This window comes from Streptomyces sp. NPDC058773 (assembly GCF_042746015.1).
Lineage (GTDB): Bacteria > Actinomycetota > Actinomycetes > Streptomycetales > Streptomycetaceae > Streptomyces.
In genome coordinates, this window is the sequence record NZ_JBHYPE010000020.1 from 1 (window position 1) to 114,763 (window position 114,763).

The 114,763-nt window shown below is 72.0% G+C and carries 93 protein-coding genes, 1 pseudogene and 1 riboswitch (1 of these 95 cut by a window edge); of the genes and pseudogenes, 33 read left to right on the top strand and 61 right to left on the bottom strand.

From position 1 onward, the window contains the following. A partial coding sequence (locus ACFW5B_RS18940) for a HAMP domain-containing protein (protein ID WP_386440360.1) occupies positions 1–623 on the bottom strand: 623 nt, incomplete at its 3' end. Between the two features lie 6 nt (positions 624–629). After that, the gene (locus tag ACFW5B_RS18945; RefSeq protein ID WP_006602630.1) at positions 630–1,283 is read right to left on the bottom strand and encodes a response regulator transcription factor; all 654 of its coding nucleotides are present in this window, start codon (positions 1,281–1,283) and stop codon (positions 630–632) included. 323 nt (positions 1,284–1,606) lie between these two features. Between ACFW5B_RS18945 and ACFW5B_RS18950 the strand changes: the two genes are divergently transcribed. After that, complete coding sequence (locus ACFW5B_RS18950) at positions 1,607–1,780, top strand: hypothetical protein (protein WP_386440363.1); 174 nt, start codon at positions 1,607–1,609, stop codon at positions 1,778–1,780. 81 nt (positions 1,781–1,861) lie between these two features. Here ACFW5B_RS18950 and ACFW5B_RS18955 read toward each other — a convergent pair whose 3' ends face one another. Together ACFW5B_RS18955 and ACFW5B_RS18960 are read right to left on the bottom strand one after the other, a co-directional pair. Further along, positions 1,862–2,707: an inositol monophosphatase family protein gene (locus ACFW5B_RS18955; RefSeq protein ID WP_386440366.1), complete on the bottom strand. Its 846-nt coding sequence runs from the start codon at positions 2,705–2,707 to the stop codon at positions 1,862–1,864. Between the two features lie 45 nt (positions 2,708–2,752). Beyond that, positions 2,753–3,907 carry a ferrochelatase gene (locus ACFW5B_RS18960; RefSeq protein WP_386440369.1) on the bottom strand — a complete coding sequence of 385 codons (1,155 nt, stop codon included), beginning with the start codon at positions 3,905–3,907 and terminating at the stop codon, positions 2,753–2,755. Between the two features lie 181 nt (positions 3,908–4,088). Here ACFW5B_RS18960 and ACFW5B_RS18965 point away from each other — a divergent pair, with 181 nt between their 5' ends. After that, on the top strand, positions 4,089–5,366 hold the full coding sequence (locus ACFW5B_RS18965; RefSeq protein ID WP_386440372.1) for an MFS transporter: 1,278 nt from the start codon (positions 4,089–4,091) through the stop codon (positions 5,364–5,366). A gap of 241 nt (positions 5,367–5,607) precedes the next feature. Then, on the top strand, positions 5,608–6,951 hold the full coding sequence (locus tag ACFW5B_RS18970) for a D-arabinono-1,4-lactone oxidase (protein WP_386440375.1): 1,344 nt from the start codon (positions 5,608–5,610) through the stop codon (positions 6,949–6,951). Between the two features lie 94 nt (positions 6,952–7,045). Here ACFW5B_RS18970 and ACFW5B_RS18975 read toward each other — a convergent pair whose 3' ends face one another. Then, positions 7,046–8,209: a hypothetical protein gene (locus tag ACFW5B_RS18975; protein WP_386440378.1), complete on the bottom strand. Its 1,164-nt coding sequence runs from the start codon at positions 8,207–8,209 to the stop codon at positions 7,046–7,048. A 496-nt stretch (positions 8,210–8,705) separates the two neighbouring features. Between ACFW5B_RS18975 and sepH the strand changes: the two genes are divergently transcribed. Beyond that, a complete protein-coding gene (gene sepH, locus ACFW5B_RS18980) occupies positions 8,706–9,773 on the top strand; it encodes a septation protein SepH (protein ID WP_386440381.1) in 1,068 nt (355 codons plus the stop codon). Between the two features lie 89 nt (positions 9,774–9,862). Here the strand turns inward: sepH and ACFW5B_RS18985 are convergent, their stop codons facing one another. Beyond that, entirely contained in the window at positions 9,863–10,702 is an 840-nt protein-coding gene (locus ACFW5B_RS18985; RefSeq protein ID WP_386440383.1) for a sulfurtransferase, read from the bottom strand. 249 nt (positions 10,703–10,951) lie between these two features. On the opposite strand from ACFW5B_RS18985, the gene ACFW5B_RS18990 reads away from it, so the two are divergent. Next, on the top strand, positions 10,952–11,749 hold the full coding sequence (locus tag ACFW5B_RS18990) for a VOC family protein (protein WP_386440386.1): 798 nt from the start codon (positions 10,952–10,954) through the stop codon (positions 11,747–11,749). A 107-nt stretch (positions 11,750–11,856) separates the two neighbouring features. On the opposite strand, the gene ACFW5B_RS18995 is transcribed toward ACFW5B_RS18990, so the two are convergent. The 4 genes from ACFW5B_RS18995 to ACFW5B_RS19010 form a co-directional block, all read right to left on the bottom strand. Then, positions 11,857–12,522, bottom strand: a complete 666-nt coding sequence (locus ACFW5B_RS18995) for a thymidine kinase (RefSeq protein ID WP_386440389.1) — start codon at positions 12,520–12,522, stop codon at positions 11,857–11,859. Positions 12,523–12,586: 64 nt separating this feature from the next. Then, a complete protein-coding gene (locus ACFW5B_RS19000) occupies positions 12,587–13,777 on the bottom strand; it encodes an alkaline phosphatase family protein (RefSeq protein WP_386440392.1) in 1,191 nt (396 codons plus the stop codon). Further along, positions 13,777–14,367, bottom strand: coding sequence for a DUF5998 family protein (locus ACFW5B_RS19005; RefSeq protein ID WP_159743002.1), 591 nt, complete (start codon positions 14,365–14,367; stop codon positions 13,777–13,779). The genes ACFW5B_RS19000 and ACFW5B_RS19005 overlap by 1 nt, the downstream gene beginning before the upstream one ends. 38 nt (positions 14,368–14,405) lie before the next feature. Then, positions 14,406–17,405 carry a GNAT family N-acetyltransferase gene (locus ACFW5B_RS19010; protein ID WP_386440396.1) on the bottom strand — a complete coding sequence of 1,000 codons (3,000 nt, stop codon included), beginning with the start codon at positions 17,403–17,405 and terminating at the stop codon, positions 14,406–14,408. Positions 17,406–17,604: 199 nt separating this feature from the next. Between ACFW5B_RS19010 and ACFW5B_RS19015 the strand changes: the two genes are divergently transcribed. Beyond that, positions 17,605–17,886 carry an HPr family phosphocarrier protein gene (locus tag ACFW5B_RS19015; protein ID WP_327688185.1) on the top strand — a complete coding sequence of 94 codons (282 nt, stop codon included), beginning with the start codon at positions 17,605–17,607 and terminating at the stop codon, positions 17,884–17,886. Positions 17,887–18,167: 281 nt separating this feature from the next. Here the strand turns inward: ACFW5B_RS19015 and ACFW5B_RS19020 are convergent, their stop codons facing one another. The 4 genes from ACFW5B_RS19020 to ACFW5B_RS19035 form a co-directional block, all read right to left on the bottom strand. Continuing rightward, complete coding sequence (locus ACFW5B_RS19020; protein ID WP_386440400.1) at positions 18,168–18,857, bottom strand: GntR family transcriptional regulator; 690 nt, start codon at positions 18,855–18,857, stop codon at positions 18,168–18,170. Positions 18,858–19,120: 263 nt separating this feature from the next. Beyond that, positions 19,121–19,921, bottom strand: coding sequence for a M23 family metallopeptidase (locus ACFW5B_RS19025; protein ID WP_386440403.1), 801 nt, complete (start codon positions 19,919–19,921; stop codon positions 19,121–19,123). A 12-nt stretch (positions 19,922–19,933) separates the two neighbouring features. Then, positions 19,934–20,089, bottom strand: a riboswitch (cyclic di-AMP (ydaO/yuaA leader). 212 nt (positions 20,090–20,301) lie between these two features. After that, positions 20,302–21,684 carry a M16 family metallopeptidase gene (locus tag ACFW5B_RS19030; RefSeq protein WP_386440619.1) on the bottom strand — a complete coding sequence of 461 codons (1,383 nt, stop codon included), beginning with the start codon at positions 21,682–21,684 and terminating at the stop codon, positions 20,302–20,304. A gap of 38 nt (positions 21,685–21,722) precedes the next feature. Beyond that, on the bottom strand, positions 21,723–23,072 hold the full coding sequence (locus tag ACFW5B_RS19035) for a M16 family metallopeptidase (protein WP_386440622.1): 1,350 nt from the start codon (positions 23,070–23,072) through the stop codon (positions 21,723–21,725). 296 nt (positions 23,073–23,368) lie between these two features. On the opposite strand from ACFW5B_RS19035, the gene ACFW5B_RS19040 reads away from it, so the two are divergent. Continuing rightward, positions 23,369–25,816: a DNA topoisomerase (ATP-hydrolyzing) subunit A gene (locus ACFW5B_RS19040; RefSeq protein ID WP_386440405.1), complete on the top strand. Its 2,448-nt coding sequence runs from the start codon at positions 23,369–23,371 to the stop codon at positions 25,814–25,816. Between the two features lie 60 nt (positions 25,817–25,876). Here the strand turns inward: ACFW5B_RS19040 and ACFW5B_RS19045 are convergent, their stop codons facing one another. Together ACFW5B_RS19045 and ACFW5B_RS19050 are read right to left on the bottom strand one after the other, a co-directional pair. Beyond that, a complete protein-coding gene (locus ACFW5B_RS19045) occupies positions 25,877–27,010 on the bottom strand; it encodes a CobW family GTP-binding protein (RefSeq protein ID WP_386440408.1) in 1,134 nt (377 codons plus the stop codon). 122 nt (positions 27,011–27,132) lie between these two features. Continuing rightward, positions 27,133–28,302 carry a citrate synthase/methylcitrate synthase gene (locus ACFW5B_RS19050; RefSeq protein ID WP_386440411.1) on the bottom strand — a complete coding sequence of 390 codons (1,170 nt, stop codon included), beginning with the start codon at positions 28,300–28,302 and terminating at the stop codon, positions 27,133–27,135. 113 nt (positions 28,303–28,415) lie between these two features. Here ACFW5B_RS19050 and ACFW5B_RS19055 point away from each other — a divergent pair, with 113 nt between their 5' ends. From ACFW5B_RS19055 to ACFW5B_RS19070, 4 genes are all read left to right on the top strand, one after another. Continuing rightward, the gene (locus ACFW5B_RS19055) at positions 28,416–29,663 is read left to right on the top strand and encodes a citrate/2-methylcitrate synthase (RefSeq protein WP_386440413.1); all 1,248 of its coding nucleotides are present in this window, start codon (positions 28,416–28,418) and stop codon (positions 29,661–29,663) included. A 198-nt stretch (positions 29,664–29,861) separates the two neighbouring features. Then, positions 29,862–30,860 carry a sucrase ferredoxin gene (locus ACFW5B_RS19060; RefSeq protein WP_386440416.1) on the top strand — a complete coding sequence of 333 codons (999 nt, stop codon included), beginning with the start codon at positions 29,862–29,864 and terminating at the stop codon, positions 30,858–30,860. A gap of 1,124 nt (positions 30,861–31,984) precedes the next feature. Beyond that, complete coding sequence (locus tag ACFW5B_RS19065) at positions 31,985–33,640, top strand: ATP-binding protein (RefSeq protein ID WP_386440625.1); 1,656 nt, start codon at positions 31,985–31,987, stop codon at positions 33,638–33,640. Further along, positions 33,637–34,311, top strand: a complete 675-nt coding sequence (locus ACFW5B_RS19070; RefSeq protein WP_386440419.1) for a response regulator — start codon at positions 33,637–33,639, stop codon at positions 34,309–34,311. The genes ACFW5B_RS19065 and ACFW5B_RS19070 overlap by 4 nt, the downstream gene beginning before the upstream one ends. A 124-nt stretch (positions 34,312–34,435) precedes the next feature. Here the strand turns inward: ACFW5B_RS19070 and ACFW5B_RS19075 are convergent, their stop codons facing one another. From ACFW5B_RS19075 to ACFW5B_RS19085, 3 genes are all read right to left on the bottom strand, one after another. Next, entirely contained in the window at positions 34,436–36,040 is a 1,605-nt protein-coding gene (locus ACFW5B_RS19075) for a cation acetate symporter (RefSeq protein ID WP_386440422.1), read from the bottom strand. Further along, positions 36,037–36,534 carry a DUF485 domain-containing protein gene (locus ACFW5B_RS19080; protein WP_386440424.1) on the bottom strand — a complete coding sequence of 166 codons (498 nt, stop codon included), beginning with the start codon at positions 36,532–36,534 and terminating at the stop codon, positions 36,037–36,039. The genes ACFW5B_RS19075 and ACFW5B_RS19080 overlap by 4 nt, the downstream gene beginning before the upstream one ends. A 454-nt stretch (positions 36,535–36,988) precedes the next feature. Next, positions 36,989–39,109 (bottom strand): type IIA DNA topoisomerase subunit B, encoded by a 2,121-nt coding sequence (locus ACFW5B_RS19085; protein ID WP_386440427.1) that lies wholly within the window; start codon positions 39,107–39,109, stop codon positions 36,989–36,991. 442 nt (positions 39,110–39,551) lie between these two features. On the opposite strand from ACFW5B_RS19085, the gene ACFW5B_RS19090 reads away from it, so the two are divergent. After that, on the top strand, positions 39,552–39,782 hold the full coding sequence (locus ACFW5B_RS19090; RefSeq protein WP_003981845.1) for a hypothetical protein: 231 nt from the start codon (positions 39,552–39,554) through the stop codon (positions 39,780–39,782). A gap of 123 nt (positions 39,783–39,905) precedes the next feature. Here the strand turns inward: ACFW5B_RS19090 and ACFW5B_RS19095 are convergent, their stop codons facing one another. From ACFW5B_RS19095 to ACFW5B_RS19120, 6 genes are all read right to left on the bottom strand, one after another. Further along, positions 39,906–40,715: a serine protease gene (locus tag ACFW5B_RS19095; RefSeq protein ID WP_386440431.1), complete on the bottom strand. Its 810-nt coding sequence runs from the start codon at positions 40,713–40,715 to the stop codon at positions 39,906–39,908. Between the two features lie 136 nt (positions 40,716–40,851). Continuing rightward, positions 40,852–42,408, bottom strand: coding sequence for an RNA polymerase sigma factor (locus ACFW5B_RS19100; RefSeq protein ID WP_386440434.1), 1,557 nt, complete (start codon positions 42,406–42,408; stop codon positions 40,852–40,854). Between the two features lie 397 nt (positions 42,409–42,805). Then, entirely contained in the window at positions 42,806–43,807 is a 1,002-nt protein-coding gene (locus tag ACFW5B_RS19105) for a FadR/GntR family transcriptional regulator (RefSeq protein ID WP_386440437.1), read from the bottom strand. A gap of 815 nt (positions 43,808–44,622) precedes the next feature. After that, positions 44,623–45,387, bottom strand: coding sequence for an NUDIX domain-containing protein (locus tag ACFW5B_RS19110; RefSeq protein WP_386440440.1), 765 nt, complete (start codon positions 45,385–45,387; stop codon positions 44,623–44,625). A 48-nt stretch (positions 45,388–45,435) separates the two neighbouring features. Further along, positions 45,436–47,439 carry a glycogen debranching N-terminal domain-containing protein gene (locus ACFW5B_RS19115; RefSeq protein WP_386440443.1) on the bottom strand — a complete coding sequence of 668 codons (2,004 nt, stop codon included), beginning with the start codon at positions 47,437–47,439 and terminating at the stop codon, positions 45,436–45,438. 215 nt (positions 47,440–47,654) lie between these two features. Beyond that, complete coding sequence (locus tag ACFW5B_RS19120; RefSeq protein WP_386440446.1) at positions 47,655–49,268, bottom strand: DUF4192 family protein; 1,614 nt, start codon at positions 49,266–49,268, stop codon at positions 47,655–47,657. Positions 49,269–49,393: 125 nt separating this feature from the next. On the opposite strand from ACFW5B_RS19120, the gene ACFW5B_RS19125 reads away from it, so the two are divergent. Further along, complete coding sequence (locus ACFW5B_RS19125; protein WP_386440449.1) at positions 49,394–51,559, top strand: RecQ family ATP-dependent DNA helicase; 2,166 nt, start codon at positions 49,394–49,396, stop codon at positions 51,557–51,559. A gap of 217 nt (positions 51,560–51,776) precedes the next feature. Next, the gene (locus ACFW5B_RS19130; protein ID WP_386440452.1) at positions 51,777–52,487 is read left to right on the top strand and encodes a hypothetical protein; all 711 of its coding nucleotides are present in this window, start codon (positions 51,777–51,779) and stop codon (positions 52,485–52,487) included. Positions 52,488–52,633: 146 nt separating this feature from the next. On the opposite strand, the gene ACFW5B_RS19135 is transcribed toward ACFW5B_RS19130, so the two are convergent. The 4 genes from ACFW5B_RS19135 to ACFW5B_RS19150 form a co-directional block, all read right to left on the bottom strand. Continuing rightward, positions 52,634–53,284: a hypothetical protein gene (locus ACFW5B_RS19135; RefSeq protein WP_386440455.1), complete on the bottom strand. Its 651-nt coding sequence runs from the start codon at positions 53,282–53,284 to the stop codon at positions 52,634–52,636. Positions 53,285–53,350: 66 nt separating this feature from the next. Beyond that, a complete protein-coding gene (locus tag ACFW5B_RS19140) occupies positions 53,351–54,052 on the bottom strand; it encodes a ribonuclease HII (RefSeq protein WP_386440458.1) in 702 nt (233 codons plus the stop codon). A gap of 315 nt (positions 54,053–54,367) precedes the next feature. Continuing rightward, positions 54,368–55,279, bottom strand: a complete 912-nt coding sequence (locus tag ACFW5B_RS19145; RefSeq protein ID WP_386440461.1) for an ADP-ribosylglycohydrolase family protein — start codon at positions 55,277–55,279, stop codon at positions 54,368–54,370. An 11-nt stretch (positions 55,280–55,290) separates the two neighbouring features. Beyond that, positions 55,291–55,950 carry a histidine phosphatase family protein gene (locus ACFW5B_RS19150; protein ID WP_386440463.1) on the bottom strand — a complete coding sequence of 220 codons (660 nt, stop codon included), beginning with the start codon at positions 55,948–55,950 and terminating at the stop codon, positions 55,291–55,293. A 393-nt stretch (positions 55,951–56,343) separates the two neighbouring features. Between ACFW5B_RS19150 and ACFW5B_RS19155 the strand changes: the two genes are divergently transcribed. After that, positions 56,344–57,099, top strand: coding sequence for a TetR/AcrR family transcriptional regulator C-terminal ligand-binding domain-containing protein (locus tag ACFW5B_RS19155; RefSeq protein WP_386440466.1), 756 nt, complete (start codon positions 56,344–56,346; stop codon positions 57,097–57,099). A 24-nt stretch (positions 57,100–57,123) separates the two neighbouring features. On the opposite strand, the gene ACFW5B_RS19160 is transcribed toward ACFW5B_RS19155, so the two are convergent. Both ACFW5B_RS19160 and ACFW5B_RS19165 read right to left on the bottom strand, forming a co-directional pair. Next, positions 57,124–57,729 (bottom strand): YdbC family protein, encoded by a 606-nt coding sequence (locus ACFW5B_RS19160; protein WP_386440469.1) that lies wholly within the window; start codon positions 57,727–57,729, stop codon positions 57,124–57,126. A 68-nt stretch (positions 57,730–57,797) separates the two neighbouring features. Beyond that, positions 57,798–59,210 carry an amidase gene (locus ACFW5B_RS19165; RefSeq protein WP_386440472.1) on the bottom strand — a complete coding sequence of 471 codons (1,413 nt, stop codon included), beginning with the start codon at positions 59,208–59,210 and terminating at the stop codon, positions 57,798–57,800. A gap of 144 nt (positions 59,211–59,354) precedes the next feature. Between ACFW5B_RS19165 and ACFW5B_RS19170 the strand changes: the two genes are divergently transcribed. Then, positions 59,355–59,942: a TetR/AcrR family transcriptional regulator gene (locus ACFW5B_RS19170; protein WP_386440474.1), complete on the top strand. Its 588-nt coding sequence runs from the start codon at positions 59,355–59,357 to the stop codon at positions 59,940–59,942. Positions 59,943–60,144: 202 nt separating this feature from the next. Then, on the top strand, positions 60,145–60,666 hold the full coding sequence (locus ACFW5B_RS19175) for a TerD family protein (RefSeq protein ID WP_386440477.1): 522 nt from the start codon (positions 60,145–60,147) through the stop codon (positions 60,664–60,666). A gap of 111 nt (positions 60,667–60,777) precedes the next feature. Here ACFW5B_RS19175 and ACFW5B_RS19180 read toward each other — a convergent pair whose 3' ends face one another. From ACFW5B_RS19180 to nrdR, 3 genes are all read right to left on the bottom strand, one after another. Beyond that, a complete protein-coding gene (locus ACFW5B_RS19180) occupies positions 60,778–61,524 on the bottom strand; it encodes a hypothetical protein (RefSeq protein ID WP_386440480.1) in 747 nt (248 codons plus the stop codon). Positions 61,525–61,728: 204 nt separating this feature from the next. After that, the gene (locus ACFW5B_RS19185; RefSeq protein ID WP_386440483.1) at positions 61,729–64,611 is read right to left on the bottom strand and encodes a vitamin B12-dependent ribonucleotide reductase; all 2,883 of its coding nucleotides are present in this window, start codon (positions 64,609–64,611) and stop codon (positions 61,729–61,731) included. 124 nt (positions 64,612–64,735) lie between these two features. Further along, entirely contained in the window at positions 64,736–65,266 is a 531-nt protein-coding gene (gene nrdR, locus ACFW5B_RS19190) for a transcriptional regulator NrdR (protein ID WP_386440487.1), read from the bottom strand. 547 nt (positions 65,267–65,813) lie between these two features. On the opposite strand from nrdR, the gene lexA reads away from it, so the two are divergent. Beyond that, positions 65,814–66,611 carry a transcriptional repressor LexA gene (gene lexA / locus ACFW5B_RS19195; protein WP_386440490.1) on the top strand — a complete coding sequence of 266 codons (798 nt, stop codon included), beginning with the start codon at positions 65,814–65,816 and terminating at the stop codon, positions 66,609–66,611. A gap of 154 nt (positions 66,612–66,765) precedes the next feature. On the opposite strand, the gene ACFW5B_RS19200 is transcribed toward lexA, so the two are convergent. From ACFW5B_RS19200 to ACFW5B_RS19220, 5 genes are all read right to left on the bottom strand, one after another. After that, positions 66,766–68,745: an ATP-dependent DNA helicase gene (locus tag ACFW5B_RS19200; protein ID WP_386440493.1), complete on the bottom strand. Its 1,980-nt coding sequence runs from the start codon at positions 68,743–68,745 to the stop codon at positions 66,766–66,768. Positions 68,746–68,786: 41 nt separating this feature from the next. After that, positions 68,787–70,550 (bottom strand): IucA/IucC family protein, encoded by a 1,764-nt coding sequence (locus ACFW5B_RS19205; protein WP_386440495.1) that lies wholly within the window; start codon positions 70,548–70,550, stop codon positions 68,787–68,789. Between the two features lie 105 nt (positions 70,551–70,655). Next, positions 70,656–71,348 carry a GNAT family N-acetyltransferase gene (locus ACFW5B_RS19210; RefSeq protein ID WP_386440498.1) on the bottom strand — a complete coding sequence of 231 codons (693 nt, stop codon included), beginning with the start codon at positions 71,346–71,348 and terminating at the stop codon, positions 70,656–70,658. Between the two features lie 108 nt (positions 71,349–71,456). Further along, the gene (locus tag ACFW5B_RS19215; RefSeq protein WP_386440501.1) at positions 71,457–73,481 is read right to left on the bottom strand and encodes an IucA/IucC family protein; all 2,025 of its coding nucleotides are present in this window, start codon (positions 73,479–73,481) and stop codon (positions 71,457–71,459) included. Further along, entirely contained in the window at positions 73,478–74,866 is a 1,389-nt protein-coding gene (locus ACFW5B_RS19220; protein ID WP_386440503.1) for a diaminobutyrate--2-oxoglutarate transaminase family protein, read from the bottom strand. Before ACFW5B_RS19220 ends, ACFW5B_RS19215 begins: the two co-directional genes overlap by 4 nt. A gap of 281 nt (positions 74,867–75,147) precedes the next feature. Between ACFW5B_RS19220 and ACFW5B_RS19225 the strand changes: the two genes are divergently transcribed. Next, a complete protein-coding gene (locus tag ACFW5B_RS19225) occupies positions 75,148–76,332 on the top strand; it encodes a trypsin-like serine peptidase (RefSeq protein WP_386440506.1) in 1,185 nt (394 codons plus the stop codon). A gap of 122 nt (positions 76,333–76,454) precedes the next feature. Here ACFW5B_RS19225 and hflX read toward each other — a convergent pair whose 3' ends face one another. The 6 genes from hflX to miaA all read right to left on the bottom strand — a co-directional run bounded on the left by hflX (position 76,455) and on the right by miaA (position 84,937). After that, on the bottom strand, positions 76,455–77,942 hold the full coding sequence (hflX, locus tag ACFW5B_RS19230; protein ID WP_386440509.1) for a GTPase HflX: 1,488 nt from the start codon (positions 77,940–77,942) through the stop codon (positions 76,455–76,457). A gap of 180 nt (positions 77,943–78,122) precedes the next feature. Then, positions 78,123–79,751, bottom strand: a complete 1,629-nt coding sequence (locus ACFW5B_RS19235; protein ID WP_386440512.1) for a M1 family metallopeptidase — start codon at positions 79,749–79,751, stop codon at positions 78,123–78,125. Between the two features lie 145 nt (positions 79,752–79,896). Further along, positions 79,897–82,101 (bottom strand): RelA/SpoT family protein, encoded by a 2,205-nt coding sequence (locus ACFW5B_RS19240; protein ID WP_386440515.1) that lies wholly within the window; start codon positions 82,099–82,101, stop codon positions 79,897–79,899. 197 nt (positions 82,102–82,298) lie between these two features. Continuing rightward, positions 82,299–83,174 carry a diaminopimelate epimerase gene (gene dapF, locus ACFW5B_RS19245; protein WP_386440518.1) on the bottom strand — a complete coding sequence of 292 codons (876 nt, stop codon included), beginning with the start codon at positions 83,172–83,174 and terminating at the stop codon, positions 82,299–82,301. 179 nt (positions 83,175–83,353) lie between these two features. After that, complete coding sequence (locus ACFW5B_RS19250; RefSeq protein WP_386440520.1) at positions 83,354–83,890, bottom strand: hypothetical protein; 537 nt, start codon at positions 83,888–83,890, stop codon at positions 83,354–83,356. Between the two features lie 108 nt (positions 83,891–83,998). Continuing rightward, the gene (gene miaA, locus ACFW5B_RS19255) at positions 83,999–84,937 is read right to left on the bottom strand and encodes a tRNA (adenosine(37)-N6)-dimethylallyltransferase MiaA (protein WP_386440523.1); all 939 of its coding nucleotides are present in this window, start codon (positions 84,935–84,937) and stop codon (positions 83,999–84,001) included. 250 nt (positions 84,938–85,187) lie between these two features. On the opposite strand from miaA, the gene ACFW5B_RS19260 reads away from it, so the two are divergent. Continuing rightward, positions 85,188–85,442: a hypothetical protein gene (locus tag ACFW5B_RS19260; protein ID WP_386440526.1), complete on the top strand. Its 255-nt coding sequence runs from the start codon at positions 85,188–85,190 to the stop codon at positions 85,440–85,442. 90 nt (positions 85,443–85,532) lie between these two features. On the opposite strand, the gene ACFW5B_RS19265 is transcribed toward ACFW5B_RS19260, so the two are convergent. The 3 genes from ACFW5B_RS19265 to ACFW5B_RS19275 form a co-directional block, all read right to left on the bottom strand. Next, positions 85,533–86,243, bottom strand: coding sequence for a class III extradiol dioxygenase subunit B-like domain-containing protein (locus ACFW5B_RS19265; RefSeq protein WP_386440528.1), 711 nt, complete (start codon positions 86,241–86,243; stop codon positions 85,533–85,535). A 67-nt stretch (positions 86,244–86,310) separates the two neighbouring features. After that, positions 86,311–87,825, bottom strand: a complete 1,515-nt coding sequence (gene miaB / locus ACFW5B_RS19270) for a tRNA (N6-isopentenyl adenosine(37)-C2)-methylthiotransferase MiaB (RefSeq protein WP_386440529.1) — start codon at positions 87,823–87,825, stop codon at positions 86,311–86,313. Positions 87,826–87,912: 87 nt separating this feature from the next. Beyond that, positions 87,913–88,455, bottom strand: a complete 543-nt coding sequence (locus ACFW5B_RS19275) for a DoxX family membrane protein (protein ID WP_386440531.1) — start codon at positions 88,453–88,455, stop codon at positions 87,913–87,915. 370 nt (positions 88,456–88,825) lie between these two features. Between ACFW5B_RS19275 and ACFW5B_RS19280 the strand changes: the two genes are divergently transcribed. Then, entirely contained in the window at positions 88,826–89,821 is a 996-nt protein-coding gene (locus ACFW5B_RS19280) for a TAXI family TRAP transporter solute-binding subunit (protein WP_386440533.1), read from the top strand. Between the two features lie 91 nt (positions 89,822–89,912). On the opposite strand, the gene ACFW5B_RS19285 is transcribed toward ACFW5B_RS19280, so the two are convergent. The 3 genes from ACFW5B_RS19285 to ACFW5B_RS19295 form a co-directional block, all read right to left on the bottom strand. After that, positions 89,913–90,116, bottom strand: coding sequence for a cold-shock protein (locus ACFW5B_RS19285; RefSeq protein WP_006602702.1), 204 nt, complete (start codon positions 90,114–90,116; stop codon positions 89,913–89,915). 212 nt (positions 90,117–90,328) lie between these two features. After that, a complete protein-coding gene (locus tag ACFW5B_RS19290) occupies positions 90,329–91,744 on the bottom strand; it encodes an ATP-binding protein (RefSeq protein WP_386440536.1) in 1,416 nt (471 codons plus the stop codon). Positions 91,745–91,760: 16 nt separating this feature from the next. After that, positions 91,761–92,501: a response regulator transcription factor gene (locus ACFW5B_RS19295; protein ID WP_386440539.1), complete on the bottom strand. Its 741-nt coding sequence runs from the start codon at positions 92,499–92,501 to the stop codon at positions 91,761–91,763. 269 nt (positions 92,502–92,770) lie between these two features. Here ACFW5B_RS19295 and ACFW5B_RS19300 point away from each other — a divergent pair, with 269 nt between their 5' ends. The 7 genes from ACFW5B_RS19300 to ACFW5B_RS19330 all read left to right on the top strand — a co-directional run bounded on the left by ACFW5B_RS19300 (position 92,771) and on the right by ACFW5B_RS19330 (position 99,439). Beyond that, positions 92,771–93,556: an amino acid ABC transporter ATP-binding protein gene (locus ACFW5B_RS19300; protein ID WP_386440542.1), complete on the top strand. Its 786-nt coding sequence runs from the start codon at positions 92,771–92,773 to the stop codon at positions 93,554–93,556. A 56-nt stretch (positions 93,557–93,612) separates the two neighbouring features. Next, a complete protein-coding gene (locus tag ACFW5B_RS19305) occupies positions 93,613–94,521 on the top strand; it encodes a glutamate ABC transporter substrate-binding protein (RefSeq protein WP_386440544.1) in 909 nt (302 codons plus the stop codon). A gap of 127 nt (positions 94,522–94,648) precedes the next feature. Further along, on the top strand, positions 94,649–95,296 hold the full coding sequence (locus tag ACFW5B_RS19310) for an amino acid ABC transporter permease (RefSeq protein WP_386440546.1): 648 nt from the start codon (positions 94,649–94,651) through the stop codon (positions 95,294–95,296). Positions 95,297–95,369: 73 nt separating this feature from the next. Then, entirely contained in the window at positions 95,370–96,305 is a 936-nt protein-coding gene (locus tag ACFW5B_RS19315) for an amino acid ABC transporter permease (RefSeq protein ID WP_386440549.1), read from the top strand. Between the two features lie 185 nt (positions 96,306–96,490). Then, entirely contained in the window at positions 96,491–98,356 is a 1,866-nt protein-coding gene (locus tag ACFW5B_RS19320) for an FAD-dependent monooxygenase (RefSeq protein ID WP_386440552.1), read from the top strand. 157 nt (positions 98,357–98,513) lie between these two features. Continuing rightward, a complete protein-coding gene (locus tag ACFW5B_RS19325; RefSeq protein ID WP_386440555.1) occupies positions 98,514–99,056 on the top strand; it encodes a cysteine dioxygenase in 543 nt (180 codons plus the stop codon). Next, entirely contained in the window at positions 99,053–99,439 is a 387-nt protein-coding gene (locus tag ACFW5B_RS19330) for a rhodanese-like domain-containing protein (RefSeq protein ID WP_386440558.1), read from the top strand. Before ACFW5B_RS19325 ends, ACFW5B_RS19330 begins: the two co-directional genes overlap by 4 nt. A 15-nt stretch (positions 99,440–99,454) precedes the next feature. On the opposite strand, the gene recX is transcribed toward ACFW5B_RS19330, so the two are convergent. The 3 genes from recX to ACFW5B_RS19345 form a co-directional block, all read right to left on the bottom strand. Then, entirely contained in the window at positions 99,455–100,111 is a 657-nt protein-coding gene (gene recX / locus ACFW5B_RS19335; RefSeq protein ID WP_386440560.1) for a recombination regulator RecX, read from the bottom strand. A 6-nt stretch (positions 100,112–100,117) separates the two neighbouring features. After that, positions 100,118–101,239: a recombinase RecA gene (recA, locus tag ACFW5B_RS19340; protein WP_386440562.1), complete on the bottom strand. Its 1,122-nt coding sequence runs from the start codon at positions 101,237–101,239 to the stop codon at positions 100,118–100,120. A gap of 324 nt (positions 101,240–101,563) precedes the next feature. After that, positions 101,564–102,067, bottom strand: coding sequence for a MarR family winged helix-turn-helix transcriptional regulator (locus ACFW5B_RS19345; RefSeq protein WP_386440565.1), 504 nt, complete (start codon positions 102,065–102,067; stop codon positions 101,564–101,566). 103 nt (positions 102,068–102,170) lie between these two features. On the opposite strand from ACFW5B_RS19345, the gene ACFW5B_RS19350 reads away from it, so the two are divergent. Beyond that, positions 102,171–102,545 carry a DoxX family protein gene (locus ACFW5B_RS19350; RefSeq protein WP_386440567.1) on the top strand — a complete coding sequence of 125 codons (375 nt, stop codon included), beginning with the start codon at positions 102,171–102,173 and terminating at the stop codon, positions 102,543–102,545. Positions 102,546–102,649: 104 nt separating this feature from the next. Here ACFW5B_RS19350 and ACFW5B_RS19355 read toward each other — a convergent pair whose 3' ends face one another. Together ACFW5B_RS19355 and ACFW5B_RS19360 are read right to left on the bottom strand one after the other, a co-directional pair. Further along, complete coding sequence (locus tag ACFW5B_RS19355) at positions 102,650–103,822, bottom strand: AI-2E family transporter (RefSeq protein ID WP_386440628.1); 1,173 nt, start codon at positions 103,820–103,822, stop codon at positions 102,650–102,652. Positions 103,823–104,004: 182 nt separating this feature from the next. Further along, a complete protein-coding gene (locus tag ACFW5B_RS19360; RefSeq protein WP_386440570.1) occupies positions 104,005–104,199 on the bottom strand; it encodes a DUF3046 domain-containing protein in 195 nt (64 codons plus the stop codon). Positions 104,200–104,276: 77 nt separating this feature from the next. Here ACFW5B_RS19360 and ACFW5B_RS19365 point away from each other — a divergent pair, with 77 nt between their 5' ends. Further along, positions 104,277–105,197, top strand: a complete 921-nt coding sequence (locus tag ACFW5B_RS19365) for a hypothetical protein (RefSeq protein ID WP_386440572.1) — start codon at positions 104,277–104,279, stop codon at positions 105,195–105,197. Positions 105,198–105,214: 17 nt separating this feature from the next. Here ACFW5B_RS19365 and ACFW5B_RS19370 read toward each other — a convergent pair whose 3' ends face one another. The 3 genes from ACFW5B_RS19370 to ACFW5B_RS19380 form a co-directional block, all read right to left on the bottom strand. Then, the gene (locus ACFW5B_RS19370) at positions 105,215–105,523 is read right to left on the bottom strand and encodes an AzlD domain-containing protein (protein WP_386440575.1); all 309 of its coding nucleotides are present in this window, start codon (positions 105,521–105,523) and stop codon (positions 105,215–105,217) included. Next, entirely contained in the window at positions 105,520–106,386 is an 867-nt protein-coding gene (locus ACFW5B_RS19375; RefSeq protein ID WP_386440578.1) for an AzlC family ABC transporter permease, read from the bottom strand. The genes ACFW5B_RS19370 and ACFW5B_RS19375 overlap by 4 nt, the downstream gene beginning before the upstream one ends. Positions 106,387–106,499: 113 nt before the next feature. Then, the gene (locus ACFW5B_RS19380; protein WP_386440581.1) at positions 106,500–107,381 is read right to left on the bottom strand and encodes an AraC family transcriptional regulator; all 882 of its coding nucleotides are present in this window, start codon (positions 107,379–107,381) and stop codon (positions 106,500–106,502) included. A 126-nt stretch (positions 107,382–107,507) separates the two neighbouring features. On the opposite strand from ACFW5B_RS19380, the gene ACFW5B_RS19385 reads away from it, so the two are divergent. The 3 genes and pseudogenes from ACFW5B_RS19385 to ACFW5B_RS19395 form a co-directional block, all read left to right on the top strand. Then, positions 107,508–112,283 carry a DEAD/DEAH box helicase gene (locus tag ACFW5B_RS19385; RefSeq protein ID WP_386440584.1) on the top strand — a complete coding sequence of 1,592 codons (4,776 nt, stop codon included), beginning with the start codon at positions 107,508–107,510 and terminating at the stop codon, positions 112,281–112,283. Positions 112,284–112,388: 105 nt separating this feature from the next. After that, entirely contained in the window at positions 112,389–113,198 is an 810-nt protein-coding gene (locus tag ACFW5B_RS19390) for an Fpg/Nei family DNA glycosylase (protein WP_386440586.1), read from the top strand. Positions 113,199–113,428: 230 nt separating this feature from the next. After that, positions 113,429–113,563 (top strand): annotated as a pseudogene (locus ACFW5B_RS19395) (SDR family oxidoreductase); the annotation flags it as partial. A 462-nt stretch (positions 113,564–114,025) separates the two neighbouring features. On the opposite strand, the gene ACFW5B_RS19400 reads toward ACFW5B_RS19395, so the two are convergent. Next, on the bottom strand, positions 114,026–114,496 hold the full coding sequence (locus ACFW5B_RS19400; protein WP_386440589.1) for a Dps family protein: 471 nt from the start codon (positions 114,494–114,496) through the stop codon (positions 114,026–114,028). A 192-nt stretch (positions 114,497–114,688) separates the two neighbouring features. Next, on the bottom strand, positions 114,689–114,763 hold the final stretch of the coding sequence (locus ACFW5B_RS19405) for a helix-turn-helix domain-containing protein (RefSeq protein WP_018092941.1). 309 nt of this gene lie beyond the right edge of the window; 75 of the gene's 384 nt are visible here — the last part of the coding sequence; its start codon lies off the right edge, out of view — the gene reads right to left on this strand; the stop codon is at positions 114,689–114,691.

Consider the following 114,763-nt stretch of genomic DNA (forward strand, 5'->3'; position numbering starts at 1 on the left):
TTCGCCACGAACCGCCGCTGCGACTCAAACGCCCGGTCCAGCCGGTCCAGCATCTGATCGAACGTGTCCGCCAGCTCCTTCAGCTCATCATCCGGACCCCCCAGCTCAATCCGCCGATGCAGATCCGAACCCGCCACCCGCTGCGCCGTCCGCGTGATCCGCCCCAACGGCGACAACACCCGCCCCGCCATCGCATAACCAAAAGCGAACGCCACCACCGTCAGGCCGAGCAGGGCCAGCAGGGAGCGGTTGAGGAGGCTGTTGAGGGCCACCGCCCGCTGGTGCTGCAGACAGCTGTTGACGGCCTCCTGGAGCAGCTGCCCGGACGTCTGGGTGGGCAGGTCACAGATGTCGCTGGTCGACTCGAACTTGCCGCCGAGGATCTTCAGCGGCAGCGCGCTGCCGTCGTGCAGCGCGTCGGCGGCCAGCATGTAGATGATCGTGAGCAGCACGATGCCGGCCATCAGGAACATGCCGCCGTACAGCAGCGTCAGCCGTATCCGGATCGTGGGGCGCAGCCACGGGAAGGGCCGGACGTTGACCGGCCGGGGGTCCCAGGTGGGCTTGGGCGGTGCGGACGGCGGCGGGCCGGCCGTCTTGGAGAAGGAGGGCAGGGAAGGCATCGGCGGTCAGATCCGGTATCCCGAGCCGGGGACGGTGACGATCACCGCGGGCTCGCCGAGCTTGCGCCGGAGGGTCATGACGGTGACCCGTACGACGTTGGTGAACGGGTCGGTGTTCTCGTCCCAGGCCTTCTCCAGGAGCTGCTCGGCCGAGACGACCGTGCCCTCGCTGCGCATCAGGACCTCCAGCACCGCGAACTCCTTGGGTGCGAGCTGGACCTCCTTGCCGTCGCGGAAGACCTCGCGCCGATTGGGGTCGAGCTTGATCCCGGCGCGCTCCAGGACCGGCGGCAGCGCGACGGTCGTACGGCGCCCCAGGGCCCGCACCCGCGCGGTCAGCTCGGTGAAGGCGAACGGCTTCGGAAGGTAGTCGTCCGCGCCGATCTCCAGGCCCTCGACGCGGTCGCTGACGTCCCCGGAGGCGGTGAGCATCAGGACGCGGGTGGGCATCCCCAGCTCGACGATCTTGCGGCAGACGTCGTCACCGTGGACGACCGGAAGGTCACGGTCGAGCACGACGACGTCGTAGTCGTTGACCGCGATCCGTTCCAGGGCGGCAGCGCCGTCGTAGACCACGTCGACCGCCATGGCCTCCCGGCGTAGTCCGGTGGCCACCGCATCGGCGAGCAGCTGCTCGTCCTCGACGACGAGAACACGCACGTCGCTAGTCCTTCCTCAGGGCCCTTACGGGCAGGCACAACAAAGTCTGAAAGCTCTTCCATCCTGCCCCGAAGAGCCGTAAACCGGCTGTAAGAGGGGTGCGGGGTGGGTGGAGGACCGGTGAGCGGGGACCGACGGACAGGATTCCCGGGCGGGTTGAGGTTTCCCTGAGGTGGCGGGTGGGGAGGACGACTGCACACCCGCGATCACACCCTGTTTTTCCGGCTACTTGCCATGGACTGATCCATCGCAGGGATCACGCCGTGATCGACCCACCCGTCGGCACACCCCCGTGCCCACCGACCCACGACGAGGGGGCGCACATGGACGCGTTCACCGCAGGCATTTTGCAGCGCATACAGAACACCGAAGCCGATCTGGACCGGGCCCGCGCTGCGGGCGATGACTTCCTCGCCGAGGTCGAGCAGGCAGAGCTCGAGGATCTGCAGCGACTGGCGACCGAGCACGGCGTGCGTCTTGGGGCGGTCAGCGCCTGACCGCCCCAAGACGCACAACGACAGCGCCCCGGCACCCAGGGGAAGGGTGCCGGGGCGCTGTCGTGCCCGGATGGCGTCCGGTCAGTCGTGCCAGGCGCCGAGCCCGTCCAGCAGCGGCTGGAGCTCCGCGAAGAGGTCCGGGGAGGCGGCCAGGATCAGCTCGCCGGAGGGCGCCCGGCCGGGGCGGCCGCCGGTGAGCGCACCGGCCTCGCGGGCGATCAGGGCGCCGGCCGCCATGTCCCAGGGGCTCAGACCGCGCTCGTAGTAGGCGTCGAGCCGGCCGCAGGCCACATCGCACAGGTCGATCGCGGCCGAGCCGCCGCGCCGGATGTCGCGGACCTGCGGCAGCAACGTGCGCAGCACCTCCGCCTGGGCGGCCCGGCGCGCGGCCGTGTAGGAGAAGCCGGTGCCGACCAGCGCCTGGGAGAGCGTCGGTGCGGGCCTGTGGTGGATGCGCTCGCCGTTGTTGAACGCGCCGCGGCCCAGGACGGCCTGGTAGGTCTCGCCGCGCATCGGGGCGGCGACGACCCCGACGACCACCTCGCCGTCCTTCTCCGCCGCGATGGACACCGACCAGGACGGCAGCCCGTAGAGGTAATTGACGGTGCCGTCCACGGGGTCGACGATCCAGCGGACGCCGCTGGTGCCGTCCGTACTGGCGCCCTCCTCGCCCAGGAAGCCGTCGTCCGGGCGGCGCTCCCCCAGGAAGCCCGTGATCAGCTTCTCGGAGGCGATGTCCATCTCGGTGACGACGTCGATGGGGCTGGACTTGGTGGCGGCCACGCCGAGGTCGGCGGGCCGGCCGTCGCGCAGCAGTGTCCCGGCGCGGCGGGCGGCCTCCAGGGCCAGGTCGAGCAGTTCGTCGTAGAGGGCTTCGGCCGGCGCCGGGGCGCTCTGCGGGGCGTCGGGGTGCTGCGGATCGGGCACGATGCTCCTTGCTCGGACGGGCGGGGGTCGGGCGGGCGTACGGGCTTACGCGGGGGCCTCGGCGACCGGGTCCTGCCAGTCGGCGCCGGCGGCGGCCGGGCGCGGTGCGCGCGCGGGGCAGCAGCCGACCGGGCACAGGTCGTGGCTCGCGCCGAGGGCGCCGAGCGCGCAGCGCTCCGGGGTGCCGCCCCGTTCGGTGGCCGCGCGCTCCAGGAGGAGGTCGCGGACGGCCGCGGCGAACCGGGGGTCGGCGCCCACGGTGGCCGACCGGGCGACCGGCAGTCCCAGTTCGGCGGCCTTGGCGGTGGCCTCGGTGTCGAGGTCGTACTTGACCTCCATGTGGTCGGAGACGAACCCGATGGGGACCATGACGACGGCCGGGGCGCCGGCGGCGTGCCGCTCCTCCAGGTGGTCGCAGATGTCCGGCTCCAGCCAGGGGATGTGCGGGGCGCCGCTGCGGGACTGGTAGACGAGCCGCCAGGAGCGCTCCACACCGGTCTCCGCGCGGACGGCGGCGGCGATCGTCCGCGCCACGTCCAGGTGCTGGGCGACGTACGCGCCGCCCTCGCCGCCCTCGGTGTGGTCACCCGGGGTGCCGGAGGTGTCGGCGGCGGCGGTGGGGATGGAGTGGGTGGTGAAGGCGAGGTGGGCGCCGTCCCGTACGTCCTGGGGCAGTGCGGCGAGGGACGCCAGCACCCCGTCGACCATGGGGCGGACGAAGCCGGGGTGGTTGAAGTAGTGCCGCAGCTTGTCGACCTGCGGTACCGGCAGGCCTTCGGACCGCAGGGCGGCGAGTGCGTCGGCGAGGTTCTCGCGGTACTGCCGGCATCCCGAGTACGAGGCGTAGGCGCTGGTCGCCAGTACGGCGATGCGGCGGTGGCCGTCCTGGACCATCGTCCGCAGGGTGTCGGTCAGGTAGGGGGCCCAGTTGCGGTTGCCCCAGTAGACGGGCAGGTCCAGGCCGTGTTCGGCGAAGTCGCTGCGCAGCGCGTCCAGCAGCTCGCGGTTCTGGGCGTTGATGGGGCTGACGCCACCGAACAGGAAGTAGTGCTGCCCCACCTCCTTGAGGCGCTCACGGGGGATGCCGCGGCCGCGGGTGACGTTCTCCAGGAACGGGACGACGTCGTCGGGGCCTTCGGGGCCGCCGAACGACAGCAGCAGGAGAGCGTCATAGGGGCTGGGATCACGCTGTTCGGGCATGCCACCGATCCTGCCACCCCTTCCACGGGGGCGGCGGGCAGGTCCCGGTGCGGACCGGAGCCTGCGGCACCGGAGTCCGGCCCGGAAATCCAGGGGCGGACGACGGCGGGCCGCCCGTAAGCTGTATCGGCCACAGACGTCCCTTACCGATCTTCGGTTTCTCACCGGCGGAGCATCCCCGTTGCCCAGTCCCTACCGCGCCATCTTCGGCCGCCCCGGCACCACGTCGTTCTCCGCCGCGGGACTGCTGGGCCGGATACCGGTGTCGATGATGGGCATCGGCATCGTCACGATGATCTCCCAGCTGACCGGCCGCTACGGCCTGGCGGGCGCGCTGTCGGCGACCCTCGCGCTGTCCGCGGCGGCCATCGGCCCGCAGATCTCCCGGCTGGTGGACCGGCACGGGCAGAGCCGGGTGCTGCGGCCGGCGACCCTGGTGTCGGTCACCGCGGTCGCCGGTCTGCTGCTGACCGCGCAGCAGGGCTGGCCGGACTGGCTGCTGTTCGTCTTCGCGGCCTGTGCGGGGTGTGTGCCGAGCGTCGGCTCGATGATCCGGGCGCGCTGGGCGGAGATCTACCGGGGCTCCCCGCACGAACTGCACACCGCGTACGCGTGGGAGTCGATCGTCGACGAGACGTGCTTCATCGTCGGGCCGATCCTGTCCATCGGCCTGTCCACCGCGTGGTTCCCGGAGGCCGGTCCGCTGCTGGCCGCCTGTTTCCTCGCCGCCGGGGTCTTCTGGCTGACGGCACAGCGGGCGACGGAACCGGTGCCGCATCCGCGCGAGCAGCACACCAAGGGGTCGGCGCTGCGCTCGCCGGGGCTGCAGGTGCTGGTGGTGACGTTCGTGGCGACCGGCGCGATCTTCGGGGCGGTTGACGTGGTGACCGTGGCCTTCGCCGAGGAGGCCGGGCGGAAGGCCGCGGCCAGTCTGGTGCTGGCGGTCTACGCGCTCGGCTCCTGTCTGGCCGGCGCCGTCTTCGGGCTGCTGCGGCTCACGGGGCATCCGTCCCGGAGGTGGGTGGCCGGGGTCGGCGCCATGGCGGTGAGCATGGTGCCGCTGCAGCTGGTGAGTTCACTGCCGCTGCTCGCCGTCGCGCTGTTCATCGCGGGGCTGTCCGTCGCCCCGACGATGGTGACCACGATGGCGCTGATCGAGGAGCACGTCCCGCGGTCGAAGCTGACCGAGGGCATGACCTGGACCAGCACCGGCCTGGCCGTGGGCGTCGCGCTGGGTTCGTCGGCGGCCGGCTGGGTGGTGGACGCGGCGGGTGCCGCCCGCGGCTATCTGGTGCCGGGGGCTGCCGGTCTGCTCGCCGCGCTGGTGGCGTGCACCGGCTACCGCAGGCTCCGTCCGCGTGCCGTCGCTCCGCCCGGGGGACCGGCCGCGGCCGGCGCGCTGTCCGGCCGGGACGAGACCCCCTCCGCGGAACGGCAGGACGAGGAGCCCGTCGGGTAGGGCCGTCCCGGCGGGGCGGCGGACCGGACCGAGCTGCTCCGGTGCCCCTCACCGAACAGGCGCCTCCCGCCTACGAGTTACCGGCGGTACGACATATCCGGTAGCCGGCCGGTTCCAGCCGGCTACCCGCCCGTGTGATTCCCGTCACCCCGCCTGGAAGCCCCGTCGGCGACTGACATCATGCGCTCACACCAACGGCGGCCGCACGCGGCCGGCCCGCGCGGAGGGAGGGGACGTCACCATGGCAGTCAGCAACGCCGTCGGCGGCTCGGGAGGGCGCGCTCCGACCACCGGCCGGTGGCGCAACTGGGCGGGCAATGTCACCGCCCGGCCCGCCCGCAGCGTGGCCCCGGCGACCACCGAGGAGCTGGCGGCCGCGGTCCGCGCCGCCGCCGCGGACGGGCTGACGCTCAAGGCGGCGGGCACCGGCCACTCCTTCACCCCCGCCGCCGTGACCGACGGGTTGCTGATCCGCCCCGAGCGGCTGACCGGCGTCCGTACGGTCGACCGCGCGGCCGGGACGGTGACGGTGGCGGCGGGCACACCGCTCAAGCACCTCAACGCCACCCTGGCCGCGCACGGACTGTCGCTGACCAACATGGGCGACATCATGGAGCAGACCGTCTCCGGGGCGGCCGCCACCGGCACCCACGGGACGGGCCGTGACTCGGCGTCGATCGCCGCCCAGATCACCGCCCTCGAACTGGTCACCGCCGACGGCTCGGTCCTGACCTGCTCCGCCGGGGAGAACCCGGAGGTCTTCGGCGCGGCCCGGCTGGGCCTGGGCGCCCTCGGCGTGATCAGCGAGCTGACCTTCGCCGTGGAGCCGGAGTTCCTGCTGACCGCCCGCGAGGAGCCGATGCCCTTCGACGAGGTGACGGACCGGTTCGACGAGCTGGTCGCCGAGAACGAGCACTTCGAGTTCTACTGGTTCCCGCACACCGGCAGCTGCAACACCAAGCGCAACAACCGCAGTCAGGGCCCGGCGGCGCCGCCGGGCAGGGTCAGCGGCTGGATCGAGGACGAGCTGCTGTCCAACGGGGTGTTCCAGCTCGCCTGCGCCGTCGGCCGGACGGTGCCGGCCGCCATACCGGGCATCGCCAAGATCTCCAGCCGCGCGCTGTCGGCCCGTACGTACACCGACATCCCTTACAAGGTGTTCACCTCGCCGCGGCGGGTTCGGTTCGTGGAGATGGAGTACGCGCTGCCCCGCGCGGCCGCGGTCGCGGCGCTGGGCGAACTGAAGGCACTGGTGGAACGCTCGGACTTCAAGGTCAGCTTCCCCGTCGAGGTACGCACCGCGCCGGCCGACGACATCCCGCTGTCCACCGCCTCGGGCCGGGAGACCGTGTACCTCGCCGTCCACATGTACCGGGGCACACCGCACCAGGCGTACTTCGCGGCCGCCGAGCGGATCATGACGGCGCACGACGGGCGGCCGCACTGGGGGAAGCTGCACACCCGTGACGCCGCCTATCTCGCCGACGCCTATCCGCGGTTCGGTGAGTTCACCGCGGTGCGCGACCGGCTCGACCCGGAGCGCCGCTTCGCCAATCCGTATCTGCGGCGCGTTTTGGGGGACTGACCGACGACGGCGGCCGCGCCCCGGCACCCATAGGGCACCGATGCGCGGCCGCCGCGGGTCCGCCCGGCGGCCGTCCCGGGGGACGGCCGCCGGATCAGGAGGCTCCGGGAGCCGGGGCCTCCGCCTCGGAGTCCTGCTGACGCTGCCGGTCCCCCTGGTCCTGGCCACCGGTCGCACCGTCGCCGGTGCCACCGTCGCCGGCGGACTCGCTCGGCCCCGGGGCAGGGGACGAGGGCGCGTCGGGGTCCGGCGAGGTCTTGTCGCTGTCGGACGGGCTCGGGGCCGGCGACGGGGAGTCGCCGTCGGTTCCCTTGCCGGCACCGGCGTCCTCCGACGTGCCGGGCTCCGGGTTCTTCGGCTCACCGTTGTCGCCGTGGCGCCGGCCGTCCTCCGGGGAACCGGAGTCGGGCGACCGCGGCGTACCGGGCTGCTGCCGGCTTCCGCCCCCGGTATGCGTGATGTTGCTCAGCGTGGTGCCCTTCTCGCCGCTGGGCGTCTGCCCGGTGACCAGCTCGGTTCCGGTGACCACCCCCATGGCGAGCACGAAGACCGCGAGTGCACCGAGCGCCGGCCGCTTCCAGCCGCGCAGCCGGGTGCCGTAGGTCGCGGCGCTGAGCTCCTCGGGCGGTCCGGCCGGGCGGACGGGTCCCCGCGCCGTGGTCCGCGCGTCGAGGCGCGGCACCAGCTGCGTCCGGTCGGCGGGCCGCCCGTGGCCCGCGCCGTCCGCCGTGCGCGGGGCGCCGATCGCGCCGTGGCCGGCGTGCAGCATCCGCGTCGGGCTGTCGGCCCCCTGAGCCGGGTGGGCACTCGCCGGATCACGGCGGCGGGCCTGTTCGGCCCGCGGGATGAGCTGGGTACGGGCGGTGTCGCGCCCGGGTGTCCCGGCGGCGACGGAGGTGACCTCGTCCTCCGTGCCCTGCTTGTCGAAGGTCGGCAACACCAGCGTGGTGCCGGCCTGCCGGGCGTCGGGTGCGGTGGATCGAGTGCGGGAGGAGAAGCGGCGCGGCCTCGGCCGGGTGGAGACCGTGGCCTCCTTGATCTGTTCGCCGGTGCGCCGGAACAGATAGTGGAATATCGAGCCGCCGGTCGTGGCCACGACACTGACCAGACCCGCGCCGATGATGGTTCCGTAGACGCCGAGCCGGCCCGCGAGGTACGCGGCGACGGCCGCAGCGAGCGCGCTGCCGGCAACCTGAGCCACGCTCAGGTCTATCCGCTTCTCCTTCTTCTTCGTGTCGGTTTCGGTTTCTTCGTCCATCTCCAACCTTTGATAGCCCCTTCGATCCATCTTGCATGGAGAAGTGACCATTCGGCGGAGCCATTAGTTCCGATTTTGGGGAATCTGTGAAACTTGCCACCTGCGTCCCAGGTAGAGAGGTCGACAAGACGACCGAACCCCGTTGCCTGCCCAGAAGTTCGGCGGCGCGGCGGTCCACCTAAGTGGTCCAAATGGAGTACTGTGGCGAGCCCTGGCCCCGGTTCCCGTCCGGCTGCCCGGAACCCGCGGGAGGGGCCCTGAAGGCGGCACTCGCCCGGGGCGCCGCCGCTCGGCACGGGTGCACGGCGACAGGACAAGCGATACGGTCACTGAGCGTGGCGAACAGGTAACCGTGTCATAACGGCGTTTCAGGGCCAAGCCCCGACACGCCGGGCAACTCGGCAATGTTGTGGCAGGCTGCACCCGGGCAGGCCACACTCGACTAGCGGAAGCAGCGACGCACGTGACGTCGGCAGGCACCACCCGGGAGGTCCCCATGCCCGAACTGCGTGTCGTGGCCGTCTCCAACGACGGCACACGGCTGGTGCTCAAAGCTGCGGACAGCACCGAGTACACGCTTCCGATCGACGAACGGCTGCGCGCCGCGGTCCGCAACGACCGTGCGCGCCTGGGCCAGATCGAGATCGAGGTCGAGAGCCATCTGCGGCCACGGGACATCCAGGCTCGTATAAGAGCAGGCGCCTCCGCGGAAGAGGTCGCCCAGCTGGCCGGCATCCCCGTCGACCGGGTGCGCCGCTTCGAGGGCCCGGTGCTCGCCGAGCGTGCGTTCATGGCCGAGCGGGCCCGGAAGACCCCGGTGCGGCGCCCCGGCGAGAACACCGGTCCGCAGCTCGGTGAGGCGGTCGCGGAGCGGCTGCTGCTGCGCGGCGCCGACAAGGAGAGCGTCCAGTGGGACTCCTGGCGCCGGGACGACGGCACCTGGGAGGTGCTGCTGGTCTACCGCGTCGCGACCGAACCGCACTCGGCGAGCTGGACCTACGACCCGCCGCGGCGGCTCGTCCAGGCCGTGGACGACGAGGCGCGGGCGCTGATCGGCGAGAGCGATGACACACCCGAGCCGAGCTTCCCGTTCGTACCGCGGATCGCGCGGCTGCCGCGTGACCGGCCGCTGGACCGCGCGCTGGACCGGCAGTCGTCCGAGCGCGGCGACCGCGCCGCGCAGTCCGGTGGTGACGACGACGAGCCGCAGGTCCTCGAGGAGGCCGCCGCGGGTGAGCGGGAGCGGGATTCGCTGACCAGCCTGCTGGAGGCGGTGCCGAGCTTCCGTGGCGACATGGTCGTACCGGAGAGCGCGAAGGCGGCGCAGAGCGAAGAGGAGTCCGAGGCGGAGGTCGAGGAGCCGCCCGCCCCGGCGGCCAGCGCGGGCGCGGGTTCCGCGTACGCCGATGTGCTGATGCCGCGTGCGGTGGCCGGGCACCGTGACCGGCTGACCGGGACGACGGACCGGCAGGCCGAGGCGGACGGCGTACGGCCGGGACGCCGTGCCGCGGTACCCAGTTGGGACGAGATCGTCTTCGGTACCCGGCGCAAGAAACCGGAGTAACGCGCCGCCCGCGCTTACGTGTCACGCCGTCCGCCCGTTCCGGCTTCCCGGGGCGGGCGGACGGCTGTGTGTGGCCTCGTGGCGGGGGCTCAGCCGGGCTGCGGGCCGGTGGCGACGGGGCGGGAGGGGTCGGACGACCATTCGCTCCAGGAGCCGACGTACAGCGCGGCGGGGATGCCCGCGACGGCGAGGGCGAGCACCTGGTGGGCGGCGGAGACCCCGGAGCCGCAGTAGACGCCGACCTCCACGTCCTCGGTGGCGCCGAGCGACGCGAACCGCTTGGCCAGGTCCGCTGCGTCCCGGAAGACGGTGTCGCCCTCGACGACGTTCTCCGTCGTCGGCGCGGACACGGCGCCCGGGATGTGGCCGGCGACCCGGTCAAGGGGCTCGACCTCGCCGCGGTAGCGCTCGCCGGCCCGCGCGTCCAGCAGGACGCCGCGGCGGGCCAGGGCGGCCGCGTCGTCCGCCGTGAGCAGTGGCAGCGCGCCGGGGAGCGGCGTGAAGTCACCGGCCTGCGGCGTCGGTTGGTCGACGCTCATCGCGCCGCCGGACGCCTTCCAGGCTGCGAGGCCGCCGTCCAGCACCCGCACATCGGGGTGCCCGGTCCAGCGCAGCAGCCACCAGGCGCGCGCGGCCGCCCAGCCCTGGCCGCCGTCGTAGACGACCACGGGGCGGTCTCCGCTGACGCCGGCGGCCCGCATGGCCCCGGCGAAGACATCCAGGTCGGGGAGCGGGTGACGGCCCGCCGGGCCGGGTGGCGCGGCCAGCTCGGCGTCGAGGTCGACATAGACCGCGCCGGGGACATGACCGGCCGCGTACTCGGGACGGCCGGGCGGACCGCCGAGCTGATAGCGGACGTCCAGGAGCACCGGAGGAGTGGGGCGTGCCAACTCGCTCGCGAGTTCGGTAGCGGTGATGATGGCGTTCATGGGACTCATCCTTGCGTAGCGACGACTACGTACGGAGGGTGGGTGCCCACCCTCCGTATGGCGCAGTTACACCCTGCCGTAACTCCGCCGGAACGGGTGGCGAACCCGAAAACGGGCATTCTCCCTCGCGAACGTGCCCTGAACGGCGCGGCCGGGGCCCACACCAGGTCACCGGGTGCGAGCATCTGCACGGGCCCCGCGCCCGTACCGCACGTGGTCAGCACCCGACGCTCCGAGGAGAGAGTGACAATGACGACCGAGGCAGCGACCCGGCGGATGCCCGGCGCGCCCTGCTGGGTGAGCCTCTTGGCTCACAGCCTGCCCACGACGCAGGAGTTCTACGGCGCGCTGTTCGGCTGGGAGTTCCGCCCGGGGCCGCAGCACTTCGGTCCCTACGCCCGTGCCTTCCTCGACGGCCGGGAAGTCGCCGGGGTCGGCGAGCTGCTGCCCGACCGCGCGCTCCCGGTCTCCTGGACCACGTATCTGGCCAGCGACGACGCGGATGTGACGGCAGAACAGATCCGCTCCTGCGGTGGGACGGTGGGCGTCGGGCCGCTGGACGCCGACGACGACACGGGGCGGATGGCGATCGCCTCCGACCCGCAAGGGGCGATCTTCGGCGTCTGGCAGGGCAGATCGATGATGGGCACCACGTTCACCGGGGAGCCCGGCACCGCGGTGTGGAACGAGCTGGTCACCCGGGACACCGAGTCCGTCGGCACGTTCTACGAGCACGTCTTCGGCTTCGAGACGGAACCGCTGCGCCCGGACGGCTCCCCCGAATCCGCCGGTTTCGAGGACTATCTGACGCTGCATCTCAAGGACCACCCGGTGGCCGGCATCCACGGTGTGGGCGGTGCCCTGCCGCGCGACCGGGGCTCCCACTGGATGACCTACTTCGCCGTCTCCGATACGGACGCGGCCGCCCGCCGGGTGGCCGAGCTGGGCGGTCAGGTGCTGGACGGCGCCCGGGACTCCGCGCACGGCCGGCTGGCAACCGTCACCGACAGCGAGGGCGCCGTTTTCACGCTCGTCCAGCGGCGCTGAAGGCCGGCTCACGGCCGGACCGCGTCAACGTCCGGTGAGGGGGCGCCACCCGACCGTGTGGAGGCGCACAGGGGCGCAACCGGCGCCATCGCCCCGGCGGGCCGCTCCTACTTCGCGCTGTCGACCGGCAGGACGTCCGGGGAGAGCGCGGCCGCGCGGGCGGTCGCCGAGGTCTGGCGGCGGCTGTGGTGACGCCGGCACAGCACCTCGTAGCCGACCTCGGCCGGCGGGCCGTCCGCCTCACCGACGACATCGCCGACCACGACCTGCGCGCCCTCGACGACCATCCGGCTGCCGACCGTGCGGGCGTTGTGCGTGGCGCGGGCGCCGCACCAGCACAGCGCCTCGACCTGCAACACCTCCACCCGGTCGGCCAGTTCGACCAGGCGCTGGGAGCCGGGGAAGAGCTTGCTGCGGAAATCGGTGGTGATGCCGAAGGCGAAGACGTCCAGTTCGAGGTCGTCGACGACCCGGGCGAGCTGGTCGATCTGTTCGGGGGCGAGGAACTGGGCCTCGTCGGCGATGACGTAGTCGATCCGCCCGCCGGAGGAGAGACGTCCGACGACATGCGCGTAGAAGTCCATGCCGTCCGCGGCCTCGACGGCCTCGGTGACCAGCCCGAGGCGGGAGGAGAGCTTGCCGTGACCGGCCCGGTCGTTGCGGCTGTAGATCATTCCCTGCAGTCCGCGGGAGGAGCGGTTGTGCTCGATCTGCAGAGCGAGTGTCGACTTGCCACAGTCCATCGTTCCGGAGAAGAACACCAGCTCGGGCATGGGAAGTTGCGGGCCTTTCGGGCTCGTGGGTGGGGGGCGCGGGGCGGGCGAGCGGCCTGCGGGGTCAGGTGCGGACTTCCAGGAGCGGGACCAGCTGCTCCACCGGGGTCATCGAGCCGTGCATCCCGACCATCTCCGACTCCCGGGGCTCCCGTTCGGTCGCGATGATCACGATGTCGGCATGGGCGGCCGCCACGACATCGCCGATCCGGGCCCGCACCCGGTCGTCGACCTGCGGGCCGAACCACCCGGCGGCGATGGCCTCTTCACGGCTCGCCACCCACATCTGCTCGCCGACCACCTCGCGCCATACGGCGAGTACGTCGGAGGCCGCCCCCGGATGGGCGTACACATGCCGGGCCCGCCCCTCGCCGCCCAACAGGCGTACGCCGGCGCGCAGTTCCCAGTCCTCGTCGAAGTCGATCCGGGACTCGGGGCCGAAGGGGATGTCGATCATGCCGTGGTCGGCGGTGATGTAGAGGGCGCTGCGCGGCGGGAGCTGCTCGGCGAGCCGCTGTGCGAGCCGGTCGACGTACATCAACTGGCCGCGCCAGGCGTCGGAGTCGACGCCGTAGCGGTGTCCCTTGCCGTCGACCTCGGAGTAGTACGTGTAGACCAGCGAACGGTCGCCCGCGGCGAGTTGTTCGGCGGCGAGGTCCATCCGCTCCTCGCCGGAGAGCCGGCCGTGGAAGGTGCCGCCGCTGAGGGCGACCTTGGTGAGCGGGGTGTGCTGGAAGTTCGGTGCGGAGACCTGGCAGGTGTGGACGCCGGCGGCGTCGGCGAGCTGGAAGACCGTCGGGTAGGGCTGCCAGACGTGGGGGTCGGTCCACGGAGACCAGCGCAGCTGGTTCATCAGGGCGCCGGTCGCCGGGTCCTCGCAGGTGTAGCCGGGCAGGCCGTGGGCGCCCGGCGGAAGTCCGGTGCCGACCGAGGCGAGGGAGGTGGCGGTGGTGGAGGGGAAGCCCGCGGTGAGGGGCCGGCCGCTGCCGTTGAACGACGTGCCCAGGAGCGAGGTGAGGAAGGGGGCCTCCTCCGGGTGGGCACGCAGCAGCTGCCAGCCGAGGCCGTCGATCAGGAATACGCACGCCCGGTCGGCGGGCGCCAGCTCCATCGCGCCGGTGACGCCGGGTATGCCCAGTCCGGCGGCGACGGTGGGCAGCAGATCGGCGAGGGAGGCGGAGCCGTAGCGCGGCACCGGGGCGCCGAGCGGGTCGAGAGGTTCGGGTTCCGGCCAGGCGGGGGCGGTGTGGACCATCAGCGGGCGGTGGTGGCCGCGGTGGCCTCGGAGAGCGCCTGGGCGAAGGTGAGCGTCTCGCGCACCGAGTCGGGGCCGTCGCCGGCCTCGCTGACCCGCAGCGAGAGGTCGTCGGCGGTGGAGGAGCCCGTGTAGCCGTGGTCCGCCTCGCAGTTGGGGTCACCGCAGGCGGCGGGCTCCAGGTCCAGGCGGGCGACCGCGCCCCAGCCGATGGTCAGCACGACCTCGCGGGGCAGCTGGCCCGGGGTGTACGACTCCGGGTTGGCGACGACCCGGCTGAGCACCACGGAGGAGATCCGGCCCAGCTTGACGGACTCGGTGGAGGTGGTGGCGTACGGCGACGGGGAGGTGGCGTCGGCGGCCTGCTCGTCGGTGTGGCTGACGATGAAGCGGGTGCCGGTCAGGACGAGGACCGTGACATGGCGGCGGACCTCGTTGGCGTCGAAGGTCGTCTCTTGATGGACGAGGTACGACACCACCGGCTCACCACCGACCGCGGCCTGCACCGCCTCGGCCACGAGCGTCGGGTAATAGCCACTGCGCTCGATCGCCGCGCGCAGCCCCTGGGTCGTCGTACCGGTCTTAGCCATGGGGTCCATCTTACGGGGCGCACCGGGCCGCGAGACCCTCAGTAGACGGGCAGCCGGCGGGGGCCGAGGTCAGTCGTGGCGGGCGCCCTGGCCAGCCGGACGGTGGCGCCCAGGACGGAGAGGCCCTGTGCGGCGACGACGACCGGTTCGAGGTCGACGCCGACGACCTCGGGGTGGTCGTCGACGAGCCGGGAGACGCGCAGCAGCAGCTCCGCAAGGGCGCCGGTGTCCACGGGCTGGGAGCCGCGCCATCCGAACAGCAACGGGGCGGCGCGGATCGAGCGGATCTGCTCGGCGACCTCGCGGTCGGTGGCGGGGATGAGGCGGTGGGCGATGTCGCCGAGCAGCTGGGAGGGCGCCCCGGCCAGGCCGAACGAGAGGACGGCGCCGGCGGCGGGGTCGATGGCGGCACGGACGACCGTGTCCACGCCGCGCGGCACCATGGACTGGACGACCGGGCGCAGCTCCTCCGGGGAGCCGAGGTAGTCGGTCAATTCGGCGTAGGTGCGGCGGAGTTCGGTCTCGCCGGCGATGTCCAGGCGGACGCCGCCGAGATCGGGGCGGTGGCGCAGGTGGGGGGCGGTGGTCTTGAGGGCCACCGGATAGCCGAGGCGGGCGGCGGCGCGGACGGCGGTGTCCGGGTCGGGGGCCGGGAGGACGGGGCGGGTGTGGATGCCGTAACGGGCGAGCAGGGCCTCGGCGTCCTGGGGCGGCACCGGGACGGAGCGTCCGTTGGGGACGTCAGGGGTGAGCCGGTCCAGGAGGCGTTCGATGTCGGCGCCGGCGGCGGCCTCCTGGATGTCGTCGTACTCGGGCACCCGCCCCGGGTCGGCCGCCTCCCGGCGCCAGGCGGCGTAGCGGACGGCCTCGGCGAGCGAGCGGACGGCGCGCTCGGCGGCGGGGTAGGCGGGGATGCGGAGGGGCTCGCGGCGGGGGCGGCGCGGCGGCTCGGCCTCGGCATCGCGGGCCGGGGGCGCCTGCCGTGCGGCGAGAGTGGGCGGTGGGCCCGGGGGCGCCGGGGGGCGTGGGAAGTGGGACGGGGCGGGCGGGACCGGTGGGGGCGCCGGGGCCGGGGCCGGGTCCAGGGGGCGGGCCGCCGGCTCGGGGTGGCCTCCCTCGTCCGGGTCGGTAGCTGCCGGCCCGGCCGGCTGGGCCGGCGCCGCGAGCGTCTCGGCCAGGTCGTCCATCGCGAGGTGCACGACCGTGACCGGCTTCTCCGGGTGGGCGGTCGCCGCCGTGCGCAGGGCGTCGGCGAGCGCGGCGCCCTCGCTGCCGCCCGGGGAGACGGCGGCCCCCTCCCCCACCCAGGGGATGGCCGTGACAACTACGGCGTCGCAGCCGTCGGCGGACAGTGCCTCGGCGAGCGCGGCCCGGAAGTCGTCGGGACTCGCGGCGGAGGCCAGGACTCGGGGGCGCTGCGGGCGCAGCCCCTCGGTCAGACAGGCGTCGTAGGCCAGCAGCGCCAGCGACTCGGAGTTGCCGAGGATGGCGATCCGCGGGCCCGCCGGCAGCGGCTGGGAGGCCAGCAGCAGCCCGGCATCGATCAGTTCGGTGACCGTGTCGACGCGGATCACGCCGGCCTGGCGCATCAGGGCGGCGACGGTGCTGTCGGGCACCCGGACGGTGGGCACGGCGTGGCCGGGCGGGGCGGTGCCGTTGTGCCGGGCACCCTTGGCGACCACCACCGGTTTGACGGCGGCGGTGCGGCGGGCGAGCCGGGCGAACTTGCGGGGGTTGCCGATGGACTCCAGATAGAGGATCACGACATCGGTGTCCGGGTCCTCGTACCAGTACTGGAGCAGGTCGTTGCCGGAGACGTCGGCGCGGTTGCCGGCCGAGACGAAGGCGGAGATGCCGGCGATGCCGCCGTCGCCGGGACCGCGCGCGTGCAGCCCGCTGAGCAGCGCGATGCCGATGGCGCCGGACTGGGTGAACAGGCCGATGTGGCCGGCGCCGGGCATCTGCGGGGCGAGGGAGGCGTTCAGCCGGACGCCCGGGGCGGTGTTTATCAGGCCGAAGGCGTTGGGCCCGATCAGCCGCATGCCGTACGAGCGGGCCTGGCGGAGCAGATCGCGCTGCCGCTCCCGGCCGTCCGGGCCCGCTTCGGCGTAGCCGGAGGACAGCACCAGGACGCCCTGGACACCGTGCTCGCCGCAGTCACGGATCGCGTCGGGGACGCGGTCGGCGGGGACGGCGATGACGGCGAGGTCGACCGGGTCGGTGACCTCCCGCAGGCTGCGGACGGCCGGTACGTCTTCGGGGTCCAGCCGCCGCAGGCCCTCGGGGAAGGCGTGGTTGACGGCGTGCACCCGGCCCGTGAAGCCGGAGTCCAGGAGGCTGCGCAGGGCGGTGCGGCCGACGCCGCCGGGGGCCCGGCCGGTACCGATGACGGCGACCGAACCCGGCGCGAGCAGCCGTTGTACGGAGCGGGCCTCGGCGCGCTGTTCACGGCCGCGCATCACGGCCATGGACTGTTCGGTCGGCTCCAGGTCGAACTCGAGCCGGACGACGCCGTCCTCGAAGGTGCGCTTGTGGGTGTAGCCGGCGTCCGTGAACACCTTGATCATCTTGGAGTTGGCCGGGAGCACCTCGGCGGCGAACCGGCGGATGCCGCGTTCGCGGGCGACGGCCGCGATGTGCTCCAGGAGGGCGGAGGCGACGCCGCGGCCCTGGTGGGCGTCCTGGACGAGGAAGGCGACCTCGGCCTGGTCGTCCTCGGGGCTCTTGGCGGGCAGTCCCTGGTCGTTGATCCGGTCGTAGCGGACGGTGGCGATGAACTCGCCGCCGACCATGGCGGCGAGCCCGACCCGGTCGACGTAGTCGTGGTGGGTGAAGCGGTGCACATCGCGGGCGGACAGCCGCGGGTAGGGCGCGAAGAAGCGGTAGTACTTCGACTCGTCCGAGACCTGCTCGTAGAAGGAGACCAGCCGCTCGGCGTCATCGGGGGTGATGGGGCGGATCCGCGCCGTGCCGCCGTCACGCAGCACCACGTCGGCTTCCCAGTGAGTCGGATACGCGTGCTCCGGCGGCGTCTGCATGCGGACAGCGTACGACCGGCCACCGACAACCGGCCCGGCGCGCGTAGGCTCGAAATGCGGGGCAGGCCGGGACACCGCAGGACGCACGGTCTGCCGGGTCTCCGCGGGCCGCCGCAGCCAGGACGCAGCGCCGGTGGACCACGCCCGGCAGCGTGAGAGACTGGTCTAGACAACTGTCACGACTGTGAAGGGCAACACCATGGCAGAGCGCCGCGTCAATGTCGGTTGGGCCGAGGGCCTGCACGCCCGCCCCGCGTCGATCTTCGTCCGTGCGGCCACCGCCTCGGGCATCCCGATGACGATTGCCAAGGCCGATGGCAACCCCGTCAACGCGGCCTCCATGCTCGCGGTCCTCGGGCTGGGCGCCCAGGGCGGCGAGGAGATCGTGCTGGCCTCCGACGCCGAGGGTGCCGAGGCGGCGCTCGACCGTCTGGCCAAGCTCGTCGCCGAGGGTCTCGAGGAGCTCCCCGAGACCGTCTGAGTCCGCCAGGACTTCCACTGCGTGCGACGGCCCCGCCGTGGCGACCTGGCCGGTCGCCGCGGCGGGGCCGTTTCACTGTGCGGCACCGGAGAGGTGCACGGAATTTCCGGGCGACCGCCCTCCGGGACACGTCAGGAAAAGGGCAGACCAATGAGCGCACACGGTGCGGTAAAAAGGCATGCCAAATGCAGCCGCGGAGCGAATCAGGTACCGGCACACCGCCACAGTCCATTCCGCATTTCTTTGCGCTTCTTTGCAATTCTTTGTATACGGGGCGATTGTTAAGGGAGGGCGCGTGCCGTATTGACGGGCGGTTTCGGATCCCTCACCTCGGTCCCGGCGGGGCGCCGCAGCCGGTGGACCGGGAGCGAGCGCTCGACATGAGCCGCCATCAGGGCGCGCGCCCGTTCCGCGTCTCCCCGGGCCACCGCGTCCAGCACCGCGCCGTGTTCGTCCCAGGACTCACCGGCCCGGGACGGCGGTTCCACCGCGTACATCCACTCGATCTTGCGCCGCAGCTGGGTCAGCAGCGCCGTCAGGCTGGGACTGCCGACCGCCTGGGCAAGCGTTTCGTGGAACCAGTCGTCCAGTTGGCGCAGATCCGCGAGGTTGCCGTGCCGGGCCCGCTCGCGGCCGAGCCGTACGAGGCCGCGGAGCACCTTGAGGTGGGCCGGGCTGCGGCGGGTGGCCGCGCGGGCGGCGCCCAGCGGCTCCAACAGGGCGCGGATGTCCAGGAGATCGGCGGCCTCCTGCTCGGTGGGCTCGGCGACGCAGGCGCCCGCGTGGTGGCGGGTGGTGACGAAGCCCTCGGACTGCAGGGTGCGCAGTGCTTCACGGACCGGCACCCTGGAGACGCCGTAACGGGCCGCCAGGATCTCCTCGATCAGCCGGCTCCCCGGCGCCAGCGCACCGGAGACAATGTCGTCGCGAATCGCCGTGCACACCGCATGCGCGGAAATATGGCCTCGCATCTTCCGAGCCTCCGCCGTAATCCCCTGGAAGCGCCGCCGGTCGGCGACTTTTCCGTGACTCTATTCGACCGGCCCGGCTTTTCCGACGGCGCGGGGTTATTCAGGGATATTTTTTGGCCGGAAGTCGCGGGCCACCGGCGCCACCCGGTGCGGACCCACCGGTCCCGGATACGCCGAAGCCCCGGCCGGGGGACCGGGGCTCGGGAAGGACGCTCGGCGTGCGGCGCGGGGCCCTGCGGGGCGCGGCACCGGCGAGAGGGGGATCAGACGTTGACGCCGTGCCCGCGCAGGTACGCGATCGGGTCGATGTCCGATCCGTAGTCGGGGCCGGTGCGGGCCTCGAAGTGCAGGTGCGGGCCGGTGACGTTGCCGGTGGCGCCGGAGAGGCCGATCTGCCGGCCCGGGGTGACCTTCTCGCCGACCGAGACGCCGATCGACGACAGGTGGCCGTACTGGGTGTACGTGCCGTCGTTCATCTTGATCACGATGTTGTTGCCGTACGAACCGCCCCAGCCGGCCTCGACGACAGTGCCCGAGCCGACCGCGTGGACGCTGGTGCCGGAGGCGGCGTGGAAGTCGATGCCGGTGTGGCTGCCGGAGGACCACAGGCCGCTGGAGGCCTTGTAGGCGGTGGAGACGTAGGAGTCGGCAATGGGGGCGACGAAGGCGTTGAGGCGCTTGCGCTCCGCCTCGCGGGCGGCCCGGACCTTGGCCTCGTGGGCGGCCTTGGCCTTCTTCTTCGCCGCCTCGGCGCGCCGCTTGGCCTCGTCGGCCTGCTTCTTGGCGACGGCCTCGGCCTTCGCCCGCGCCGCGGCGACCTCGGCTTCGGCCTGCTGCGCGTCGGCCTGCGCCTCGACACGGTTGGCGAGCTCGTCACCGATCACGACAGCCTGCTGCAGCCCGGTGTCGTGGGCGGCCGCCTCCTCCGTCGCGGCCAGCGCCGGCGAGGCCACGGACGCAACCACACCACCGGCCGCGATGGTGGCTATGCCGGCGATGTTGCGGGTCGTCCGAACGGGACGGCTCGTGCGGCGGTGCTTCCCGGTGGCACGGATGAACGCCATGTGCTGGCTGGTCCTTTCCCTCCTTCTCGCCTACCGGGTTAGCTGACGGGTTCGGAGCAGGAAGGTCTCCTACGGCCTCCTCGGAGAGGAGCCCGATTCACCCCACGGGACATATGGGTCCCCGGCTCCCCTGGCTCGCGCCGTCCGGGGACTCGGCGATGACTGCCCGGTGCCACTGTTGTGGCGGACTTGTGACGAACAGCCGGACCGACGCTAAACGGGGCAACTTTCAATCGGCAAACAGAACCGGTTTTTTGTGCGGGATGCCACAAGAACCGGTGCACCAGCCGAGATAAACCGGACATACGGCGGCTCCCGTGACGAACCAGTGCCACGGGAGCCGCCATGTCGGCATATGACCGTCCGTCATACGGCGGGGATCAGCCGCTGACGACGGTCACCTCACCGATGCCCAGCGCCTTGACCGGCTCGGCGATCTGCGCCGCGTCGCCCACCAGGACCGTCACCAGCCGGTCGACGGGGAAGGCGCTGACCGCCGCCGCGGTGGCCTCGACCGTACCGGTCTCCGCGAGCCGGGCGTACAACTGCGCCTGGAAGTCGTCCGGGAGCTGCTGCTCCACCTGGTCGGCGAGGGTGCCGGCGACGGCCGCCGCGGTCTCGTACTTCAGGGGCGCGACTCCGACGAGGTTCTGCACGGCGACATCCCGCTCCTCGTCCGTCAGCCCCTCTGCCGCGAGGGTGCGCAGCACCTTCCACAGGTCCTCGAGCGCCGGGCCGGTGGAGCCGGTGTCCACGGAGCCGCTGATGGCGAGCAGCGCGGCGCCCGTGGCCCCCTCGGGGGAGCCGGGGGCGGTGGAGCGGAGCACCTGGCCGAAGGCGCGCACCCCATAGGTGTAGCCCTTCTCCTCCCGCAGCACACGGTCCAGACGGGAGGTGAGGGTGCCGCCCAGGCAGTACGTGCCGAGGACCTGCGCGGGCCACACCCGGTCGTGCCGGTCGGCCCCGATCCGGCCGATGAGCAGCTGCGTCTGGACGGCGCCGGGGCGGTCCACGATCACCACCCGGCCGCTGTCGTCGGCGACGATCGGCGCGGCCTTCAGCGGCTCGGCCGTGGAGGCGGTCCAGGCGCCGAGGGTGTCGGCGAGCGCCGCGGCGAGGTCGACGCCGGTGAAGTCACCGACGATGACGGCGGTGGCCGTGGCGGGCCGTACATGGGCGTCGTAGTAGGCGCGGACGGCGGCCGCGTCGATACGGGCGACGGTCTCCTCGGTGCCCTGCCGGGGCCGCGACATACGGGCGGTGTCCGGGAACAGCTCCCGGGACAGCGCCATCGCGGCACGGCGGGCAGGGTTGGCCAGCTCGTGCGGAATCTCGTCGAGACGGTTGCGGACCAGCCGCTCGATCTCGCTCTCCGGGAAGGCGGGCGCCCGCAGCGCGTCGGCGAGCAGGCCGAGCGCACGGGTCAGCCGGGACGCCGGCACCTCGAGGGAGACCCGTACGCCGGGGTGGTCGGCGTGCGCGTCCAGGGTGGCGCCGCAGCGTTCCAGCTCGGCGGCGAACTCCTCCGCGTCATGCCGGTCGGTGCCCTCGGACAGCGCCCGCGCCATGATCGTGGCGACGCCGTCCAGGCCCTCGGGCTCGGCGTCCAGCGGCGCGACGAGGTTGATCTCGACGGCGACGACCTGCTGGCCGGGGCGGTGGCTGGTCAGGAGGGTGAGCCCGTTGGGCAGTTGGCTGCGCTCGGGGGCCGGGAAGGCCCACGGCTTGGGCGCGCCCCCCTGGGGCTGCGGGTGGAAGTCCATGGCACTCACGGGGGAATCGGCGTGGGTGGTGGCGTCGCTCACTGGTCCGCCTCCCCTTCCTCGGTGTCGGCGGCGTCGGTCGGCTCGGTGGGCTCGGTGGGCTCGTAGACGAGCACCGCACGGTTGTCGGGGCGCAGCCGGGCCTTGGCGACGGCCTGCACCTCCTCGGGGGTGATGTCCAGGACGCGCTGCACGGCGGTCAGCGCGAGCTGCGGGTCGCCGAACAGGACGGCGTAGCGGCACAGTTCGTCGGCGCGGCCGCTGACCGTGGCCAGCCGGTCCAGCCATTCGCGCTCCAGCTGGGCCTGCGCCCGCTCCATCTCTTCCGGGGTCGGCCCCTCGGCGGCGAAGCGCGCCAGCTCCTCGTCGACCGCCCGCTCGATGTCGGGAACCTCGACCCCGCCGGACGTCTTCACGTCCAGCCAGCCCAGCGAGGGGGCCCCGGCCAGCCGCAGCAGGCCGAAGCCGGCGGCGACGGCGCTGCGGTCGCGGCGCACCAGCCGGTTGTACAGGCGGGAGGACTCGCCGCCGCCCAGAACGGTCAGCGCCAGGTCCGCCGCGTCCGCCTCACGGGAGCCGTCGTGCGGCAGGCGGTAGGCCGCCATCAGGGCACGGGAGGGCACCTCCTCCTCGATGACCTCACGCAGCTGGCCGCCGATGACGTCGGGCAGGGTGCCGTCGCGGGGCGGCTGCTTGCCGTCGTGCGAGGGGATCGAACCGAAGTACTTCTCGATCCAGGCGAGCGTCCGCTCGGGGTCGATGTCGCCGACGACCGACAGGACGGCGTTGTTGGGCGCGTAGTACGTACGGAAGAACGCCCGCGCGTCCTCCAGGGAGGCCGCGTCCAGATCGGCCATCGACCCGATGGGCGTGTGGTGATACGGGTGGCCCTCGGGGTACGCCATGGCCGTCAGCTTCTCGAAGGCCGTGCCGTAGGGGACGTTGTCGTAGCGCTGGCGGCGCTCGTTCTTGACGACGTCGCGCTGGTTCTCCAGCGAGTCCTCGTCGAGCGCGGTCAGCAGCGAGCCCATCCGGTCCGCCTCCAGCCAGAGCGCGAGCTCCAGCTCGTGGGCCGGCATGGTCTCGAAGTAGTTGGTGCGCTCGAAACTCGTGGTGCCGTTGAGCGAGCCGCCGGCGCCCTGCACCAGCTCGAAGTGGCCGTTGCCCTTCACCTGCGCGGAACCCTGGAACATCAGGTGCTCGAAGAGGTGAGCCAGGCCGGTACGGCCCTTCACCTCGTGGCGGGAGCCGACGTCGTACCACAGGCAGACCGCTGCGACCGGGGTCAGGTGGTCTTCGGAGAGCACCACGCGCAGGCCGTTGGCCAGCCGGTGCTCGGTTGCTGTCAGGCCGCCGGACCCGGCTTGTTCTGTGGCCGTGTGACCCATGGGCATGTACGTCCCTTCGATCCGCTTGCGAGGAAGTTCTGTCACTGTATGCAAGCGCGTCGGCATCTGGCGAAGTTCCCGTCCGACCGGCCCGAACGTACGCGCGCCCGGCGCCCGCGGTAGCCGAAGGGGGAGTCGCGGTCGGCGTTGTCAGTGCGGCGGTCCACAATGGTCCGCGTCAGACTCAGACATACTCGCGGGTTGATCCCCAGGTGGTTGACCCGACTGGTTGACCGTTGGTCCGATGTCGCCCCCCGACCTCGGCAGTAGACGCAGCAGAAGGAGCCGCAGCCGCGATGGCCCGCCGCAGCACGAAGACCCCGCCTCCGGACGACTTCGAGGAGAGGATCCTCGACATCGACGTCGTCGACGAGATGCAGGGTTCCTTCCTCGAGTACGCGTATTCGGTCATCTACTCGCGCGCCCTGCCGGACGCCCGCGACGGTCTCAAGCCCGTGCACCGCCGCATCCTGTACCAGATGAACGAGATGGGGCTGCGCCCCGACCGCGGCTACGTCAAGTGCGCCCGCGTCGTCGGCGAGGTGATGGGTAAGCTCCACCCGCACGGCGACGCGTCGATCTACGACGCCCTGGTGCGCATGGCGCAGTCGTTCTCCATGCGGGTGCCCCTGGTGGACGGCCACGGCAACTTCGGTTCGCTGGGCAATGACGACCCGCCCGCCGCGATGCGGTACACCGAGTGCCGGATGGCGTCCGCCACATCCCTGATGACGGAGTCCATCGACGAGGACACCGTCGACTTCTCACCGAACTACGACGGCCAGGAACAGGAACCGGTCGCCCTCCCCGCCGCGTATCCGAACCTCCTCGTCAACGGCGCGTCCGGTATCGCCGTCGGTATGGCGACAAACATGCCGCCGCACAACCTCGGTGAGGTCATCGCCGCGGCCCGCCACCTGATCAAGCACCCCAACGCCGATCTCGACACCCTGATGCGCTTCGTGCCGGGTCCGGATCTGCCGACGGGCGGCCGGATCGTGGGACTCGGCGGCGTACGGGACGCGTACGAGAAGGGCCGTGGCACGTTCAAGATCCGTGCGACGGCGACCGTGGAGAACGTCACCGCCCGTCGCAAGGGCCTGATCGTCACCGAACTCCCCTTCACCGTCGGTCCCGAGAAGGTCATCTCCAAGATCAAGGACCTGGTCGGTTCGAAGAAGCTCCAGGGCATCGCGGACGTCAAGGACCTCACCGACCGCGAGCACGGCCTCCGGCTGGTGATCGAGGTCAAGAACGGCTTCAACCCCGAGGCCGTATTGGAGCAGCTCTACAAGCTCACGCCGATGGAGGAGTCCTTCGGCATCAACAACGTCGCGCTGGTGGACGGCCAGCCGCTGACGCTGGGCCTCAAGGAGCTGCTGGAGGTCTATGTCGACCACCGCTTCGAGGTGGTGCGCCGGCGCAGCGAGTTCCGGCGGACCAAGCGGCGCGACCGTCTCCACCTGGTCGAGGGCCTGCTCACGGCCCTGGTGGACATCGACGAGGTCATCCGCCTGATCCGCTCCAGCGAGAACAGCGCGCAGGCCAAGGAGCGGCTGATCGAACGCTTCTCGCTGAGCGACATCCAGACGCAGTACATCCTCGACACCCCGCTGCGCCGGCTGACCAAGTTCGACCGTATCGAGCTGGAGTCCGAGCGTGACCGGCTGAACGAGGAGATCGAGAAGCTGACGCGGATCCTGGAGTCGGACGCCGAGCTGCGCAAGCTGGTCTCCGGCGAGCTGGCCGCGGTCGCGAAGAAGTACGGCACGGACCGGCGGACGGTCCTGCTGGAGTCGGCGGGCACCTCGGTCGGCGCGGTGCCGCTGGAGGTCTCCGACGACCCGTGCCGGGTACTGCTGTCCTCCACGGGCCTGCTGGCGCGGACGGTCACCGGGGACATGCCCTTCGACGTCGATGCCAAGCGCGTCAAGCACGATGTGATCGTCTCGGCGGTGCCGGCGACGACCCGTGGCGAGGTGGGCGCGGTGACGTCCCTGGGCCGGCTGCTGCGGATCTCGGTGATCGATCTGCCGCAGCTCCCGGAGACCGCGGCCGCGCCCAGCCTCTCCGGTGGAGCGCAGCTCTCGGAGTTCCTCACCCTGGAGGACGGCGAGGACCTGATCTGTCTGACCACGCTGGACGAGTCCTCGCCGGGTCTGGCTCTCGGCACGGAGCAGGGCGTCGTCAAGCGGGTGGTACCCGACTACCCCGCCAACAAGGAGGAGTTGGAGGTCATCACCCTCCGGGACGGCGACCGCATCGTGGGCGCGGTCGAGCTGCGCACCGGTGAGGAGGACCTGGTCTTCATCACCAATGAGGCGCAGCTGCTGCGCTATCCGTCGTCGCAGGTACGGGCGCAGGGCCGGCCGGCGGGCGGCATGACAGGCATCAAGCTGGGCGAGGGCGCAAAGGTGATCTGGTTCGCCGCGGTCGATCCGGCCGTCGACGCCATGGTGTTCACGGTCGCGGGCTCGCACGGCACGCTGGACGACTCGGTCGCGACGGCCAAGCTCACCCCGTTCGACCAGTACCCGCGCAAGGGGCGGGCGACCGGCGGTGTGCGCTGCCAGCGGTTCCTGAAGGGCGAGGACTGTCTGACGCAGGCGTGGGCCGGGCCGGCTCCGGTACGGGCCGCGGACGCCAAGGGCAATCCGGTCGAGCTGCCGGAGGTGGACCCGCGCCGGGACGGCTCGGGAGTGCCGCTGGCGAAGCGGGTGGCGACGCTGGCGGGGCCGGTGTAGCCGCCGGCAGCGGTAGAGGTTCCGACGCCGTCGGGCCGGTGGAGAACCGGTCCGGCGGCGTCACCCGTCTCCGGCCTCCTCGCGTGCTGCCACGTACCGCAGCACGCCCCACATGCTGTTCGGATCGGATTCCGACGGTGCGCTCTCCCGGCAGCCCGCCAGCTCCTTGCGCAGGGCCGGTGCGTCGATACCGCTGCCGATCATGACGAGCTGGGTGCACCGCTCCTCGCCCTTGGGCCACGGCGCGGGATAGAAGCGCAGGAAGTCCCCGACGGCGTGCACGGTGAACTTCTGGCGGTTCTCCGGTACGTCGAAGTGGACGAAACCCTTGATGCGGTAGAGGCCGGCCGGGCGGCTGTCGAGGAAGTCCATGAGCCGGCGCGGGTGCATCGCCTCGGCGGAGGTGAACTCCACGCTCTCGTAGGCGGCGTGGAGGTGACCTGTGTGGTGGGTGTGGCCGGGGTCACCGCATGCGCCGGGGTGGCCGCAAGGGGCATCGGCGTCGTGGGAGGCGTGAGCGGCCGCCCCGTTCGCCGCGGCCTCGCGCAGCAGGTCCTCGAAGGACAGCTGGCGGACGGCGGCGTCATGGTCCTCGCCCGGTCCGCGGTCGAAGAACAGCTCGGGGTCGACCCGCCCGTATGCGGTGCAGATCACCGGGCGGCCGGGAGCGAGGCCGGCGAGCGTGTCCATGAGGGACCGCCGCGCCGCGTCGCCGATGCGGTCGGCCTTGTTGAGCACCACGATGTCGGCGATGCCCACATGCCGGTCCAGTTCCGGATGCCGGGCCCGGGTGTCGTCGAATTCGGCCGCGTCGACGACCTCGATCAGCCCGCCGTAGACGATCCGGTCGTTGTCGCTGGCGAGGATCATCCGGATGAGTTCCTGCGGCTCGGCCAGCCCGCTGGCCTCGATGACGATCACGTCGATACGGGCGGCGGGGCGGGCCAGCCGCTCCAGGTAGATGTCCAGCTCGCTGGTGTCAACCGCGCAGCACAGACAGCCGTTGCCGAGCGAGACCATCGAGTCGACCTGTCCGGCAACCGTCATGGCGTCGATCTCGATGCTGCCGAAGTCATTGACGATCGCACCGATCCGGGTGCCGTCGCCGTTGCCGAGCAGATGGTTGAGCAGGGTGGTCTTGCCCGATCCGAGGAAGCCCGCGAGCACGACGACCGGGATCTGTTGCGTGGCCAAGGGGACGCCTCCATGGAGCGGGTGGCGGGCCGCGCAGACCGGCGGCTGACGAACTGCCGATCGTAACGGACCGCCGACCGCACGCGTCCGGCCCCGCACCCGCCCCCTTGCCGGCTCCCGCCCTAGCGGGGCACGACGACGGGCAGCGGCTGCGGCGGAGGCGGTCCGACGTACCGGGCCGCGGGTCGGATGATCTTCGAATCCTGGGCCTGCTCCAGGACGTTGGCGCTCCAGCCGACCACCCGGGCCGCACAGAAGGTGGGAGTGAACATCTCGCGCGGCAGCCCGCACAGCTCCATGACGACGCCGGCGTAGAGCTCCACATTGATGTGCAGCTCACGACCGGGCTTGAGCTCGGCGAGCAGCTCTTCGACCCTCGCCTCCACCTGGACGGCGAATTCCACCAGCGGGCCACCGAACCGCTCGGCAATACCTCGCAGCATCCGGGAGCGCGGGTCCTCGGTGCGGTAGACGGAGTGACCGAAGCCCATGATCCGGTCACCGCGCAGCACACGGTCGCGGATCCAGGAATCGATGCGGTCGGGGGTGCCGATGGCATCGAGCATGTCCAGTGCGCGGCTGGGCGCACCACCGTGCAGCGGCCCGGACAGCGCACCGACGGCACCGACGAGGCAGGCAGCGAGGTCGGCACCGGTGGAGGTGATGACGCGTGCGGTGAAGGTCGAGGCGTTGAAACCGTGGTCGATGGTGGAGATCAGATACGCCTCGATGGCCCGGACCCGGTCCGGCTCCGGCTCGTCGCCGGTGAGCATGTAGAGGTAGTTGGCCGCGTGACCGAGATCCGCGCGCGGCTCGATGGGCTGCATGCCCTGGCCGAGCCGGTGCAGCGTGGTGATCAGGGTGGGTACGGCGGCGCAGGCGGCAAGCGCGTCGGCACGGCGCCGACCGGCATCGATGTCGTACAGCGGCCGGAAGCCGGCCGTCGCGCCGAGCAGCGACAGCGCGGTACGCAGCCCGGCGAGCGGACCGGAGAGGGCACCGGCACGGGCGAGGGCGGGCAAGGCGTCGCGCACCGCCGCGGGCAGCGTGCGCAGGGCGGCGGTCTCGGCCGTGAACGCCGCCAGCTGCGCGGCGTCGGGCAGCTCCCCATGGAACATCAGGTACCAGACGTCCTCAAAGGTGCGGGCCGTGGCCAGCTCGACGGCCGAGTACTGGCGGTAGTGGTAGAAGCCCTCGGCGCCCCGGACGTCCCCCAGCTGGGTCTCGGTGACGATGACGCCCGCAAGCCCCCGCGGAGCGTCGATCGGTGCCTTCACCTCGGCGGTCGGCATGGCTGATCTCCTTGCTCTTCCTCACCCGAATATTGATCCCACTGTCCATGCTTGACTCAACACTTGTCAATGTTGATTGAATCAATATGGATGGGTCTGGATACGGTGACCTCATGGCGGATCGAGAAACGGCGCAGGATGCGGGCGGGCAGCGACTGAGCACCCGGGAGGCGGCCGACCGGCTCGGCGTGAAGCCGGAGACGGTGTATGCCTATGTCAGCCGCGGCCAGCTGACCAGCCGCCGCGAGCCGGGCGGCCGTGGCAGCACCTTCGACGTGAAGGAGGTCGACGCACTCGCCCGCCGGGCCGGGCGCCGCGAACCCACTGCCTCCGGTGGCGAGCTGGCGGTCCGCACGGGCATCACCCTGATCAACCGCGACCACTGCTACTTCCGCGGCGTCGACACTTCGGACCTCGCCGCCCGCTACAGCTACGAGGAAATCGCCGAGTGGCTGTGGACCGGCGACCTACGGCCCGGCATCCGCTTCACGGCGCCGCGGGACGCACTGCCCGCCGCCCGCCGCGCCGTACAGGCCCTCCCGGCCCACAGCGGCCCGATGGACCGGCTGCAAGTCGCCGTGATCGCCGCCGCGGCCGCCGACCCCCTGCGATTCGATCTGTCCGAGGGCACTGTCATCGAGACGGCGCGCACCCTCATCCCGACCCTTGTCGACTCGTTGCCGTCGCACGCCCCCGAGCAACGCGCCGGCGACTCACTCGCCTCACGCCTCTGGTCGCGACTGACCGCCGAACCAGCGGACGCCGCGGCACTCCGCGTACTGGATGCCGCACTCGTCCTGCTCATCGACCACGACCTCGCCGCCTCGACCGTCGCGGTCCGAGTCGCCGCCTCCGCCCGCGCCCACCCGTACGCGATCGTCTCGGCCGGCTTCGGTGCGCTGGACGGCGTGCTGCACGGCGCGGCGAGCGGGCTCGCCCACCGGATGCTGCAGGAGGTGCTGGACCGGGGCAGCGCGGCCGCCGTTGTCGCCGACCATCTCCGAGCCGGCCGCCGGGTACCGGGCCTCGGTCACCCTCTCTACTCAGGCGAGGACCCACGTGCCCGCGCCCTCTTCCAGTTCCTCGAGGACGTGCCGCAGGCCCGCCCCGCCCTGGAGGCCGCCCGCCAAGTGATCAGCACAACAGCCCGGCACACGGAGCTGCACGCCAACGTCGACCTGGCCCTGGCCGTCCTGACCGTCTCGGCAGGGATGCCGCCCGAGGGAGGCGAAACCATCTTCGCCGTCTCCCGCACGGCCGGCTGGATCGCCCACGCCCTGGAGGAATACGCCGAACGCCCTCTCCGCATGCGCCCCACCGGCCAGTACCACGGCCCCCGCCCGCCACAACCGCTGCCGTGACGGTGACGGTCGGCCCACGAGTCCACCGACGACACGGCACCGGCCATAGCGCCATCGGGATCTACATGACCGCATCCGCGTCGCCTGACCTCCCGCGGGGCGCCGCCCAGTCAATACCTCAGGGCATTCCAGCCGTCATCGCCCTCTTGAGGTACACCCGAAAGCCGGCGCCGAGCGAATGAGGTTAGGCTCACCTATGTGACTACCTGCGCCACCGCCTCCCGTGCATCGGCCGAATCTCTCGCCGGAACCGCGGCGCCTGCCCGGACCTGGCTGCTCATTGAGCAAACAGGCCCCTGGGGAACCCATGCACTGACGGACAGTCACCTCGACCCTGACGTCGGCCGGGCCCTTGAGGCCGCGGCAGAGGGGACGGGCGTACGCATCGCCCTGATCCGGCGGCCGGGACGCCACGCCGACTGCCACGGCACATCCAGGCGACGCCTCTTCGTCGCGCACACCGCCCCGGGCCGCTCCTGGATCCGGACAACCACCGTCACCGACCCGCAGGCCGCTCTCGGCCTGGACTTCACGGCCCTCGGTGCGGGAGAGCATCACGGCCTCTGGGAGCCGTACATCGGTGAGCCGCTGGTCCTCGTGTGCACCAACGGTAAGCGGGACCGTTGCTGCGCCATGCTCGGCCGGCCGCTCGCCGCCGAGCTCGCCACCGGCGGAACCGAGGTCTGGGAGGTCACCCACATCGGCGGCCACCGCTTCTCCCCCACCCTTTTCGTCCTCCCCTACGGCTACGCCTACGGACGAGCCTCCGCTCCGTTGGTCAAGGAGGCCGTGGAGGCGGCGCGCGGCGGACGGATCACGGGGGACCACTGCCGTGGGCGTTCGGCCTGGGACCGGCCGGGCCAGGCCGCCGACCTCGCGGTCCGCGAACTGATCGGGGAGGACCGGGCGGACGCACTCGACGTCGTACGGACCGACCCGGTGTGGCCCGAACCCAAGGCGGCCGACAGCCGGACGCCCTCCAGCACGACGGCTGCGGGACTCTCCCCTGCCTGGTCCGCTACGGTCGCGCACTCCGACGGGCGCTCCTGGCGGGTCACCGTCGAACAGCGGGCCGACGGTGCTGCGGCGCCCGCTAGCTGTGGTGCGCCGCTCGGTCCACCGGCGCGTATGGCGGTTGTTTCCGTCACCGCGGTGAGCGACATGCTTCACGGGACGGCCTGCACCGCCGGCAGGTGATTCCGCGGACTTCCCCCGACAGTCGCCGCGCCCTTCATCGACCTTCGAATCCACCGCACCGGGTCGGTGCGGGGCCTCGCGCTCGCCGGACCGATGACCGGCCGGGCGGCGACGGTCGTCCCTGCTCCCTGAACCTCGGCCTGGCTCGCCGGTGCCGTCCGGTGGCGCTGGGGCGCCCCAGGCCCAAGTGAGACGGCAGGCAAAACGCAGTGACCAACCGCGTCGGCCCCACGCAGGCGTGCCGCGGCGGCCGAAAGGCACGTCACCCGCCTGCCTCCACCGATGCCGCCACGCCCCAAAGCCATCCCCCGCCGACCCCATTGACCGCTCCCTCCCGCGCACCCACCGCGCGCCTCATCCCCGCTGGCGGCCCCTGACCACCCCGCGCAAGGCCCATCGCTTTCACCACGCGAGGTTAAGCACGCACACTCCGCACCCGAAAGGCCTGTGGATAACCCCTCCATGCGCTCACCCGGCCGCTGCTGGCAGACATCTGACCTGCACATTCGCCACGTCAGCCAGTCTGCGAACCAACCAGCGGCTTGAAGGCACCACCGACGCATCGCTGCCTGCTGCCCGGGGCGTACAGATGAGGGGGTGCCAGAAGTCCGAGCAGAGCAAGCCGACCATGGCAGCCGTGAGTCACGCCACCGTCCTCGCTTCGGCTGCCGACGCCATGGCATGGGCGACCGTGATGGCATGGGGATCTTGGTGCCCGCCTAGGGCCAGGCAACAGCAACAGCGAGCGCAGTGATTCGCCGCAGGTCACCATCCCCCGCGGCCCGCGGATTCACATCCGAGTCGCCGCCCGGAGACCCTCCGAATTCCCCCCATCAGGGATTCCCGCCCGACGCCGACCGCGCTTACTGTTCGTTCGTATGGGCGAAAGGGAAGAGTCGGTTCCACGCCCGAGCGGCCGAGAGCCCTCGGGTCCCGCGCCGTTTCCCGCCGGCACACCGGCTTCCGGCGTCGCCGCCGGAAAGCCGGGGGGTGTCTGGCTCACGACCGGCGGTCGACAAGACGTCAAGGCCACCGCCCCAGCCGGCCAGGAAGCCGCGACGGCAACGCTGCGCCGCACACGACCACGCCTGGGCTGGCCGCGGCGCGTGTTCTCCCAGGTCCTGATGGTGCAGCTGGCCATCGCCGCCGGTGTCACGGTGCTGGCGACCGGACTGTTCCTCGCCCCCCTCAGTGCACAGCTCGACGACCAGGCGATGCGCCGCGCCCTCTCCATCGCGCAGACCACCGCGGCCGATCCACGCCTCGATGACGCCCTGGAATCCTCCCGTCCGACACGGCACGGCCCCGTCCAGAACGAGGCGGAGCGAATACGCGCCGCCACCGGTGCCGAATACGTGGTGATCATGGACAGGCGGGGTGTGCGCTGGTCCCACACCGACCCGGACGAGATCGGACGGCACGTTTCGACCGACCCGAGTGCCGCGCTCTCCGGCCAGGAGGTCATGCAGATCGACGAGGGCACCCTCGGCCGGTCCGCGCGCGGCAAGGTGCCGCTCCGTGACGAGGACGGCAAGGTCGTGGGCGCCGTCTCCGTCGGTATCGCATACGAGAGCGTGCAGGAACGGCTGCTCTCGACCGTCCCCCAGCTGCTCGCCTACGCGGGTGGAGCACTCGCCGTAGGCGCTCTGGCCGCCTATCTCGTCTCCCGCCGCCTCCAGCGGCGTACCCACGATCTGGCCTTCTCCGACATCTCCGCGCTGCTCGCGGAGCGGGAGGCGATGCTGCACGGCATCCGCGAGGGGTTCCTCGCACTCGACAGACATGGCCGCATCCGTCTCATGAACGACGAGGCGCTGCGCCTCCTGGACCTCCGCCCCGAGGCCACCGGACGACCCCTGGAAGAAGCCCTGCCGCCGGGCCGCACCACCGAGGTCCTGGCCGGCCATGTTGCAGGGCAGGACCTGCTGGCCGTCAGCGGCCAGCGGGTTCTGGTGACGAACCGCATGCCTACAGATGACGGCGGCGCCGTGGTCACCCTGCGCGACCGCACCGAGCTGGAGCGGCTGGGCCGCGAACTGGACGGCACCCGCGGCCTCATCGACGCCCTCCGCGCCCAGGACCACGAGCACGCCAACCGGCTGCACACCCTCCTCGGCCTGCTCGAACTCGGGCTGCACGAGGAAGCCGTCGAGTTCGTGACACAGGCGGTGGGCGTGCATCGCGCGACGGCCGAGCAGGTCACCGAATGCATCCATGATCCGCTGCTGGCCGCCCTCTTGGTAGGCAAGGCGACCGTCGCCACCGAACGCGGCGCGTCCTTGAGCATCTCCCCCGGGACACACCTGCCCGACCGTCTGGTCGACCCGCCGAGCCTGGTCACCATCCTCGGGAACCTCATCGACAACGCCCTGGATGCCACATCGGGCGAACGCGACGCCCAACTGGAGACGGAGATCCGCACTGACGGCCGTACTGCCGTCGTCCGCGTCAGCGACAACGGACCAGGCGTACCCGAAGAACGTCGCGCGGAAATCTTCACCGAAGGATGGACGACCAAGGAGCCACCTGCCCATGGGCAGCGCGGTATCGGCCTGGCACTCGTACGCCGACTCGCCGAGCGCTACGGAGGCAGCGCTGAGGTCGGCGAACGCCCCGGCGGCGGCGCGGTGTTCACCGTGACAGTGCCCGACGCACTGTCCGATGAGCTTCCGGAGCCCCATGAAGCAGCCCCGCAGACAGCAATTACGGGACCCCGCACCACCGGGTGGGCCGCGGCGGGCTCGCGCCGCCCCGAAGGCGCTTCGGAGGCCGGCCGATGATCGATGTACTGGTCGTGGACGACGATGTGCACGTCGCGAAGATCAATGCGGCCTATGTCGCCAAAGTCGACGGGTTCCGCGTCAGTTGCGTGGCACACACCGCTGAAGAGGCCCTTGCCGCCGTTGAGACACACCCCGTCGACCTGATCCTTCTGGACCACTACCTGCCCGACAGAACGGGGCTCCAACTGGTCGGCGAGCTTAGGCGTCGTGGTCTTCTCACCGACGTGATCATGGTGACCGCGGCTCGCGACGTCGCAACCGTCCAGGCGGCGATGCGCCATGGCGCGCTGCAGTATCTGGTCAAGCCGTTCACCTTCGCCGGCTTGCGCTCCAAGTTGGAAGGTTACGCGGCGCTGCACCGCACTTTCGCCGGCGGCGGGCAGGCGGAGCAGTCCGAAGTGGACCGGATCTTCGGAGCATTGGGAGCTGCCAATGCCGGCTCCGCCGAGTTGCCGAAGGGACACTCCACTGCCACCGCCGACCGCGTCCGCTCGGTGCTGCGCTCCGCGGATGCCCCGCTGTCGGCCCAGGACGTCGCCGTGCAGGCGGGGCTGAGCCGGCAGACCGCCCAGCGCTACCTCAAACTCCTGGAACGCGCCGGGCGGGTACGCCTCACGCTCAGGTACGGCGAGACCGGCCGCCCCGAGCACCGCTACGAGTGGGTCTAGGTCTTCAGCACGGTCACACAGAGGGCGGGGCGGGAGCAGGCGCGGGTAGCACGATTGCCACGCCGCGCCCCCTCTCGTCACCCGGCCTCGGGGCATGCCCGCCACTCGCCCCTACAAGCACGCTCTACGCTGCCCCCGCCCCCGTGAGCGCCCGCACCTCCGTCTCCGCATGCCGTGCCTTGTCCGCGGCCTCCGGGGAGAGCACCGTTCCCAGCCAGCCCATCAGGAAACCCAGCGGGATCGATACGACACCGGGGTTGTCGAGCGGAAAGACGGCGAAGTCCAGCCCCGGGAAGAGTGACTCCGAGCTGCCGGAGACCACCGGTGAGAGGACAACCAGGGTGACCGCAGGGATCAGACCGCCGTATACGGACCAGACCGCGCCCCTGGTCGTGAACCGGCGCCAGAAGAGCGTGTACAGCAGCACCGGCAGATTGGCCGACGCGGCGACGGCGAACGCCAGCCCCACCAGGAAGGCCACGTTCAAGTCCTGCGCGAGCAGGGCGAGGCCGATGGCGACCGCGCCGACGGCCACCGCCGCGATGCGCGCCACGGCCACCTCGGCACGCTGAGCATCCTGCCCCGTACCACGCGGCCGTCGTAGCGAGGCATAGAGGTCGTGTGCCACAGAGGCCGACGACGCGAGCGTGATGCCGGCGACCACGGCCAGGATGGTGGCGAACGCGACCGCGGCCACCACGGCGAAGAGCACCGCCCCTCCGGTCGAACCGGCCCCGCCTCCCAGGTCGAGGGCGAGCAGCGGGACAGCGGTGTTGCCTGCCGTATTGGACGCCCGGACGGCATCACTGCCGAGTACTGCGGCAGCACCGAACCCGAGCACGATGGTCATCAGGTAGAAGCCACCGATCAGACCGATGGACCACACGACCGAGCGACGGGCGGCACGTGCCGTCGGGACGGTGTAGAAGCGGGACAGGATGTGCGGCAGCCCGGCCGTGCCCAGTACGAGGGCGATACCGAGGCTGATGAAGTCAAGCCGCGAGGTCCAGTCAGCGCCGTATTTGAGGCCGGGCGTGAGGAAGTCGCGGCCATGACCGCTGCGTTCCGCGGCCGTGCTCAGCAGTTCGTTGATGTCGCCGTGGAAGCGAAGCAGTACCAGGACGGTCAGGGCGACGGCGCCGCCCATGAGGAGTACGGCTTTGACGACCTGGATCCAGGTCGTGGCCCGCATGCCGCCGAAGGCGACATAGACCACCATCAGGGCACCGACTCCGATCACCATCCAGGTACGGGCCTGCTGCCCGGCGCCCCCCACGAGCAGGGCGACGAGGCTGCCGGCGCCCACCATTTGCGCCACCAGGTAGAGCACGGACACGGTGACGGAGGCCGCGCCTGCCGCGATGCGGACCGGGCGTACCCGCATCCGCGCGGCGACGACGTCGGCGAGGGTGAACCTTCCGCAGTTGCGGACCAGTTCGGCGACGAGGAACAGAACGATGAGCCAGGCGACGAGGAAGCCGACCGAGTACAGCAGGCCGTCGTACCCGTAGAGGGCGATCAGTCCGGAAATCCCGAGGAAGGAGGCGGCGGACATGTAGTCCCCCGCGATGGCGAAACCGTTTTCCATGGGTGAGAAGAGTCTGCCGCCTGCGTAGAACTCCTCGGTGGAACCGCTTCTGCGGCGGCTCACCCAGGTGGTGATCGCCAGGGTGACGGCGATGAACGCACTGAACAGGAGCAGCGCGAGGGTCTGGTGGTCACCGGTCACCGGATGTTCCCTCCGGTCAGTTCCTGGGTTTCCCAGCGGATGTCGAGCGCCGCGCTGTCCCTGCGCAGCCGGGCATGACGCGCGTACGCCCAGGTGAGCAGGAAGGTGGTGGCGAACTGGCCGAGTCCGGCAAGCATCGCGACGTTCAGGGCCCCGGCGACGCGGTGGGCCATCAGGTCCGGCGCAGCGGTCGCCGCGATCACATAGGCGAGGTACCAGCCCAGAAAGACCACCGTGCCGGGCAGGACGAACCGCCGGTAGCGGCGGCGCACTTCCTGGAAGGCCGTGCTTCGCTGCACGGCCAGATAGACCTCGTCGTGCGGCGCGGACCGCGGTTGCGGCGCCGGCGGCGGTGGCTGCGTGCCGCCTTGTCCACCCGTTGTCGCCACCGCATCGTCCCGTTCGCCCCACTCGAAGGCGAGAGCGTCGTACCAGGGGTCGTCGAGCTGTAGGGCCCCTGGCTCACCGGCCGAGTGGCCGTCCTGCTTGTCCACCGAACTCTCCTTGATGCACGGGTCTGTTGTCCGTGCGGCCCAAGGGTGGACAGAAAGGAAGATCCTGGACGCTTCATTGTGAATCCTTCACCCCATCAGGTGATGGGGTGACCTGGGCGGCTGTGGGGGACCGTGGTGGTACGCGTAGTGGATGGCCGGGGCCCAAAGCTGCCCCGCCCACCACGCGCCACGGAACGCCCCCAGTGGCGACCAGACGGCACAGAACCCCTCGACCGGCCCCCGGATCCCCGCGCGGCACAGAAAGCGCCTCACGGGCGCCCTGCAGCCCTTCCAGGGGCATTCTCCAGCACGCCGCCACTTACCCCAGAAACTGATCACGGTCGGCTTCACGGTCGACGCCGCGCCGGATCAGCAGCCGGGCCGCCTCCGAGGAACCACGACGGGCGCCTCTCCACCCAGGAGTGGAGAGGCGCCCGTCAGGAGCTGCGGCCCCTCAGGTGTCGATGCGCGAACGGTCCAGAGTGGATGCGGAGTTGGTGATGAACTCCTTACGGGGGGCGACTTCGTTGCCCATGAGGAGGTCGAAGGCCTTCTCCGCCGCTTCGAGATCGCTGATGTTGATGCGACGCAGGGTGCGGTGGCGCGGGTCCATGGTCGTCTCGGCGAGCTGGTCGGCGTCCATCTCACCCAGACCCTTGTAGCGCTGGATGCTGTCCTTGTAGCGGACCTTCTTGCGCTGGAGTTCAAGCAGGGTCTGGCGCAGTTCGTTGTCCGAGTAGGTGTAGATGTACTTCTCCTGGCCCTTCTTGGGGCTGATCAGCTCGACACGGTGCAGCGGCGGGACGGCGGAGAAAACCCGGCCCTGCTCGACCATCGGGCGCATGTAGCGCTGGAAGAGGGTCAGCAGCAGGCAGCGGATGTGGGCACCGTCGACGTCCGCGTCGGCCAGGAAGATGACCTTGCCGTAACGGGCGGTGTCGATGTCGAAGGTGCGGCCCGATCCGGCCCCTATGACCTGGATGATGGCGCCGCACTCGGCGTTCTTGAGCATGTCCGAGACCGAGGACTTCTGGACATTGAGGATCTTGCCGCGGATCGGCAGCAGGGCCTGGAACTCCGAGTTCCGCGCGAGCTTGGCGGTGCCCAGCGCCGAGTCACCCTCGACGATGAACAGCTCGCTGCGGTCGACGTCGTCGCTGCGGCAGTCCGCGAGCTTGGCCGGCAGCGAGGAGGACTCGAGAGCCGTCTTCCGCCGCTGGGCCTCCTTGTGCTGACGGGCGGCGATCCGCGTCCGGGCCGCGGCGACGACCTTTTCCAGGACGGCGCGCGCCTGCTGCTTGTCGTCCCGCTTCGTGGAGGTCAGGAACGCCTTGAGTTCCCGGCTCACCACCTGGGCGACGATCCGTGACGCGGCGGAGGTACCGAGCACCTCCTTGGTCTGCCCCTCGAACTGCGGCTCCGCGAGCCGGACGGTCACAACGGCCGTGAGGCCCTCCATGGCGTCGTCCTTGACGACGTCGTCCTCGGCGACCCTCAGCAGCTTGCTCGACCGCAGCACCTCATTGACGGTCTTGGTGACCGACCGCTCGAAACCGGAGACATGGGTGCCGCCCTTGGGCGTCGCGATGATGTTGACGAACGACTTGATCGTCGCGTCGTAGCCGGTGCCCCAGCGCAGCGCGACATCGACGCCCAGTTCCCGGGTGACCTCGGTCGGTGTCATGTGGCCGCGGTCATCGAGGACCGGCACGGTCTCCTTGAACGTGCCCTGGCCGTTCAGCCGGAGCACATCGCAGACGGCCTTGTCCTGCGCGAGGTACTCGCAGAACTCGCTGATGCCGCCGTCGTAGCGGAACGTCTCTTCGGTCTTTCCGGCGCCGTCGATGCCGCGCTCGTCACGGACCACGAGGGTCAGGCCCGGTACGAGGAAGGCCGTCTGGCGGGCACGGGCGTACAGGGTCTCCAGGGAGAGCCTGGCGTCCTTGAGGAAGATCTGCCGGTCGGCCCAGTAACGCACCCGGGTGCCGGTCTTCGTCTTGGCGATCCGCTTGCCCTTGAGCAGGCCGTTGCCCGGGTCGAAGGGGGCGTCGGGCCCCGATTCGGTGAAGATGCCGGGGACGCCGCGACGGAAGCTGATCGAGTGCGTCTTGGAGCTCCGGTCCACCTCGACATCCAGTCGGGCCGACAGCGCGTTGACGACCGAGGCACCGACGCCGTGCAGACCGCCGGAGGCCGCGTACGAGCCGCCGCCGAACTTTCCGCCGGCGTGCAGCTTGGTCATCACGACCTCGACGCCACTGAGACCGGTCTTGGGCTCGACATCGACGGGGATGCCTCGCCCGTTGTCCCTGACCTCCACCGACCCGTCGTCGTGGAGGATCACCTCGATGTGGTCGCAATAGCCGCCCAGAGCCTCGTCGACCGAGTTGTCGATGATCTCCCAGAGGCAGTGCATCAGTCCCCGGCTGTCCGTGGAGCCGATATACATGCCGGGGCGCTTGCGGACGGCTTCGAGCCCCTCGAGGACGAGCAGATGCCGCGCGGTGTAGTTGGATCCGTCCCGGTCTGCCCCGGTCAGCACTGCGGTGGACGGCACGGACATCTCGGCGGTCACGCGGTTCGCTCCTCGCTGAATTTCTGGCAGCCCGCATTCCGCGGACTCGGTTGTGGCGGTGTCGCCGGTCAGAGCGTACCGAGGCCTGGTAGAGCCGATGTGACGCCACCCGTACGCATGGCCATGGTAGTAGAATTTCGTTCGTACGTTCGATACCTCGTTGGGGTGACGTCCGGGTGACGTGCACATCACGTTCCCTTCGAGGCATGAACCATTTAGGCTCCGGGCACGTCCTCATCAACAACCGGCAAGCCAGCCGGGAGGACAGACCAACAACCAACGTGAATCAGACCACCACGCAATACGGCTCATTCGCCGCCACCCGGCAGCACCCGGCCCCCTCGGAGAATTTTTTCGAGGAAAAGGCACGAGCGGGAACGATTTCGGCCTGGTTGGATGTTGACCCTGGTACGACAGCTCGTCGAGCTAGAGAAGAGGCGACGTGACTACTGTTCTGACACCCGCGAGCCCGCTGACGGCCGCTGACCGCTGCGACCGCTGCGGCGCCCAGGCATACCTGCGCGTCGTCCTGATGTCCGGCGGAGAACTGCTCTTCTGCGCCCACCACGGTCGCAAGTTCGAGCCAGAACTCAAGAAGATCGCCGCGGAAATACAGGACGAGACGGAGCGGCTGACCGCTTCTCCGGCGTCCGCGTCCGATGAGGAACGCTGACACTTCGCATCCACGACGAGCGAGCAGCGGCCCAGCGCCGTACCGCGGGCGGTCTCCCTGGCACCACCAGGGAGACCGCCCGCACTCGTGCGCTCACGCATGCCTGACCGCTCCCGCGCCCGCTCAGCCGGCCCCGTGCGCGGACACCGCCGGAAGCAGCGCCGAGGCGCGCGTATAGACCCCGGGACTGCCCGCCTGACCGCAGCCGGTCCCCCACGACACCAGGCCCACCAGGCGCCCGCGCACGACCAGCGGCCCGCCGCTGTCCCCCTGACAGGCATCCCGTCCGCCGGTCGGCTCCCCCGCGCACAGCATCGAGTCCGCCCTGAACTTGCCGTCGGCACTGCCCGGATAGGCCCGCGCACAGACCGCGTCCCGCAGCACGTTCACGTGCGCCGCCCGTAGGTGTGACGCATAGCTGCCGCCGCCCGTGGTGTCGCCCCAGCCGTAAACCGTGGCCGCATTGCCCGGCCGGTAGGCGCTGTCGTGCCGGCCGGCCATCGGGATGGGCCGGTTCGGAACCGGCTTGGCGAGCGTGAGGACGGCCATGTCGCCGTCGTTCGTCCAGCTGTTGTAGCGCGGGTTGACCCAGATCTTGGCGGGCTTGAACTCCTGGCCGCCCCCGGCGGCGAGGTTGTCGCGCCCGATGACGACCCGCAGGTCCCGTACCTGCCGCCAGGGGACGCCCAGCACCTCCTTGCTCAGGCAATGCGCCGCGGTCACCACCGTCGAGTGCCCGACGAGCACGCCGCCGCAGAACTGTCCGGAGCGCTGCACCCCGAACCGCTGATGAGAGGCCAGCGCCACCGCCCAGGGGCTGTGCGACAGCGGTGCGGGCTTTCCCCCGATCACCTGCCCGTCCGCGACGGCCGACGCCGGCAGGGCGAGGGCCAGCGCGAGGGCTCCGAGGGCAGCGGGGACGAACGGACGCATTCGGACTCCTGACTATGGGGCAGAGCGCGCATACCCAGAGTGACCCAATCAGCCGCCCCGCGCACCCGGACAAGCGCGAGCCCGGCCCCTCCGACTGGGAGGGACCGGGCTCGTGATGCCGTCCGGACGGGTGGGACTAGTCGAGGTAGTCGCGCAGCACCTGGGAGCGCGACGGGTGACGCAGCTTCGACATCGTCTTCGACTCGATCTGGCGAATCCGCTCACGCGTGACGCCGTAGACCTTGCCGATCTCGTCCAGCGTCTTGGGCTGGCCGTCGGTGAGACCGAAGCGCATGGACACGACACCGGCCTCACGCTCGGAGAGGGTATCCAGCACCGAGTGCAGCTGCTCCTGCAGAAGCGTGAAGCTGACCGCGTCGGCCGGGACGACCGCCTCGGAGTCCTCGATGAGGTCACCGAACTCGCTGTCGCCGTCCTCGCCCAGCGGGGTGTGCAGCGAGATCGGCTCGCGGCCGTACTTCTGGACCTCGATGACCTTCTCAGGGGTCATGTCGAGCTCCTTGGCCAGCTCCTCCGGGGTGGGCTCACGGCCCAGGTCCTGGAGCATCTGGCGCTGGACGCGCGCGAGCTTGTTGATGACCTCGACCATGTGGACGGGGATACGGATCGTACGGGCCTGGTCGGCCATGGCGCGGGTGATGGCCTGACGGATCCACCACGTCGCGTAGGTCGAGAACTTGTAGCCCTTGGTGTAGTCGAACTTCTCGACCGCACGGATCAGACCGAGGTTGCCCTCCTGGATCAGGTCCAGGAAGAGCATGCCGCGGCCCGTGTACCGCTTGGCCAGGGAGACGACCAGACGGAGGTTGGCCTCCAGGAGGTGGTTCTTCGCCCGGCGGCCGTCCTCGGCGATGATCTCCAGCTCGCGCTTGAGCTTCGGTGCGAGCTTGTCGGAATTCGCGAGCTTGTCCTCGGCGAACAGGCCCGCCTCGATGCGCTTGGCGAGCTCCACCTCCTGCTCGGCGTTGAGCAGCGGGACCTTGCCGATCTGCTTGAGGTAGTCCTTGACCGGGTCGGCGGTGGCGCCGGCTGCGGCGACCTGCTGGGCGGGGGCGTCGTCCTCGTCGTCGTCGGACAGGACGAAGCCGGCGTTCTCCGCGCCCTCGGCGGCCTCGGGGGCATCGCCCTTGCCGGGTGCCGGGGTCTCCTCGGTCACGTCGTCGTCGAGCAGCTCGTCGACGTCCTTCTTTGCCGCGGTCTTCTTCGCGGTGGCCTTCTTGGCCGTGGTCTTCTTCGCGACCGTCTTCTTGGCGGTCGTCTTCTTCGCCGCTGCCTTCTTGGGCGCGGACTCGGACTCACCGGCCGACGGGTCCGCCACGGAGGCGGGGGCCGCGGCTGCGGTGGTCTTCTTGACCGTGGCGGCCTTCGCCGCGACGGTCTTGGTGGCGGTGCGCTTCGCCGGACTCTTCGCTGCGACGCTCTTGCGGGTGCGCTTGGGCGCCTCTGCGGCACTGACCATCAGCGTCACACCCTCCTCGTCGAGGATTTGGTTGAGGCTGCGCAGAACGTTCTTCCACTGGGTTGGCGGAATCTGGTCAGCCTCGAAGGCCCGACGCACGTCATCGCCGGCGATCTGCCCATCTGCCTTTCCCCGCTCGATGAGCGCCATCACAGACTCGGACTCGGCGATCTCCGGCGGGAGCGTACGGGATGTGCTGGCCGACACGAACAACCTCTCGGAACGATGGAAACGGCTTCCGACCCCGTCCTGTGTGGATCGGAGCCGACGACCGCCGGTGGGGATGGACCGACGGCGCAGGGGCAACCGGGGAGTTGAACAGCGTCACTAACGCCGCTCTTATTCCCTCCTCGGCTATCACCTCTTAAGTCATCGCGCTTCCCTGAAGAGCGTTACGCCCAATCTGCGTGGCCCGAGTCACACCCCATAACGACCCATTCCCAGTCGTATGACATGCAACCCTCCCAAGGTCTGTCGCCGGATCCGGTCGACGCCCCGGATCCGGCGTTCTCGTGCGCCATCGCCGCGTACGGCGTGCCCTGCCCGGAGGGGTGCGCAGGGCACGGGGGGCGCGCGGCGCCTACAGTCCGTACGCGGTCGGGTACGGACCTCAGTGCTCGCGGGGCGCGGGGACGACGTGGTCCACGGGCGTCCCGGAGCCCTGGCCGACGGCCTCGCCATGGGCGGCGAGGAGCTGCCGCATCGCGGATTCGGCCGCGGTGGCGTCGCCGGAGCCGATGGCGTCGACGACCCGCATGTGCTGACCCACGGACGTCTCGACCGGCCGCTCGCAGCCGCCACCGGAGCCGCCCGAGACGTGCAGGGCCGCGGAGACGATGCCCGAGAGGTGCTCGAGCATGCGGTTGCCGGCGAGCTGCAGCAGCAGCGAGTGGAACTCGGCGTCGGCGCGGGAGAAGGTCATGGTGTCGCCCTGGGCCGCGGAGTGGCCCATGATCTCGACCATGTCCGCCAGCCGCTGCTGGATGTCCTCACGACCGTGGCCCGCGGCGAGCCGGGCAGCGAGGGGCTCGATCGTCCAGCGCAGCTCGCACAGCTCACGGCGCTGGTCGTCACGCTGTGGCCCGTAGGCCCGCCATTCGATGATGTCGGGGTCGAGCAGGTTCCAGTCGCTGACCGGGCGCACTCGGGTGCCGACGTTCGGGCGGGCACTGACGAGGCCCTTGGCCTCGAGGACCCGCAGCGACTCACGGACGACGGTGCGGGAGACCTCGAAGCGCTGGCCGATCTCCTCGGGGACGAGCGGGCGGTCGGCGCCGAGATCGCCGGAGACGATCATCTGGCCGAGCTGCTGGACGAGTTGGCCGTGCAGGCCGCGGCCGCGACTGCCGGCCGCGCGACGGCCGACCCGGCCGATGTCTGCCTCTGAGCCGTCCCAGACCTGCGAAACCCGCTCGGCACGGTCCTGGCCGGCTGCGTTGTTGGCGTTCGCGGCGTTGGCCGCGTTCGCGTAGGGGTAGCGGTCAAGCTCGCCCGGGCCTGCGAGGCCGGTGTCGCCGGGGCGAGCCGCGGTCATCATGGTGTGCGCAAGGGTACTCACGCATCTTTTGTCGGCGACACCCTGAACACCCTTGAGGTCTTTGGTGAAAAGCACACGAAAGGGTGATCGCCCCCCATCCCTGAATTGACGCTTTATCGGAAAGAAATGCGCTCTCCCAGGCGGCTTGTGGACAGCAGCCACAACAACAGAACGCCAAAACATACGCATTACTCGATCAACAGCCGAAGCCGCCCGGCGCCGCGGGCACATCACCGCAGACCAGGCCTATCAACGGCAACACCGGTGCACCGCCTGCCGGTTGGCATGTGTACCGCATCATGAACAGATGCACCTTGGTCGATTCCGAACGGACTCTTGACGCGGCCACCGAGGGGTGGAGCGAGTTCAACCGAGACGTCAAGAGAGACGCCGCGGACAATCTCATTGCAGCGGAACGGAATACACGGACGCCCCATCCTTTCGCCCGGTTTCAGCCGATCACATACCCGCCCAACCGGCTCCGCGGAAAGGCCACTCGACGGCAGCGGCAAAGAAGACCGGCCAGGGCTGACGCGAGCAGGCGACGGAAGGTGGGGAGCAGAGGCGAGTGGGCCGACGCGCAAGAGCCGTCGACCGCGGTCCCGTACGGGCCGGCCCCGCTAGCGGGGTGGCGCTCCGGTCAGACTGCACCGCACCACCGGGAGCGAAAGCCGGACGCGACCCGCGAGGATCGCCGGGCGGCGCGGCCGGGCGAGGCCGCGCACCCCTCGCGGGGCGTGAGGCCGGTCGGAAGCTACAGAGGACGCGAAAGGACTCACTCGGCCAAGGTACCGCAATATGTCCTATTTTCCCGCAATTGCTCGATCTTGATGGTCCGTCGTGTCACCACGGGTGAACTTCGGCCCTGCGGTGCCTGCTCCGCCCCGGCCTCAGACCTCCGGGCGCAGCATCGGCGGGTTGAGGAGCGTCGCCCCGCCGGCTCTGAACAGTTGTGCCGGGCGGCCGCCCTGACGGGTCGTCGTGCCGCCCGTGGGCACCAGGAATCCCGGGGTGCCGGTCACCTTGCGGTGGAAGTTGCGGGGGTCGAGTGCGACGCCCCAGACCGCCTCGTACACCCGGCGCAGCTCGCCGACGGTGAACTCCGGCGGGCAGAAGGCCGTGGCGAGCGAGGAGTACTCAATCTTCGAACGGGCCCGTTCCACACCGTCGCCGAGGATCCGGGCGTGGTCGAAGGCGAGCGGGGCCGCCAGCTCGCCCTCCCGGGCGAGACTGTCGTCCTGTTCCAGGAGGGACTCGACCGGCGCCCAGCGCGCGCTGTGGGCATCGCCGCCGGCCCGGGGGGCGGGCAGGTCCGGAGCGAGGACCAGGTGCGCGACGCTGACGACCCGCATCCGGGGGTCCCGCTTGGGGTCGCCGTACGTGGCAAGCTGCTCGAGGTGTGCGCCGTGAACGGGCGGCGGGCCCGCCGAGGACTGGGCGTGCAGACCGGACTCCTCGGCGAGCTCCCGGGCGGCCGCGCCCTCGAGGTCCTCGTCGGCCCGGACGAATCCACCGGGCAGGGCCCAGCGGCCCTGGAACGGCGGCTCACCGCGGCGTACGGCCAGCGCGCAGAGGGCGTGGCGGCGCACGGTGAGCACGACCAGGTCGACGGTGACAGCGAAGGGCGGGAAGGCCGACGGGTCGTAGGGAGGCATGGGCGTGATCATAGTCGTCCGCCTGACGATAAACAGGCCCGAAGCACCTCACGGAAGGAGCTGCAGACCGTCCGCCGCCGTCTCCACCACCCCCATGCCGAGTCTGCTGATCCGTACGGCGAACGGCTGCTCGGCGACGCTGAGTCCGGTGAGCTGGAGCGCCCCCAGCGGGGCCGCAGCAGGCGGCCGCACGGACATCGTCCCGGCGGGGACATCGGGGCGCAGACCGGCAAAAGCGATGAGTATGTGCACCGCGCCGGCCGCCGCCACGGCAGCGGGGCGGCAGGCCGACGGATGCGGCACGGGGGCGGCGTCGGCGGTGCGCTGCTCCCCGGCGTACATCTCGGGGAGGCGGTACCCGAAGCTGGCCGCGGCAGCGAGAACCCCTGTGGTCAGGGCACCGGCTGTCCGCTCATGGCCGGCCGCGGCCAGTCCGGCGGCCGCGATCGCCGTTTCGTGGACGCGCACCGCGCCGCTGCGGTGGCCGAACGGGTTGTATCCGGGTTCCTTGGCGCTCAGCCCGCGCAGACCCCAGCCGGTGTTCATGGCCGGGCTGCCGAGCAGTCCGGCGAGTTGGCCGGTCTGTGCCGCGTCCAGCAGACCGGGGGCGAGGGCACCGCCGCCGAGCAGGCCGGTGTCGAGGAGTGAGGCGGCAGTGGAGGCGAGGTGCCGGACGGGGCGGCCGTCGGCGGTGAGCAGGGCGGCAGGACGGCCTCCTGCAGCGTCGTCCAGCCAGAAGTCCTGACGGAACCGGATGCGCAGATCGTCGGCCCAGTCCCGTAAGGCCGCCGCGTCGCCGTGTCCGGAGGCGTCGAGCAGATCGGCGCCCAGGAGAGCGGCGCGATGGGCGTGCGCCTGGATGTCGCAGCGGTACGGTCCGCCCGGCGCGGGGTCGGGGACGTAGCCCCTGGGGCCGCCGCCCTGCGGGTCGGTGGCGAGCCTGAGCCATCGCAGACAGCGCTCCGCGGCGGGGAGCAGCCGCTCCGTCTCGCGATCGGGCAGACCCCAGCGGCGGGCCTCCGCGAGGACGGCAGGGAACAGGAGGGTGGCCTCGATGCCTGTGCAGCTCGGTGGGACGTGGGGTCCGGCATCTCTGAGAGGGCCGGGAATCAGGCCGAAATCCGCTCCTGGTGTGGCTCGTTGAGTACGGGCGAGCATCCGCAGGGTGCCCGCTGTGAGCCGGGTGCCCAGCGGAAGCAGCATCCGGGCGGCCCACAGCGCCTCGACCGGGGCAAGGCCGCAGCGCCAGGGGAATCCACCGGCGACATAGAGGTCGGCGGTGGCCGCCGGGTCGCGCATCAGCAGGCCGTGGAGATCGTCGAGGCTGCCCGCCATGAGCGCCTCGGCCCGCTGGTCGTCACACTCCAGCTGGGCCGCCGTCCAGGGGCGCGGTGGCCGGTCGCCGCGCTTCCGCGGGGCGACCGGCTCGGTGCGCGGTCCGGGGATCCGGGCGATACCGGAGCGCCGGTGGTTGGCCGGAGCGCCGGCGGGTCCGCCCCTGTCGTGTTCCAGTCCGGCGCGCAGTTCGATGGTGCGGCAGGCGCCGGGCGGCAGATCCAGTTCCCAGCGCAGCAGGCCCGTCGAGGCCAGCACGTCCGCGGGACCTGGCGTCGCGGACACCACGGCGTGCACTCCGGGCCCGGACCAGCGGAGTCCTGAGCCGTGGACCGCGGCCCGCAGGCCAGGGCCCGGGAGGCCGGCGGCGACGGACCCGAGTTCCGCGAGATCGGTGCCCAGCCGGATCTCGACCGGAAGCCGGACGGGCCGGGTGGCACTGCTGCGGAACGTGATCCGCTCGGTGCCGTCGGCGGACCGCAGCCGCTCCACCTGGAGTTCCGGATCCGGCCCGCGCTCGCCGGTCCTGCGGATCGTCCCGAGGAACCGGGCACGGTCCGCTGCGGTCAACCGCCCCTGGACCATGAGCGGTTCCTCGCCCGCGACCAGCAGTTCGCAGCGGGACAGGACCCGGCGGCCGTCGCGATAGAAGCCGCCCATGCCCTGGCCGGTCAGCTGCCCCGACTCCGGGGAGACGGCGAGGGCCGGGAGGGCCACGCAGACGAGTGCGGAGTGGACGGGTTGCGGGTCCGGCGCCCGGAGCGGTGCCGGGCGCCGCGCTCCGGGCAGTCGGCCGGCCGGTTGAGCAGTGGGGACGGTGCCTGGCACGCGCTGTGCTCCCTGGTGAGATCGGGACTCCTGGCGGATTACGCCACTCGGGTGAACGCTCCGGCCCGTTCCCAGGTCACGCCGGCCTCGCAGCAGCGGCCCGGTCACCGCCGGCTCCGGTCGTCTCCCCGGCCTGCCCGGCGCCTGCTGCGCCCATCGGTCGTACGGGTGCCCGGTGCCGTGGTGCCGCGCGGTCCACGGTGGCGACCGGTGGGCCCGGGGCGGCTCGGGCCGGGGCGTTTCGTGGACCGCGGTGTTCCCTTGGCGGCCGCAGGGGTGGACGGCGCGGGCGCCTCGGTCGTGGCGACCGCCTCCTTGTGCTGCTCGCGCAGGCAGCGGCGCAGCGGCTCCGGATCGAGGCCCTCGTTGATGGCACGGTGCAGCAGCTGGGCGAAGGTGTAGTCGGGGTCGAGGGCCAGGGCGCGGCTGAGGGCGACACGGGCCGAGGGACCGTCCTCGGTGGACCAGCACACCCAGCCGGCGAGGGTGAGCGGAGCCACCGCGTGTTCGGCGTAGCCGCCGGCGCAGCGGCGGGCGAGGGCACGCCAGAGCCGGAGGGCCGGCGCGGCCGCGGAGCCGTCCATCCACTCCGCCGCTCGGTCACGGGTGACCCGGTCCTGGAGGCCGAGGATGAGATCGGCGGCCTCGGCATCGGTGATCAGCGCGTCGTCGCAGGCGTCCCGGGCCCGGTTGCTGCCCGAGGGCGTGTCCAGACGGAACCGGCGGATCATGGCGCCGGCCAGTTCGAGAGTGTCGCGGCGGACGGCCACCGCCCCGTCCCGCCGGAGCATGCGCGGCACCAGCGCACCGGCAGCCGTGTCCAGCGCCTTCTCCTGTTCGGCGGCCCGCCGTCCGGTGCGGGGTGTCAGCCTGGCCTCCATCTCCTTGAGGGAGCCGCGCACCTGCATTCCCGCGTACGCGGCGGCCGCGGCCATCACGGACGTGCCCGGCATGACCATGGGTGTGCCCTCGGCGGGGCAACAGCGGAAATCGGGGCAGCAGTAGGACCAGAAGCGGCCGTTCGAGAGACAGAGGGCTTCCAGGACCGGCACGTCCAGCGCGCCACAGGCGGTGCGCAGCCGCTGGGCGAGGGGACGGAGCCGGTCCCTGACGTCCTTGCCGTTCTCGCCCTCCGGGGGCTCCTGGCAGAGGTAGACGATGATCGCCTCGGGCCGGTCATCACGCTCCTGACCTGCCGAGATCAGACAGTCGGCAAGTTGGTCGGCGACATCCGGCCACTGCGAGGTGTCGGTCGGGATACCGAGCCTGACCCGGCCGCCGAAGCGTCCGCGCTCACCGTGCAGGGCCACCATCACGACGCTGTCGTCCGGATAGAAGCCGAGGAAATACGGCAAGGCGTCGGCGAGCTCGGCCGGACTGCGCAGGGTGACCTGGGCATCGGCGGACGGCGTGGTGGCCGCCTCGGCGCGGGCGGCAGCAGAGTCAGGCTCGGACGGGGACGGGGAGCCGGCGATGTAGGCGGGATTGGAGAGAACAGAGGGGTCTGTGGTGTTCGCGGGGCTGGACGGCTCCGCGGCGCCGGTGCGGTTCGCGGGTGCGATGGGGCCGGAGGGGCCGACGGCGCTCGGAGGGTCGGCAGGGGTCGAAGGCTTGGGCGGACGCGGGGAGTTGGCGGGGTTCGGGGTGGACGAGGAAGAGGAAGTGGCGGCGGAGTTGCTGTCGCCGGCGCGCTTGCTCGGTTCGCTGTGCGGATTCATGACTCGAAGATCCCGCGGCCTGCCGCCGCTCCGCGACCCCTGTGGATAACTCTCGGGCGACGAGGTTATCCACAGGTTCGGGTGGGGGTTCGCGCGATGTCAGTGGCATCGGGTTGCATGGAGGCATGAGCAACGAAGATCTGCGTGCCGCAGCCGATACCGTCCTGACCCGCCTCGTCGGGGATCCCGGCGGTGAGGCCAGGCTGCGTGAGGACCAGTGGCGCGCGATCGAGGCCCTGGTCGCCGACCACCGCCGCGCCCTGGTCGTGCAGCGCACGGGCTGGGGCAAGTCCGCGGTCTACTTCGTCGCGACGGCGCTGCTGCGCGAGCGCGGCAGCGGGCCGACGGTGATCGTCTCACCGCTGCTCGCCCTGATGCGTAATCAGGTCGAGGCGGCCGCGCGGGCCGGTATCCGCGCGCGCACGATCAACTCCGCCAACACCGAGGAGTGGGACACCGTCCAGGCCGAGGTGGCGGCCGGTGAGGTGGATGTCCTCCTGGTGAGCCCCGAGCGGCTCAACAACCCCGATTTCCGCGATCAGGTGCTGCCCAAGCTCGCCGCGGCGACGGGGCTGCTGGTGGTCGACGAGGCGCATTGCATTTCCGACTGGGGCCATGATTTCCGGCCGGACTACCGACGGCTGCGCACGATGCTCGCCGATCTCCCGCCCGGTGTGCCGGTGCTCGCCACCACCGCGACGGCCAACGCGCGGGTGACCGCCGATGTCGCCGAACAGCTCGGGACGGGCGAGGGCTCCACCGAGGCACTGGTGCTGCGCGGGCCGCTGGACCGGGAGAGCCTGAGCCTCGGCGTGCTGCCGCTGCCGGACGCCGCGCACCGGCTCGCCTGGCTCGCGGACCATCTGCACGAGCTGCCGGGCTCGGGGATCATCTACACCCTCACTGTCGCCGCCGCGGAGGAGGTCACGGCGTTCCTCCGGCACCGGGGGCACACGGTCTCCTCGTACACCGGCAAGACGGAGAACGCCGACCGCCAGCAGGCCGAGGACGATCTGCTCGCCAACCGCGTGAAGGCGCTGGTGGCGACCTCGGCGCTGGGCATGGGCTTCGACAAGCCCGACCTGGGATTCGTGGTGCATCTGGGCTCGCCGTCGTCCCCCATCGCGTACTACCAGCAGGTGGGCCGGGCCGGCCGTGGGGTCGAGCACGCCGAGGTGCTGCTGCTGCCCGGGCGGGAGGACGAGGCGATCTGGAAGTACTTCGCTTCGCTGGCGTTCCCTCCGGAGGAACAGGTGCGGCGGACCCTGGACGTCCTGGCGGCGGCCGGGCGGCCGGTGTCGCTGCCGGCCCTGGAGCCGCAGGTCGAACTGCGGCGTTCGCGCCTGGAGATCATGCTCAAGGTCCTCGACGTGGACGGCGCCGTGCAGCGCGTCAAGGGAGGCTGGACGTCCACCGGCCGGCCCTGGGCGTACGACACCGAGCGCTATGCGTGGGTGTCACGTCAGCGCGAGGCCGAGCAGCAGGCGATGCGGGAGTACGCCACCACGACGGGCTGCCGGATGGAGTTCCTGCGGCGGCAGTTGGACGACGAGGCGGCGGTGGCGTGCGGCCGCTGTGACAACTGCGCCGGGGCCCGTTTCACCACCGAGGTGTCCGCCGCATCGCTGGACGCGGCGCGCGGTGAGCTGGGGCGGCCGGGGGTGGAGGTCGAGCCGCGGCGGATGTGGCCGACGGGGCTGCCGGCCGTCGGGGTCGATCTCAAGGGGCGTATCCCGGCGGGCGAGTTGGCCGCGACCGGCCGTGCCCTGGGGCGGCTCTCCGACATCGGGTGGGGAAACAGGCTGCGTCCGATGCTCGCCCCGCAGGCCGCGGACAGTCCGGTCCCGGACGAGGTGGCGGCCGCGGTGGTCACGGTTCTCGCCGACTGGGCCAAGGGGCCCGGTGGTTGGGCCTCGGGGGCGGCGGAGGCACCGGCCCGCCCGGTGGGCGTCGTCGCGCTCTCCTCACACACCCGTCCGCAGCTGATCCACTCGCTGGCCGAGCGGATCGCGACGGTCGGCCGGATGCCGTTCCTGGGCACGGTGACCTCGTCGGACGACGGTGCGCACGGCAGGATTCCGCGCAGCAACAGCGCCCAGCGGCTGCGGGCCCTGCACGGTGCGCTGGGCGTGCCGCCGGAGCTGGCGCAGGCCGTGTCCGGGGCGGGTGGCCCGGTGCTGTTGGTGGACGACTACGCCGACACCGGCTGGACCCTGGCCGTGGCCGCTCGACTCCTGCGCCGGGCAGGAGCGGAGGCGGTGTTTCCGCTGGTCCTCGCCGTACAGGGCTGAGCCCGGTACGTCCCACGGCGACGCGCGGGGATATTTGGGATGTCTTTGGCGATTCCGGTCATGGGCGGGAATCACTCATTGCCGCATGGGTGTACGACCGCGAGAATTGGAGGTGCTTCCCCTTACCGGCCGTCCGTGGTCAGGCAGGGCCATGCCGTGGTGCCGATCCGCGCGCCGGGCCACCGTCCGATGCGGACGCCTAGACGAAGGGAGAAACGTGACCTTCGGCTTCGCCTCGCCCCCGCAGACGCCTCCGCCCGCGTCCGCCGATTCCGCCCGACTGGGACGGATGCTGGAGCCCGCCGAATGGGCGTCGGCCGGCATCCCGTTGCTGCGCAATCCCCGGGAGGTCGTCGCCGGTCTGCACGATCGTCATCGCCCGGGGCCGTCGACAGCCATCGTCGCCGTGCTCGATCCGCAGGAGCGGGTGACGGCCAGCGCTTCGTTCACCGAGCTCGCCGTCGCTCCCGACGGCTGGGAATTCCGCAATGTGCTGCTGGCGCATCTGCGCCGGGTCATCCCGCACGACCTGCGGCTGCGCGCCCCGGTGCGGACCGCCGTGCTGCTCTACTGCCGTGAGGGCGAGCCCCGTTGGACGGAGACGGACGGGGCGTGGATGTGGGGGCTGCGCGACGCCTGCACCCTGCACGGGCTGCGCTGCGGCGCGTACATCGCACTGACCCCGGACCGCTGGCAGGTACTGGGAGAGGGCCGGGGCGGGCGCCGTCCGAGGCCGTCCCCGAGGGACACCCAGCCGCTCGGAGAACCGGGCTCTTCGGGGGCGGGGCGCAGGGAGAGGCGCCGCACGACGGCGGCACGTCCGGATGCCCCGCGTACGGCTATGGGCATTCCCGCGCAGAACCGGCCGGTGCCGTGGCGCACCGGCGGCGGCGCACCGGAAGCCCTTCGGCACACTGCGGCCCGCTGAGCGGACCGGGCGGGCGTCGCGGGCTTCCGCGCTCGGCGGGTGAGCGAACAGCCCTGCGGTGGGCCCCGGCTCCGGTCCCCGCCCGTCGGTACGCAAGCGAGCCCGACGGCCTCCAGGGCCGACGGGCTGTTGCGTACCGGCAGCGGTCAGGCGTGAGCGCCGAGCACGCCGTTGATCCGCTGCGGGTCCCCGCAGACGATCAGCAGCGTTCCGGCCCGGGCCATCGCCGCGGGCAGCGCCTGCGCGGTGACCTCGTCCGAACCACCGTTGACGGCGACGACCACGACGGGCCGGCCGGTGGCTCGCCCGGCCGCGGCGTCCGCGTAGAACACATCGTCCGCGGCGTCCTGCTGGGCCCAGTAGGACGCCTCGCCGAAGGACAGTTCGTGCGCGGCCCACGGGTGGGTCTCGCCGGTGGTCAGCACCAGGATTTCACCCGGCGCACGCCCGGAGTCCAGCAGCAGGTCGACGGCCTCGTCGGCGGCGTCGACCGCGCCGCCGGCCGGGGCCGGGATCAGCTGGAGCTGCGCTCCTGCAGCGGTGCCGGCCTTACCGGCAGGCGGCTGCGGGGAGTTGGTGCGCTGCGCCGGCGGAGCGGCGACAGGACCACGCGGCGGGGCGGCAGGTCCGGGCTTGCCCGGACGGACACTGGACGCGGGGGCGCCACGCGGCGGTGCGGGGCGGGGACCGGGGCCAGGAACGGGACGGGGGGTCGACGCGGTGCGGCCGGCGGCCGGAGTTGCGCGGGGACCCGGGACACTCTCGTGAATCTGAGGCTCCTCGGGGATGAGAGGCATAAAGGGATGTCTATCAAACGTAAGTGCGGAACATGTCATCGGGTACCGAATTCATGTCCGCACCGCTCAGAAATCGAAGCCGAGTTGGCCACCGGCTTCCAGAGCGGCTGCTTCGGGGGTGATGCGCACCTTCTTCAGATGCCGCCACCGGGGCAGGGCGTCCATGTAGGACCACGACACTCGGTGGTGCGGCGTGGGACCGTACTCCTCCAGGGCGATGCGATGGGTCGGCGAGGGGTAGCCGGCGTTGGCCGCGAAGTCGAAGTCGGCGTAGGCCAGGCCCAGTTCGGTCATCATCGCGTCGCGTCGCACCTTGGCGATCACGGACGCGGCGGCAACCGCGATACAGGACTGGTCGCCCTTGATGACCGTGCGGACCCGCCACGGCGCGCCCAGGTAGTCGTGCTTGCCGTCGAGGATGACCGCGTCCGGCCGGACCGGCAGCGCCTCCAGGGCGCGTACGGCCGCGAGCCGCAGGGCGGCGGTCATGCCCAGCTCGTCGATCTCCTCCGGCGAGGAATGCCCCAGGGCATACGACGTGACCCACTCACCGAGCACATCACAGAGTTCGGTGCGGCGCTTGGGTGTCAGCAGCTTGGAATCGGTGAGTCCGTCGGGCGGCCGACGCAGACCGGTGATGGCTGCGCAGACGCTGACCGGACCGGCCCACGCTCCGCGTCCGACCTCGTCGACACCTGCAACGATCTTGGCGCCCGTCGTGGCGCGCAATGATCGCTCGACGGAATGTGTGGGGGGCTCGTACGGCATGGCGCCAGCCAGGTTACGCCTATTCGGCCCGGCCGTCCGCATCGGATCCGAAGCCGGCGGCAATCCGTGCCGGTGGCCGCGTGAGCAGGGCAGGACGGTGCCGCTACCGGCGGGTATGCCGACGTGGGCGTACAGAGGGCGGGGCAGGTGACGGACGCAGCAGTTCCGGTGCCTTGCGCGCACCCGTGCGGAGCCGAAGTCGCCGTGCGGCGCAGGCCGTTGGAGGGTGATCCCAGCCACGGGAGCGGACGTGTCCGGCGGGCGCGCGGCGGGCGGAGGCGGAGGCGGAGCGAGGAAGCGGCGGTACGGCCGTGGTCAGTCGGCGAGGGCGGGGGTCCAGGACGGGAGGGGCTCGGCGCCGTCCAGCCACGCCTGCGGAGGGGCTCCGGCGCGTCCGGCGGCGGCGACGATCCCGCCGACGATGGCGCACGTGGTGTCGACGTCGCCGCCCGCCTGGGCCGTGGTCCAGAACGCTCGCTCGTAGTTGCCGAGATGCTGGGCGGCGGCCCACAGGGCGAAGGGCACGGTGTCATGGGCGCTGGTGCGCCGTCCGCAGCCCAGGACTGCGGCGACGGTGCCGGAGTCGGCGTAGTCGAGCATGTCGCGGGCCCGGCGCAGCCCGGCCTGTACGGCGCTGCGCGGGATCAGCTCCAGCACCCCGTCGAGCAGCTGCTCGGGGCCGGTGTCGCGCGTCGGGTCGGCGACCAGGGCGGCCGCGGCGGCGACGGCCATGGCGCCGACGACGGCCTCGCGGTGCTGGTGGGTGGTGTAGGCGGAGATCTCCGCCTGGTGGGTGGCCTGCTCGGGGTCGTCGGCGTACCAGGCGCCGAGGGGGGCGATCCGCATCGCGGCACCGTTGCCCCACGAGCCCTGACCGTTGAAGAGCCCGGACGCCAGCTCGCGCCAGTCGCCGCCCTCGCGGATCAGCCGCAGCATGCGGTTGACGGCCGGCCCGTAGCCACGGTCGAAGTCGTGGTGGTCGGCGAAGGAGCGGGCGAGGGCGTCCTGGTCGATCCGTCCGTGGGTGGTGAGGACGGCCAGGACGGAGCAGGCCATCTCGGTGTCGTCGGTCCACTGCCAGGGGGCGGGAGGCGGCACCCGGCGCTTGAGGGAGGGGTAATTCGCGGGGACGAAGAACTGGGATCCGAGGGCATCACCCACGGACAGTCCGCGCAGGCTCGCCAGAGCCCGCTCACAGCGGTCTGCGTCACGGTGGTCGAGGGTCATCGGTGTGCACTCTAACCGGTGGCCCCGTAAGGAACGGGTTCACACCAACGCTCGAAGGGCCGGTCAAGGCTGTAGCGGCCGTCGGGGCCGAGCAGCAGGGTGCGCCACTCCGCGTTGCCGGGGTTCGACAGCGACTCGAAGTCGGCCACCGTCCAGTGGAACCAGCGCATACAGAACAGCCGCATGGTGAGTCCGTGCGTGACGATCAGGACGTTCGGCGGGTGGTGGGGGTCCTCGAAGCTGCGCCACAGGCTCTCCAGGAACGCCCCGACCCGGTCGTAGACATCGGCTCCGGACTCCCCCTGGGCGAAGCGGTAGAAGAAGTGGCCGTAGGCGTCCCGGTAGGCCTTCTGCCGTCGTACGTCCTCGCGGTCCTGCCAGTTGCCCCAGTCCTGCTCACGCAGCCGGGGCTCCTCGCGCACCCGGACCTTGGTGGGGTCGAGGCGGAGTTCGCGGAAGGTCTGGTGGGTGCGCCGGTACGGCGAGACATAGGCGGAGATCCGCTCGTCGCCGAACATCTCGCGCACCGCGCCGCCGGCCTCCGCCGCCTGCCGCAGCCCGGCCCCGGTCAGGGCGAGCGCATGATCGGGTTCGCGCTCGTACACGGTGTCGTCGACATTCCCCTCCGACTCTCCGTGGCGGATGAGAACGATGCGTCGGGGCCGAGCCATGCCGCCAGCCTAAAACGGGCGCCTTGCCCCTGTCGCACGCTGCCGCAACCACGCCCGTCGCACATCCGTCCCCCGCCGCTCCCGTCGTCGGCGGGCGAGCCGGCCGACGCGTATCCCGCAGAAGCGGCCGCCGCGGCGTCGCCTCGGCCGGCGGACGCGGGAGCGGTGGAGCAGGGCATCGAGCCTTACCGCCGATGCGGCTTCGGCCTCTTCGACGAGGCCGGGCGCGAGGTGGTGGGCGGACCCGCCGACGGGCAGGTGATCTCCGCAGGACGTCGTGAGGTCGTACAAGGAAAGCTGGGTCGTCATTCTCATCCCCCGAGTTAAACGCAACCATGGTCGCATTACGATGATGATGACAGACCGGCCCGACTAACGCAACTGGAGTTGCAATTGACTGACCGGACCGTGCCCGACGACGGCCGCGAGCAGGGCGGTCCCGCACCCACCCCCGGCACCCTGCGCCCCGGCGGCCGCACCGCCCGTACCCGCGCCGCCGTCCGCGACGCCGTACTGGCCGGCCTCACCGAGCACGGCTATCCCGGCCTGACCGTCGAATACGTCGCCGCCCACTCCGGTGTGCACAAGACGACGCTCTACCGACGCTGGAAGGACGTCGAGGGCCTGGTCGCGGACGCGCTGGATCTCGCGGGCGAGGACAGCTGGGCCCCGCCCGACACCGGTTCCCTGGAAGGCGATCTGCGCGCCCTGGTCCAGGAGGTCGTCGTCTCGTTCACCGACCCGGCGGTGGCCGCGTCGGGCTCCGCGATGATCGCCGCCGCCTTCCAGTCCGAGCGGGCGGCCCATGCACTGCGCGCCTACTACGCCGAGAGGTTCGCGCGCTGCGAGGCCGTCGTCGAACGCGCCGTGCGGCGCGGGGAGTTGCCGACGGCCACGAACGCCGCACGGAAAACCCCCGCAGACCCTGAATCCGCCACCGGCACCGGCACCGGCCCCGGCTCCGCCCCGCACCACGGCATCGACGCCGGAGCACTCGTGCGCTCCGTCTCCGCGCCGCTGTTCTTCCGCCTGTTCATCACCCGCGAACCGGTCGACGACACCGTGGCCGAGCAAGCCGTGGCGGCAACGCTGGCAGCCGCCCGCGCCGGGGCGTTCACCGCCGGCGGCGAGGCGGACGGCGCCCCATGAGCGGCCCCCTGGCCGTGCCGCCCCTCATACCGTCCACGACGGTTCGAGCTGCACCACGTCGCCCGCGATCGCCCGGACATCCGCGGCTATCTGGGCGCGCAGCGCCAGCCGCTCCACCCGCTCGGGCCGGTACTTCCCCCGCTCGGCTGCCGACTGCCACAGGGACAGCACCAGGAACTCCTCCCCCGGGGCCCGCCCCAGCATCCCGCGCAGCATGCCCGGCGAACCCGCCATCGCGGGGTTCCAGACCTTCTCCTGCATCAGCATGAAGTGGTCCACCCGGTCCTGGTGCACCTGGCAGTGGGCCAGCCGCAGGACGTCCACATCGCCGAAGGACGGGCGGAATCCGACCTTCACGTCAAACTCGTGCTCGAACAGCCGGACTTGAGCGTCCTTGAAGGTGCCAACCTGGGCGGCCGCCAGCCGGTCGTGCGAGCGCGCCATGAAGGAGTCGTAGAACGCCCGGCTCTCCCAGAAGGCGACCAGATGCGCGACGCCCGGCCGTGCCCGGCTCCATCCGCCGCCCTGTCCCCGGAACCCCGGCTCACCCAGCAGCCCCGCCCATTTCCGCTGCCCCCGCTCGAACCCTCGACGGTCCACGACGGTGAGGCGAATCCACTTGACCAGCACCGCGCCATCGTACGGCCCGAGGCCGGACCGGGATCACTGCGCGTCACAACGCACCACCCCGAACTTCCTTACGGTCGGGGATCGATGGGAGCCAGGACACCGAGCCGCCGCTCCACCGCCTCGGCCGCCTCCAGGCACAGGTCCTCCCGGTAGGAGCGCCCGATCACCTGCACTCCGTAGGGCAGCCCGTCCACCACCCCGGTGGGTACGGCCACCGCGGGCACCCCGACGAAACTGGTCACGGTGCACAGCCGTATCGCCCGCTGCACCCGCCGATAGCCTTCCTCGTCCCGCGCCTCCTCCCCCGGGGCGAACGGCGGATCGGTGAACACCGGCCCCAGGACCAGCGGATACTCGTCCAGGAAGGCCGCCCAGTCCCGCTGGATGCCCATCCGCACCCCGGTCAGCCGCAGATACTCCGGCAGCTCCACGGGGTGCGACCTCGCCATGCCCCACTCGACATAGCGGTGCCCGCCCTCCCCGAGCAGCGGCTTGACCGCCGGCCAGGTGGTGGCGAACTCCGTGAGCGTCATCCTGGCGTAGACGTCGAGGGCCTCATCCAGCCGCGGTACGTCCGCCACTTCCCGCACCTCGTACCCCGCGTCCCGCAGCGCGTCCGCCGCGCTCTCCACGGCCCGGCGCACCACCGGATGCACCCCGCCGCCTCCGGGGTCCGTCACCATCGCCACCCTGAGGGGACGCGTCGGCGGCGGACCGTAGGGCGGCACCGGCACGGTCCGCGGGTCGCGCGGGTCGGCGCCGGCCAGCACCTCGTACGCGAGCCGCAGATCGTCGACCGTACGGGCCAGCGGGCCGTCGACCACGAGCAGTTGGGCGGCGGGGCCTGGGTCGTCCGGGCCGATGCGGTGATCGGCGGCGAACCGCCCGTAGGTCGGCTTCAGACCCGCGACGCCACAGAAGGACGCGGGAATGCGCACCGAACCTCCGGAGTCGTTGCCGAGTCCGAGCGGGGCCATACCGGTCGCCACGGCCGCGCCGTCGCCACCACTACTGCCGCCCGGCGTGACCGCGGTGCTCCAGGGGTTCGCGGTGTCCCCGAACAGTTCGCTGCGGGTGTGGATGCCGGCCAGGATGAGGGTCGGCATGTTGCTGTGGCCTATGGGGATACCGCCCGCCGCGCGCAGACGCGCCACCGGGGGCGCATCGGAGCGCGCGACGAAGTCCCGGAAGCGCTCCGCGCCGTAGGTCGTCGGTACCCCTTGGACGGCCGTGGTCTCCTTGACGGTGAACGGCACACCGGCCAGCGGCCCCTGTTCAACTCCCGCCGCACGTCTGCGGTCGGCCTCCGCCGCCTCGCTCCGCGCCTGCCCGGCGAGCAGCTGGGTGACGGCGTTGACGGCCGGGTTGACCTCGGCGATCCGCTCCAGATGCGCCTCGACCAGTTCCACTGCCGAGACCCCGCCGGTGCGTACCGCCGCCGCCTGAGCGCGGGCCGTCACCCTCCACAGCGCGTCGCGCATGCCCTCCCCCTCTTCCGGCCGCGAACGGCCCTTTCCCGGCTACACGGGAGACCCTCCCGCACGTTCCGATGCATCCGCATCACATCACTCGCCATCGTAGCCTTGTCACCGATACGCACGCATCGAATAACCGGAGGGCGGAGCATGCCCAGACAGGTCGACCACGAGAGCCGGCGCCGGCAGATCGCCGAGGCGGTGTGCCAACTCGCCGACGAGAGCGGCCTGGAGGGGGTCACGCTCCGCGATGTGGCGGCCCGCGCCCAGGTGTCCATGGGGGCCGTCCAGCGCTGCTTCGGCACCAAGGAAGAGATGCTGGTCTTCGCGCTGGGCCACATCGGCGAGCGGATCACCGCGCGGGTGTCGTCCCGGCTCGCCGCATCGCCCGCCCAGTCGGCCCGTACGGCGCTCGGGCACGCCGTGACCGAGGTGTCGCTGCTGCAGGAGGAACACCGGGCCGAGGCGCGGGTCTGGCTGGCCTTCGTGGCGCAGGCCGCCGTCAGCCCGCCCCTGGCCGGAATTCTGCGCGCCAACTACACCGGGCTGCACACGATGTGCGCGCGTCTGATCGCCGAGGCATCCGGCACCGCCGACCCGGACCGCGCGGCCCGCGCCCTCCTCGCCCTGGCCGACGGCCTCACCACCCATGTCCTGATCGGGCATCTCTCCCCCGCCGAGGCGCTGGATGTCCTGGACGGACAGCTCAACCGCCTCTGGGACGAGCGGAACCATTGACACCCCATGGCTGCCCCCTGGCCCCGACGGCGCTTTTGAGCCATCTCCTCCGACGGCAAAGCACCGGTGACCAGGGGCAGTTCACCCCGCCCACGGGCCGTTGGGCATGGCACGATGGTCAGCCAACGGGAAGCCCCGGGGAGTCGCCGCCCGATCGCGCAGGTCGTACCACGCCCCCGGGAGATGACGGGAGGGAAGTCCGGTGAGCACGCTCAGCAAAGGGATCGAGAAGGTCGAGGTAACGCTCAAGTGGGACCCGAGCCCCATCGGGACGCCGGACAATGACCTGGACATCGTGGCGGCGACCTATACGGCCGACGCACCGCACGGCGACCCGGCCTTTCTGGTGCACTTCGACAGCCGCTCGCCCGACGGGACCATCACCCTCAACCGCGACAGCAGGACCGGCCAGGGATTCGGCTTCGACGAGATCATGACGCTGGAACTGGACCGGCTGGCCGACACCTATACCCGGGTGATCGTCGGAGTGGCCATCCAGCAGGGTGAGGGCCGCAAACTCTTCGGCGATATCGCGAACACCGCCGTACGCATCCGCGAGGGCTACACCGACCTCGCGGAGCACGACTTCACCGAGGTCGCGGGGGCGACCGCCGCGACGGTCGCCGAGTTCACCCGGGACGACGCCGGACAGTGGCGCTTCCAGTCGACGGTCCGGGGCTTCGACACCGACCCGAACACGTTCACCGCCGAAATGGGCCGCTGACGGACCACGGCGCAAGAACGGCGGAGTGGGTGCCGGTCTGGTGGTCGGCACCCTCTCTCGCAGGGGGCTGAGCGTCCTCGACGACGGCTGCTCGTGCGGCAGTTCTCTCGATCAGGCTCTCCGCCGCTTCGGCCAGGGGTAACCGAGCTGCCCGGCAAACACCCGTGATCCGCCACAGACCTCGGCCGCCCGCCGTGGGTCACCCGCCACGATGTGCTCGGCGAGTCTCCCGGCCTGCTCCGCGGGGTCGTCGCCGGAAACGGCAAGCACCATCCGGAATTGCAGCCACGGGCGGTCTTCCCTGAGGGCTGCGCGCCCCGGATGGAAGAAGAAGACGTTGACCCGGTCGGGTTGCCACGGCCAGGTAGACACTCCGCCGAGTTCGCATTCCCACTGTGCAAGCCAGCCGGTGCGCGCTCCGAGGTCCCGCTCCAGCAGCCGGGCAACGGTTCGCGCCGGCCACTCCCAACTGTGGTCCGCGACCGCCCGCTCGACCTCCGCGCAGTACTCCCGGGCATCGAACCGGAACTCGGGTAGCTCGACGCCGTCCTTGTCGGGGTTGCGCCACTCGCTCCAGACCACGTGGTCGCCGTCCCGCCGGATGGTCACGTAGAGAGCGCCGCAGCAGGCTTCGGTGCACGCGGCCTCGGCCAGCCGCACCTCGTGCGGCTCGGTACCGGGCGCGAGCGGGCCGTCCGGCAGCAAGAGGTACTTGGGATCTTCGCCCGGCCCTTCCGTGAACACACCGGCCAGGATGTCCTCACCGTCGACCAGCGGGCGGACCTCCACGGCGGCGCCGCTCCGCGGAGGATCGGGAACGACAACATGGAGCGTGAGGCAGCGCTTCTCGTCAGTCACCGGACGATTGTGGGACCTGCCGCACCGCTGCGTCGCCCCATTTCTCGCGGATGATCTCCAAGTGCCGGGCGCTGGAGCGGCAGGTGTGTCACCGGGGCGGCCACTGCGCGGAAGGGGCGCCGGCGCGAGGCCGACGCCCCTTCCGTCAGGGACTACTTGTCAGGTGTTGCCGCGTGTTGCTCTCGCGGCAGCACCGCCCGTTTGTCAGCTGCACCCGCTGGTCGACCCGCAGCCCTCGCACAGGTAGCAGCTGCCGGCCCGCTGCATCTTCGTCCCGCAGGAGAAGCACAGGGGGGCGTCGGCGTTGATGCCCAGCTGCATCTCGACGAGTTCGGCGTTGGTGTGCGCCTGCTTCGGGGCCGGGGCGGCGGCCTCCTCGACGATCTTCGCCGCCGGGGTGGACTCGGTCACCGACTCCGTCTGGCGGGGCGCCGACTGGGCCAGGCCCTCGACGTCGACCTCGTCCTCGGACGGCTCGTACGAACCGGTCTCCAGGTGGCGCGTGCGCTCCTCGACGGAGTGGATGCCGAGCGCCGAGCGGGTCTCGAACGGCAGGAAGTCCAGCGCCAGGCGGCGGAAGATGTAGTCGACGATCGACTGCGCCATCCGCACGTCCGGGTCATCGGTCATACCGGCCGGCTCGAAGCGCATGTTGGTGAACTTCGAGACGTAGGTCTCCAGCGGCACGCCGTACTGGAGGCCCACCGACACCGCGATGGAGAAGGCGTCCATCATGCCCGCGAGGGTCGAACCCTGCTTGGACATCTTCAGGAAGACCTCACCGAGACCGTCGTCCGGGTAGGAGTTGGCGGTCATGTAGCCCTCGGCGCCGCCGACCGTGAAGGAGGTGGTGATGCCGGGACGACCCTTCGGGAGGCGCTTGCGGACCGGGCGGTACTCGACGACCTTCTTCTCGGCGACCGGCTCGGCCTCGGCCTTCTTCTCCTCCTCCTTCTTCTTGGCGGAGAGCGGCTGGCCGACCTTGCAGTTGTCGCGGTAGATCGCCAGCGCCTTCAGGCCGAGCTTCCAGCCCTGGAAGTAGACGTCCTCGATCTCCTCGACGGTGGCCGTCTCCGGGACGTTGACCGTCTTGGAGATCGCGCCGGAGAGGAAGGGCTGCGCGGCGGCCATCATGCGGACGTGGCCCATCGGGGAGATGGCGCGGTCGCCCATGGCGCAGTCGAAGACCTCGTAGTGCTCGGGCTTCAGACCGGGGGCGTTGACGACATTGCCGTGGTCGGCGATGTGCGCGACGATCGCCTCGACCTGCTCGGGCTGGTAGCCGAGCCGCTTGAGCGCCTTGGGGACCGTGTTGTTCACGATCTGCATGGAGCCGCCGCCGACCAGCTTCTTGAACTTGACCAGGGCCAGGTCCGGCTCGACGCCCGTGGTGTCGCAGTCCATCATCAGGCCGATGGTGCCGGTCGGGGCGAGCACCGACGCCTGGGCGTTGCGGAAGCCGTTCTTGTCGCCGAGGCGGATGACGTCCTGCCAGGCCTCGGTGGCCGCGGCCCAGACCGGGGTGTCCAGGTCGTCCATGCGCACCGCGGTGCCGTTGGCGTCGGAGTGCTGCTTCATGACGCGCTTGTGGGCGTCCGCGTTACGGGCGTAGCCGTCGTACGGACCGACGACCGCGGCCAGTTCGGCGGAGCGCTTGTAGGAGGTGCCCGTCATCAGGGAGGTGATGGCACCGGCCAGCGCGCGGCCGCCGTCCGAGTCGTAGGCGTGGCCGGTGGCCATCAGCAGGGCGCCGAGGTTGGCGTAGCCGATGCCCAGCTGGCGGTAGGCGCGGGTGGTCTCGCCGATCTTCTGGGTCGGGAAGTCGGCGAAGCAGATGGAGATGTCCATCGCGGTGATGACCAGCTCGACGACCTTGGCGAAGCGCTCGGCGTCGAAGGACTGGTTGCCCAGGTCATCGGCGCGCAGGAACTTCAGGAGGTTGAGCGAGGCGAGGTTGCACGAGGAGTTGTCCAGGTGCATGTACTCGCTGCAGGGGTTGGACGCGGTGATCCGGCCCGACTCCGGCGAGGTGTGCCAGTGGTTGATGGTGTCGTCGTACTGGATGCCGGGGTCGGCGCACGCCCAGGCGGCCTCCGCCATCTTGCGGAAGAGACCCTTGGCGTCGACCTCCTCGATGACCTCACCGGTCATCCGGCCGCGCAGCCCGAACTTCGAGCCGGCCTCGACGGCCTTCATGAACTCGTCGTTCACCCGGACCGAGTTGTTGGCGTTCTGGTACTGGACGGACGTGATGTCGTCGCCGCCCAGGTCCATGTCGAAGCCCGCGTCGCGCAGCGCGCGGACCTTCTCCTCCTCCTTCACCTTGGTCTCGATGAAGGCCTCGACGTCCGGGTGGTCCACGTCCAGGACGACCATCTTGGCCGCACGGCGGGTGGCGCCGCCCGACTTGATCGTGCCGGCCGACGCGTCGGCGCCGCGCATGAAGGAGACCGGGCCGGAGGCGTTGCCGCCGGAGGAGAGCAGCTCCTTGGAGGAGCGGATACGGGAGAGGTTCAGGCCGGCGCCGGAGCCGCCCTTGAAGATCATCCCCTCTTCCTTGTACCAGTCGAGGATCGACTCCATGGAGTCGTCGACGGAGAGGATGAAGCAGGCGCTGACCTGCTGCGGCTGCTGGGTGCCGACGTTGAACCACACCGGGGAGTTGAAGCTGAAGACCTGGTGGAGCAGAGCGTAGGCCAGCTCGTGCTCGAAGATCTCGGCGTCCGCCGGGGAGGCGAAGTAACCGTTGTCCTCGCCGCCCTTCCGGTACGTCTTGACCACACGGTCGATGAGCTGCTTGAGGCTGGACTCACGGGTCGGGGAACCCACCGCGCCACGGAAGTACTTGCTCGTGACGATGTTGACCGCGTTCACCGACCAGAAGTCGGGGAACTCGACGCCACGCTGCTCGAAGTTGACCGAGCCGTCGCGCCAGTTGGTCATGACGACGTCACGAGACGCCCACTCCACCTCGTCGTACGGGTGCACGCCGGGTGTGGTGTGGATGCGCTCGATACGCAGACCCTTGCTCGCCTTGCTGCCCTTGGCGCGGGAGCCTCGTGCCGGGCCGCTCGTCGTCTCTGTCATTCCGCCTCCCTGTATACGGGCAAACGCCCATATGTGCGCACGCATTCCGTGGCACGGTGTATGTCTTTCTGCGGCCGGGACGCCCTGCTCTCGCCCCGGTACAGGTCCTGGATGCGCGCCGAACTCAGTCGGCGGCGGTGGCGGGGACGGGGACGGCCGGGCCGCCGGCCTCCCCCTCGGTCCCGCATTCCGGTCCGGGCGGCCCCAGCTCGCGCTGCTCCCGCAGCTCGGCGATGGCCGCCTCGAAGTCCTCAAGCGAGTCGAACGCCCGGTAAACGGACGCGAAGCGCAGGTACGCGACGAGGTCGAGTTCCTGCAGCGGGCCCAGTATGGCGAGCCCGACGTCATGGGTGGACAGCTCGGCACTGCCGGTGGCACGCACCGCCTCCTCGACCCGCTGGCCGAGTTTGGCGAGGGCGTCCTCGGTGACCGGACGGCCCTGGCACGCCTTGCGCACTCCCGCGATGACCTTGTTGCGGCTGAAGGGTTCGGTGACCCCGCTCCGCTTGATCACCATCAGTGACGCCGTCTCGATGGTCGTGAAACGGCGGGAGCAGTCGGGGCACTGGCGGCGCCGGCGGATCGCCGTCCCGTCATCGGTGGTGCGGCTGTCGACGACCCGGCTGTCCGGGTGCCTGCAGAAGGGGCAGTGCATGGCTCCACCCTCCTCACCCTGTGATATACGGACGTACGTACGCCAACGAGCCCCACGTACGGCGACAGACCTCTCGGCCGGTCCGTACGGGCCCTTCGGAGCAGCCACCAGCATAGGCGATTCCCGGCCCCTCAGGGACCAGGCACCACAACTTCTGGGTGGCCGACCGCATCTAACCACTAGATGTGGTGTCGGGCCGCTTACATCTGCCTACCGCGTGTCGCGGCGGAGGCGGGCCGGGCGGTCGCCCACGAGGGTACGGGAAGCCACCCGGCCGGCGGTGCGGCGGGGCCGGGATGACAGAATCGGCCGGGCCGGAACGGACGGCCGCCGAGGCCTGCGCGCGACGGCGGACGGGCCCCGCCGTCCGGCCGGAAAAGCGGGCACACGCACCCTGCCGAAGACCCGGAATGCCGTTCGGCCATACACCCAGCCACTTGATCCGGGTACCAATCTGCGAATATTTCACTCGAACGTGTGTTTGGCGCAACCTTTCGAAAGCAACTACCGTTGGCTAACTAGGGAGAACATTTCGAGAGGGGCCGACGTGACCACCACCGCAGACAGCGCGACCATCACCGCACAGAGCCACTCCCAGAGCCGGTTCGAACACCAGCAGAAGGCACAGCGGCCGATGGACGACGCCACGTCGGACTCCGAAGAGCAGAAGCCCACCCGTGCACTGCCGGGCCGGCCCCCAGGCATCCGGGCCGACAGCTCCGGACTCACCGACCGCCAGCGCCGGGTGATCGAGGTGATCCGGGATTCCGTGCAGCGGCGCGGCTACCCGCCGTCCATGCGCGAGATCGGCCAGGCCGTCGGACTGTCCAGCACCTCCTCCGTCGCCCACCAGCTCATGGCGCTCGAGCGCAAAGGCTTCCTGCGGCGCGACCCGCACCGCCCCCGGGCGTACGAGGTCCGCGGCTCGGACCAGACCAGCACCGCCGCGACGGAGACCGCAGGCAAGCCCGCCGCGTCCTATGTACCGCTGGTCGGCCGGATCGCCGCCGGCGGCCCGATCCTCGCCGAGGAGTCGGTCGAGGACGTCTTCCCGCTCCCCCGCCAGCTCGTCGGCGACGGCGAACTGTTCGTGCTGAAGGTGGTCGGCGACTCCATGATCGAAGCCGCCATCTGCGACGGTGACTGGGTCACGGTCCGCCGCCAGCCGGTCGCCGAGAACGGGGACATCGTCGCCGCGATGCTGGACGGCGAGGCCACCGTCAAGCGCTTCAAGCGCGAGGACGGCCATGTGTGGCTGCTGCCGCACAACTCCGCGTACCAGCCGATCCCCGGCGACGAGGCGACCATCCTCGGCAAGGTGGTGGCGGTACTGCGCCGCGTCTGAACCACCCCTCACGACCGAGCCCCGGAACCACTGCGCCGGTTCCGGGGCTCTGCGCTGTGCGCCTGAACCGGCGCCACTTTCGCGGAGGGGGTGGCGGTCCGGTGGGAGTTGCTCAATGGAGGGTTGCGGTGCAAGACCCCCGGAAGTGCGCCGCCTAGGGGGTGTCGGCCTGTGAGGCCTGTGCTGCTGCGTCGATGGCGGCCAGCGAGCGGCGGACCTGGTTGCGGTCGGTGGTGTACCAGAAGTCGGGCATCGACTTGCGGAGGAAGGAGCCGTAGCGGGCCCGCTCCACGCGCGGGTCGAGGACCGCGACCACCCCGCGGTCGCCGGTGGCACGCACCAGACGCCCCGCGCCCTGGGCCATCAACAGGGCCGCATGGGTCGCCGCGACCGCCATGAAGCCATTGCCGCCGGCCTCCTCCACGGCCTTCTGCCGGGCGCTCATCAGCGGGTCGTCCGGACGCGGGAACGGCACCCGGTCCATCACCACCAGCTGGCAGTTCGCCCCCGGTACATCGACGCCCTGCCACAGGGAGAGCGTGCCGAACAGGCAGGTACGGGCGTCCTCGGCGAAGGCGCGGATCAGCTCGCCGAGGGTTTCCTCACCCTGCAGGAGGATCGGCAGGTCCAGCCGGCCGCGCAGCTCCTCCGCGGCGGCCTGGGCGGCGCGCATGGAGGAGAAGAGGCCGAGCGTCCGGCCGCCCGCCGCCTCGATCAGCTCGCTGAGCTCATCGAGCATGTCCGTACGGCTGCCCTCCCTGCCCGGCTGGGCCAGATGCTTGGCGACGTAGAGGATGCCCTGCTTCGAGTAGTCGAAGGGGGAGCCGACGTCCAGGCCCTTCCAGGGCGGGACGTCCTCGCCCGCCGTGCCCTCGGGGGCCAGGCCCAGGGAGGCGGCGACCCCGTTGAAGTCGCCGCCCAGCTTGAGGGTGGCGGAGGTGAGGGTCACCGAGCGGTCCTCGAAGAGTTTCTCGCGCAGCAGGCCCGAGACGGACAGCGGAGCCACCCGGAGGGACGCGCCGAAGCGGTCATGGCGTTCGTACCAGACGACGTCGTACTCGGAGCCGTTGGCGATGCGCTCGGCGACGGCATGGACGTTCTCCAGCGAGGCGAGCGCCTGCTTGCGGACCGCGTCCTCGTCCTGAACCGACTTGTCGCGGGTCGAGCCGAGCGCCGAGATGACCGTACGGGCCGCGTCCCGCAGCGCCATCAGGCAGTAGCCGAGGTCCTCGGGGATCTCCTCCAGGCGGCCGGGCAGGGCCAGCTCCATGAGGCGTTCGAAGGTCTCCGACGCCGTCTGGAGCTGGTCCGCGGCCTTCTCGTTGACGAGCTTGGCGGCCCGGCGGACGGCGCGGTTGACCTGGCCGGGCGTGAGCTCGCCGGTGGCGACGCCGGTGACCCGGGAGACCAGCTCATGGGCCTCGTCGATGATCAGGACCTCGTGCTGCGGGAGGACCGGGGCGCCCTCGATCGCGTCGATGGCGAGCAGCGCGTGGTTGGTGACGACCACATCGGCGAGCTTGGCGCGCTCCCTGGCGGCCTCGGCGAAGCACTCCGCCCCGTACGCACACTTCGAGGCGCCCAGGCACTCCCGGGAGGAGACCGAGACCTGGCCCCAGGCGCGGTCGGAGACCCCGGGGGTCAGCGCGTCGCGGTCGCCGGTCTCGGTCTCGTCCGCCCAGTCGCGCAGCCGCAGCAGGTCCTTGCCGAGCTTGCTGGTCGGCGTCGCCTGCTCGAACACGTCGAAGAGGCCGTCCTCCTCTTCCTGTGGGACGCCCTCGTGGAGGCGGTGCAGACACAGGTAGTTCGAGCGGCCCTTGAGCATGGCGAATTCCGGGCGGCGGCGCAGCAGCGGATGCAGCGCGTCGACCGTGCGCGGCAGATCGCGCTCCACGAGCTGGCGCTGGAGGGCCAGGGTGGCCGTGGCGACCACCACTCTCTCGCCGTGCGCGAGCGCCGGGACCAGGTAGCCGAGGGACTTGCCGGTGCCGGTGCCGGCCTGGACGAGGAGGTGGGAGTTCTCGTCCACGGCCCCGGCGACGGCCTCGGCCATCGCCACCTGGCCGGGGCGCTCGGTGCCGCCGACGGCGGTGACGGCGGCGTGCAGCAGATCGGGGAGGGAGGGCTTCGTCATAGCGCTGCAAGCCTACGCGGGACCACTGACAGCCGGGTCCGTCACGGCATGTGGAGCGGATTGGGGACGGTTCCGTACACCGCCGCGTGCGGACGGTCGGTGCGGTCCCGGTAGCCGTCCACATGCAGACGGTTGCGGTTCAGGCACAGCCGCGCGATTCGCGGGGTGAGCAGGTCGAAGGTCTCGTAGCGCTCCTTGAGGGCGGGGAAACGTTCGTGGTGGCGCAGGATCTCCGCCCGTACGAGTGCCCAGAACTCGGCCTCGGGCACCGCCAGTTGGTCCGCGCACAGCGGTGCGAGGTAGCGGAAGACGCCGACGAACAAGCCGGAATGGATGAACTGGGTGAGGAAGGCGGGCGGTTCGGTCAGCAGCACCGCCCGTACGTCGTCCGGCATGGAGTCGTGCTCCGGGAGCGGCCGGGAGCTGGTGTTGACGTCGTCGACGAAGTCCTTGACGGCGAGGCGGGTGGGGACCTCGTGCTCGTCGAAGACGACGATGGCGTTCTCGCCGTGTGGCGAGAAGACCGTGCCGTAGCGGTAGAGGAAGTGCAGCAGAGGCGGCAGCAGCGCGGCGAACAGCCGGGCCAGCCAGGCGCGCGGGGCCAGGCCCGAGCGGTGCACCAGTTCCGCGGTCAGGGCGCGGCCCCGGGGGTCGGTCTGCAGCAGCGCGGCCAGGGTGCGGGCGCGTTCGCCGGGGTCCAGATGGCGGTTGACCGGCTCACGCCAGATACAGCCGAGCAGCTCCTTGAACTGGTACGGGACGCCCGGCAGCCGGTCATAGAGGGGGTGCTCGACGGTGACGGACGCGGTCTCGCCGAGCAGGATCACCCGGGTCTCGTCGCGCAGATACGGGTCGGCGTCGCGCAGGCCGTGGACCCAGCGGGTGACGGCGGGCGCGGCGAGGGTGCGTTCGGTGGGCAGGCCGCGCCAGACGAGGGTGTTGAGGATGGACAGCGGCAGCTTGACCGTGCGGGCCTCGGGGCGGCTGAGGTTGAGGAAGGTGCGGATCGACTGCTGCGGCAGGCGGAGGTCGTTGTCGGTGGGCAGCGCGATGATGGATCTGTCCGCGAGTTGCGGGGCGAAGAGCGGGGCGATGGTCTCGTCCCACTGCCAGGGGTGCACGGGGAGATAGAGGTAGTCGGCGGGGTCGAGGCCCTGGTCGGCGACGGTGCGGGCGAAGGTGTGCCGGGTGGCGGGGTCGAGTTCCTCGCCGTAGAGACGATCGGGGGTGGCGAGGGTGGGGATACCTCGGTAGTGGGCGATGCCGTGGTGCGCGGCGAGCCAGGGCAGACGCCGGGCGGTGCGGGCCTCGGGGGCCCAGGTCGCCGCGTCGGCGGCCGAGAAGCCGAGCCGGCCCTTGTTCGCGACGAGCCAGGGATGGCCGGTCTGGCGGCCTTCGAGGGAGGCGTAGTCCAGGTCGGCGAGTTCGGCGGCGCTGAGCGCGGTGGCGTCGAGGCGGGTGTCGGCGGCAAGGGTGGCGGTCAGCTCGCGGATGAGGTGGCCGGTGGTGTCACCGGACAGGCCCAGCACGGTGTCGTGGGCATGGGTCAGGAAGCGGAAGGGGTCCGTGTCCGGAGTGATCGAATCGGGGTCGACGCGCCAGTGGCCGTAGGCGCCGCGCCGGGCGCGGAAGCGGTAGACGAGGGTGCCGACCGGCAGGCGGTATTGCGGGGTGCCGTCGGGGGCGGTGCCGTCGGGTTCGGGGGTGAGGATCTCCTCGTAGGCGAATTCCGCCAGTGTTTTGGCGAAGAGCCGGCGCGCGGCGTGCTGCCAGGCGCGGTGCGAGGGCTGGGGCTCAGGAGACAAGGCGGGACTCCTCGAAGCGGGACCGCCCCGGCTCGTGCGGGGGACAACCGGGGCAGCGCGGTGGGCGGCGGACCGGAGCGGGACCGTCGACGGACGGCCCCGAGGTCAGAGCTGGTGGCGGCGGGCGCGGTCGCGGACCATCAACGCCGCGCGTTTCGCGGGCAGTTCGATCTCCTCGGCGTAGCGGTACCCGGCGCTCAGGAAGGCCGCGACGGAGGCGGTGTTGCGCAGATCGGGCTCGGCGACGACCCGTGTGCACCGCGGGCGGTGGTCGAGGACGAGATCGGCGGTGGCGCGCAGCAGGGTGCTGCCCAGCCCTCGTCCGCGGTCGCCGGACCCGCCGATGAGCAGGTGGATACCGATGTCGTGCGGCCGGGCGGAGTAGTGGCGGGCGAGCGGGTCGAGATCGGCGCGGTACATCTCCCAGTAGCTCATCGGGACCCCGGCCAGCACCCCCAGGCAGGGCACGCTGCGGCCGTCGCCGTCGAGCTGGGCGCGCAGATGGGCGGCGGTGGTCTCCGGCGGGCCGGCCAGCTCCCAGAAGGCCGCGACGGCCGGATCGTTCATCCAGGCCACGATCCGGCCGAGATCGCGCTCCGGCCGGACGGGGACGAGCGCGAACGGCCCGGCGGGGGTGTCGGCCGCTCCCCAGCCCGCCGGGTCGTCGAGCAGCGGACCGGCGGCCGGGGACGCCGGCGGCCACTGGTGGTGATCGGACGGCGCGCGGTGTTCCGGCGGGGGCCGCAGGCCGACGGTGCCGTCGGAGCCGGTGCTGCGGCCGGGGTCGGTGGGTGGCACGGCGACGCTCTCCTCTCGTGGCCGCGTGCCGCGTGGCCGTATGGGTCGCGGGGCGCCGGCGCCTGGGACGGGGGGCGGGGGTCTGCTGTCGGGGGCCGCGGTGGGCGGCTACGGGGCGAGGGGGTTGGGCAGGGTGACGTAGACGGACTGGGTCTCGACCGGGCCGACGAGTTCATCCATCCCGTGCAGCCGGGTCGCCAGATTGGCCTTGCAGCGCAGGGTGCGGGCGGCCAGCAGCTGTTCCGGGAGCGGCGAGCGGTGTGCCGGTGGGGCCGCGGCGGCATCGGCGAGGAAGCGGCGGAAGGCGGCGAGCAGGATCTCCTCGCGGACCAGGCGCTGGGAGCCGAACGCCCCGATGAGGCCGAGGACGTTGTTGATGCCGAGGTAGTAGGCGAAGCGCTCGTCGGTGACGTCGTCGGCGACGAAGGTGTCGCTGGCCGCGCCGATGCCGGGCAGCCGTCGTTCCAGTTCGGCGCGGCGCGACAGGCGGAAGTAGTAGCCCTGGTTGTCGCGGTAGCGCCCGCCGACCGGCCAGCCGTCGGGGTCCAGCAGGACCACGGTGTTCTGCTGGTGGGCCTCCAGCACGACACCGGCCGTGCCGTCGAGCCACAGCACAGGGCGTACCACCGCTTCGAGGTAGCGCAGGAACCACTCGGTGGCGACGGCGCCCAGGGGGCGGCCGGTGCGGGCGCTGAGCGTACCGACGAGGTCCTCGAGCCGGGAGCGCACGCCGGAGCGGCCGGGCCAGGGCCGGGTGGAGGTGAGACCGGCGATGCAGACGGCGTCGTCGGTGGTGCTGAAGGGGTTGTGGCGGATGACGACATCGAGGCCCTGGACCGGCTCGCCGTCGAGGCCGTCGACGGCGAGATAGGCCGGGTCGCGGACGACGTCGAAGCCGGGGTGGGCGGTCTGCCACTGCTTGGCGAGGCCGGTGCGCAGCAGCCGGTGCACCTCGACACCGCGGGCCAGCTCCTTACGGAGGTTCTCCCGGCGGGAGTTGGTGATGCGCAACCCGAGGGAGAGCTTGAGCATGGCGCCCGCGTCGGGGCGGTGGACCGTGCGGACGGAGGAGGTGGGGTACCACAGCGGACCGTGGGCGCCGAGGTCGTGCAGCAGACCGGCCTCGCGGAGGGCGGTGATGTCGGGGTGGCCGGCGAGTTCCCTGGCCTGCCAGGGGTGCACCGGCAACGCCACGGTGCCGTCGGGGAGTTGGCAGCCGCTCCCGGCGAGGCCGGCGGTGAGCCGCGCGGCCGTCACGGGCTTGCCCCGTTCGGTCCAGGCGGAGTCGGTGGCCAGGACGGAGCGGTGCACGGCCATCCAGTGCAGCGGGAAGGCGCCGCGCAGTTCGGGCGAGTAGGCGCGGGTCTCGGCGTCGGAGAGCCCTTCGCGGCTCTTGGGTGTGGGGTGCAGCGGGTGGCCGAGGAGGAGGGACTGTTCGGCTTCGAGGAAGAGGGCGCCGTGGTCGTCGGCGGGCCGGGCGCGCCGGTCGGTGAGGAAGACGGCGACATTGCGGACGGAGTTGGCGACCCGGCCGACGAGTTCGGCGCCGTCGCCGTCCGGTGCCTGCTCCGGCGCGCCGTCCGCGTCCGGCCGCTCCCCGGCGTCCGCGACCCGGTGCTCGCCGCCGTACGGGGCCCGCCGGTCGCCGTGCGCGGCCTCCCGGCGCAGCAGCGCGGCGAGGGTGACGGCGTCCAGCGGGGCGGCGCCGGCCGGGGCGCCTTCGAGGGTGGGGGCGCCCAGACGGTGCCAGCCGGTGGGCGACCAGTAGCGGACGGGGACGAGCAGAGCGGTCGCGGTGGCCTGGAGCGGGAGGCGCAGCAGCCCTTCGGACGAGCGGTGGATGCCGTTTTCCCGGAGCCAGCAGCGCAAGAGGTGCTCGATGCCCGCGGCGTCGGCGGCGACCGCCGGGTCCGGGTGGTCGAGCGGGTCGTGGTCACCGCTACGGGCACGGTCGTGCGGGCCGGGGGCGCCCTGGAGGACGGCCCGGTCGGGGAGTTCGTGCGGCTGCTGGTGGCAGGCCTCGTCCGGGGCACGCCGCTGCTGGCGCGGTACCGACTCGATGGTGCCGGCGCCCTGGTGGGCGGGGATGCGCTCGGCGGACTGGCCGGCGTCGGGGCCGGGGCGTTCGTTCATGGGGTGGTGCCTCGCATTGTCGTGGGGGACGAGCCCATCGGCCCGGGGGTGGTGCGGACCGCCGCCGTGATGGCGTCGGCGAGGCGGTCGAGGATCGCGTCCGCCTGTTCGTCGGTGATGGTCAGGGGTGGCAGCAGCCGGACGACGGCGGAGTGCCGGCCGCCCAGTTCGACGATCAGGCCGCGGTCCAGGCAGGCGTCCCGGACGGCGGCGGCGAGTTCGGGGGCGGCGGGGCGGGCGCCGGTGGCATCGGCGTCGGCGTCGCGGTCGACGAGTTCGACGCCGAGCATCAGGCCGCGGCCTCGGACGTCGCCGATGCAGTCATGGGCGGCGGCGAGGGAGGTGAGCCGGTCGAGCATCCGGGCGCCGAGTTCCCCGGCACGCCGGTCGAGGCCGTTCGCGCGGACATGGGCGAGGGTGGCGGCGCCGGCGGCCATGGCGAGTTGATTGCCTCGGAAGGTGCCGGCGTGCGCGCCGGGCTGCCAGGCATCCAGCTCCTCGCGGTAGACGATCACAGCGAGCGGCAGACTGCCGCCGATCGCCTTCGACAGCACGAGCACATCGGGCACGATGCCGCTGTGGTCCACCGCCCAGAAGGCGCCGGTGCGGCCGACCCCGGTCTGCACCTCGTCCACGATCAGGGGGATCTGCCGCTCCGCGGTGATCTCCCGCATCCGCCGCAGCCAGCTGTCCGGTGCGGGGATCACCCCGCCCTCGCCCTGGACGGGTTCCAGAATCATCCCGGCCGGGCGGGACACCCCGCTCTTGTGGTCGTCGAGCAGGCTCCGGGTCCAGCGCGCGGCGAGTTCGGCGCCGCGCTCGCCGCCGGTCTGGAAGGGGCAGCGGTAGTCGTAGGGGTAGGGCAGCCGGACCACGCTGGTGTGCTGCGCTCCCCCGGAGGCGGCGAGCGCCTCGGAGGTCATGCCGTGGTAGGCGCCGGAGAAGGCCATCAGACCGTCCCGCCCGGTCGCGGTGCGGACGAGTTTGAAGGCGGCCTCGACGGCGTCCGTGCCGGCCGGGCCGCAGAACTGGATGCGTGCCTTTTCGGCCAACTCTGCGGGCAGTGTGGCGAACAGCTCGGTGGTGAAGGCGTCCTTGACGGGTGTGGCCAGGTCGAGGACGTGCAGCGGCGCACCGGAGTCGAGGACGGTGCGGATCGCTTCGAGGACCACCGGGTGGTTGTGGCCGAGCGCCAGGGCGCCGGCGCCGGAGAGACAGTCGAGATAGCGCCTGCCGTCGGCGCCCTCGATGGTGAGCCCGCGGGCGCGCACCGGGACGATGGGCAGCGAGCGCGCGTAGGTGCGGGCGGCGGACTCACGCAGGGACTGCCGGCGCAGGATCCCCTCGTGGGCCGGCGCCGCCGGCACGGATTCGGTCAACGCCACGGCAGTTGTGTCCTCCTGCTGGTGAGCTGCGGAAGGCCGCGGACCGTGCGGATGGCCCGGCCGTCCCCCGTCCGTACCAACGACGGCGGCGACGCGAGATCACGGCTGTCGCCAAGATCCTTGACGGCGTGGAACCGGGGACCCGAGTACCGCCGTCCCCATCGTCACCGGCATAGTGGGGTGTTGCACCGGGATCTTGAGGTTCATGACAAAGAACCGATCCGGTGCGCATCTGCTTGTGTCACACCGGCTCAGTCCGAACCACCAGGGGGAACTCACCCATGCGATCCATACGCCGGCCAGTCCTGGCCGCCGCCGCCCTCACCGCCGTCATGGCGCTGACCGCCACCGGCTGCGGTCCGGAAGGCGACAAGGCGGACGCCCAGCCCAGCCAGGCCGCCGGGGACACCGCGGGCGGGGGTGACTTCAAGATTCCGCAGGACATCCAGGACAAGCTGAAGGAACACGGCGTCGACCTGGACAAGTGGAAGAACGGCGAGTGGAAGAACTGGGACCGGGACAAGTGGCTCCGCGAGGCCGGTGAGTTCATCAACCCGATCATCAAGGACTTCTGGGACAAGGACAAGATCGACAAGGTCAAGCCGCCCCAGGACCACACCAAGCCCGAGGACATCTCGGAGGACCAGGGCAAGACCGACCCCGAGCCCGCCGCCGTCCCGGCCCAGGCCGTCAAGACCCCGTACACCTCGACCGCTCCCGGCGTGGGCCTGCTGCTGTTCAGCACCCCCGAGGGCGGGTCGCGTTGCTCGGCCACCGTCGTCAAGGACCCGGCGCACCCCGGTAAGTCCAACCTGGTGTGGACCGCGGCGCACTGTGTGCACGCCGGCAAGAACGGCGGCTGGTACCGCAACATGATGTTCGTGCCGAACTTCAACAAGACCGGCGGCACCGAGAGCCAGCTGAAGGGCAAGTCCTACGAGGAGCGCGTCCCCTCCGGCAAGTGGTGGGCGGACGACATGGCGACGTCCCAGCAGTGGATCAAGGCCGGCGGCGCCGTTCCGGGCGTGCCGATGGCTCCGTACGACTTCGCTCTGATGCATGTGAAGCCCGAGGAGAGCACCGGCGGCAAGTCGCTGGAGGAGATGGCCGGCGGCGCCTACAAGGTCGACTTCAACGCCCCGGCGATGGCCAAGATCCCGAGCCTGACCGCGCAGGGCTACCCGGCCGAGCCGCCGTTCGACGGTGCGGCGCAGCAGCAGTGCACCGACAAGCCGACCCGGCTGTCGATGGACGCCCAGAAGCCGACCATGTACCGCATCGGCTGCACCATGACCGGTGGTTCCTCCGGTGGCCCCTGGTTCGCCAAGGGCCCGGACGGCAAGCCGGAGCTGATCTCCAACATGTCGATGGGCCCGCGTCCGGCCCGCTGGTCGGCCGGCCCGCACCTGGGCCCCGAGGCCAAGGCGATCTTCGACAACATGAGCAAGAAGTGGGCGAACAAGTAGCAGCGACCGCGTGAGGCGGGTGGTGCCCGGACGGCGCCGCCCGCTCCGCCCACGGTCAGCAGGAAGGCCCGCCCCCGGTCTCCCGGGGGCGGGCCTTTTGTCGTCGCTGCGCTACGGGGCGGTCAGGCGGCCGGCGCGAAGGTCTGGAACTCGGCGGCCAGTTCCTCATGCACCCGCGCCTTGAGGACCGTGCCCTCGGCGGTGTGCTCCTCGGAGATGACCTCGCCCTCGGCGTGGGCCCGCGAGACCAGGGCGCCCTGGGTGTAGGGCACCAGCACCGCGATCTCGACCTGCGGCCGCGGGAGTTCCTCGTCGAGCAGGGTCAGCAACTCCTCGATGCCCTGGCCCGTACGGGCCGAGACCGCGAGGGCGTGCTTCTCCCGGCGCAGCAGGCGCTGGAGCACCAGCGGATCGGCCGCGTCGGCCTTGTTGACCACCACGATCTCGGGCACGTCCGTCGCGCCCACGTCGCGGATCACCTCGCGTACCGCGGCCAGCTGCTCCTCGGGCACCGGGTGCGAGCCGTCGACCACATGCAGGATGAGATCGGAGTCGCCGACCTCCTCCATCGTGGAGCGGAAGGCCTCGACGAGGTGGTGCGGGAGGTGCCGGACGAAGCCGACGGTGTCGGCGAGGGTGTAGAGCCGCCCGCTGGGCGTCTCGGCCCGCCGGACGGTCGGGTCCAGGGTGGCGAACAGGGCGTTCTCCACCAGGACACCGGCGCCGGTGAGGCGGTTGAGCAGGGAGGACTTGCCGGCGTTGGTGTAGCCGGCGATGGCGACCGAGGGGACCTTGTTGCGCCGGCGTTCCTGGCGCTTGATGTCCCGGCCGGTCTTCATCTCCGCGATCTCCCGGCGCATCTTCGCCATCTTCTCGCGGATCCGCCGCCGGTCCGTCTCGATCTTGGTCTCACCGGGACCACGGGTGGCCATACCGCCGCCCGCCGAACCGGAGCCACCGCCACCCATCTGCCGGGAGAGCGACTGGCCCCAGCCACGGAGGCGCGGGAGCATGTACTGCATCTGCGCCAGCGAGACCTGCGCCTTGCCCTCCCGGGACTTGGCGTGCTGGGCGAAGATGTCGAGGATCAGGGCGGTCCGGTCGACCACCTTGACCTTGACGACGTCCTCGAGGTGGATCAGCTGGCCCGGGGAGAGCTCACCGTCACACACCACGGTGTCCGCCCCGGATTCGAGCACGATGTCCCGCAGCTCCAGGGCCTTGCCCGAGCCGATGTACGTGGCCGGGTCAGGCTTGTCGCGGCGCTGGATGACACCGTCGAGCACCATCGCGCCCGCGGTCTCGGCGAGGGCGGCGAGCTCGGCGAGCGAATTCTCCGCCTCCTGGACCGTGCCCGTGGTCCAGACACCGACGAGCACCACCCGCTCCAGGCGGAGCTGGCGGTACTCGACCTCGGTGACGTCCTCGAGCTCGGTGGAAAGGCCCGCTACGCGGCGGAGTGCGGCACGCGCCGAGCGGTCGTACTGGTCGCCGTCACGCTCCCCGTCGATCTCGTGGCTCCAGGCGACGTCCTCTTCCATCAGGGCGTTCGCCCGAAGGCTCTCGGGGAGGCGCTGCCGGTCCTGCGGAAGGGAAGAAGAGGAGGTCATTTGATCCTTCGCGTCGTTGGGAAGCCCGCACGGGGACCTCGCGGCCCCACCGGGACTGTCGTCAGGGCGACCGTCGCGGTGGTCCCGCGGCTGTCGCTGGTGTCAACGTCCGAGCCGTCCGGGAGATTCCCGGCCGGGCCGGTGCCGACCTGACGATGGTCCCACGCCGCGGGAGGACCGTCACGCCGGTTTTCCGGGCTTCCCGGCCGCCACCTTGGGGCCACCCGCTGCCGGGGCGGTCCCCTTGGCGCCGGGGCCGGGGGCGGTGGCCTTGGGTCCGGGCTTGGCCGGGCCCTTCCTGGGCTGCCACTGCGGATGCCCCGGCATCGGCGGGGTCCGCTCGCCGTAGAGCCATCCCTGGAAGAACGCGGTGAGGTCCTGTCCGGAGACCTGGGAGGACAGCTGGACGAAGTCGGCGGTGCCGGCGACGCCGTCGCGGTGCCGGTCCACCCACTCGCGCTCGATGCGGTCGAAGGCGGCGGGGCCGATCTTCTGCCGCAGGGCATAGAGGACCAGCGCGCTGCCGTCGTAGACGATCGGGCGGAAGATGCTGATCTTCTGCCCCGGGCTGGGCGCCTTGGGCTCGGCGGGCGGTCCGCCCTCGGCGCGCCAGCCGTCGGACTGCTCGTAGGCGTGGCGCATACGGGCCTCCAGAGAGGCCGGAGGGCCGCCCTTTTCCTGGGCGTAGAGGGCCTCGTACCAGGTGGCATGGGCCTCGTTGAGCCAGACGTCGGACCAGCGGCGCGGGCTGACGCTGTCGCCGAACCACTGGTGGGCCAGCTCGTGCACCATCACGGACTCGACGTACCAGGCGGGCAGCTGGTGGGTGGTGAACAGGCCCTTCTCGAAGAGCGAGAGGGTCTGGGTCTCCAGCTCGAAGCCGGTGGTGGCGTCGGCGATCAGCACCCCGTACGCCTCGAAGGGGAAGGGGCCGAGCCTGCGCTCCATCCAGGACAGATGGCCCGGCGTCTTGGCCAGCCAGGGCGCCAGGGAGGCACGGTGCGCGGTCGGGACGACATCGCGGAGCGGCAGGCCGTGCGGCCCGTGCCGCAGCACCACACTGGACTTCCCGATGGAGACCTGGGCCAGCTCGGTGGCCATGGGATGGGCGGTGCGGTAGGTCCAGGTGCGGCGGCCGGCGCGGGTGCCGGGGCGCTGCGGCAGCCCGTTGGCGACGGCGGTCAGCTGCTGCGGCGCGGTGATGTGGAAGGTGAAGAGCGCCTTGTCGGAGGGGTGGTCGTTGCAGGGGAACACCCGGTGTGCGGCGTCGGCCTGGTTGGCCATGGCCAGCCCGTCAACGGTGCGGATCCAGCCGCCGTCACTCTTGCCGCCGGGGTCGCTGGTGTGCTCGATGGAGATCTTCAGCTCCTGGCCACGGGAGACGTGGAAGGCCGGGGTGAGCACGAGGTCCTCGCCGTGCTGCTCGTGCCGGGCGGCCAGCCCGCCGATCTTCACGGAGCGCACGGTGCCGCGGGCGAAGTCGAGGTTGAGATGGTCGAGCTCGTCGGTGGCGCTCGCGGTGATCTCGGTGGTGACGTTCAGCGGCCGGTCGTTGTGGCCGGAGTAGTCCAGGGAGACGTCATAGGACGTGACGTCGTAGCCGGTGTTGCCGAGGGTGGGGAAGAGGCGGTCACCGAGGCCCTGCGGCCCCACGGTCGGCGGCTCGGCCACGCCGAGGGTGGTCAGGGCGGCCAGCCCGAGGGCGGCGGCCCGCAGAGCGGTCCGCCGGCCCCGCCCGCTCGGGCCACGGGACACGGCGGGGACGGGGCGGTCGGGGTCGTGTGACGGGCGGCGCGAGGGAAGGGACATGCACTACGGCTACCAACGCGGCCCCGTCCCCCGCGGGTGACGGGGCAAACGGCACCCGAACGGGCGGCGGATCGGGCACCCGTCTTACGCCGCCGGGCGGAGCGGCCTCCGACGGGGCGTCAGCCGACGGACGCGCCTGGGGACTTCAGGGGCGCACGGCCGCGGGCTGCCGGGCCCGGCCGGCGCGCAACACATCGAAGACGCCGGGCACTTGGCGCATCGCGCGCATCAGGGACGGCAGCCCGGCGGCGTTCGGCAGATGCAGCGTGTAGGTGTGGCGGACCCGCTGTTCGTGCGGCGGCTCGACGGCGGCCGACACCACGGCGGCGCCCTGGGAGGCGATGACCTCGGTGAGGTCGGCCAGGAGCTGCGGCCGGCTGAAGGCCTCGGCCAGGAGGGTGACCCGGCAGCCGTGGCCCCCCTGGCCCGCGCCGCGCCAGCGCACCCCGACCGGCTGTCGGCCGGCAGCTGCCATCCGCGCCACGACGGGGCACAGGGCGCGGTGCACGGTGACGGTGCCGCCGCGGACGGCGAAGCCGGTGACGGCGTCCGGCGGCACCGGGGTGCAGCAGCCGGCCAGCCGGACCGCCGCGCCCGGCAGATCCGCCACCGCGAGGACCGAGGCGGGGGCGACCGGGTCCGCTCCGGGGCCGTCCTCCCCCGCGGCGCGGCGGTCGGCGGGAGGCGCCGCGCCGAGCCCCTCGCCGGCGCCCGCCGGGCGGGCGCCGGACTCCCGTGACCCGGCCAGCCACCGGGCGATGGCGAGCCTGGCGGCGGGGGTACGGACGTGCTCCAGCCATTCGGGAGCGGGGCCGGCCGCGGAGTCCGGTGCCATCAGCAGCTGCAGGCTGTCGCCGTCGCGCAGGACCGTGGCAAGGGCGGCGAGCCGGCCGTTGACGCGGGCGCCGATGCAGCAGTGCGCCGCCTCGCCGTGCCGTTCGTAGGCGGCGTCCACACAGCTCGATCCGGCGGGCAGGCCGATGGCGCCGCCCGTACCGCCGGAGGGGGCGGCCGGTGGGGCGTCGGTGCAGAAGACCGTGATCTCCCGGTCCTGGGCGAGATCGTCGCGCAGCGAGGTCCAGAACGTGTCCGGGTCGGGGGTGGTGCGCTGCCACTCCAGCAGCCGGGAGAGCCATCCGGGGCGGGTCGGGTCGGCCCGCTCGCCCTCGGGGGCGTCCACACCGTCCGTGGGGACGTAGGGGTTGCCCAGCGCGATCACCCCGGCCTCGGCGACCCGGTGCATCTGGTGCGTACGGATCAGGGTCTCGGCGATCTCCCCGGACGGGCCGGTGACCGCGGTGTGCAGCGACTGGTAGAGGTTGAACTTGGGGGCCGCGATGAAGTCCTTGAACTCGGAGATGACCGGGGTGAAGCAGGTGTGCAGCTCGCCGAGGACGGCGTAGCAGTCGGCGTCCTCGGCGACCAGGACAAGCAGCCGCCCCAGGGCCGCGGCGGTCAGCTCCCGGCGGGCGAGACGCACCCGGTGGACGGAGACCAAGTGCCGTGGGCGGACCAGGACTTCGGCATCGATACCGGCCTCGTCCAGCACCGTGCGCACCCGCTGGGCGAGGGCGGTGAGCGGATCGGGCCGGGAGGCGTACTCGGCGACCAGGGCCCCGGTGGTCGCGTACTCCTCCGGATGCAGGATCGCGAAGACCAGGTCCTCCAGCTCGGCCTTCAGCGCCTGGACGCCGAGGCGTTCGGCGAGCGGGATCAGCACATCGCGGGTCACCTTGGCGATCCGCGCCTGCTTCTCGGGGCGCATCACGCCGAGAGTGCGCATGTTGTGCAGCCGGTCGGCGAGCTTGATGGACATCACCCGGACGTCGTTGCCGGTCGCCACCAGCATCTTGCGGAAGGTCTCCGGCTCGGCGGCGGCACCGTAGTCGACCTTCTCCAGTTTGGTGACGCCGTCGACGAGATAGCAGACCTCGGCACCGAACAGGTCCCGTACCTGATCCAGCGTCACTTCCGTGTCCTCGACGGTGTCGTGGAGCAGGGAGGCGGTCAACGTCGTGGTCTCGGCGCCGAGTTCGGCGAGGATCAGGGTCACCGCGAGGGGGTGGGTGATGTACGGCTCGCCGCTCTTGCGCAGCTGGCCGCGGTGCGAGGTCTCGGCGAGCAGATAGGCCTTGGTGAGGGTGTCCAGGTCGGCGTCGGGATGGTGGCCTCGATGGACCTTGGCGACGTGCTCGAGGGCGTGCGGGAGGCCATCGCGCGGGGCCGGGCCGAGGAGCGCGGCGCGGCCGATGCGGCGCAGCCCGTTGAGCTCCAGTCGGCGGCGGCCGCGCCGGCGGCCCGCTGCTCCAGGGTTACCAGGGTCGCCAGGATTACTGGCCTCTGCGCTCATGGGCACCTCCGGCAGCGTCGACCGGCGGTGGGGCGCGTCAGTTCGGGCGTCCGGGCCGGTGCTTGATGCTACCGAGCCCATCACGCACCGCTGTCCGCCTCTCGCTCAGCGTGAGGCGGATCACCCGTTCGAGGGAATCTTTTGGCCGGAAACCCTTTCCTGGGAGGACCCGGGATTCCGCTGTGCCGCAGGGTTCCTCAGCCGAGCGCGGCGGCCAGCCAGGCGGGGTCGAAAGTGCCCTCGGCCACGATCTCGGCCGGACCGGTCATGTCGACCGTGCCGTCGGGCCGCTCGGTGATCGAGAGGCTGCCGCCGAGCACATCGACCCGGTAGGTCACGGGCGTACCGGTGGTGGCGGGGTCCAGGCCGTCCCGGCGGGCGGTGGCGACGGCGACCGCGCAGGCGCCGGTGCCGCACGAGCGGGTCTCGCCCGAGCCGCGCTCGTGGACCCGCATCGCCACATGGCGCGGACCGCGGTCGACGACGAACTCGATGTTCACGCCGTCGGGATAAACCGACGCGGGGCCGAACGGCGGTACCGCCCGCAGTTCACCGGCGTGCGCCAGGTCCTCGACGAAGGCGACCGCATGCGGATTGCCCATGTTCACGTTGCGCGCGGGCCAGCTGCGGCCGTCGAGGGTGACGACGACGCCCTCCGCGGGGAGTTCGGCCCGGCCCATGGAGACCGTGACATCGCCGGTCTTGGCGAGGTGGACGCGGCGTACGCCGGCGCGGGTGGCGATGGCGAGGTCGCCGGCCTCGACCAGGCCGGCGTGCAGCAGATAGCGCGCGAAGACGCGGACGCCGTTGCCGCACATCTCGGCGATCGAGCCGTCGCCGTTGCGGTAGTCCATGAACCACTCGGCCTCGCCGGCCAGGTGCTGCACCTCGGGGTGCGCGGCGGAGCGTACGACGCGCAGCAGGCCGTCGCCGCCGACGCCGGCCCGCCGGTCGCAGATCCGGGCGACGGCGGCCGCGGACAGATCGAGGCGGCCGTCCGGGTCGGGGACGATCACGAAGTCGTTCTCGGTGCCGTGGCCCTTGAGGAAGGCGAGGCGCTGCGTGCTGGTCACCCTTGCATCGTACGGGGAGGGCGGGGGTGGGCCCGTCCGAGGGGTGCTCGCCCATACCCGCCCACCCCCCGAAGGGGGGTGGGCGGCGGGGAAAATAACGGGCCGCGCGAAAAGACCGCTACCGCGCCTCAGCAAAGCCCCCACCACGGCCAATCCCGGCCCCGGGGAAGCCCCCCGCCTCAGCGCAGCCGCGCCACCCGCCAGATGGCCAGCGACGCCGGGATGGCGACCAGGACGGTGTAGATCAGCACCACGCGCCAGCAGGCACGGCGGCCGGAGCCCGGTGCCGGGAGGCCGGGCCAGGTGTAGCCGACCCGGCGGGCGGCCATCATGCCCCAGCCCGCGGCGCAGCAGCACAGCAGCAGACCGAGCATCGCGATCATGGCGCCGCCGTCACCGCCGAACTCGAAGGCGAGGGGGAAGGCGAACATCAGCGAGCCGAGTGCGGCGAGCGCGACGACCGGCGCCAGCTGCCACAGCCGCAGCCGGCGCGGCGGGCGCAGCTCCCGGAAGGACTCGCCGCCCGCACCGGGGCGGTCGTCTCCGGAGTCCGGGGCGTCCGAGTCGTCCAGGGCATCCGGGTTGGTGCGCGGTCCACCGTCGGCACGACCGTCAGCGGACAGTCCGTCGCCGGTGTCCGGGCCGTCGTCGGTCAGGGGTGCCGTGTCGGCGCCGCTGTCCGGTGGCTGCGCTCCGTTGCGAGGGCCGGCCTCCATTGCCACGCGCCCTCCCCACTGCTGACTGCACGCCTCGATCGAAGGTCGATGATGACACGCCCTCAGGGGCCCGGATGACGGCCGGAGCGTCCCGATGCCATGACGTGATCAGGCTGTGACCGGTCGTTCGAGCAACGCCAGTGCCTGCCCGGGAAGTTCCCCCCGGTGCTCCGCGGCGCCGCTGAGCCAGTGGACCCGCGGGTCGCGGCGGAACCACGAATCCTGGCGGCGCGCGAAGCGCTTGGTGGCGCGCACCGTCTCGTCGCGCGCTTCCTGCTCGGTGCACTCCCCCGCGAGCTGGGCGAGCACCTGTTGATAGCCGAGCGCCCGGGAGGCCGTACGGCCCTCGCGCAGGCCCTCGCCCTCCAGCCGGCGCACCTCGTCGACCAGGCCCGCCTCCCACATGCGGTCGACCCGCCGTGCGATCCGCTCGTCGAGCTCGGGGCGCGCGACGTCGACGCCGATCTGCAGGGTGTCGTAGACCGCTTCGTGGCCGGGGAGGTTGGCGGTGAAGGGGCGGCCGGTGATCTCGATGACCTCCAGGGCGCGCACGATCCGGCGGCCGTTGCTCGGCAGGATCGCGCGGCCGGCCTCGGGGTCGGCGACGGCCAGCCGGGCGTGCAGGGCGCCGCTGCCCGACGCGGCGAGCTCGGCCTCCAGCCGGGCGCGTACCTCCGGGTCGGTGCCGGGGAAGTCGAGCGCGTCGATGGCACCGCGTACGTAGAGGCCGGAGCCGCCGACCAGGACCGGGGTGCGGCCCTCGGCGAGCAGCCGGTCGATCTCGGCGCGGGCCAGCCGCTGGTACTCGGCGACGCTGGCGGCGCAGGTCACGTCCCAGATGTCCAGGAGGCGGTGCGGAACGCCCTGCTGCTCGTCGGGCGTGAGCTTGGCGGTGCCGATGTCCATCCCGCGGTAGAGCTGCATGGAGTCGGCGTTGATGACCTCGCCCCCCACGTGCTGCGCGAGCGCGACGCCCAGATCGGACTTTCCGGCCGCGGTGGGGCCGACGACGGCGATGACCCGCGGAGCGGGGACGGCGGTGTTCACCCCGTCAGTCTCGCAAACCTCCGGCCCCCGTCTCGAACGAGCGACGTGACGGGCCCCGGATGATCTCGTTGCCTGTTGCGAGGTCCCGAGTGCCGGAAACAGCACCGGCGCCCGCGGGCGGCGCAACGGTCCGCTCCCGGACGGCTCGGGATGTGGCCACATGAAGAGCGTAGGAGCAGTTATGGGCGTGTTTTCGCGGTTTCGCCGCCGTAGGTCCGAAGCGTCGGCGGAGGGGACTGCCACGACGGCGGTGACCGCCGCGGCGGAGGAGCCGGCGGCGCCGGCCGTCACGACGGACGCCAAGGACGCCGGGAACGCCGGGGAGAACGACGCTGCCGCGGAGGCGGAGGGCGTGGCTCCGGAGGCGTCCGGCGAGGCGACAGCGGGGGCGGCGGACACCGCGGCGCCGGGGGCCGAGCAGACCGGTGAGAGCGCCGGGATTCCCCGGCAGCAGTCGGCGGAGGCCGCAGCGGACAGCGAGAGCGCGCGGCACGAGGCCCGCTGACCGGAGCAGGGCCACAACGGCCGCGGGCCGCAGCGCCGCGCGGCCGTTGCCGTGTCCGCGCGCGGCCCTCGTACCCGCCGGGCGGCGGTGCTACGACCAGGCCGCCACGAAGTACCCCACGCCGTAGGGAGCCTCCTCGCGGAGCAGCCGGCCGCTCCGGCCCGCGTCCTCCGCGGCCCCCGCCAGGACCTGCCAGCAGGCCCGTCCGGACACCTGGAGGGCCGCGGCCGGCTCCTCGTCGAGTGCGGCCAGAGCGGCGATGTCGGCGTCGCCCAGGGCGCGGGCCAGTTCGGCGTCGAAGGCCTCGGCCCGCTCGTCGAAGTAGCCGGGCGCCTTCACCGTCCGGCAGGCGCTGCCGTCGCCCATCACCAGCAGCGCGACCCGGGGAGCGGCCGCGGCGGTCTCCCGGCCCAGCTCCAGACAGCGGCCGCGGGGCAGCGACCGGGGCACCCCCAGCCCCTCCACGGGGGCGTCGTCCCAGTCCGTACGGGACAGCAGCCAGGCGCCGACGGACAGCGACGGCGGGAGTTCCCGGTCCGGCGCCGTCTCCGCGGGACCCAGCGGCACCTCCAGGTCCGCCCCGAAGCCGCGGAAGGAGCCGGGGGTGCCCTGGGGGTACCGGCCGCGGCCGGCCTCGTCGGTGGGTCCGAGGACGACCAGCCGGTCGGGGCGGGCCGCGGCGAGCACGCCGATCGCGTCGAGGCAGGCGGCCCGCAGCGCGTCGAGTTCGGGCGCCGCCCCGGCGGCCACCTCCGGGACGAGCAGCGGCGGGCAGGGGCAGAGGGCGGCGGCTACGAGCATGACACGCAGCGTAACGCCCCTGGTGCGGAGCCGTTCGCCGTGCCCTGAGCCCCGGCCCCGGTCGGGGTCAGTCGCAGCCGCAGCCGGCGGCGGGCGCCGGGCTCGGGGCGGGGGCCCCGATAGTGGGCAGGCCCAGCAGCACGCCCTGAGGCTTCTCGGCGGGGGCGGCGTTGCGCTTCTCCCAGGCGTCCCCGGCGCGGGTGCGGCGGACCGCCTTGGCCGGGCCCTCGGCCAGGAGGTGGTGCGGAGCGGCGTAGGTGACCTCGACGGTGACCACGTCACCGGGGCGGACCGGCTCCTCGGGGCGGGTGAAGTGGACCAGGCGGTTGTCGGGGGCGCGACCGGACAGCCGGCGGGTCGCGTCGTCCTTGCGGCCCTCACCCTCGGCGACCAGGACCTGGAGGGTGCGGCCGACCTGCTTCTTGTTCTCCGCCCAGGAGATCTCCTCCTGGAGGGCGACCAGGCGCTCGTAGCGTTCCTGGACGACGGCCTTGGGGATCTGGCCGTCCATGTCGGCGGCCGGGGTGCCGGGGCGCTTGGAGTACTGGAAGGTGAAGGCCTGGGCGAAGCGGGACTCGCGGACCGTGTGCAGGGTCTGCTCGAAGTCCTCCTCGGTCTCGCCCGGGAAGCCGACGATGATGTCGGTCGAAATGGCGGCGTCCGGCATCGCGGCGCGCACCTTCTCGATGATGCCGAGGAAGCGCTCCTGGCGGTACGAGCGGCGCATCGCCTTCAGGACCCGGTCGGAGCCGGACTGCAGCGGCATGTGCAGCTGCGGCATCACGTTCGGCGTCTCGGCCATGGCCGCGATGACGTCATCGGTGAAGTCGCGGGGGTGCGGGGAGGTGAAGCGGACCCGCTCCAGGCCCTCGATGCTGCCGCAGGCCCGCAGCAGCTTCGAGAACGCCTCGCGGTCGCCGATGTCGGAGCCGTAGGCGTTGACGTTCTGACCGAGCAGGGTGATCTCGCTGACGCCCTCGCCGACCAGCGCCTCGATCTCGGCGAGGATGTCGCCGGGCCGGCGGTCCTTCTCCTTGCCGCGCAGCGCGGGCACGATGCAGAAGGTGCAGGTGTTGTTGCAGCCGACGGAGATGGACACCCAGGCTGCGTAGGCGCTCTCCCGGCGGGTGGGCAGGGTGGAGGGGAACGCCTCCAGCGATTCGGCGATCTCGACCTGCGCCTCTTCCTGGACGCGGGCGCGCTCCAGCAGCACCGGCAGCTTGCCGATGTTGTGCGTCCCGAAGACCACGTCGACCCAGGGGGCCTTCTTGACGATGGTGTCGCGGTCCTTCTGGGCGAGGCAGCCGCCCACCGCGATCTGCATACCGGGGCGTGCGGCCTTCTTCGGGGCGAGCTGGCCGAGGTTGCCGTAGAGACGGTTGTCGGCGTTCTCCCGTACCGCGCAGGTGTTGAAGACCACGACGTCGGCGCCGTCGCCGTCCTTGGGAGCGGGTACGTATCCGGCCTCTTCCAGCAGGCCGGACAGCCGCTCGGAGTCGTGGACGTTCATCTGGCACCCGTAGGTGCGGATCTCGTAGCTCTTCTTGGCGCCCACTGCCTGGCTCCGGTCGCTGCTGGTCATGTCACCAGGGTAGGCGGTGCCGGAGGTACCTCCCGACGCCGGAGGCCCGGGGCGGACCGGCCGGCGCGGGAGGGCGGGGGCGTCCGCTCAGAAGGCGAGCACGAGCGCGGCACCGAGGCCGCCGAGCGCCAGGGCGAAGGCGGCGCTGCGCCAGCCGCCGTGCCCCCAGCGGAAGGGCCGGTCGAGTGCGTAGCGGCCGGGTCCGGTGGCCGCGACGGTCAGGGCGACGACGGCGACGGTCAGCGGATATTCGAGGCCACCGTTCTCCCCCCAGAGTCCCTTGGGCGCCGCGAGGGCCATGGCGTTGATCATCACGCCGATCAGTGCGGCGGCGGCGAGGGGGGTGAGGAGGCCGAGGGCGAGGCCGAGGCCGCCGAGGACCTCCGAGGCTCCGGCGAGGCCGGCGAAGAACGTGCCGGGGCGGTAGCCGAGGGCTTCGAAGCCCTTGGCGGTGGCGTCGAGCCCGCGGCCGCCGAAGAAGCCGAAGAGTTTCTGGGCGCCGTGGCCGGCGAGGATCAGCCCCACGGTCAGCCGCAGGAGGAGCAGCCCGAGATCGGCGGCGACGGGGGGCGGGCGGACGACTTCGGACCGGGCACGGGTGTCGGGCCGCAGTTCGGTGGGCGGTTTCATGAGGTGTCGTTTCCCGCACCGGCGCGTCAGGGGGCCGCGGTGTCGGGCACCGGCGCCGGTGCGCTCGGGTGGAGGGAATCTTCTCTTGTGTGCGCGCCACCGGGCGCGCGGGAGGGGACGTGCCGGGTCCCCGCTGTGCCGGAAGGTGAACGGGGCCGCCCTCTGCCGCCGGAGCGGAACGGGCGCCTCGTCGCCACCGTAACGCGTGCAGAACCGGGTGCAAGCCGCGCTCCGGAGCCCGGCCGGCCGCCGCCGGCCCGCGGAGCGAGGGCGGCCGGCGGGGCTCGCCGGCGGGCCGGTACGGCACCGGCGACCGCGCATACCGGCCCACCCCTCCCGTTCCCGCCGCGCTCCTGGCAGGATCCCGCCCATGGTCACAGCACTCCCCCGTACCGGCCGCCGCGCCGTCCAGGCGGCGATCGCGGCCCTGGTTGCCCTCGGGCTGGGGCTGTGGTGGCTGCTGTCGGCGGGCGCGACGCCCGCTCCCCGGGGGCAGGTGACGCTGGCGACGGGCGTGCCGACCGGTGTCTACGCCCGCTACGGGCAGCTGCTGAAGCAGGATCTGGCCCATGACCTGCCGGCGGTGGATCTGCGGCTGACCCGCAGCGAGGGCTCGATCGACAATCTGCGGCAGCTGGTCGCGGGGCGCGCGGGGTTCACCATCGCGACGGCGGACGCGGTCGCCACGTACAAGATCAGGGGTGAGCGGGGCGCGGACGGGCTGCGGGCCTGTGCGCGGCTGTACGACGACTACGCGCAGCTGGTGGTGCCGAAGGACTCCGCGGTGCGCTCGACGAAGGATCTGCGGCGGCTGCGGGTGGGGGTCGGCGCGGACGGCTCGGGTGTCCAGCTGCTCACACGGCGGCTGCTGGAGGCGGCCGGGCTGGACTTCGACCGGGACATCGAGCCGGTGCGGGTCGGCATCGACCGGATGCCGAAGCTGCTGGAGCAGCACAAGCTGGATGCCTTCTTCTGGTCCGGCGGGCTGCCGACGACGGCGGTGCAGCGGCTGGCGCGGCGCTTCCCGGTGCGGCTGGTCCAGCTCGGGGACCTGAGCGAGGCGCTGCACCGGCAGGGCGAGCGCACCCGCTACTACCGGGCCGCGGTGATGCCCGCCGACGCCTATCCGATGGCCCAGGGCGGGGAGGCGGTGAAGACGATCGCGGTGGCGAACCTGCTGGTGACGACCGACCGCCAGGACGCGGCGATGACCGAGGGCATCACCCGTACCGTCATCGACAGCCGGGACTGGATCGGGCGCCAGGTGCATGCCGCGCAGAAGGTGGATCTGCGGACGGCGGTGTTCACCGACCCGCTGGAGCTGCACACCGGCGCCCGGCGCTATTACGTGTCCCAGAAGCCCTGAGGCGCCCGCCGGCGACCGGCGGGCGCGGAAACGGACCGGGGCCCGCACCGGACATGCCGGTGCGGGCCCCGTTCGCGGGACGCGAGGTGCGTCAGGCGGCGACGATGTTCTCCGCCTGCGGGCCCTTGGGGCCCTGGGTCACGTCGAAGGTGACCTTCTGGCCCTCGAGGAGCTCACGGAAGCCCTGCGCGGCGATGTTCGAGTAGTGGGCGAAGACGTCGGGGCCGCCGCCGTCCTGCTCGATGAAGCCGAAGCCCTTTTCCGAGTTGAACCACTTGACGGTGCCGGAAGCCATGTTTTTCTCCTTCATGGGGCAAACGGGAGACCGCACTGCACGGCCTCCTTGTCGCCGAGATGATCGCCCCACTCCGGACCACGGCCCGGATAACAAGGAACGCCCGGGGCTTCCAGCCACCGGGCGCGCACAAAGTTCATGGGTACCACAACTGCAACGAGGTCGACCGTAGCACAGCCGGGCCCGGTCGTCCGGCCCGCGCACCGGCCGTCTCACGGTGCGGTCCGCGGCACGGTGACGGTGACCTTCAGCCCGTGCGGCGGATGCGGGGCGTAGGCGATGGTGGCGCCGCCCGCGGCGAGCAGGGCGCGGGTGATCGACAGGCCGAGTCCGGAACCGGAGACGTTCTGGTGGCGGCCGCTGCGCCAGAAGCGGTCGCCGACCCGGGACAGCTCGTCGTCGGTGAGGCCGGGGCCCCGGTCGGCGACGGTGATGTGGACGCGCTCGCCGTCCGGTGCGACGCCGACGGTGACCGGGCGGCCCTTGGGGGTGAATTTCAGGGCGTTGTCGATCACCGCGTCCAGGGCGCTGGAGAGGGCCACCGGATCGGCCCAGCCGGTAACGGCGCTCTGCCCCTCGTAGGTGAGGACGACGCCCTTGTCGTCGGCCAGCGGGCGCCAGGAGCCGACGCGTTCGGCGGCCAGCGCCGCGACGTCGGTGAGCTGGAGGTCGGCGGCGGTGTGCTCGGCGAGGGCCAGGTCCAGGAGATCGTCCAGGACCCGGGCGAGCCGCTTGCCCTCGGTGCGGACCGAGGCGATCTCCGCGTTGCCGTCGGGGAGTTCCAGGGCCAGCAGCTCGATCCTCAGCAGCAGTGCGGACAGCGGGTTGCGCAGCTGGTGGGAGGCGTCGGCGACGAAGGCGCGCTGCTGTTCCAGGACCTCTTCGACGTGGTCGGCCATCTCGTTGAACGAGCGGGCCAGGCGCCGGAGTTCGGGCGGCCCCGCGGTGGCGGCGACGCGGGCGTTCATCCGGCCGGTGGCGATGTCGTGGCTGGCCGTGTCCAGGACCCGTACGGGACGCAGCACCCAGCCCGTGAGGCGGATGGCCGCGGCGACGGCGACGAGCATGGCCGCGCACTCGCCGGCCGCGATCAGCAGCCAGCCGCGCAGGACACGGGAGCGCATCTGTCCCGTGGGCGAGTCGGTCATGACGACGGCGACGACATCGCCGTCGCGGATCACTGGGGAGGCGACCGGGATGCGGCCGTTCTCGTCCCAGGGCCAGACCTGATGGGGGTCATGGCTGCGACGGCCGGCCAGCGCCTCGCTGAACGCTCGCGCGGCCTCACCGTCCTGGGGTACCGGCAGATCGGCGGGGGCCGCGGCCATGGGGGTGCGATCGCGGTAGAAGACACCGGCACGTATGCCGTAGAGGCCGTAGTACTGCGCGAGCTCGGTGCGGAGGGTGGCGCGCCGCTCGTCCTCCTCCGGGGTCTGGTGCCGGGCGTCCGCGTCGGGACGGGCGGTGACGAACTGGGCGAGGGAGGCGAAGCGGGCGGCGTCGTCGATCCGGTCGACGACCACCCGCTGCTGCTCCACCCCGGCGGTGATCACGGCGAGCGGGACGCCGAGCGCGAGAAGGACACCGGCCATGAGGACGATGAGGAGGGGGAGGAGTCGGGTGCGCACCTGGTCCGGTCGGCCTTCAGGAGGCCGGGGCGGCCGGCGTCCGCGCCCCCGGACCGGCGGCCGGGACGACCAGACGGTAGCCGACGCCGCGCACCGTCTCGATCAGCGCGGGCATGCGCAGCTTGGCGCGGAGGGAGGCGATGTGCACTTCCAGAGTCCGGCCGGTGCCCTCCCAGCTCGTGCGCCACACCTCGCTGATGATCTGCTCCCGGCGGAAGACCACCCCGGGGCGCTGGGCGAGCAGCGCGAGCAGGTCGAACTCCTTGCGGGTGAGCGGAACGCCGGTGCCGTCCACCGAGACCTGGCGGGTGGCGAGTTCGACGGTGACCGCACCCAGCCGCAGCGACTCGTCGGGGGCGCCCTCCTCGGCGGGCTGCTCACCGCCGCCGGGGGCGTTGCGCCGGCTCACCGCGTGGATACGGGCCAGCAGCTCACCGGTGTCGTACGGCTTGACGACATAGTCGTCCGCGCCGAGGTTGAGCCCGTGGATGCGCGAGCGCACATCGGACCGCGCGGTGACCATGATGACGGGGGTGGTGCAGAGCTTGCGGATGCGGCCGCACACCTCGAAGCCGTCCTGGTCGGGCAGCCCGAGGTCGAGCAGCACCACCGCGAACCGTTCGCCCTCGTCGGGCAGCAGGGCCTTGAGGGCGTCCTCGCCGTTGCGCGCGTGCACGACGGCCAGGCCGTGCTTGGCGAGCACCGCGGACAGGGCCGCGGCGACATGGTCGTCGTCCTCGACGAGCAGCAGTCTCATCAGGCCTCCTCCCGGGTGCGTGCGTACAGGCCATTGGGCATCTACGGCGATAGGGGGCCTGCGCGTCAAGAGCCGGCCACCTCCGCGCCGCCATCCGTTACCCAGCCGGTACGCCCGCGACACCACAATGGGAAGACGTCCACCGCGCTCCGATCACGGGCTCCCGTCGCGGCCGGATCGTTATGCTCAAGTTCCCCTCAGATGTAATGACGCTGGTCGAAGGGCGTTACTAGGGTCCTCCCAACCGAGGAGGACGGAGCTACACGCCGATGAGCGAAGTATCGGTGACCAAGAACGCCGAGGGTCCCGCGCCGACGGGGGACCGGCTGGTCGTGCTGGACAACGTCAACAAGCACTTCGGCGCGCTGCACGTGCTCCAGGACATCGACCTGACGATCAACCGCGGCGAGGTCGTCGTCGTGATCGGGCCCTCGGGCTCCGGCAAGTCGACGCTCTGCCGCACGATCAACCGCCTGGAGACCGTCGACAGCGGCAGCATCTCGATCGACGGGAAGCCGCTGCCGCAGGAGGGCCGCGAACTGGCCCGGCTGCGTGCCGACGTGGGCATGGTCTTCCAGTCCTTCAACCTTTTCGCGCACAAGACCGTGCTCGAGAATGTGATGCTGGGCCAGACCAAAGTCCGCAAAGCGGACAAGGGTGCGGCCGCGAAGAAGGCCCGCGCCCTGCTCGACCGGGTCGGTGTCGGCACCCAGGCGGACAAGTACCCCGCACAGCTCTCCGGTGGTCAGCAGCAGCGGGTGGCGATCGCCCGTGCGCTGGCGATGGACCCGAAGGTGATGCTGTTCGACGAGCCGACCTCCGCACTCGACCCGGAAATGATCAACGAGGTGCTGGATGTCATGCAGCAGCTCGCCCGGGACGGCATGACGATGGTCGTGGTCACCCATGAGATGGGGTTCGCGCGCTCCGCTGCGAACCGGGTCGTCTTCATGGCGGACGGCCGCATCATCGAAGAGGCCGAGCCGAACCAGTTCTTCAACAACCCGCGCAGCGACCGCGCCAAGGACTTCCTGTCGAAGATCCTCCATCACTGAGGCCGCAGTCGGGCCACCATCATTGCCAACACCTGTTGAACCAAAGGATGTTCACCATGAGGATTCGTAAGACGGCTGCGGCCGGTGCGGTGGTGCTCGCGCTGGCGGCGACGGCGACCGCGTGTGGCGGCGAGAAGGGCGCGGCGGGCGACAAGCCGGCCGGCGGCGATGTCTTCAGCGGCAACTACAAGGTCGCCTCGGCTCCGAAGATCGACTCGCCGGTGCTGAAGAAGGCCCAGAAGGCCAAGAAGATCGTCATCGGTGTCAAGGCCGACCAGCCGTTCCTGGGCTTCAAGGACACCACCGGCAAGTACTCCGGCTTCGACATCGAGATCGCCAAGATGGTCGCCGCCGACCTCGGCTTCTCCGAGAAGCAGATCGAGTTCAAGACGATCGACTCCAACGTCCGTGAGACCACCATCTCCAACGGCCAGGTCGACTACTACGTCGGTACCTACACGATCAACGACGAGCGCAAGAAGCAGGTCGGCTTCGCGGGCCCGTACTACACGGCCGGCGCGGACCTCCTGGTGCGCAAGGACGAGAAGGACATCACCGGACCGGACACCCTCAAGGGCAAGAAGGTCTGCTCGATCGTCGGCTCCACTCCGCTCCAGGAGATCAAGAAGAAGAAGTACGGCGCCGACACCAGCGAGCAGTCCAAGTACTCGGACTGTGTGAAGTCCCTGCTGGACGGCCAGGTCGACGCGGTCACCACCGACGACGCGATCCTCAAGGGCTACGCCGCACAGCGCCCCGAGAAGCTGCGGGTCGTGGGCAAGTCCTTCACCAAGGAGCCCTACGGCGTCGGCATGAACAAGGACGACAAGGCCCTGCGCAACGCGATCACCGACGCGCTGGAGGCCCACATCAAGAACGGTGACTACAAGAAGGCGTACGACGGCACGCTCGGCAAGTCCGGGTCGAAGTTCGTCGCCCCGGAGACGCCGCTGCCCCGCTACTGAGGCGCTCGCGAACCCACCGGACCGTGCCGCCCCGTACGCCCGCCGCGGCGGGTGTACGGGGCGCTGCCTTCGCCCCCGCTGACTCTTATCCCGCCGTCGACCCGATGACCGCTACCGCGGAGACCCCATGAACGTACTCCTCGATTATCTGCCCGAGTTCCGGGACGGATTCCTCGGAACCCTGGCGATCACCGCGTCCAGCGCCCTGCTCGCGCTGGTACTCGGCGTGCTCATAGCCGGTTTCCGGGTCTCTCCGATTCCGCCGCTGCGCGCCTTCGGGACGGCCTGGGTCACGGTGCTGCGCAACACACCGCTGACGCTGCTCTTCCTCGTCGCGTTCTTCGTCGTACCCCAGGTCCTCTTCCAGGGCGCCAGCCCGTACGTGCTGGCCACGCTGGCACTCGGCTTCTACACCTCGTCCTTCGTCTGCGAGGCGGTGCGGTCCGGTATCAACACCGTGCCGCTGGGCCAGGCGGAGGCCGCGCGCAGCCTCGGTATGACGTTCTCCCAGACGCTGGGCCAGATCGTCCTCCCGCAGGCCACGCGCACCGTACTGCCCCCGCTGAGCAGCATCTTCATCGCGCTGACGAAGAACTCCGCGATCGCCGGAGCGTTCGGCTACGGCGAACTGTTCAACGTCTCCAAGCTGCTCAACGACAAGGGCTACGCGATCGCCTGGATCTTCCTGTGGACCGCGCTCGCCTACCTGATCATCACGTTCTCCCTCAGCGCCCTCTTCCGGCTGCTGGAGCGCCGTATGGGGGTGGCCCGATGAGCGGACGCGAGGGGCGGATCAGCACGACGTGGGTGCCACGCACAGGCGGGGCGGAACAAAGCGAGGTAAGGGCATGAGTGGCGCCAGCGTTCTCTACGACGTACCAGGACCGAAGGCGAAGGTACGCAACCGCGTCTACTCCGTCGTCGGCGCGCTCGCGGTGCTGGCGCTGCTCGTCTTCACCGTGCTGCGGCTGAACACCCAGGGCCAGCTGGAGCCCGAGGTGTGGAACATCTTCAACAACGCGGGTGTGCGGACCAACATCCGCGACGGCCTGGTGACCACGCTTCAGGTCTTCGCGGTCGCCGCGGTGCTGTCGCTGGCGCTGGGCGTGCTGCTCGCGGTGGCGCGGCTGTCGGACCACCGGCCGGTCCGCTGGCTGGCGACCGGCTTCATCGAGCTCTTCCGCGCCGTACCGCTGCTGATCACCATCTATGCGCTGTGGGTGATCCTGCTCAGCAACCGGCAAAGCCTCGGTATCACCGGCGACCAGCCGCAGTTCTGGGCCCTGGTCATCGGGCTGACGGTCTACAACGGCTCGGTGCAGGCCGAGGTGCTGCGGGCCGGCATCAACGCCGTGCCCACGGGCCAGCGCGAGGCCGCGTACGCCCTGGGCATGAGCAAGACGCAGGTCATGACGACGGTGCTGATCCCGCAGGCGGTGCGGGCGATGCTGCCGACGATCATCAGTCAGCTGGTGGTGACGCTGAAGGACACCTCCCTCGGCTACATCATCACCTTCGAGGAACTGCTCTTCACCGCCCGCCAGATGAGCACCAACATCATCGTCAACGGCAACGACACCTATGTGCCGTTCATCATCGTCATCGGCAGCATCTACGTCGCGATGTGCCTGGCGCTGTCCGCCCTCGCCAACTGGATCGAGCGGCGCGGCCGGCGGGCCAGGACGGGTATCGGAGTCGCCGCGGCCGGCGAGCCGGTGACGGCCACCGACGCGATGGAGGTCTCCGACGCGGCGGTCGACGTGCCGTTCCCCACGAAGGACTGACGGCACCGCAGGCCGTCCCGCGGCCGATATCGATCCGTCCGGAGGCGGTGGCACCCTCGCCACCGCCTCCGTCACTTGACGCGAGCGGTCGCAGTGGGTTGCATACGCTGTGTGATCACGCACCGGGCTCCAACTGCCAGTTCCCGCATGTCCCGTACGTACCAGCGGCCCCGGGGAGCTGCGCCGTGGACCCGGTGATCATCGTCGGGGCCGGCCCGGTCGGCCTCTCCCTCTCCCTGGCCCTCGCCCGCCTCGGCGTCCCCACCGTCGTCCTCGACGAGACCACCGGCCAGGAGGACGCCCGGCCCGCCCGCAGCGTCGTACTCCGCCCGGACACCGCCGCCTTCGTCGCCCGGCTCGGCTGCGCCGGCGCCCTGGAGCGCGACGGCACCCACTGGACGGCCTGGCGCACGATGCGCCGCCGGCGCCTGCGGGAACGGGTCGCCTTCGCCCCGCGCACCCCGGACGGCGCGGCCGCCCCCGCCACCGCGTCCCCGGTTCATCTCCCGCAGCACGCGCTCACCCGCGCCCTGCGCGCCGCACTCGCCGACGAGAAGCTCGCCGAGGTCGTCACCGACAGCCGGCTGACGGATCTGGAGCAGGACGAACACGGCATCAGCGCCCACACCCGCGGCCCCAACGGGACGTGGTGGCGCGGGAGTTACCTCATCGGCTGCGACGGCCCGCGGTCCACCGTCCGCAAGCTGCTGGACGTCCGCTTCCCGGGACGTACGGCCGTCGAGCGGCATGCGGTGGCCGCGCTGCGCTGCGAGCTGCCCTGGCCCGGCGAGGCCCTGCTGCACCGCTCTCCGCCGCGGCAGGGCGGCGGGCCGGGCAGCGAGGTCTCCGCCCGCCCGCTGGCCGACCATGTCTGGCGGCTGGACTGGCTGCTGCCGCCGGGGCGCGAACTGGTCACCCCGGACGCCCTGGTCGCCCGGATCCGCGACTCGCTGGCCGGCTGGACCACCGAGTCCCCGGCGGGCCCGGCCGACGAGACCGGCGCGGAGGGCGACGGCGCGCTCCCACGGGGGCGCGGCCACGGACGGACCGTCCCGCCGTACGAACTCCTCGACACCGGCGTGCACACCGTTCACCACCGGCTGGCCCGGGACTGGCGCCGGGGCCGCGCCTTCCTCGCCGGGGACGCCGCACATCTGCTGGGCGCGCTCGGCACCCAGGGCCTGGACGAGGGCCTGCGGGATGCCGAGAACCTCGCCTGGAAGCTGGGTCTGGCCTGGCATCACGGCGCCTCCGAGGTGCTGCTCGACAGCTACGAGGCCGAGCGCCGGGGTGCGGTCGCGGCCCGGCTGCGCGCCGCGGACCAGGCGCTGCCGCTGCTGCGGGACGGCCGCGCGGTCCGCTGGCGGACGGTGCTGCCGGGCGCGGCGCGCGGCCGCAGCACCCTGCTGACCGACGGCCACCTGGGCCGCGGCCCGCTCGGCGCACCGCCGGTCTACTCCCGCAGCCCGCTGGGGCCGCCCGACGGGCAGACCGGCGGCCTCCTCGTCGAGACACCGCCCGGGGCGCCGGTCGTGGACGTGGCGGTGACCGCGTCGGACGGCGCGGTGGTGCGGCTGCGCGACCGGCTGGGGCGCGGCCTGCTGGTGGTGCTGGTGGCACCCGGCACCGGCGTCTGGGACCGCCGGCACTGGCAGTCCGCGGGCCTGATGCCCCGGCTGGCCGACGCGGTCGAGGCACTGCCCATGGACGCCGAGATCCTGGTGGCCGAGGCCTATCCGGGCGCGTCCGCACACACCGTGCTGCTGGTACGGCCGGACGGCCATCTGGTCACCGCGCTGTCCGGCGTCCGCCCGGCCGAGATGGCGGCGTGCGCGAACGCGGTACGGGGCGAGGCACCCGGGCCGGTGACCGGGACCGGGCGGGGCGGGCGGTCCGGGCGGGACGGAGGGGCCGCGGGGATCGGGGACGACGGGATGTCCGGTGGCGACGGGGCAGCCGGCCCGGCGTCCGGGCGGGACGGAGGCGGGGAGGGGGAGGCTTCCGTGGTTGACCCTGCGCGAAGCCCCGTGCTTGACTCCGAGGATGACTGAGCACGGCTCGCGATTCTGGCGGAGGGTCCATCTCGACCTGGTCCGCCACGCGGGCTGCAGGTGTCGTCCTTCCTGTTGATCCGCAGTTCCTTCCCCGCGCGGCCGCCTGCCTCTGCCCGGCAGCCGCGCCTCTTCGCGATCACTCAGGACGGTTTCCGTGCCCGACGTACGTACCCCTGCGCGCCCGCCCGCCACCGGCCATGACGGTGGGCCCAGCGCCTCCGAACTCCTCGGCTTCGCCCACCGGGCCGCCACCGACCCGGTCCTCGTCGCGTCGCTCCCGCTCGACCCCGAAGGCCGCACCTGGATCCGGCTGGACGGGCCGGGCGGCGCCGAGGCCTGGCTGATCGGCTGGCCACCCGGCACCGGCACCGGCTGGCACGACCACGGCGGCTCGCGCGGCGCCTTCGCGGCGGCCGCGGGCGAGCTGACGGAACAGTCGCTCGCCGCCGCGCTGCCCACCGAGGGCTGGAAGACCCTGGAACTCGCCGACGACGTGGACCGCGAGCGCCGGCTGCGCGACGGGCGCGGCCGGGCGTTCGGCCCGCACCATGTGCACCAGGTGCTCAACCTCTCCGCGGACACCCACGCGGTGTCGGTGCACGCCTACTACCCGCCGCTGCCCCTGATGCGCCGCTACAGCCGCACCGGACCGGTACTGCGGCTCGAAGCGGTGGAGCGGCCGGAGGAATGGGCATGAGCGCGATCGACACACTGCTGGCGCGGGCCCGGCACGAACTGGGGCACCGGGTCGGTCCCCAGGAAGCCGCCGCGCTTCAGGCGGCGGGCGGGCTGCTGGTGGACATCCGCTATGCGGAGCTGCGGGAGCGCGACGGCACCATCCCCGGCGCGCTGATCGTCGAGCGCAACGAGCTGGAGTGGCGGCTCGACCCGACCGGCGAACACCGCGCCCCGGAAGCGACCCACCACGATCTGCCGGTCGTGGTCATCTGCAACGAGGGCTACGCCTCCACCCTCGCCGCCCTCTCCCTCCGCCGACTGGGCCTCCACCACGCAACCGACCTCACCGGCGGCTTCCAGGCCTGGCGGCGGGCGGGGTTGGGGGTGGATAGGGGGCGGTGAGGTCCGGGGGCGCTGTCACATATCCAGCAGACCGTGCTGGTCCAGTAGCTCCGGATCCTCGCCTTCCTCCTCCAACGCCTGTTTGACGACGCGGAGGGCCAGGCCCTCCGGGTATCCCTTGCGGGCCAGCATTCCGGCCAGGCGGCGCAGGCGCTTTTCGCGGTCCAGGCCTCTGGTGGTGCGCAGCTTGCGGTCGACCAACTCGCGGGCGGTGGACTCCTCCTGCTCGGAGTCGAGGCGGCCGACGGCCACATCGATGAGGGCGGAGTCCACACCCTTGGTGCGGAGTTCGCGGGCCAGGGCGCGGCGGGCCAGGCCGCGCCCGTGGTGGCGGGACTCCACCCAGGCGTCGGCGAAGGCCGCGTCGTCGATCAGGCCGACGTCCTCGAAGCGGGACAGCACTTCTTCCGCGGCTTCCTCGGGAATGCCCCGCTGACGCAGGGCGTCCCCGAGCTGCTTGCGCGTACGCGGGCTCCCGGTGAGCAGGCGCAGACAAATGGCCCGCGCCTGCTCCTCGGGTGTGCGCGGTGGCCCCGACTCGGCCCTCGACGAGGAGGGGCCACCGCTGTCCTCACGGCCACGACGGCCCCGGCGGCCGCTACGGGTCTCGGCGTCGCCGGCAGCGCTCTGCGTCTCGTCCGCGCTGCCCGGCCATTCCGTTCGCCGTGTCATGGCGGGCTAGCTCTTGGCCGCAGCGGCCTTGGAACCCTTGGCGCCCTTGGCCGCCGGCGCCGGAGCAGCAGCCACCGGTCCGGCCTCCGCCACCGCGGCGTCCGCGCCGGGCTCCGCCGCCTGGTCCGCCGGCTTCACGCCGATACCGAGCTTCTCCTTGATCTTCTTCTCGATCTCGTTGGCCAGATCCGGGTTGTCCTTGAGGAAGTTGCGGGCGTTCTCCTTGCCCTGCCCGAGCTGGTCGCCCTCGTAGGTGTACCAGGCGCCGGACTTGCGGATGAAGCCGTGCTCCACACCCATGTCGATCAGACCGCCCTCGCGGCTGATGCCCTGGCCGTAGAGGATGTCGAACTCGGCCTGCTTGAACGGCGGGGAGACCTTGTTCTTGACGACCTTGACGCGGGTGCGGTTGCCGACCGCTTCCGTGCCGTCCTTGAGGGTTTCGATGCGGCGGATGTCGAGGCGCACCGAGGCGTAGAACTTCAGCGCGCGGCCACCGGTCGTGGTCTCCGGCGAGCCGAACATCACACCGATCTTCTCGCGGAGCTGGTTGATGAAGATCGCGGTGGTCTTGGACTGGTTGAGCGCGCTGGTGATCTTACGGAGCGCCTGGCTCATCAGCCGGGCCTGGAGGCCGACGTGGGAGTCGCCCATCTCGCCCTCGATCTCGGCCCGCGGCACCAGGGCGGCGACGGAGTCGATCACGATGAGGTCGAGCGCGCCGGAGCGGACCAGCATGTCCGTGATCTCCAGTGCCTGCTCGCCGTTGTCCGGCTGGGACAGGATCAGGGAGTCGGTGTCCACGCCGAGCTTCTTGGCGTACTCGGGGTCGAGCGCGTGCTCGGCGTCGATGAACGCGACGGAGCCGCCGGCCTTCTGGGCATTGGCGACCGCGTGCAGGGTCAGGGTCGTCTTACCGGAGGACTCCGGGCCGTAGACCTCGATGACGCGGCCGCGGGGGAGACCACCGACGCCGAGGGCGACGTCGAGGGCGGTGGATCCGGTGGGGATGACCTCGACGGGCTCCTTCGACCGCTCCCCCATGCGCATCACGGCGCCCTTGCCGAATTGCCGTTCAATCTGTGCGAGCGCGGCGTCCAGCGCCTTCTCGCGGTCAGTGCCTGCCATGGGTTCCACCCGATTTGCTTGAGTCGATCGCTTCACGTCCATGACGCTAACGCCTGCCACTGACAATGCGCCCGGACCCGGCTCCGGCCTGTGGATAACTCCGCGAAAACCCCAAGAGCAGAGGCCGGATCTCCCATGAGAATGGATGTTCGATTTCAGTGTCAAGCGCCCCCGCCGCGCATCGCCACGGCACACAAGACGGACTTCCCCAGGTGGCTCGCGACCGGGCCCCAGCCACCCCTCCCGCACCCGCTGGAGGGCCTGGCGATCTCGCCCACCGGAGGCGACCGGGGCACCTGAGGCGCCGGGAGCAAAGCGTTGAGGTCAGCGACGCTCCGGCCAGGCAACGCCGGAGTCCCCCACAAGATCGGGGTCCATCACACGGAGGATCCGCAGGGAGATCAGACGCAGCTGCTCGATCTGCTCGGGCTCCAGGGAGTCCACGACGAGTGACCGCACGTGCCGGACGTGGCCCGGCGCGCTGTCGGCCAGCTTCCGGTAACCCTCCTCGGTGAGGAGGGCGTTGGTGTAGCGACCGTCGACGGGGCAGGGCTCCCGGCGTACGTAGCCGTACCCCTCCAGGCGCTTGACGACGTGCGACAGGCGCGAGAGCGAGCCGTTGGCGAGGACGGCGAGCTCGCTCATCCGCAGCGTGCGCGCCGGTGCCTCGGAGAGGCCGGCGAGCACGAGGTACTCGAACTGGTTCAGGCCGGCATCGTTCCGGAGCTGGGCATCCAGGGCTGCGGGCAGCTTGATGAGCATCGCACTGAACACCTTCCAGGCATCCAGCTCGGATGCGTTCAGCCAGCGCGGCTCGTCCTCACTCATACCCACGATCCTACGCGGTCACTTGACGCTTCAAGTGACGGACCCTACTTTAGTTGAACCTTCAACTCAGTCGCCTCTGTGTGACCCCTGTGATCGGAACTTCATGAACACCTTCCTCTGGGTCCTCACCGGACTCCTCGCCCTCCTGTTCCTCGCCGCCGGCGCGGCCAAGCTGCTCCAGCCCAAGGAGAAGGTCGTCGCGACCTCGGGCGCCTGGGCGGCCGACCACTCACCCGGCGCGATCAAGACGATCGGCCTGCTGGAGATCCTCGGTGCCCTCGGCCTCGTCCTGCCCGCCGTCGTCGGTACCGCCGTCGCCCTGGTGCCTGCCGCGGCCACCGGGCTCGGGCTCCTCATGATCGGCGCCGGCGCCGTGCACGCCCGGCGCGGTGAGGGCCGGAACGTCGCGGTGAACGCCCTCCTGCTGGTCATCGCGGCGGCCGTGGCCTGGGCGCGCTTCGGGCCGTACGCCCTCTGACGGCGCGCGCTGCACTCCCCCGTTTCCGCTCGCACCCGCCCGTCATCACACCGGTGGTCAACCACCCGGTACGCGGCGGTGCGCCGGAGCGCCGCCGCGTTCCGTCAGCGGGCGTCCTGGTCCTCCGCCGGGGCGTCGTCCGCCGTCCGGTCCTTCAGTGGAGCCGTCGGCTGCGCGTCGTGGAGGTTCCGCCGCATGCGGGCCAGGGCCAGGACACCGCGCCCGCTCCGGCCGTGGACCCGCAGGTCGTCGGGGACCTCGTACCGCTTCACGTACGCCCCGAGGAAGGCCTGCAGGGTCGCCGTCGCCGGGATGGCGATCAGCGCGCCCACCGCGCCCATCAGCGCCGTGCCGGCGACTACCGAGCCGAAGGCGACGGCGGGGTGGATGTCCACCGTCTTGGCGGTGATCCGCGGCTGGAGGAGGTAGTTCTCGAACTGCTGGTAGATCACGACGAACCCGAAGACCCACAGGGCGTACCAAGGGTCGACGGTGAACGCGATCAGGATGGGCAGGGCACCCGCCAAGTAGGTCCCTATGGTCGGGATGAACTGGGAGACCAGGCCCACCCACATGCCCAGTGCCGGGGCGTACGGCACGCCCAGGATCTGCAGCAGTACGTAGTGCGCCATGCCGGAGATCAGCGCCATCAGGCCGCGCGAGTAGAGGTAGCCGCCCGTCTTGGCGACCGCGATCTCCCAGGCGCGCAGTACCTCGGCCTGGCGGTGCGGCGGCAGTACGGAGCACAGGGCGCGGCGCAGCCGGGGGCCGTCGGCCGCGAAGTAGAACGAGAACAGTGCCACCGTCAGCAGGTTGAACAGGCTGCCCAGCACCGTCGCGGAGACGGCCAGCACGTTGTTGGCGCTGTCCGTGACGTACTTCTGCAGCCAGTCCGACTTGAGCAGGTTGTTCTGCACCTCGACCCGCGAGAGGTGGGTGTGCAGGGTGTTGTTGATCCAGCTGATCAAGGAGTCCAGATACTGCGGGAACTCCTCGACCATGTTGGTTATCTGGCCGGCGAGCATGGAGCCCAGCAGTGCGAAGAATCCGGCCGCGACGACGAGGATGGCCACGAAGACGAGCCCGGTGGCCATGCCGCGCCGCATGCCCCGGGCGGCCATCCAGTCGACGGCCGGTTCGACGGCGAGCGCGAGGAAGAACGCGATCAGCACGTTCAGCAGCAGGCTGATCAGCTGGTGGAACCCCCAGGTGGCGAGCTGGAAGCAGGCCACCAGGGCGAGCGCGAGCACCATGGCGCGCGGCAGCCAGCGCGGCATCCGCGCATCGGGCCGGTCCTCGGGGCCTGGGACGTCGTTGCTGGTGATCTCATCTGACACGGGCACGGAGCCAAGTGTCGCGTACGCCGGTGACACTCCGGGTCCGGGTCCGTGCCCCGGTCCGTGACACCCGGCCGTCGGGCCGCCGTCCGTCCAGGTCAGAGCCCTGCGAACGGCTCCGTTCAGCGTTTGTCGGGCGGTACATCCATGGCCGAGCAGACCACTCGCCATACCTCTTTGGCGCTCCATCCCGCGTCCAGCGCCTCATGGACGGTCCGGCCGCCGAGGCCGGACATCACATGATCGCGCGCGAAGGAGTCGGCATACGCCGCACCGAAGTGATCCGCCATCCGCTGCCAGAAGACCGTCAACCGCATGCCCTCAGTATCCCGCCCTGGGAGGGCAGCGGACGCGAGCCGGTGCCACCGGGAGAAAACGGCCCTACGGTCAGCGCATGGCCGAAAACGTAAGCTCACTTTCGACTCCTCTGGCGCGTGCCGAGCGATTCGTCTGGCTGACCGCCCGGGTACTCGAGCAGCGGCTCTTCGAGTACCACTTCCTGGGCGGCGGGGCCGACCCCGTGGAGACCGCGCTCGCCGCGTACCGCAACGATGACGACGGCTTCGGCCACGCCCTGGAGCCGGATCTCCGAGGCCCGGTCAGCCAGCCGCTGCACACCGCGCACGCCCTGAAGGTCCTCGATCTGATCGGGCGGTGCGACGGCCGCCAGGTGGAGCGGATCTGCCGCTATCTGACGAAGATCTCCACCCCGGAGGGCGCGCTGCCCGCGCTGCACCCCTCACAGCGCGGCTATCCGGCCGCGCCCTGGATCCCGGTCGTCGACGATCCACCGAGCGCCCTCCTGGCCACCGGTCCGGTGGTGGGTGTCCTGCACCGCAACGAGGTCTGGCACGCCTGGCTGTTCCGGGCGACGGACTACTGCTGGGCGGCCGTGGAGTCGATGGAGGACACCCACCCGTACGAGGTCGAGGCGGCGGTGGCCTTCCTGGACGGCGCCCCGGACCGGCCGCGGGCCGCCGCGGCGGCGCAGCGGCTCGGCCGGCTCGTACGGGACCGCCGTCTGGTGCTGCTGGCCCCGGAGCAGGCCGCGGACGTCCCGGTGGCGCCGGGGTACGCCCCCGGGGAACACCACCTGGCGTACGACTTCGCGCCCGCGCCCGGCTCGCTGGCCCGCGACTGGTTCACCGACGCGGAGATGGAGCGGGCGCTGGACCACCTCGTCACGCTCCAGGCGGAGGACGGCGGCTGGCCGGTCAACTGGAGGGTGTGGGCGCCCGGCACGGCGCTGGAGAGCCGCCCGATGGTGACGCTCAAGGCGCTGCGGACCCTCCGGGCCTACGGGCGTTCCCTCTAGGGCGGCCGCCCCGAAGCTCACCCCCCGAGGGCCCGCACTCCCGCGGTGACCACTACAGCGACGCCGATGACCAGGAGGAACGGCGCCCGCAGGACGAGCGCGACGGCCGCGGCGGCCACCCCTGCGGCCCTGGCGTCGAGCATCAGGTGGTGGCCGTCGCTGAAGGTCTGCTGGGCGGTGAGCGCGGCCAGCAGGGCCACCGGCAGCAGCGCGGCCAGCCGCTTGACGAGCGGGCGCTCCAGGAGACCGGCGGGCGCCGCCAGACCGAGGTACTTCACCAGGTAGCAGCCGACGGCGGTGACGGCGATCGCGATCCAGGCGCTCATGCCCGGTCCTCCTCGGTGGCGGTGCGGCGTCCGGGGGTTCCGTCCGGGAGCGCGGGCGGCCCTGCGGCGCCCTCCGGGACGGCGGCCTGCTCCGGCACCGTCCCGGCTTCCGCCGCCCGCCCGCGGCGCCCCTGTACGGCGAGCACCGCGGGTGCGGCGAGCGCCGAGACCAGTACCGGTACGCCGGTGGGCAGCAGCGGCAGCGTCACCATGACCAGCACCACGGCGAGACCGGCCGCGACCCGTTCCTCGGTCTCCTTGAGCATCGGCGCGAGCAGTGCCAGAAAGACGGCGGGGCCGGCCGCGTCCAGGCCCCAGGCCTCGGTGTCACCGAGCGCCGCGGCGCCCAGGGCACCGACGAGGGTGGTGAGGTTCCACAGGGCGTAGAGGGTCAGCCCCGTGACGGTGAAGCCCAGACGGGCGGTGCGCCGGTCGCGCTGGGCCAGGGCGACGGCCGAGGTCTCGTCGATGACCCAGTGGGCGGCGAAGGGCTTGACGGTGGCCCGGTACCCGAGGACCGCGGACAGTCGCAGCCCGTAGAAGGCGTTGCGGACGCCCAGGAAGAACGCGCCGGCCGCGGCGGTGAGCGGGTTGCCGCCCGCCGCCAGCGCGCCCACCAGGGCGAACTGTGAGGCGCCGGTGAACACCAGCAGGCTGAGCGCGCAGGTCTGGAGGAGGCTGAGCCCCACGCCGGCCGACGTCACGCCGAAGGCGAATCCGGAAAGGCCGACGGCGACGCCGACGCCGAGCGCGTCCCTGATGACGGCGGCGTCGGACGTCGCGGGTGGAACGGGTGCTGCGGGCGGAGCGGACGGCGGTGGCGCGGCCCGCTCCGTGGTGGGTATCGATGTCTGTTCTGCCACGTCCCGGACCGTACGGTCCGGGGCCCTCGCGGGTCTTGTACGTTCTTGCGCCCGGTGCCTGCGGCCCGTACCGGGCACGCGTGCCGGACGCCGCGAGCCCGCGGAGAGGCGCCCTAAGAGTGCCGCTCCCGCCGGTACGCGCCGGGCGGTACACCGACGATCCGGGTGAAGTGCCGGTTCAGGTGCGGCTGGTCGCTGAAGCCGACGGCGACGGCCGTGTCGGAGGGGGTGCGGCCGGCCTCCAGGAGTGTGCGGGCCCGGCGCACCCGGGCGTCGGTGAGCCAGGTGTGCGGCGGCATGCCGTAGGCCTCCTTGAAGGCCCGCAGCAGTGCGAACGGGCCGGTACCGAGTTCCTGTGCCAGCCGCTCCAGGGAGGGCGGGTCGGTCATCCGCTCCTCCAGGACTGCGCGGGCGCGGGCGGCGGTGCGGGCGCCCGCCGTGCGGGGCGTACGCACCGGGAGCGGGCCTCCGTAGTGGCGCAGCAGCCGGGCCACGACGATCCGCAGCAGGCTGTCGGCGGCCAGCGCGTTGCCGGTCTCGGCGGCCCGGTGGATTTCGGTGATCAGGCGGCCGAGCTGCGGGTTGTCGGCGGTCGTCCGGTCGAACCCGGGGGTGCCGCGCAGCGTCGTGGTCTCCTCGGCGATCTCCGCGACGACCTCGTGGGAGGGGTAGAGCGTGGCGTAGGTCCAGCCCTCCGGGGCGCCCGCGCGGGCGGTGTGCGCGACCTCCGGGTTGATCATGATGATGCCGCCGTGGCCGGCCCGGACGGTGCCCTGCCGGAGCCCGACCTCCTCGATGCCGGAGGTCACCGCGCAGACCACATAGCCGTCGTGGGCGTGGCGGGGGAAGGAGTGCCGGACGTAGCGGGCGCGCAGCAGGTCGAGGCCGGGCAGCCCGTCGTAGCGCCAGTGGCGCGCCCATTCGCCGCGCGCCCGCGGCACGGCGGCCGCGCCGGGCCCGCCGTCGGCCGCGCTCTCCCCGCCGAACATGACCATGCCGCCATTCTGCGTCCGCCGCGCGGCCGCGGGCCCGTGCGTCCGAGGCGTGGACGGCCGGGGAGGCCCGGCGGCGGGCGGCGCGCGGGGACCGCGTTGTCAGTGGTCCGGTGCACGATGGGGGACATGGCGAAGGCAGCGCTCGACTCGTTCTCCCCCGCGACCCGCGGCTGGTTCGCCGGTGCGTTCAGCGCGCCGACGGCCGCGCAGGAGGGTGCCTGGCGGGCGATCGGCGCCGGCTCCGATGTCCTCGTGGTGGCGCCGACGGGTTCCGGCAAGACGCTCGCCGCCTTCCTGGCGTCGCTGGACGCGCTGGCGAGCGCTCCCCCGCCCGCCGAGCCGAAGAAGCGCTGCCGGGTGCTGTACGTCTCCCCGCTGAAGGCGCTGGCCGTCGATGTCGAGCGCAATCTGCGCAGTCCGCTGACGGGCATCCGCCAGGAGTCGGTCCGCCTCGGGCTGCCGGAGCCGGACGTCACGGTCGGCATCCGCTCCGGGGACACCCCGCCCGCCGAGCGCCGGGCGCTCGCCAACCGCCCGCCGGACATCCTGATCACGACCCCCGAGTCCCTGTTCCTGATGCTGACCTCCTCGGCCCGGGAGGCGCTGGCAGGTGTCGAGACGGTGATCGTGGACGAGGTCCATGCCGTGGCCGGCACGAAGCGCGGCGCGCATCTGGCGCTGTCCCTGGAGCGGCTGGACGAGCTGCTGGACCGCCCGGCCCGGCGGATCGGGCTGTCGGCGACGGTCCGTCCGGTGGAGGAGGTGGCCCGCTATCTGTCGCCGCGGCGCCGGGTGGAGATCGTCCAGCCGCTGTCCGGGAAGCGCTTCGACCTCTCGGTGGTCGTCCCGGTGGAGGACATGGGCGAGCTGGGCGGCTCGCCCGTCCAGGAGGGCGAGACCGGGGAGAAGCCGTCCATCTGGCCGCAGGTCGAGGAGAAGATCGCCGACCTCGTCCAGGCCCATCGCTCCACGATCGTCTTCGCCAACTCCCGCCGGCTGGCGGAGCGGCTGTGCAACCGCCTCAACGAGATCGCCTACGAACGCCGGACCGGTGAGGCGCTGCCCGAGCACCACTCCCCCGCTGAGCTGATGGCCGAGGCCGGTGCGGCCAAGGGCGCGCCGGCGCTGCTGGCCCGCGCCCACCACGGCTCCGTCTCCAAGGAGCAACGCGCCCAGGTGGAGGAGGACTTGAAGGCGGGCCGGCTGCCGGCCGTGGTCGCCACCTCCAGTCTGGAGCTGGGCATCGACATGGGCGCGGTCGATCTGGTCGTCCAGGTGGAGTCGCCGCCGTCGGTCGCGTCAGGGTTGCAGCGCGTCGGGCGGGCCGGGCATCAGGTCGGCGCGGTCTCGACCGGCATCGTCTTCCCCAAGTACCGCGGCGATCTGGTGCAGGCCGCCGTGGTCACCGAGCGGATGCGGACCGGCGCCATCGAGGCGCTGCGGGTGCCGGCCAATCCGCTGGACGTCCTCGCCCAGCAGCTCGTCGCCATGGCCGCGATGGACACCTGGGACATCGAGGAGCTGCTGTCCCTGGTCCGGCGGGCCGCCCCGTTCGCCGCCCTGCCCGAGTCGGCGTTCACGGCCGTACTGGACATGCTGGCCGGCCGCTATCCCTCCGATGCGTTCGCCGAGCTGCGGCCGCGTCTGGTGTGGGACCGCGTCGCGCACACCGTCACGGGCCGCCCGGGGGCCCAGCGGCTGGCCGTCACCTCCGGCGGCACGATCCCCGACCGCGGCCTGTTCGGGGTGTTCCTGGCGGGTGGCGACTCCGGCAAGGGTGGCGGCGGGCGACGGGTGGGAGAGCTCGACGAGGAGATGGTCTACGAGTCCCGCGTCGGCGATGTCTTCACGCTCGGCACGACGTCCTGGCGCATCGAGGACATCACCCGCGACCGGGTGCTGGTCACCCCCGCCCCCGGGGTGCCGGGGCGGCTGCCGTTCTGGAAGGGCGACCAGCTGGGCCGCCCCCTGGAACTGGGCCGTGCGCTCGGAGCGTTCCTCCGCGAGATCGGCTCGCTCGCGGAGGAGGACGCCGCAGCCCGGCTGTCCGCGGCCGGGCTGGACGACTGGGCGGTGTCCAACGTGCTGAGCTATCTCGCCGAGCAGAAGCAGGCCTGCGGCCATGTCCCCGATGACCGCACGATCGTCGTGGAGCGGTTCCGCGACGAGCTCGGCGACTGGCGGGTGGTCATCCACTCCCCGTTCGGCGCGCAGGTCCACGCCCCGTGGGCACTGGCCCTCGGTGCCCGCCTCGCGGAGCGCCACGGCCTGGACGCCCAGGTGATGCATGCCGACGACGGCATCGTGCTGCGGCTGCCCGACGCCGATCTGATGGGCCTCGATCTCCTCGACGGCGACAGCGGCTTCGACCCGTCCGCCGGCCCGCTCGCCCGCGGCGCCGAGTACGACCCCGAGCAGTCCCCCGTGGGGGCCGCCGATGTCGCCTTCGAGCAGGGCGAGGTCGACCAGCTCGTCACGGACCAGGTCGGCGGCTCGGCGCTGTTCGCCTCCCGGTTCCGGGAGTGCGCCGCCCGGGCCCTGCTGCTGCCGCGGCGCAGCCCCGGCAAGCGCACCCCGCTGTGGCAGCAGCGCCAGCGGGCCGCCCAGCTCCTCCAGGTGGCAAGCGAGTTCGGCTCCTTCCCGATCGTGCTGGAAGCCGTCCGCGAATGCCTCCAGGACGTCTTCGACGTCCCGGGCCTGACGGAGCTGATGGGGGACATCGAGGCCCGCCGGGTCCGCCTCGTGGAGGTCACCACCCCCGAGCCGTCCCCGTTCGCCCGCTCCCTGCTCTTCGGCTATGTCGCCCAGTTCCTGTACGAGGGCGACTCCCCGCTCGCCGAGCGCCGCGCCGCGGCGCTCTCCCTGGACTCCCGGCTGCTCGCCGAGCTGCTCGGCCAGGCGGAGCTGCGCGAGCTGCTGGACGCCGAGGTGCTGGCCGAGCTGGAGCGGGAGCTGCAGTGGCGTACGGACGACCGGCGGGTCAAGGACGTCGAGGGCGTCGCCGACGTCCTGCGGCTGCTGGGGCCGCTGACCGACGCCGAGCTGGCCGAGCGCGGCGCGGACCCGGCCTGGCCCCGGGAGCTGGCCGCCGCCCGCCGCGCCCTCTGCCTGCGGATCGCCGGCGCCGACCACTGGGCCGCTGTCGAGGACGCCGGCCGGCTCCGGGACGCGCTGGGCACGGCGCTGCCGGTCGGTGTCCCGGAGTCGTTCACCGAACCGGTCAAGGACCCGCTCGGCGATCTGCTGTCCCGTTATGCCCGCACCCACGGCCCGTTCACCTCCGAGCAGGCCGCCGCCCGCTTCGGCCTCGGCACCGCCGTCACCGACGGCGCGCTGCAGCGCCTCGCCGCCGCCGGGCGGGTGGTCCAGGGCGAGTTCCATCCCGCAGGCATCGGCCAGGAGTGGTGTGACGCCCAGGTGCTGCGCCGGCTGCGCCGCCGCTCCCTCGCCGCGCTGCGCGAGGAGCTGGAGCCGGTACCGCCCGCCGCGCTCGCCGCCTTCCTCCCCCAGTGGCAGCACGTCGGCGCACCCCGCCCGGCAACCGCCGGCGGTACCCCCGCCGCGCCCGGCGGCGCCTCGCACGGACTGCGCGGCATCGACGGCCTGGTGCGCGCCGTCGAGCAGCTCCAGGGCGCTCCGGTGCCCGCCTCCGCCCTGGAGAAGCTGGTGCTGCCGTCCCGCGTCGGCGGCTACTCCCCCGCCCTGCTGGACGAACTCACCGCCACCGGCGAGGTGTTGTGGGCCGGCGCCGGTGCGCTCCCCGGCAAGGACGGCTGGCTCTCGCTCCATCTCGCCGACTCCGCCCCGCTGCTGCTCCCGCCGCCGCTCCCGCTGGAAATGACCGCGCTGCACGAGTCGTTGCTGACCGCTCTCGCCCCCGGATACGGCCTGTTCTTCCGCCAGCTCGCCGACCAGGTCCGCGCCACCACCCACCCGGACGCCACCGATCCGCAACTGGCCGACGCGCTCTGGGAGCTGGCCTGGTCGGGCCGGCTGACCAATGACACCCTCGCCCCGCTGCGCGCCCTCCTCGGCTCGGGCCGTACGGCGGGATCGACCGCCCATCGCGCCCGCCGCGCCGTGCCCCGGGGCCGGTACGGCTCCCTGACCGCGGCGGCGGGAGGGCGCGGCGGCCGGCCCACCGCCTCCCGCTCCGGTCCGCCGACGGTGGGCGGCCGCTGGTCGCTGCTGCCCGCCGCCGAGCCGGACCCCACCCACCGCGCCCATGCCCTGGCCCGCGCCCTCCTGGACCGGCACGGCATCGTCACCCGAGGCGCGGTCGCCGCCGAGGGTGTCGAGGGCGGGTTCTCCGCCGCGTACCGGGTGCTGGCCGCCTTCGAGGAGTCCGGTCAGGCGCGCCGCGGCTATGTGGTGGAGGGGCTGGGCGCCGCCCAGTTCGCGATGGACGGCGCGGTGGACCGGCTGCGCGCGGTCAGCACCCGGCGGGAGCGCACGGCCGAGGACGCGCTGCCGGACGGCGGCCCGGCCTCTTCCCGGCGCGACGGGCCGCAACGCGCCGTCGTCCTGGCCGCCGCCGACCCCGCCAACGCCTACGGCGCCGCCCTCCCCTGGCCCGAGCCGCCCGAGGGGTCGACCCACAAGCCGGGCCGCAAGGCGGGCTCCCTGGTCGTCCTCGTCGACGGCGAGCTGACGCTCTACATGGAGCGCGGCGGCAAGACCCTGCTCATGTGGCCGCTGGGCCCCGGGCCGGACCGGGCTGCCACGGACCCCCGCCTCCGGCTCGCCGTCGAGGCGCTCACCGATGCCGCCCGCGCCGGCGCCGTGGGCACCCTCACCACCGAACGCATCAACGGCACCGCGGCCCTCACCTCCCCCTTCGCCGTCACCCTGGAGACCGCCGGTTTCCACCCGACCCCCCGGGGACTGCGCCTGCGCGGCTGACGCCGGGCCGTCACGCCCGCCCCACCCGACCTCGGCGCCCCGCGCCGAGGGCTCCCGGCTCCCGGCTCCCGGCTCCCGGCTCCCGGCTCCCGGCATGATGGGGGCATGCCCGAAGGTGACACGGTCTGGCGCCTGGCCCAGCGGCTCCACGAGGCGCTGACCACCGGCCCGCTGACCCGCTGCGATCTGCGCGTCCCCCAGCTGGCCACGGTGGACCTGACCGGCCGCGAGGTATTGGACGTCACCCCGCGCGGCAAGCACCTCCTCACCCGCTTCGAGGGCGGACTCACCCTCCACTCCCATCTGCGGATGGACGGCGCATGGCAGATCTACGCCCCGGCCGAGCGCTGGCACGGCGGCCCCGCCCACCAGATCAGGGCGGTCCTCGGCACCGCGGACCACACCGCCGTCGGCTACCGCCTTCCCGTGCTCGATCTGCTGCGCACCGCCGACGAGTCCCGGGTCGTCGGCCACCTGGGCCCCGATCTCCTCGGCCCGGACTGGGACCCCGCCGAAGCCCTGCGCCGCCTGCTCGCCACCCCGGAGCGCCCGCTCGGCGAGGCCCTGCTCGACCAGCGCAATCTCGCCGGAATCGGCAATGTCTACAAATCCGAGCTGTGCTTCCTGCTGCGTGCCTCGCCCTGGCTCCCCCTGGGCGCACTCCCCCGGCCGGAGCGCGTGCCGACGCTCGCCAAGAAGCTCCTGGAGGCCAACAAGCGGCGCCCCGCCCGGGTCACCACGTCCAGCGCCCGCCCCGACCGACGACTGTGGGTCTACGGCCGGGCCGGCCGCCCCTGCCTGCGCTGCGGCACCGCGGTCCGCTCCGCCGACCAGGACCCCACCGCCGAGGACCGCGTGACCTACTGGTGCCCCATCTGCCAGCCGGCCCCACCGGGCAGCCGCCCCGCGGGCTGACGCGGCTACCTCCCGCAGCCCGATTGACGGTCCGTCAGGCCCCTGCCTGCCCTCACACCAGGCCTCTCCCGGCGTACGACCTCACGGGCCGCACCGCGCGTCACCGGCGCGGCTGGGGTCACCTCCCACGCCCTTCGGGCAGCGTGGGAGGCATCGGCCGCGCCATCGCCACCCCCCTCGCCGCGGCCGGCACCACCGTCCACTGCGGGCAGGCGGAGGGGCCGACGATCCGGATGTCACCGCTGGGGAGGGCGGGAGAGCCGGAGGACGTCGCCCACACCGTGCTGCATCTGGTGCCGGACGCCTCGTCCTTCATGACCGGCCAGATCCTCCGCCCGCACGGCGGCGTCGCCATGCCCTGGTGAGCGCCCCCGGGCCCGCCGCCCGATGCTCCCGGACCCGCCGGGCCGCCCGCTCCAGCGCCCGCCGACAGGCTCCGTCACTCCGGTCCGTCCGCGGAACGCAGTGCACCGGCAGCAGGCTGAGCCCCCAGCCGCCCAGCACGACGGCTCCTTCGATCACCCCCGCCGACTGCGGCCACACCACCAGCCGGACCGCGGCCCACCACCACAGCCCCCCGACGACGACTCCGGATATCCAGCGCCCCGGTACGGTGCGCGGGCGCCGTCCGGCCGGACCGCGACCCGCGACGTCACGCCACCCCATGGCTGCCTCCTCCGGCCGACGCTAGACGGGTCCCGCCGCCGGGCGGGAGGGCGCACCGGGGCTTTTCCGGCGCGCGGGCGGTCCCACAAGCCCCGGAAGGGGCCCCGAAGCCGCTGCTCCCGGACGGCGCACCCAGGGGCCGGAGCCTCAGCGCACCACCGTCACTGGGCCTCGGCCTGGAACATCCAGTGGTGCTTCTCCAAGTCGGCGGTCAGCCCGATGAGGATGTCCTGGCTGACCGGGTCCGGGTCCGCGGTGGCGATGATCCGCTCCCGCATCCGGCCGATGACCGCGCCCAGCGCGTCCACCATCGCCCGCACCACATCGCCGTCCTTGATCCAGCCGTCCTGGACCTCGCCGATGCCACTGGTCTTGGCCACGGTCGCCGCCCGCCCGTCCGGGGACACCCCGATCGCCGCCGCCCGCTCGGCCACCGTGTCGGCGTGCTGCCGTCCGCTGGCGACCACCTCGTCGAGCTGGAGATGTACGGAGCGGAAGCGTGCGCCGATGACGTTCCAGTGCACCTGCTTCGCGACGAGGGAGAGATCCACCAGGTCGACGAGCGCTCCCTGCAGGGCGTTGCCGACGATGGCGCGGTCCGCGTCGGACAGTGTGCTCTTGACTACAGACATCCAGATACTCCTGTTCGGGCGATTTATCCGATTTAGCCATCGTACAAATGAATCGCCCGTTCCGAGCTGCCCGAACGGTCCGCCCGAGCACCCACCGGCGGCCCGGCAGGCCGCGCACCCGCCCCGCGCGGGCAGCACGAAGCCCCGGCAGGCCGCTGCCCGCCGGGGCTTCGATGCGTACGAACAGGGGTGTCAGGCCGCGACGACATCCACGACGTCTGCCGGGGACTTGATGGTCACACGGTCCTCGGGCACACCGGCCAGGGA

What these genes read in the sequence shown, in the direction of transcription:
- ACFW5B_RS18960 (WP_386440369.1), bottom strand. Translation starts at nt 3,907, where the DNA reads ATGCCCGAACAGCGTGATCCCAGCCCCTATGACGCTCTCCTGCTGCTG.
- ACFW5B_RS18970 (WP_386440375.1), top strand. Translation starts at nt 5,608, where the DNA reads ATGGCAGTCAGCAACGCCGTCGGCGGCTCGGGAGGGCGCGCTCCGACC.
- ACFW5B_RS19125 (WP_386440449.1), top strand. Translation starts at nt 49,394, where the DNA reads ATGAGCAACGAAGATCTGCGTGCCGCAGCCGATACCGTCCTGACCCGC.
- ACFW5B_RS19370 (WP_386440575.1), bottom strand. Translation starts at nt 105,523, where the DNA reads ATGAGCGCCTGGATCGCGATCGCCGTCACCGCCGTCGGCTGCTACCTG.
- ACFW5B_RS19140 (WP_386440458.1), bottom strand. Translation starts at nt 54,052, where the DNA reads ATGCCGTACGAGCCCCCCACACATTCCGTCGAGCGATCATTGCGCGCC.
- ACFW5B_RS19360 (WP_386440570.1), bottom strand. Translation starts at nt 104,199, where the DNA reads ATGCGGTTGACGGTCTTCTGGCAGCGGATGGCGGATCACTTCGGTGCG.
- ACFW5B_RS19025 (WP_386440403.1), bottom strand. Translation starts at nt 19,921, where the DNA reads ATGGCGTTCATCCGTGCCACCGGGAAGCACCGCCGCACGAGCCGTCCC.
- ACFW5B_RS19380 (WP_386440581.1), bottom strand. Translation starts at nt 107,381, where the DNA reads ATGGTCATGTTCGGCGGGGAGAGCGCGGCCGACGGCGGGCCCGGCGCG.
- ACFW5B_RS19200 (WP_386440493.1), bottom strand. Translation starts at nt 68,745, where the DNA reads ATGACGAAGCCCTCCCTCCCCGATCTGCTGCACGCCGCCGTCACCGCC.
- ACFW5B_RS19355 (WP_386440628.1), bottom strand. Translation starts at nt 103,822, where the DNA reads ATGCCGCGCTGGCTGCCGCGCGCCATGGTGCTCGCGCTCGCCCTGGTG.
- ACFW5B_RS19225 (WP_386440506.1), top strand. Translation starts at nt 75,148, where the DNA reads ATGCGATCCATACGCCGGCCAGTCCTGGCCGCCGCCGCCCTCACCGCC.
- ACFW5B_RS18995 (WP_386440389.1), bottom strand. Translation starts at nt 12,522, where the DNA reads ATGCCCGAGCTGGTGTTCTTCTCCGGAACGATGGACTGTGGCAAGTCG.
- ACFW5B_RS19275 (WP_386440531.1), bottom strand. Translation starts at nt 88,455, where the DNA reads ATGAAACCGCCCACCGAACTGCGGCCCGACACCCGTGCCCGGTCCGAA.
- ACFW5B_RS19215 (WP_386440501.1), bottom strand. Translation starts at nt 73,481, where the DNA reads ATGAACGAACGCCCCGGCCCCGACGCCGGCCAGTCCGCCGAGCGCATC.
- ACFW5B_RS19095 (WP_386440431.1), bottom strand. Translation starts at nt 40,715, where the DNA reads ATGCGTCCGTTCGTCCCCGCTGCCCTCGGAGCCCTCGCGCTGGCCCTC.
- ACFW5B_RS19300 (WP_386440542.1), top strand. Translation starts at nt 92,771, where the DNA reads ATGAGCGAAGTATCGGTGACCAAGAACGCCGAGGGTCCCGCGCCGACG.
- ACFW5B_RS19065 (WP_386440625.1), top strand. Translation starts at nt 31,985, where the DNA reads ATGGTGCAGCTGGCCATCGCCGCCGGTGTCACGGTGCTGGCGACCGGA.
- ACFW5B_RS19315 (WP_386440549.1), top strand. Translation starts at nt 95,370, where the DNA reads ATGAGTGGCGCCAGCGTTCTCTACGACGTACCAGGACCGAAGGCGAAG.
- ACFW5B_RS19285 (WP_006602702.1), bottom strand. Translation starts at nt 90,116, where the DNA reads ATGGCTTCCGGCACCGTCAAGTGGTTCAACTCGGAAAAGGGCTTCGGC.
- ACFW5B_RS19400 (WP_386440589.1), bottom strand. Translation starts at nt 114,496, where the DNA reads ATGTCTGTAGTCAAGAGCACACTGTCCGACGCGGACCGCGCCATCGTC.
- ACFW5B_RS19185 (WP_386440483.1), bottom strand. Translation starts at nt 64,611, where the DNA reads ATGACAGAGACGACGAGCGGCCCGGCACGAGGCTCCCGCGCCAAGGGC.
- ACFW5B_RS19145 (WP_386440461.1), bottom strand. Translation starts at nt 55,279, where the DNA reads ATGACCCTCGACCACCGTGACGCAGACCGCTGTGAGCGGGCTCTGGCG.
- ACFW5B_RS19015 (WP_327688185.1), top strand. Translation starts at nt 17,605, where the DNA reads ATGGCAGAGCGCCGCGTCAATGTCGGTTGGGCCGAGGGCCTGCACGCC.
- ACFW5B_RS18985 (WP_386440383.1), bottom strand. Translation starts at nt 10,702, where the DNA reads ATGAACGCCATCATCACCGCTACCGAACTCGCGAGCGAGTTGGCACGC.
- ACFW5B_RS19050 (WP_386440411.1), bottom strand. Translation starts at nt 28,302, where the DNA reads ATGCCGACCGCCGAGGTGAAGGCACCGATCGACGCTCCGCGGGGGCTT.
- recX (WP_386440560.1), bottom strand. Translation starts at nt 100,111, where the DNA reads ATGACACGGCGAACGGAATGGCCGGGCAGCGCGGACGAGACGCAGAGC.
- ACFW5B_RS19310 (WP_386440546.1), top strand. Translation starts at nt 94,649, where the DNA reads ATGAACGTACTCCTCGATTATCTGCCCGAGTTCCGGGACGGATTCCTC.
- ACFW5B_RS19365 (WP_386440572.1), top strand. Translation starts at nt 104,277, where the DNA reads ATGGCCGAAAACGTAAGCTCACTTTCGACTCCTCTGGCGCGTGCCGAG.
- ACFW5B_RS19330 (WP_386440558.1), top strand. Translation starts at nt 99,053, where the DNA reads ATGAGCGCGATCGACACACTGCTGGCGCGGGCCCGGCACGAACTGGGG.
- recA (WP_386440562.1), bottom strand. Translation starts at nt 101,239, where the DNA reads ATGGCAGGCACTGACCGCGAGAAGGCGCTGGACGCCGCGCTCGCACAG.
- ACFW5B_RS19250 (WP_386440520.1), bottom strand. Translation starts at nt 83,890, where the DNA reads ATGGAGGCCGGCCCTCGCAACGGAGCGCAGCCACCGGACAGCGGCGCC.
- ACFW5B_RS19280 (WP_386440533.1), top strand. Translation starts at nt 88,826, where the DNA reads ATGGTCACAGCACTCCCCCGTACCGGCCGCCGCGCCGTCCAGGCGGCG.
- ACFW5B_RS19350 (WP_386440567.1), top strand. Translation starts at nt 102,171, where the DNA reads ATGAACACCTTCCTCTGGGTCCTCACCGGACTCCTCGCCCTCCTGTTC.
- ACFW5B_RS19235 (WP_386440512.1), bottom strand. Translation starts at nt 79,751, where the DNA reads ATGTCCCTTCCCTCGCGCCGCCCGTCACACGACCCCGACCGCCCCGTC.
- ACFW5B_RS19005 (WP_159743002.1), bottom strand. Translation starts at nt 14,367, where the DNA reads ATGGCTAAGACCGGTACGACGACCCAGGGGCTGCGCGCGGCGATCGAG.
- hflX (WP_386440509.1), bottom strand. Translation starts at nt 77,942, where the DNA reads ATGACCTCCTCTTCTTCCCTTCCGCAGGACCGGCAGCGCCTCCCCGAG.
- ACFW5B_RS19000 (WP_386440392.1), bottom strand. Translation starts at nt 13,777, where the DNA reads ATGGTCCACACCGCCCCCGCCTGGCCGGAACCCGAACCTCTCGACCCG.
- sepH (WP_386440381.1), top strand. Translation starts at nt 8,706, where the DNA reads ATGCCCGAACTGCGTGTCGTGGCCGTCTCCAACGACGGCACACGGCTG.
- ACFW5B_RS19030 (WP_386440619.1), bottom strand. Translation starts at nt 21,684, where the DNA reads ATGGACTTCCACCCGCAGCCCCAGGGGGGCGCGCCCAAGCCGTGGGCC.
- ACFW5B_RS19135 (WP_386440455.1), bottom strand. Translation starts at nt 53,284, where the DNA reads ATGCCTCTCATCCCCGAGGAGCCTCAGATTCACGAGAGTGTCCCGGGT.
- ACFW5B_RS19295 (WP_386440539.1), bottom strand. Translation starts at nt 92,501, where the DNA reads ATGAGACTGCTGCTCGTCGAGGACGACGACCATGTCGCCGCGGCCCTG.
- ACFW5B_RS18975 (WP_386440378.1), bottom strand. Translation starts at nt 8,209, where the DNA reads ATGGACGAAGAAACCGAAACCGACACGAAGAAGAAGGAGAAGCGGATA.
- ACFW5B_RS19305 (WP_386440544.1), top strand. Translation starts at nt 93,613, where the DNA reads ATGAGGATTCGTAAGACGGCTGCGGCCGGTGCGGTGGTGCTCGCGCTG.
- ACFW5B_RS18990 (WP_386440386.1), top strand. Translation starts at nt 10,952, where the DNA reads ATGACGACCGAGGCAGCGACCCGGCGGATGCCCGGCGCGCCCTGCTGG.
- ACFW5B_RS19165 (WP_386440472.1), bottom strand. Translation starts at nt 59,210, where the DNA reads ATGCGCGACGCGCTGTGGAGGGTGACGGCCCGCGCTCAGGCGGCGGCG.
- nrdR (WP_386440487.1), bottom strand. Translation starts at nt 65,266, where the DNA reads ATGCACTGCCCCTTCTGCAGGCACCCGGACAGCCGGGTCGTCGACAGC.
- ACFW5B_RS19120 (WP_386440446.1), bottom strand. Translation starts at nt 49,268, where the DNA reads ATGAATCCGCACAGCGAACCGAGCAAGCGCGCCGGCGACAGCAACTCC.
- ACFW5B_RS19170 (WP_386440474.1), top strand. Translation starts at nt 59,355, where the DNA reads ATGCCCAGACAGGTCGACCACGAGAGCCGGCGCCGGCAGATCGCCGAG.
- ACFW5B_RS19035 (WP_386440622.1), bottom strand. Translation starts at nt 23,072, where the DNA reads ATGGGTCACACGGCCACAGAACAAGCCGGGTCCGGCGGCCTGACAGCA.
- ACFW5B_RS19070 (WP_386440419.1), top strand. Translation starts at nt 33,637, where the DNA reads ATGATCGATGTACTGGTCGTGGACGACGATGTGCACGTCGCGAAGATC.
- ACFW5B_RS19385 (WP_386440584.1), top strand. Translation starts at nt 107,508, where the DNA reads ATGGCGAAGGCAGCGCTCGACTCGTTCTCCCCCGCGACCCGCGGCTGG.
- ACFW5B_RS19040 (WP_386440405.1), top strand. Translation starts at nt 23,369, where the DNA reads ATGGCCCGCCGCAGCACGAAGACCCCGCCTCCGGACGACTTCGAGGAG.
- ACFW5B_RS19055 (WP_386440413.1), top strand. Translation starts at nt 28,416, where the DNA reads ATGGCGGATCGAGAAACGGCGCAGGATGCGGGCGGGCAGCGACTGAGC.
- miaB (WP_386440529.1), bottom strand. Translation starts at nt 87,825, where the DNA reads ATGACCAGCAGCGACCGGAGCCAGGCAGTGGGCGCCAAGAAGAGCTAC.
- ACFW5B_RS19240 (WP_386440515.1), bottom strand. Translation starts at nt 82,101, where the DNA reads ATGAGCGCAGAGGCCAGTAATCCTGGCGACCCTGGTAACCCTGGAGCA.
- ACFW5B_RS19110 (WP_386440440.1), bottom strand. Translation starts at nt 45,387, where the DNA reads ATGCCTCCCTACGACCCGTCGGCCTTCCCGCCCTTCGCTGTCACCGTC.
- ACFW5B_RS19020 (WP_386440400.1), bottom strand. Translation starts at nt 18,857, where the DNA reads ATGCGAGGCCATATTTCCGCGCATGCGGTGTGCACGGCGATTCGCGAC.
- ACFW5B_RS19010 (WP_386440396.1), bottom strand. Translation starts at nt 17,405, where the DNA reads ATGCAGACGCCGCCGGAGCACGCGTATCCGACTCACTGGGAAGCCGAC.
- ACFW5B_RS19345 (WP_386440565.1), bottom strand. Translation starts at nt 102,067, where the DNA reads ATGAGTGAGGACGAGCCGCGCTGGCTGAACGCATCCGAGCTGGATGCC.
- ACFW5B_RS19150 (WP_386440463.1), bottom strand. Translation starts at nt 55,950, where the DNA reads ATGGCTCGGCCCCGACGCATCGTTCTCATCCGCCACGGAGAGTCGGAG.
- ACFW5B_RS19265 (WP_386440528.1), bottom strand. Translation starts at nt 86,243, where the DNA reads ATGCTCGTAGCCGCCGCCCTCTGCCCCTGCCCGCCGCTGCTCGTCCCG.
- ACFW5B_RS19390 (WP_386440586.1), top strand. Translation starts at nt 112,389, where the DNA reads ATGCCCGAAGGTGACACGGTCTGGCGCCTGGCCCAGCGGCTCCACGAG.
- ACFW5B_RS18950 (WP_386440363.1), top strand. Translation starts at nt 1,607, where the DNA reads ATGGACGCGTTCACCGCAGGCATTTTGCAGCGCATACAGAACACCGAA.